Origin of the sequence: Neptunitalea chrysea (assembly GCF_027924145.1) — a bacterium.
Lineage (GTDB): Bacteria > Bacteroidota > Bacteroidia > Flavobacteriales > Flavobacteriaceae > Neptunitalea > Neptunitalea chrysea.
In genome coordinates, this window is the sequence record NZ_BRVP01000005.1 from 115,344 (window position 1) to 203,740 (window position 88,397).

General features: G+C 32.5%; 73 protein-coding genes and 2 pseudogenes (1 of these 75 only partly in view). 43 read left to right on the top strand and 32 right to left on the bottom strand.

Translation table 11 applies throughout. The features are described from left to right. The 4 genes from ychF to NBRC110019_RS04870 all read left to right on the top strand — a co-directional run. On the top strand, positions 1–1,081 hold the 3' portion of the coding sequence (gene ychF, locus NBRC110019_RS04855; RefSeq protein WP_281752960.1) for a redox-regulated ATPase YchF. Its footprint begins 11 nt before the window's first position; 1,081 of the gene's 1,092 nt are visible here — the last part of the coding sequence; the start codon falls outside the window, past its left edge; the stop codon is at positions 1,079–1,081. 238 nt (positions 1,082–1,319) lie between these two features. Further along, complete coding sequence (locus NBRC110019_RS04860) at positions 1,320–3,431, top strand: tetratricopeptide repeat-containing hybrid sensor histidine kinase/response regulator (protein WP_281752962.1); 2,112 nt, start codon at positions 1,320–1,322, stop codon at positions 3,429–3,431. A gap of 101 nt (positions 3,432–3,532) precedes the next feature. Further along, on the top strand, positions 3,533–5,386 hold the full coding sequence (locus NBRC110019_RS04865; protein ID WP_281752964.1) for a DNA topoisomerase IV subunit B: 1,854 nt from the start codon (positions 3,533–3,535) through the stop codon (positions 5,384–5,386). Between the two features lie 91 nt (positions 5,387–5,477). Next, entirely contained in the window at positions 5,478–8,054 is a 2,577-nt protein-coding gene (locus NBRC110019_RS04870) for a DNA gyrase/topoisomerase IV subunit A (RefSeq protein ID WP_281752967.1), read from the top strand. 104 nt (positions 8,055–8,158) lie between these two features. Here the strand turns inward: NBRC110019_RS04870 and NBRC110019_RS04875 are convergent, their stop codons facing one another. Continuing rightward, complete coding sequence (locus NBRC110019_RS04875; RefSeq protein ID WP_281752969.1) at positions 8,159–9,064, bottom strand: hypothetical protein; 906 nt, start codon at positions 9,062–9,064, stop codon at positions 8,159–8,161. A gap of 179 nt (positions 9,065–9,243) precedes the next feature. Beyond that, positions 9,244–10,764 carry a glycosyltransferase family 39 protein gene (locus tag NBRC110019_RS04880; RefSeq protein WP_281752971.1) on the bottom strand — a complete coding sequence of 507 codons (1,521 nt, stop codon included), beginning with the start codon at positions 10,762–10,764 and terminating at the stop codon, positions 9,244–9,246. Between the two features lie 199 nt (positions 10,765–10,963). Here NBRC110019_RS04880 and NBRC110019_RS04885 point away from each other — a divergent pair, with 199 nt between their 5' ends. After that, the gene (locus NBRC110019_RS04885; protein ID WP_281752973.1) at positions 10,964–11,566 is read left to right on the top strand and encodes a hypothetical protein; all 603 of its coding nucleotides are present in this window, start codon (positions 10,964–10,966) and stop codon (positions 11,564–11,566) included. On the opposite strand, the gene NBRC110019_RS04890 is transcribed toward NBRC110019_RS04885, so the two are convergent. Both NBRC110019_RS04890 and NBRC110019_RS04895 read right to left on the bottom strand, forming a co-directional pair. Continuing rightward, positions 11,544–12,056 (bottom strand): ClbS/DfsB family four-helix bundle protein, encoded by a 513-nt coding sequence (locus NBRC110019_RS04890; protein ID WP_281752975.1) that lies wholly within the window; start codon positions 12,054–12,056, stop codon positions 11,544–11,546. The genes NBRC110019_RS04885 and NBRC110019_RS04890 overlap by 23 nt on opposite strands. 3 nt (positions 12,057–12,059) lie before the next feature. Beyond that, a complete protein-coding gene (locus NBRC110019_RS04895) occupies positions 12,060–12,530 on the bottom strand; it encodes a DinB family protein (RefSeq protein WP_281752977.1) in 471 nt (156 codons plus the stop codon). A 218-nt stretch (positions 12,531–12,748) separates the two neighbouring features. Here NBRC110019_RS04895 and NBRC110019_RS04900 point away from each other — a divergent pair, with 218 nt between their 5' ends. From NBRC110019_RS04900 to NBRC110019_RS04915, 4 genes are all read left to right on the top strand, one after another. Further along, positions 12,749–13,159, top strand: a complete 411-nt coding sequence (locus tag NBRC110019_RS04900) for a hypothetical protein (RefSeq protein ID WP_281752979.1) — start codon at positions 12,749–12,751, stop codon at positions 13,157–13,159. A gap of 187 nt (positions 13,160–13,346) precedes the next feature. Beyond that, positions 13,347–14,435, top strand: a complete 1,089-nt coding sequence (locus NBRC110019_RS04905; protein ID WP_281752982.1) for an efflux RND transporter periplasmic adaptor subunit — start codon at positions 13,347–13,349, stop codon at positions 14,433–14,435. 22 nt (positions 14,436–14,457) lie between these two features. Beyond that, positions 14,458–17,628, top strand: a complete 3,171-nt coding sequence (locus NBRC110019_RS04910; protein ID WP_281752983.1) for an efflux RND transporter permease subunit — start codon at positions 14,458–14,460, stop codon at positions 17,626–17,628. After that, positions 17,621–19,054, top strand: coding sequence for a TolC family protein (locus tag NBRC110019_RS04915; RefSeq protein ID WP_281752984.1), 1,434 nt, complete (start codon positions 17,621–17,623; stop codon positions 19,052–19,054). Before NBRC110019_RS04910 ends, NBRC110019_RS04915 begins: the two co-directional genes overlap by 8 nt. 102 nt (positions 19,055–19,156) lie before the next feature. On the opposite strand, the gene NBRC110019_RS04920 is transcribed toward NBRC110019_RS04915, so the two are convergent. Continuing rightward, a complete protein-coding gene (locus tag NBRC110019_RS04920; protein ID WP_281752985.1) occupies positions 19,157–19,612 on the bottom strand; it encodes a hypothetical protein in 456 nt (151 codons plus the stop codon). Positions 19,613–20,052: 440 nt separating this feature from the next. Between NBRC110019_RS04920 and NBRC110019_RS04925 the strand changes: the two genes are divergently transcribed. After that, positions 20,053–20,694 carry a hypothetical protein gene (locus NBRC110019_RS04925; protein ID WP_281752986.1) on the top strand — a complete coding sequence of 214 codons (642 nt, stop codon included), beginning with the start codon at positions 20,053–20,055 and terminating at the stop codon, positions 20,692–20,694. Between the two features lie 485 nt (positions 20,695–21,179). Then, a complete protein-coding gene (locus tag NBRC110019_RS04930) occupies positions 21,180–22,772 on the top strand; it encodes a trehalase family glycosidase (protein WP_281752987.1) in 1,593 nt (530 codons plus the stop codon). Between the two features lie 79 nt (positions 22,773–22,851). Here the strand turns inward: NBRC110019_RS04930 and NBRC110019_RS04935 are convergent, their stop codons facing one another. Beyond that, on the bottom strand, positions 22,852–23,262 hold the full coding sequence (locus NBRC110019_RS04935; RefSeq protein ID WP_281752988.1) for a helix-hairpin-helix domain-containing protein: 411 nt from the start codon (positions 23,260–23,262) through the stop codon (positions 22,852–22,854). A gap of 434 nt (positions 23,263–23,696) precedes the next feature. On the opposite strand from NBRC110019_RS04935, the gene hisG reads away from it, so the two are divergent. From hisG to corA, 10 genes are all read left to right on the top strand, one after another. Next, entirely contained in the window at positions 23,697–24,554 is an 858-nt protein-coding gene (gene hisG / locus NBRC110019_RS04940; protein WP_281752989.1) for an ATP phosphoribosyltransferase, read from the top strand. Beyond that, a complete protein-coding gene (gene hisD, locus NBRC110019_RS04945) occupies positions 24,554–25,846 on the top strand; it encodes a histidinol dehydrogenase (RefSeq protein WP_281752990.1) in 1,293 nt (430 codons plus the stop codon). The genes hisG and hisD overlap by 1 nt, the downstream gene beginning before the upstream one ends. Beyond that, a complete protein-coding gene (gene hisC, locus NBRC110019_RS04950) occupies positions 25,839–26,888 on the top strand; it encodes a histidinol-phosphate transaminase (RefSeq protein ID WP_281752991.1) in 1,050 nt (349 codons plus the stop codon). Before hisD ends, hisC begins: the two co-directional genes overlap by 8 nt. Then, positions 26,889–28,025 (top strand): bifunctional histidinol-phosphatase/imidazoleglycerol-phosphate dehydratase HisB, encoded by a 1,137-nt coding sequence (hisB, locus tag NBRC110019_RS04955; protein WP_281752992.1) that lies wholly within the window; start codon positions 26,889–26,891, stop codon positions 28,023–28,025. 11 nt (positions 28,026–28,036) lie between these two features. Next, positions 28,037–28,618 (top strand): imidazole glycerol phosphate synthase subunit HisH, encoded by a 582-nt coding sequence (gene hisH / locus NBRC110019_RS04960; RefSeq protein ID WP_281752993.1) that lies wholly within the window; start codon positions 28,037–28,039, stop codon positions 28,616–28,618. Positions 28,619–28,620: 2 nt separating this feature from the next. Continuing rightward, complete coding sequence (gene hisA, locus NBRC110019_RS04965; RefSeq protein ID WP_281753047.1) at positions 28,621–29,349, top strand: 1-(5-phosphoribosyl)-5-[(5-phosphoribosylamino)methylideneamino]imidazole-4-carboxamide isomerase; 729 nt, start codon at positions 28,621–28,623, stop codon at positions 29,347–29,349. 10 nt (positions 29,350–29,359) lie between these two features. Next, on the top strand, positions 29,360–30,115 hold the full coding sequence (gene hisF / locus NBRC110019_RS04970; RefSeq protein WP_281752994.1) for an imidazole glycerol phosphate synthase subunit HisF: 756 nt from the start codon (positions 29,360–29,362) through the stop codon (positions 30,113–30,115). 62 nt (positions 30,116–30,177) lie between these two features. Beyond that, positions 30,178–30,777, top strand: a complete 600-nt coding sequence (hisIE, locus tag NBRC110019_RS04975; protein ID WP_281752995.1) for a bifunctional phosphoribosyl-AMP cyclohydrolase/phosphoribosyl-ATP diphosphatase HisIE — start codon at positions 30,178–30,180, stop codon at positions 30,775–30,777. 2 nt (positions 30,778–30,779) lie between these two features. Beyond that, on the top strand, positions 30,780–31,418 hold the full coding sequence (locus NBRC110019_RS04980) for a thiamine diphosphokinase (protein WP_281752996.1): 639 nt from the start codon (positions 30,780–30,782) through the stop codon (positions 31,416–31,418). 84 nt (positions 31,419–31,502) lie between these two features. Next, a complete protein-coding gene (corA, locus tag NBRC110019_RS04985) occupies positions 31,503–32,579 on the top strand; it encodes a magnesium/cobalt transporter CorA (RefSeq protein ID WP_281752997.1) in 1,077 nt (358 codons plus the stop codon). 35 nt (positions 32,580–32,614) lie between these two features. Here corA and cysM read toward each other — a convergent pair whose 3' ends face one another. Further along, a complete protein-coding gene (gene cysM / locus NBRC110019_RS04990) occupies positions 32,615–33,499 on the bottom strand; it encodes a cysteine synthase CysM (RefSeq protein WP_281752998.1) in 885 nt (294 codons plus the stop codon). Next, positions 33,496–34,278 carry a serine O-acetyltransferase EpsC gene (gene epsC, locus NBRC110019_RS04995; RefSeq protein ID WP_281752999.1) on the bottom strand — a complete coding sequence of 261 codons (783 nt, stop codon included), beginning with the start codon at positions 34,276–34,278 and terminating at the stop codon, positions 33,496–33,498. Before epsC ends, cysM begins: the two co-directional genes overlap by 4 nt. A gap of 87 nt (positions 34,279–34,365) precedes the next feature. On the opposite strand from epsC, the gene NBRC110019_RS05000 reads away from it, so the two are divergent. Continuing rightward, a complete protein-coding gene (locus tag NBRC110019_RS05000) occupies positions 34,366–35,046 on the top strand; it encodes a DUF2461 domain-containing protein (RefSeq protein ID WP_281753000.1) in 681 nt (226 codons plus the stop codon). On the opposite strand, the gene NBRC110019_RS05005 is transcribed toward NBRC110019_RS05000, so the two are convergent. Then, entirely contained in the window at positions 35,047–35,454 is a 408-nt protein-coding gene (locus NBRC110019_RS05005) for a glyoxalase (protein ID WP_281753001.1), read from the bottom strand. It lies immediately after the preceding gene. Between the two features lie 147 nt (positions 35,455–35,601). On the opposite strand from NBRC110019_RS05005, the gene NBRC110019_RS05010 reads away from it, so the two are divergent. Continuing rightward, on the top strand, positions 35,602–36,954 hold the full coding sequence (locus tag NBRC110019_RS05010) for an NAD-dependent succinate-semialdehyde dehydrogenase (RefSeq protein WP_281753002.1): 1,353 nt from the start codon (positions 35,602–35,604) through the stop codon (positions 36,952–36,954). Positions 36,955–37,027: 73 nt separating this feature from the next. Here NBRC110019_RS05010 and NBRC110019_RS05015 read toward each other — a convergent pair whose 3' ends face one another. Beyond that, positions 37,028–37,615 carry a T9SS type A sorting domain-containing protein gene (locus NBRC110019_RS05015; RefSeq protein ID WP_281753003.1) on the bottom strand — a complete coding sequence of 196 codons (588 nt, stop codon included), beginning with the start codon at positions 37,613–37,615 and terminating at the stop codon, positions 37,028–37,030. Between the two features lie 210 nt (positions 37,616–37,825). Here NBRC110019_RS05015 and NBRC110019_RS05020 point away from each other — a divergent pair, with 210 nt between their 5' ends. After that, on the top strand, positions 37,826–38,698 hold the full coding sequence (locus NBRC110019_RS05020; protein ID WP_281753048.1) for an AraC family transcriptional regulator: 873 nt from the start codon (positions 37,826–37,828) through the stop codon (positions 38,696–38,698). Positions 38,699–38,752: 54 nt separating this feature from the next. On the opposite strand, the gene NBRC110019_RS05025 is transcribed toward NBRC110019_RS05020, so the two are convergent. From NBRC110019_RS05025 to xylE, 13 genes are all read right to left on the bottom strand, one after another. Further along, the gene (locus NBRC110019_RS05025) at positions 38,753–40,246 is read right to left on the bottom strand and encodes an alpha-L-fucosidase (protein WP_281753004.1); all 1,494 of its coding nucleotides are present in this window, start codon (positions 40,244–40,246) and stop codon (positions 38,753–38,755) included. A 70-nt stretch (positions 40,247–40,316) separates the two neighbouring features. Beyond that, positions 40,317–41,768: a cellulase family glycosylhydrolase gene (locus tag NBRC110019_RS05030; protein WP_281753005.1), complete on the bottom strand. Its 1,452-nt coding sequence runs from the start codon at positions 41,766–41,768 to the stop codon at positions 40,317–40,319. Positions 41,769–41,780: 12 nt separating this feature from the next. Next, positions 41,781–44,027: a glycoside hydrolase family 3 C-terminal domain-containing protein gene (locus NBRC110019_RS05035; protein WP_281753006.1), complete on the bottom strand. Its 2,247-nt coding sequence runs from the start codon at positions 44,025–44,027 to the stop codon at positions 41,781–41,783. A 25-nt stretch (positions 44,028–44,052) separates the two neighbouring features. Continuing rightward, positions 44,053–46,053: a glycoside hydrolase family 97 protein gene (locus NBRC110019_RS05040; protein WP_281753007.1), complete on the bottom strand. Its 2,001-nt coding sequence runs from the start codon at positions 46,051–46,053 to the stop codon at positions 44,053–44,055. Between the two features lie 61 nt (positions 46,054–46,114). After that, positions 46,115–48,514, bottom strand: coding sequence for a glycoside hydrolase family 31 protein (locus NBRC110019_RS05045; protein WP_281753008.1), 2,400 nt, complete (start codon positions 48,512–48,514; stop codon positions 46,115–46,117). A 32-nt stretch (positions 48,515–48,546) separates the two neighbouring features. Further along, positions 48,547–50,124, bottom strand: a complete 1,578-nt coding sequence (locus tag NBRC110019_RS05050) for a GH39 family glycosyl hydrolase (protein WP_281753009.1) — start codon at positions 50,122–50,124, stop codon at positions 48,547–48,549. A 5-nt stretch (positions 50,125–50,129) separates the two neighbouring features. After that, a complete protein-coding gene (galB, locus tag NBRC110019_RS05055) occupies positions 50,130–52,625 on the bottom strand; it encodes a beta-galactosidase GalB (protein WP_281753010.1) in 2,496 nt (831 codons plus the stop codon). Between the two features lie 60 nt (positions 52,626–52,685). Beyond that, positions 52,686–54,527: a hypothetical protein gene (locus NBRC110019_RS05060; protein WP_281753011.1), complete on the bottom strand. Its 1,842-nt coding sequence runs from the start codon at positions 54,525–54,527 to the stop codon at positions 52,686–52,688. A gap of 16 nt (positions 54,528–54,543) precedes the next feature. Then, positions 54,544–56,133 (bottom strand): RagB/SusD family nutrient uptake outer membrane protein, encoded by a 1,590-nt coding sequence (locus tag NBRC110019_RS05065; RefSeq protein ID WP_281753012.1) that lies wholly within the window; start codon positions 56,131–56,133, stop codon positions 54,544–54,546. A gap of 15 nt (positions 56,134–56,148) precedes the next feature. Next, positions 56,149–59,283: a SusC/RagA family TonB-linked outer membrane protein gene (locus NBRC110019_RS05070; protein ID WP_281753013.1), complete on the bottom strand. Its 3,135-nt coding sequence runs from the start codon at positions 59,281–59,283 to the stop codon at positions 56,149–56,151. Between the two features lie 40 nt (positions 59,284–59,323). Next, the gene (gene xylA, locus NBRC110019_RS05075; protein ID WP_281753014.1) at positions 59,324–60,646 is read right to left on the bottom strand and encodes a xylose isomerase; all 1,323 of its coding nucleotides are present in this window, start codon (positions 60,644–60,646) and stop codon (positions 59,324–59,326) included. Positions 60,647–60,648: 2 nt separating this feature from the next. Then, positions 60,649–62,142 (bottom strand): xylulokinase, encoded by a 1,494-nt coding sequence (locus tag NBRC110019_RS05080; protein WP_281753015.1) that lies wholly within the window; start codon positions 62,140–62,142, stop codon positions 60,649–60,651. Between the two features lie 19 nt (positions 62,143–62,161). Continuing rightward, positions 62,162–63,778 (bottom strand): D-xylose transporter XylE, encoded by a 1,617-nt coding sequence (xylE, locus tag NBRC110019_RS05085; protein ID WP_281753016.1) that lies wholly within the window; start codon positions 63,776–63,778, stop codon positions 62,162–62,164. Positions 63,779–64,168: 390 nt separating this feature from the next. Between xylE and NBRC110019_RS05090 the strand changes: the two genes are divergently transcribed. Together NBRC110019_RS05090 and NBRC110019_RS05095 are read left to right on the top strand one after the other, a co-directional pair. Next, a complete protein-coding gene (locus tag NBRC110019_RS05090; protein WP_281753017.1) occupies positions 64,169–65,056 on the top strand; it encodes a DUF72 domain-containing protein in 888 nt (295 codons plus the stop codon). Beyond that, positions 65,053–65,451: an acyl-CoA thioesterase gene (locus NBRC110019_RS05095; RefSeq protein ID WP_281753018.1), complete on the top strand. Its 399-nt coding sequence runs from the start codon at positions 65,053–65,055 to the stop codon at positions 65,449–65,451. Before NBRC110019_RS05090 ends, NBRC110019_RS05095 begins: the two co-directional genes overlap by 4 nt. On the opposite strand, the gene NBRC110019_RS05100 is transcribed toward NBRC110019_RS05095, so the two are convergent. Beyond that, positions 65,420–66,712 (bottom strand): mechanosensitive ion channel family protein, encoded by a 1,293-nt coding sequence (locus NBRC110019_RS05100; protein WP_281753019.1) that lies wholly within the window; start codon positions 66,710–66,712, stop codon positions 65,420–65,422. The genes NBRC110019_RS05095 and NBRC110019_RS05100 overlap by 32 nt on opposite strands. 112 nt (positions 66,713–66,824) lie before the next feature. Continuing rightward, positions 66,825–67,385: pseudogene (locus tag NBRC110019_RS05105) on the bottom strand (IS982 family transposase); the annotation flags it as partial. A 234-nt stretch (positions 67,386–67,619) separates the two neighbouring features. Between NBRC110019_RS05105 and NBRC110019_RS05110 the strand changes: the two are divergent. Beyond that, complete coding sequence (locus NBRC110019_RS05110; protein ID WP_281753021.1) at positions 67,620–67,895, top strand: DUF3817 domain-containing protein; 276 nt, start codon at positions 67,620–67,622, stop codon at positions 67,893–67,895. Positions 67,896–67,953: 58 nt separating this feature from the next. Beyond that, positions 67,954–68,259, top strand: a complete 306-nt coding sequence (trxA, locus tag NBRC110019_RS05115) for a thioredoxin (protein ID WP_507763799.1) — start codon at positions 67,954–67,956, stop codon at positions 68,257–68,259. Positions 68,260–68,267: 8 nt separating this feature from the next. Here trxA and NBRC110019_RS05120 read toward each other — a convergent pair whose 3' ends face one another. Both NBRC110019_RS05120 and NBRC110019_RS05125 read right to left on the bottom strand, forming a co-directional pair. Further along, positions 68,268–69,146 (bottom strand): dienelactone hydrolase family protein, encoded by an 879-nt coding sequence (locus NBRC110019_RS05120; protein ID WP_281753023.1) that lies wholly within the window; start codon positions 69,144–69,146, stop codon positions 68,268–68,270. Positions 69,147–69,226: 80 nt separating this feature from the next. Beyond that, on the bottom strand, positions 69,227–70,465 hold the full coding sequence (locus NBRC110019_RS05125) for an HD domain-containing protein (RefSeq protein ID WP_281753024.1): 1,239 nt from the start codon (positions 70,463–70,465) through the stop codon (positions 69,227–69,229). Positions 70,466–70,512: 47 nt separating this feature from the next. Between NBRC110019_RS05125 and porX the strand changes: the two genes are divergently transcribed. The 6 genes from porX to NBRC110019_RS05155 all read left to right on the top strand — a co-directional run bounded on the left by porX (position 70,513) and on the right by NBRC110019_RS05155 (position 74,922). Continuing rightward, on the top strand, positions 70,513–72,060 hold the full coding sequence (gene porX / locus NBRC110019_RS05130; protein WP_281753025.1) for a T9SS response regulator signal transducer PorX: 1,548 nt from the start codon (positions 70,513–70,515) through the stop codon (positions 72,058–72,060). Positions 72,061–72,070: 10 nt separating this feature from the next. Then, positions 72,071–72,484, top strand: a complete 414-nt coding sequence (gene tsaE / locus NBRC110019_RS05135) for a tRNA (adenosine(37)-N6)-threonylcarbamoyltransferase complex ATPase subunit type 1 TsaE (protein WP_281753026.1) — start codon at positions 72,071–72,073, stop codon at positions 72,482–72,484. Between the two features lie 157 nt (positions 72,485–72,641). Beyond that, positions 72,642–72,800, top strand: a complete 159-nt coding sequence (locus NBRC110019_RS05140; RefSeq protein WP_281753027.1) for a hypothetical protein — start codon at positions 72,642–72,644, stop codon at positions 72,798–72,800. Beyond that, complete coding sequence (locus tag NBRC110019_RS05145) at positions 72,739–73,296, top strand: hypothetical protein (protein ID WP_281753028.1); 558 nt, start codon at positions 72,739–72,741, stop codon at positions 73,294–73,296. Before NBRC110019_RS05140 ends, NBRC110019_RS05145 begins: the two co-directional genes overlap by 62 nt. 35 nt (positions 73,297–73,331) lie before the next feature. Then, positions 73,332–74,531, top strand: a complete 1,200-nt coding sequence (locus NBRC110019_RS05150) for an alanine dehydrogenase (RefSeq protein WP_281753029.1) — start codon at positions 73,332–73,334, stop codon at positions 74,529–74,531. A gap of 1 nt (position 74,532) precedes the next feature. Continuing rightward, positions 74,533–74,922: a DUF4258 domain-containing protein gene (locus NBRC110019_RS05155; RefSeq protein ID WP_281753030.1), complete on the top strand. Its 390-nt coding sequence runs from the start codon at positions 74,533–74,535 to the stop codon at positions 74,920–74,922. Here NBRC110019_RS05155 and NBRC110019_RS05160 read toward each other — a convergent pair. Further along, positions 74,919–76,091 (bottom strand): proline dehydrogenase family protein, encoded by a 1,173-nt coding sequence (locus NBRC110019_RS05160; RefSeq protein WP_281753031.1) that lies wholly within the window; start codon positions 76,089–76,091, stop codon positions 74,919–74,921. The genes NBRC110019_RS05155 and NBRC110019_RS05160 overlap by 4 nt on opposite strands. Positions 76,092–76,428: 337 nt before the next feature. On the opposite strand from NBRC110019_RS05160, the gene aroB reads away from it, so the two are divergent. The 3 genes and pseudogenes from aroB (at position 76,429) to NBRC110019_RS05175 (ending at position 78,217) form a co-directional block, all read left to right on the top strand. Further along, positions 76,429–77,496, top strand: coding sequence for a 3-dehydroquinate synthase (aroB, locus tag NBRC110019_RS05165; protein WP_281753032.1), 1,068 nt, complete (start codon positions 76,429–76,431; stop codon positions 77,494–77,496). Positions 77,497–77,707: 211 nt separating this feature from the next. Beyond that, positions 77,708–77,845, top strand: a pseudogene (locus tag NBRC110019_RS05170) (deoxyhypusine synthase family protein); the annotation flags it as partial. A 75-nt stretch (positions 77,846–77,920) separates the two neighbouring features. Further along, the gene (locus NBRC110019_RS05175) at positions 77,921–78,217 is read left to right on the top strand and encodes a hypothetical protein (RefSeq protein WP_281753033.1); all 297 of its coding nucleotides are present in this window, start codon (positions 77,921–77,923) and stop codon (positions 78,215–78,217) included. Between the two features lie 72 nt (positions 78,218–78,289). On the opposite strand, the gene NBRC110019_RS05180 is transcribed toward NBRC110019_RS05175, so the two are convergent. The 4 genes from NBRC110019_RS05180 to NBRC110019_RS05195 all read right to left on the bottom strand — a co-directional run bounded on the left by NBRC110019_RS05180 (position 78,290) and on the right by NBRC110019_RS05195 (position 83,207). After that, entirely contained in the window at positions 78,290–78,817 is a 528-nt protein-coding gene (locus tag NBRC110019_RS05180) for a DinB family protein (RefSeq protein WP_281753034.1), read from the bottom strand. A 5-nt stretch (positions 78,818–78,822) separates the two neighbouring features. Then, complete coding sequence (locus NBRC110019_RS05185; protein WP_281753035.1) at positions 78,823–81,405, bottom strand: phosphoenolpyruvate carboxylase; 2,583 nt, start codon at positions 81,403–81,405, stop codon at positions 78,823–78,825. Positions 81,406–81,499: 94 nt separating this feature from the next. Continuing rightward, entirely contained in the window at positions 81,500–81,982 is a 483-nt protein-coding gene (locus NBRC110019_RS05190; protein ID WP_281753036.1) for an Lrp/AsnC family transcriptional regulator, read from the bottom strand. A 103-nt stretch (positions 81,983–82,085) separates the two neighbouring features. After that, a complete protein-coding gene (locus NBRC110019_RS05195) occupies positions 82,086–83,207 on the bottom strand; it encodes a M14 family metallopeptidase (protein WP_281753037.1) in 1,122 nt (373 codons plus the stop codon). 337 nt (positions 83,208–83,544) lie between these two features. On the opposite strand from NBRC110019_RS05195, the gene NBRC110019_RS05200 reads away from it, so the two are divergent. The 6 genes from NBRC110019_RS05200 (at position 83,545) to NBRC110019_RS05225 (ending at position 88,389) form a co-directional block, all read left to right on the top strand. Further along, positions 83,545–84,000, top strand: coding sequence for a helix-turn-helix domain-containing protein (locus tag NBRC110019_RS05200; RefSeq protein ID WP_281753038.1), 456 nt, complete (start codon positions 83,545–83,547; stop codon positions 83,998–84,000). Positions 84,001–84,061: 61 nt separating this feature from the next. Further along, positions 84,062–84,442 carry a DNA topoisomerase IV gene (locus NBRC110019_RS05205; protein ID WP_281753039.1) on the top strand — a complete coding sequence of 127 codons (381 nt, stop codon included), beginning with the start codon at positions 84,062–84,064 and terminating at the stop codon, positions 84,440–84,442. 1 nt (position 84,443) lies between these two features. Next, positions 84,444–85,223, top strand: a complete 780-nt coding sequence (locus tag NBRC110019_RS05210) for a TerC family protein (RefSeq protein WP_281753040.1) — start codon at positions 84,444–84,446, stop codon at positions 85,221–85,223. A 483-nt stretch (positions 85,224–85,706) separates the two neighbouring features. Further along, positions 85,707–86,144 carry a barstar family protein gene (locus NBRC110019_RS05215; RefSeq protein WP_281753041.1) on the top strand — a complete coding sequence of 146 codons (438 nt, stop codon included), beginning with the start codon at positions 85,707–85,709 and terminating at the stop codon, positions 86,142–86,144. Beyond that, complete coding sequence (locus NBRC110019_RS05220; protein ID WP_281753042.1) at positions 86,120–86,725, top strand: pseudouridine synthase; 606 nt, start codon at positions 86,120–86,122, stop codon at positions 86,723–86,725. The genes NBRC110019_RS05215 and NBRC110019_RS05220 overlap by 25 nt, the downstream gene beginning before the upstream one ends. 83 nt (positions 86,726–86,808) lie before the next feature. Continuing rightward, positions 86,809–88,389 carry a M28 family peptidase gene (locus NBRC110019_RS05225; protein ID WP_281753043.1) on the top strand — a complete coding sequence of 527 codons (1,581 nt, stop codon included), beginning with the start codon at positions 86,809–86,811 and terminating at the stop codon, positions 88,387–88,389. The last annotated feature ends 8 nt before the right edge of the window (positions 88,390–88,397 follow it).

Here is an 88,397-nt window from a genome sequence, read left to right on the forward strand (position 1 = left end):
AATCGTAGGATTACCAAATGTTGGTAAATCAACATTATTTAATTGTTTATCGAGTGCAAAGGCACAGAGTGCTAATTTCCCGTTTTGTACTATAGAACCAAACTTAGGAGTGGTAAATGTACCTGACGAGCGTTTGGAAAAACTAGAAGAATTAGTTGACCCAGAGAGAGTACAACCAGCTACAGTGGAAATTGTTGATATTGCAGGGTTGGTTCGTGGGGCAAGTAAAGGAGAAGGTTTAGGAAATCAGTTTTTAGGAAATATTAGGGAATGTAATGCTATAATACATGTATTACGTTGTTTTGAGAATGATAATATTGTACACGTAGACGGAAATGTGAATCCTATTAGAGATAAGGAGACTATTGATATTGAATTACAATTAAAAGATCTTGAAACTGTTGACAAGAGATTAGAAAAAGTTAACAGAGCTGCTAAGACAGGAGATAAAGATGCTCAAAAAGAGCAGGCTATTTTACTAAAGTTTAAAACAGCCTTAGAAAGTGGTATTTCTGCTCGTTCTGTAGAAGTAGATGAGGATGAAGCATTATTAATGAAAGGGTTTCAATTACTTACGGCGAAACCTATTTTATATGTTTGTAATGTAGATGAGGCTTCCGCTAAAGATGGAAACGATTATGTAGATCAGGTGAAAGAGGCAGTAAAAGATGAAAATGCCGAGGTTATTGTATTAGCTGTAGCTACAGAGGCAGATATAACCGAGCTCGAAACTTATGAGGAAAGACAAATCTTTTTAGAAGATATAGGACTGGATGAGCCAGGTGTTTCTCGTTTAGTTAGGGCAGCGTATAAATTACTTAATTTACAAACGTACTTTACAGCCGGTGTAAAAGAGGTTAGAGCTTGGACGGTAGAAGTTGGGGCAACGGCACCACAAGCTGCAGGAGTTATTCATACCGATTTTGAAAAAGGGTTTATTAGAGCAGAAGTAATAGCCTATAATGATTATGTTGCTTATGGTAGTGAAGCAAAGGTGAAAGAGGGTGGAAAAATGCGTGTAGAAGGTAAAGAATACATAGTTAAAGACGGAGACATTATGCATTTTAGGTTTAATGTTTAAATAACATAAGATTATTAAAATCGCCTATAAGGCGATTTTTTTTTACCCTGATATTAAATTAGCATTTAAATAATTATTACTAATATTGGCTTTGTTTCTATTGTAAATGATTGAAAGTTAAAGTTTTGTATTCTTTTAAGACACAGGGTGTATGAATAAACTCTATAATATTATATTTATCTTTTTTTTACTTTTTATAAGTACAACTTCTCTTGCAAATACATACCCAAAAGATTCTTTGAAAGTTTTATTAAACAAAGGGTATTATGAGTTTAGTCATAACGATTATCCTGAGTCTGTTAGGTTAGGTCGATTACTATTACAAAGATCATATGATAGTAATGATTTAGAATATGAGGCAGAAGCACTCTATTTATTAGCAATTAATGATGAGGCAGTTGAAGAATACGCAAGAGCTAAAGAAAAATATAATAAGGTTATTGAGATTGCAGAAAAACTTCGCGATACCTTATTTGTTATAGATGTGTACAATGGTTTAGGGAATATTGCTGCCGTTTATGATAATGACCATCAAAAATCTAGAGAGTATTATTTAAAGGCTCTTGAATTAAGCGATAAAATAAATAATACAGATAGAATAACTTTTATAATTAATCTGTGTTGGGAATATTTAGATGCAAAGGAATATAAGGAAGTACCTGCTTATTTAAAAGATTTACAGCAATATTTAGACGGTAATAAAACGGTTACAGACCCTTCTGATGCAGGGGATAAGTGTCATGTTTTTTATATTTTAGGAAGATATTATGCTGGTATTAAAGAGTTTGATAAAGGATCAGACTATTTAGATAAGGCTGTTGCCATTGCCAAGGAATTTGATTTGGACGAAGAAGAAGCTGATGCTTATAAAGCGAGAGCGGAGTTGTATATTGGATTGAATCGACCTGATAAGGCTTACAAGGCTTTGGAGGATTATATTTCGGCTTACAAGAAAAATTCAAAGCTTGCTATGTTAAATAAAATGCAGATTGAAGAAGTAAAGTACAAGCTGCAGGAATATGAGCGGACATTGGAGGTTGCTGAGAAGGAAAAGAAGTTAGCAGATTCTGTTGCAGCCTCAAAAAGTAAATTAAATACGGTTTATTTAGTTGTATCCTTTTTACTATTATTAAGCTTAGTTTTTATTTATAGAGAGAATCTGAGCAAGAAAAAATTAATCAAAAGTCTTCACAAAAACAATCAAGAGCTAGCTCTTGCTAAAAAACAAGCCTCTAAGGCGGCAGAAGCAAAAACTAATTTTGTATCTAATGTAAGTCATGAATTAAGAACTCCGTTACACGGTGTTATTGGTATAACCTCGTTGTTATTAGGAGAAAAAGAAATATCTGAAAAAAATAAGAGACTTTTAAAATCACTTAAGTTTTCTGGAGATTATCTCTTAAGTTTAATTAATAATGTGCTATTAATTAGCAAAATAGACAACAATAAAATTAAAATAATACCTAAGCCTTTTAAGGTTTCTTTTTTCTTTGAAAATTTAAAACATTCTGTTGAATATTCAGCAGTTAAAAAGAACGTAAAGCTCAATTTTTTAATTGGTAAAGATGTTCCTAAAGTAATTGTTTTAGATGAAAACATACTTTCTGAAGTATTAATAAATCTTATGGAAAACGCAATAAAATTTTCTCATAATGGGAATGTTTCTGTAGGTATAGAAAAGATCAGGAATAATGAAGATACCGTTGTTTTAAGATTTACGGTTTTGGATGATGGTATAGGAATACCTGAAGAACAAAAGAAACAGATTTTTCAAAAATTTTCCCAGCTTATAGAAAACCAAAGTATCATGGAAGGAGCTGGTTTAGGTTTATCAATAGTTAAAAGTCTTTTGGAACAGATGAATAGTGAAATTCATTTAGAGAGTAAGCCAAATCAAGGGGCTCGGTTTTATTTTGATGTAACTACAGATTTGGTAGCGGATACTAAAGAAGTAGATATAGATGATTTACAGGAAAAAAACGTAAACTTTAAAGGGAAAAAAATTATTTTAGTAGAAGATAATGAAATTAATAAACTTGTTTTAAAAAAGTTTTTAGATTGTTATGAAGTACAACTCGAAGTTTTTTCTGATGGTGATTCAGGATTTGAATCTATTTCAAGTAATAAGTATGATCTAGCACTTTTAGACATAAATATCCCCGGATTAAATGGTTACGAAATCACAGAAAGAGTAAGGAAGTTTGATAAGGAATTGCCAATAGTGGCTGTTACTGCATCTGAACTCACTGAAATAGAGGATTTTGCCTTTGAGGCGGGTATGAATGATATTCTTATAAAACCGTTCAATAAATCAAAATTATTGGAAATACTGAACAAATACCTATCTTAAAAGATATAAATTTGTTAATTATTTTGCTGCCAGTATACTTTTAATAGTAATTCATAAATAGTATATTAGCAACGCACATCCACAAAATCTCTACATTATTTATGGCGGAAACTAAGTATACAGAAGATAATATACGTTCGTTAGACTGGAAAGAACATATTAGAATGCGTCCTGGTATGTATATTGGGAAGTTAGGAGATGGATCTTCTGCTGATGATGGTATTTATATCCTTCTAAAAGAAGTACTTGACAACAGTATTGACGAATTTGTTATGGGAGCCGGAAAAACGATTGAAATTTCGGTTCAGGAAAGTAAAGTTACAGTAAGGGATTATGGTAGGGGTATTCCATTAGGAAAAGTAGTGGATGTTGTTTCTAAAATGAATACGGGAGGTAAGTATGATACTCGTGCCTTTAAAAAGTCTGTTGGATTAAATGGTGTTGGTACTAAAGCGGTCAATGCGCTTTCTAACTTTTTTAGAGTAGAATCTGTTAGAGATGGCCAGACAAAAGGTGCAGAATTTGAACAAGGAAATCTAATTAATGAAGAGGTAGTAACTGAAAGTAGTAAAAGAAAAGGAACTAAGGTAACGTTTATCCCAGATCCGCAAATCTTCAAAAATTATAGATTCAGACATGAATATATAGAGCGCATGCTTAAAAATTATGTCTATCTTAATCCTGGGTTAACTATTGTATTCAATGGTAAGAAATTTTATTCTGAAAATGGTTTAAAAGATTTATTACTGGATAATAACAATGAAGAAGATTTCTTATATCCTATAGTACATTTAAGAGGAAATGATATAGAGGTTGCCATAACGCATAGCAGGTCTCAATATTCTGAGGAGTATTACTCGTTTGTGAACGGACAAAATACCACACAGGGAGGAACACATTTAACAGCGTTTAGAGAGGCTTTGGTAAAAACTATTAGAGAGTTTTATGGTAAAGCTTACGATGCCTCAGATATTAGAAAGTCGGTAATTGCGGCTATTTCCATTAAAGTGATGGAACCTGTTTTTGAAAGTCAGACCAAAACTAAGTTAGGTTCTACAGATATGGGTGGTAAACTACCAACCGTACGAACTTATATTAATGACTTTGTAAAAACCTATTTAGACAACTTTTTACATAAGAACCCTGAAACTGCTGAAAAATTACAGCGAAAAATAATTCAGGCGGAGAAAGAACGTAAAGAGTTATCAGGAATTAGAAAATTGGCTAAAGAACGAGCTAAAAAAGCAAGTTTACACAATAAAAAATTAAGAGATTGTAGGGTTCATTTACCAGACTCTAAAAAAGATAGATATTTAGAATCTACTTTGTTTATAACAGAGGGAGATTCCGCATCTGGTAGTATTACTAAATCTAGAGATGTGAATACGCAAGCGGTGTTTAGTTTACGTGGTAAACCTTTAAATACCTATGGTATGTCTAAAAAGATTGTGTATGAGAATGAAGAGTTCAATTTACTACAGGCAGCATTGAATATAGAAGAGTCTATGGAAGATCTTCGATATAATAATATTGTTATAGCAACCGATGCCGATGTAGATGGTATGCACATTAGATTATTATTAATAACGTTCTTTTTGCAGTTCTTTCCTGAAATTATAAAAGAAGGGCATTTGTATATTTTACAAACACCTTTGTTTAGAGTTCGGAATAAAAAGGAAACCTATTATTGTTATAGTGAAGAAGAAAAGCAAGAGGCTATGAATAAATTAAGAGGGAAACCTGAAATAACCCGATTTAAAGGTTTGGGAGAAATTTCGCCAGATGAGTTTAAGAACTTTATTGGTGAGAATATAAGGTTAGATCCGGTGATGTTGGATAAGGCAACCACAACAGAAGAGTTGTTAAGTTTTTATATGGGGAAAAATACTCCAGACCGACAAGAATTTATTATTAACAACCTGAAGGTAGAACTTGATATCATTGAAAAATCATAATAAGTAAACCCTTTAAGGGTGTTTTAAGTCCTAAAAAAGAATCGATCATAAATATTGTTTATACTACTAAAAATCCTTTTGAAAGTAACCAATGAGTAACGACCAACCTGAAGAATTAAATCCTGAAGAGAATTCTAATAAAGAGGAACAGCAAGATGTTATAAAACGTATTACCGGTATGTATAAAGACTGGTTTTTGGATTATGCTTCTTATGTAATTCTGGAACGTGCTGTACCCGCTATAGAAGATGGTTTTAAGCCTGTACAACGTAGAATTATGCATTCCTTAAAAGAGTTAGATGATGGTAGGTACAATAAGGTAGCAAATATTGTTGGGCACACTATGCAATATCACCCTCACGGGGATGCTAGTATTGCCGATGCTATGGTACAAATTGGTCAGAAAGATTTATTGATTGATACTCAGGGAAACTGGGGTAATATTCTAACGGGTGATGGTGCTGCAGCATCGAGATATATTGAAGCAAGACTGTCTAAGTTTGCTTTAGAGGTTGTGTATAGTCCTAAAATTACCGAATGGCAGTCTAGCTATGATGGTAGAAAAAAGGAGCCTATTAACTTACCTGTGAAATTTCCATTATTGCTAGCGCAAGGAGCAGAAGGAATTGCCGTAGGTTTGTCTACTAAAATACTACCACATAATTTTAATGAATTAATAGAGGCCTCTATTAAACATTTAAAAGGAAGAAGTTTTGAGTTGTATCCCGATTTTCCTACAGGAGGAGTAATAGATGTGTCTAATTATAACGATGGTGTACGTGGCGGAAAAGTTAGGGTACGTGCAAAAATTAATCAGTTAGATAAAACCACATTGGTTATTAATGAGATTCCGTTTTCTACAACAACAACATCATTAATAGATTCTATTCTTAAGGCAAATGATAAAGGAAAAATAAAGATTAAGAAGATAGAAGATAACACTGCTGCAGAAGTTGAAATTTTAGTGCATTTGCCTAATGGAATATCTCCAGATAAAACGATTGATGCGTTATATGCCTTCACAGCATGTGAAAGCCCTATTTCTCCGTTGGGTTGTATTATTGATGATAATAAGCCATTGTTTACAGGGGTATCTGAGATTCTGAGAAGATCAACTGATAATACCGTTCTACTACTGAAACAGGAATTGGAGTTTCAGTTAGGGGAGTTTGAAGATCAATGGCATTTTGCTTCTTTAGAACGTATTTTCATAGAAAATAAAATATATCGATTAATTGAAGAAGAAGAAACTTGGGAAGGTGTTATAACTGCTATTGATACTGGTTTAAAACCTCATATTGCTCACTTAAAAAGAGCAGTAACCGCAGACGATATTGTAAAACTTACCGAGATTAGAATTAAGAGAATTTCGAAGTTTGATATTAATAAGGCACAACAAATCATTGAAGCTTTAGAGGCTAAGATTGCTGAAGTAAAATATCATTTGGAGCATCTTATAGACTTTGCTATAGATTATTTTAAAAATCTTAAGAAAACCTATGGAGCCGATAAAGACCGTAAAACCGAGATAAAACCTTTTGATAATATTGAAGCTACAAAAGTAGTTATTAGAAATAATAAGCTATATGTTAATAGAGAAGAGGGCTTTATAGGAACCTCTTTAAAACGAAATGAATACGTTACCGATTGTAGTGATATTGATGACGTAATTGTATTTACCGAAGATGGTAAAATGCAAGTGACCAAAGTAGCTGACAAAACCTATATTGGAAAAAACATTATACACGTAGCTGTATTTAAGAAAGGTGATAAACGTACTACTTATAACATGATTTATAAGGATGGTAAAAACGGAGCCTCTTTTATAAAACGCTTCAATGTAACAAGTGTTACTAGAGATAGAGAATACGATTTAACGCAGGGTAAACCAGTAAGTAGAGTGTTGCACTTTACGGCAAATCCTAACGGAGAAGCTGAAATAGTAACAGTGCACTTGAGAGCAGTGAGTACTGTTAGATCGTTAAAATGGGATGTAGATTTTTCAGATATTTTAATTAAAGGAAGAAGTTCTAAAGGAAACATAGTATCTAAGCACAATGTAAAAAGGGTAGACTTTAAAGAAAAAGGGATATCTACGTTACAACCTAGAAAAATTTGGTTTGACTCAATTGTGAAGCGTTTGAATGTAGATGGCAGAGGAAAATTATTAGGTGAGTTTAAGGGAGAAGACAAGTTACTAATTATGAGAAAGAATGGACTAGTCAAAACTGTATCTCCTGAGTTGACACTGCACTTTGATAATAATATGGTTATTCTTGAAAAATGGGTGAAAAATAAGCCCGTTTCTGTGATTTATTTTGATGGAGAAAAGGAACGTTACTATCTGAAACGTTTTTTAATTGAGAATGAAAATAAAGAAGAGCTTGTAATTACAGAGCATCCTAAATCTACCATGGAAAAGGTTTCTACGGATTGGAGACCAATGGCTGATATAGAATTCTATAAGCCTAGAGGAAAAGATCCTAAGCCTAATCTTACGGTAGATATGGAAGACTTTATTGCTGTAAAAGGTATTAAGGCATTGGGGAATCAATTGACCTTAGATAAAATAAAAACCATAAATATGTTGGATCCGTTACCTTATGAGGAGCCGGAGGAAAAAGAAGAAGAAAAAGATACTGATGACGGACAGGTTGATTTGTTTTAATTCGATAAATTAAATGTAGTACTTAGAAACCCTGTCTATAAATAAAATGAAGCTTCATAAACTACTTCTTGTAAGAAACGGGAAGTAGTTTATAGTTTTAACGTTTAGTTAGATAGATTGTAGATACAGCTAAATCTTAGTGAAGTATACTCAAAATCTCTTAACCCTTTTTGAAATCTGACATCAAAATTAAACCTTGAATTAAAGGTACTAGTAAGGGTAGCTCTATAGACCATCGGATGATCGTCATTTCCTATATATCCTTGATAACCTCCTAAGGCATTTGTAAACTTAACTTTTTTCATATTGGTATCTAAACCAATTCCATAGAGTAAACAATCGTTTTGTCTAAAAACAGTATGAAAGGTTTGGTATACATATAACCCTGTAATACCATGGGGTCTGATACTTTCTATAAAGCCATTAGTTTGGTATGTTTTTCCTAAAGAAAAATAAAACGAATATCCTGGAGTATCGGTATATCTCATTCCTCTTAAGTTAGACCCCGAAGCCGTTTTAAGATTTATAGATAAAACAACGTCAGGCCAAAATTTATGGTTTTCCAACAGCTGAATATTGGTTGCTATGTGTACATCGCCAGTAGCAGTTCCTTGAGCGTCATAATCCATTGCTTTTCTAAGATCTCGGGTAATGGTATCCATTTTGTAGTGTTCGTAAGGTACCATATTAATACGTAAACCAGCTTTTTTACTAAACAAGGGAACATATACTTCTAAATAACCATTTTGTGTATCATCACCTTTGCTAAAATGAACTTCTGAACCAGCTTTAATATAACTTTTTTCGGGTAATTTACCATTTAATATTTTTGGCACAGGTAATGCATTAGGTCCCATATAAGCGGGCGAAATAGGCAATAACTTTGTATAATCACCAGAATAGTTGTACTGATCATACCACCATTGGTATTCACCGTGTTGAGCATACATTTTTAAAGAGCATAGTAACAATAAGAAAGCAATTATAAATTGTTTAAAAATTGTATTCATAGATTATTTTAGAATAGGTTAGGTAACTCGAAGATAGTAAAACAAGAAATGCCGTGCTATATAAATTAGAAAAAACGCTAGTTACTAGATAATATCTATATGAAATGTAATGAGACTTATCTCGAAATAGAAATGCAATGCTTACTAAAAATGTTTCGTGTGGCTTGCCTCGAAGTAGTTTACTCATCATCTAATTGCAATAATTTGTGCTTTATTCTATCGTTAATATTAACTTTTGAGTTTTCAAAAACAAAGATTGTTGTACCAGATTCTCTCGCATATGGATTGGTTATTGAATCGGCTATATATGATTTTTCGAAAAAAGGACTTGTCTCTTCAAATTCATTGCCTTTATTCTGTGCACTTTTTATTCTTATAAAATGATGATACTTGGTTTCAAGATTAAACCAATTAATGTAATCGGCTTCAAATGAATTAGCTATAACTCTGTGTTTAGTATAATAGTTTATGGCTCCTGCCTGTCCATAATTGTCACATAGGATTAAAGTAGTCTTTGGGTTTGGCATTTGGTTATAAACTTTTTCAACTTTATTTGCTAATTCTTTCCATCCAAGCATGTCTGCGTAATCTTGTGGAATGTCATGATCTTTTCCGTCTTCCCAACGTAGCATACCATAGTTTTTGTATACATCTTTATGTTGTTTTATATAGGAAGCAGGTTTATTAGGAAAAGCAATGGAGTACATAGGAATAAAAAGTAGTATTGGGCATGCTATTAATATGGGTATTGCTAGTTTAAATCTTGTTTCTTGTAATACATTAACTAAATAAACAGATCCAAATGCAATATAAATAGGGTATAGACCTATAGCATAGTAATCTTTCGCTTTTAAATAGGTGAATAGAGCTAACGTAAATACAAATGAGAAAAATAAAAACCTATATTTTTTAAATGGATGATATAGTATTAATGCAATTAATCCGGCTAGTAGAACAATAGTAGAGCCGAGAAAGAAAAAAAGTTGACCAGACAAGAAGTCAAATCTATTCACATGAATTAGTTGTGTTGAGGCTAAAATTTTCATGTGAGTAATGACCGGAAAGTTATTTACGTATTGCCAATAAATATTGGGTGCAATTAATATTATGACTATTATAGCTGCAAAATATATTTCCTTTTTGGTGAATATAATTCTTGTTTTAGTTAATACTAAGGCAGGTATTAAAGCAATTACTAAAAACAAAATATTATATTTATTTAGTAAGCCTATAGAAAATACTATAGCAGCAAAATAAATGTATTTTACTCGTTCTGTTTTAACATAAGAAATGATAAAGTAAAATAAAGCTGTCCAGCTTAAAACATCTAAAGAGTTTGGTTGGTATAATGTGTTAAGTCTTAATAAAGCAGAGAATAGAACACAGCTAGCCCCTAGTACCATGGCATAGATAGTACCATTAAGCTTTTTAATGGTTTTCCATACAACTACTATTGTTAAAGCTCCAAAAAGTGCAGGAAAGAACTTTACCCACAACTCGCCATTACCTAACCAACTAATAAGTAAAGATATTATTGAAGTTATTGGGGGTACAGATGCAAACCCTAAGGCTAGATGATTGGCTTGGTCTAGATGAAGAAACTCATCACGATGTAATTCATATTCTGGTGCGATTAAGATATATTGAAGTAAAAACTTTACGATAATAATTCCTAACAATAGTAATGTTTCCTTTTTCATTAAGTGGATATTGAGTAATAATAGACTAAAAAGTAATAAAAAAGTTACAACTTTTTAGTGTCTAAAAATAACGCATTTTTTATTACAACGTTATAATTCTGATAAAAATCATAGTTTTAAAACCATTGCATTGGCCTATGTAAATTGGTACTAAAACAGTGGTACTTTTGAATTGAAACTAACTAACAGCATAACCATAATGAACAGGTTATTTTTATGTATAAGCCTATATTTTGTAGCACAAAATATAGGCTTTTCACAAGCTGAAACAGCTGAACTATACCATGATAAATCCATAGCAAAATCTGTTAGATTAAGCATAGGAATAGGTCATGCCCATATAAAAAAGGGAGTTCAATATGATGATGATGGAATTTCACTTGCCTCATTTTATTTTGATGCAGATTATTGGGTTTCTAACAGAGTTGCAGTAGGATTACAAACCGATTTGATTTTAGAGGATTACCTTGTAGAGCATTCTGAAGAAGACAGAACTTTTGAACGTAACAGTCCTATTGCTGTTGTACCAGTAATGGTATATCGTCCTTTAGAGCATTTTTTGGTAATAGGAGGGTATGGCGTTGAGTTTTCTGAAGGAGAGAGTTTTTCGATGGCTAGAGCAGGAGTAGAGTATGGTATTGAATTACCAAAGAAATTTGAATTTGGAATATCATTGATTTATGATGTAAAATTAGATGCCTATGATACTTGGGTATTTGGTGTTGGGATCAGTAAATTTTTTGGAGGTAAAGATGAACATGTAGCTCAGGATGAACAACTTAATGGTTTAACCTCTTTATAGTAGCTTTTTTTATAAGCTTAAATGCCCAATTATAGTGACTAGAACAATTAGATCTTATATAGGTTGCTAAACAGGATGTACCTATCCATTTATATATTTTTTTTTTAAATAACTCAGTATCGGTATGATTTTTTATGATTGTAATCATGCCGATATGGGTTATATTTAATTTCTCTATAATATCTTCTAGACGATGGTTTTGATAGTTTTCCCATATCTTTTGGTTTAGCTGTTCTGTTTCTCTCCATGAAAAATATTCATCTGGCATTTTAGGTATTTTACCTTGCATTCCTATTTCATACCATTTAAAAAATAGGGTATGCCAATGATATAAATGCGCCAATACATCTCTAATGTTTCGATTCATAGTACCTTCAGGAAATTCCTTATTTTTAAGTTCTTCAGGTAGACTTGAGATATATGTCATTAAATTCTTGTAGTTGTCTTTACTTTGCTGTAACAGTTCTGTTTTATTTTTAGGTACTGCCATGGTTTATTTTGAAATGAGTTTTTTTATTAAAACAATTTGGCCAAGGTGGTAATATGCATGTTCTATAAGTCCGTTTATGTTTCTTAAATAATCACCATATGCTATATTAAAAAAGGGTTTGGTAAAATCGCTTTCTGAAAGTTCTTCAATTTTAGAAAGTAACCTTTCTGTTTGTTTCCAAAAGTTAGTTAGCAAATTTTCCCATTCATCTTGGTTATTAATCTTTGGTAGGTTAAAACTGTGTTTGTCTTTAATAGTTAATTTTCCAGTATTAAAATACGCTAAAATACCTTCAATATAATAGGATATATGAAAAGTGAGTTCTGCAATAGAATTTAGATTGTTGTATTTATAGATGGCAATTTTATAATCAAGGTTGGTTAACTGATCTTTGTAGTTAGTATTGGCAATCCAGGTACCATTTAATATTACTTGACTTAATCTACTTGCTAGTTGTTTACTACTTAAACTCATGGATGTTCAATTTTAATACTGTTAAAAAAATGATAAACAGATTTTCTATATTAAATAGGCAAAAAAAAAATCATTTTTTTGTGTTGTTCTTATAAAGATTCAAGAATATAAAAGTACTGAATTATAAAACTGATAGAAAATTGGTGTCATAATTTAGATTATAAGATTTCATTATTAATAATTTGTTTGTACCTATTACTTTGTGTAAGTTTGGCAGTATGAAAACGATGATCAGGTTATTAATTAGTAGTTATTTGCTTCTAGTGGGATTTATTTCTCATGCAGAAAATCTATGTATTAATGACACTGTCTTATCTGTTAATAAAGTAACAGATGCATACATTGAATTTTCATCAGACAGTTTTAACCTACAGCGATTTGTAAAAACATCAGACCTTTCTTCCGGTCTTGAAAAGTATATAGAACTTACTGAAAGTGAAGAGCAAGAAGAAGAGGTAGCTGAATGCCATGGAATTAATTTTCATAATTGTTATGTTCAGCCATTTTATGCATATCTTTTCGATTATTATGGGATTACTTCATTAAAGAAAAAGTCCTATTTCAGTAAGTATTCAGAAATTGTACCTTCTACTAAATGGTACGTCGTATTCGGTGTTTTCAGAATATGATTAAAAATCTTTAAGAAGTTATTTTCCTATAACTTCTAACAGCCCTTAATGTTTTAATAATAGTTTAATGAGTCAGTTATAATAATTGGATTCTTTCTATTGTTTTAAGCTACGCGGGTATTTCTATTACAAAAGCATTTTTAATACAACTTTTCAAAACCAAAATCGCTTAAAAAGCAAGATTATTATGAAGAAAAACCTCATGATTATGAGCTTAGGTGCATTATTATGTTATGCCACGAGCTGTACCTCTAAAAAAGAAGTAGAAAAAGAGGAAAAAACAAGTTATCTGGTAACTAGTCCTGTTAAAATGGATACACTCGTTACAGAAGATTATGTGTGTCAGATTCGCTCTATTCAACACATTGAATTAAGAGCACAAGAGAGAGGATATCTTGAAAAAATTTATGTTGACGAAGGTCAGCATGTTAAAAAGGGAGAACTACTTTTTAAAATAATGCCTTCAGTATATGAAGCCGAATTACAAAAGGCTCAGGCCGAAGCTGATTTTGCAAGAATTGAATATGATAATACTAAAAAGCTTGCGGACGGTGATGTAGTAGCACCAAATGAATTAGCTATGGCCAAAGCCAAATATGATAAGGCGAAAGCAGAGTTGGCATTGGCTCAGGTTCATTTACAATTTACAGAAATACGTGCACCATTTGATGGAATCATTGATAGATTTCATGTAAGATTAGGAAGTTTAGTAGACGAAGGTGAGTTACTTTCTAGTTTGTCTGATAATAGTAATATGTGGGTATATTTTAATGTACCTGAAGCAGAGTATTTAAATTTAAAAACACAGATTGATAAAGATAATCCTATTAAAGTAAACTTGTTAATGGCTAATAATAAGGTATTCAACTACACTGGAGAGGTTGAAACCATTGAGGCAGAGTTTAACAATGAAACTGGTAATATTTCTTTTAGAGCTACTTTCCCTAATCCAGATGGTTTATTAAGACATGGTGAAACAGGAAATATCTTGTTACCTGTTAATATGGATGATGCTATTATTATTCCTCAAAAAGCAACTTTTGAAGTACTTGACAAAAAATATGTTTTTGTGGTAGATAATGATAATGTGGTTAAAACAAAAGAGATTAGTGTAAATCAGGAGATGGAAGATTTGTATGCAGTTGGAGACGGATTGGGTACAAAGGATAAAATTCTTCTGGAAGGTATTAGAAAGGTAAGAGACAATGATAAGATTGACTATACCTATGAAAAACCTGAGAAAGTTATATCTCATTTAAAACTATACGCAGAATAAATCATTAGTTAAAAGAAATTTTATGTTTAATAAGTTTATCCATAGACCAGTACTAGCTATGGCTATATCTCTTGTGATTATTTTCATGGGTATACTGGCTATCAATAATTTACCAACATCACAGTTTCCGTCAATTGCTCCACCTAGGGTAGTGGTTAGTATTGCTTATCCTGGAGCAAGTGCTAATGTGTTGGTAAACTCCGTGTTAATACCGTTGGAGAAATCAATTAACGGTACTCCTGGAATGAAATATATGACATCGGATGCAACCAGCGCCGGTGAAGCAACTATACAGGTAGTATTTAATTTAGGAACCGACCCAAGTCAGGCAGTTGTAAATGTTAAGAACCGGATAGAGCAAGTGTCTAATCGATTGCCCGAACTGGTACAGCGAGAAGGTATTATTGTAAATAAGGCGCAACCAAACATGTTAATGTATGTAAACTTGTTTAGTAATGATAAAAAGGCCGATCAAAAGTTTCTTTACAATTATGCCAGTGTAAATATACTGCCGGAGTTAAAACGTTTAAATGGTGTAGGAAGTGCCAAAATTTTAGGGAGTAGACAATATGCAATGCGTATTTGGTTGAAACCAGATCGTATGAGAGCATACAATGTTTCTACCGATGAAGTGATGGAGGCTCTAGAGTCTCAGAGTATTATTGGTTCTCCTGGTAGATTAGGAAGAAGTTCTGGTAAAAAATCACAATCGTTAGAATATGTATTAACCTATGGAGGTAGGTATAATGAAACCTCACAGTATGAGAATATCATTATCCGTGCAAATGCAGATGGTGAAATATTACATTTAAAAGATGTTGCAGATGTTGAATTAGGTAGTGAATTTTATGATATCTATTCAAATTTAGATAATCATCCTTCCGCAGCAATTACCCTTAAACAAACCTATGGTAGTAATGCTAATGATGTAATCAAGGAAGTTAAAGAGAAGCTTGCAGAAATTAAAGATTCATCCTTCCCTCCAGGGATGGATTATCAAATTAGCTATGATGTATCTAACTTCCTCGATGCATCTATTGATAAAGTAGTACACACTTTAGGAGAAGCATTTATTTTGGTAGCTATTGTAGTATTCTTATTCTTAGGAGATGTACGATCAACTTTAATTCCGGCCATTGCGGTACCGGTATCTTTAGTGGGAGCCTTTATCTTTATGCAGTTTTTTGGACTAACGATTAATCTGATTACCTTATTTGCTTTAGTATTAGCAATTGGGGTAGTAGTGGATGATGCGATTGTAGTAGTGGAGGCTGTTCATGCTAAGATGGAAGAAGAGCATCTTTCGCCCTACAAAGCAGTACAAAAAGTATTGCACGAAATTAGTGGGGCAGTAATAGCAATTACGTTATTAATGGCGGCGGTGTTTGTACCAGTATCATTTATGACAGGTCCTGTTGGTATCTTCTATAGACAGTTCTCTATTACTATGGCAACATCCATTGTATTATCTGGTTTAGTAGCGTTAACGCTTACACCGGTATTATGTGCCATGATTTTGAAAAATAATCATGGGAAGCCTAGAAAAAAATCTCTGGTTAACAAATTTATTACATGGTTTAATACTCGTTTTGATAAGCTTACCGGTAGATATGGTAATTTCTTAGAGAAAATTGTAAACAGAAGATTGGTTACCTTCGGATTGTTAATTGCATTCTGTGGAGGTATCTATGTAACTACAAATAGTTTACCAGCCGGATTTATTCCTGCAGAGGATCAGGGGATGATTTATGCTATTATTCAAACCCCTCCGGGTTCTACGTTGGAAAGAACCAATGATATTGCTAGAGAATTGCAAGAAATAGCTGAGCATGTAGAAGGAATAGAATCGGTTTCTGCGCTTGCAGGATATGAAGTGCTTACAGAAGGTAGAGGGTCTAATGCAGGTACTTGTTTAATCAACCTTAAAAATTGGGATGAGCGTAAACACACGGCGGTAGAAATAATTGAAGAATTAGAGGAGCAAGCAAAAGAAATACCAGGAGCCACTATTGAGTTTTTCCAGCCACCGGCCGTACCTGGTTATGGTGCTGCAGGAGGTTTCTCTCTCAGATTACTTGATAAAACCAACTCTGGCGATTATAAGTCTTTTGAAAAGGTAAATGATGACTTTATGGCTGCTCTAAGAAAGAGAAAAGAGCTAACAGGTTTGTTTACTTTCTTTGCGGCTAATTATCCACAATATGAGTTAGAAATTGATAATAAAGCTGCTATGCAGAAAGGGGTTTCAATTGCTAAAGCTATGGATAATCTTTCTATCTTAATTGGTAGTACGTACGAACAAGGATTCATTAGGTTTGGTAGTTTCTATAAGGTATATGTTCAGGCAGCGCCTGAGTACAGAAGATTACCAGATGATCTTATGAAACTATATGTAAAGAATGCTAATGATGAGATGGTACCGTACTCTGCTTTTATGAAAATTCATAAAACACAAGGACTTAATGAGATTACCCGTTACAATATGTATACATCTTCTGCAATTAATGGTTCTCCTGCCGCCGGATACAGTAGTGGTGAAGCTATTAAAATTATACAACAAGTTGCAAAAGATACGTTGCCTAGAGGGTATGATATAGACTGGTTAGGATTGTCTAAAGACGAGGTTTCTCGTGGAAATGAGGCTATTTATATTTTCTTAATTGTATTAGGCTTTGTGTACATTGTATTAGCTGCTCAGTACGAAAGCTTTATTTTACCATTGGCAGTAATATGCTCTTTACCTGCAGGTATTTTTGGATCTTTCTTACTATTAAAATTAATGGGACTTGCTAATGATATTTATGCACAGGTTGGTCTGGTAATGCTGGTAGGGTTGCTCGGTAAAAATGCCGTCTTAATTGTTGAGTTTGCTATACAAAAACGACATGAAGGATTTAGTATTTTGGCAGCAGCTATAGAAGGAGCTAAGGTACGTTTCCGTCCTATTTTAATGACATCATTTGCTTTTATAGCTGGTTTAATACCGTTGGTAATAGCCACCGGTCCAGGAGCTATTGGTAATAAAACCATTGGTGCATCGGCAGCAGGAGGTATGTTATTGGGTACTATTTTCGGGGTTATTATTGTTCCGGGACTATACTACATATTTGGTTCTATAGCAGATGGTAGACATTTAATTAGAGATGAACACGAAACTCCATTAACAGAAGAAAGAAATTATGAAAATGAATAAGAGGTATTATTTATTTGTATTTGTAGCAGGTATTGCTTTAAACTTTACGTCGTGTAAAGTACCTGAAGTAGTTCAGAAATCTGAAAACATAAATCTTCCTGACCAATACGGTCAGGAAGAAAATGACAGTACCACGGTTTCCTTGGCACCATGGAAAGAATATTTTAAAGATCCCTATTTGCAGGATTTAATTACTGAGGCTCTTGATAACAATCAGGAATTAAGTATGACTTTGCAGGAAATTGAAATTGCCCGAAGTGAAGTAAAAGCTAAAAAAGGGGAGTATTTACCTAGTGTAGGCTTGAAGGCTGGTGCTGGAGTAGATAAAAAAGCAAGATATACCAGTTTAGGTGCTAGTGAAGCTACTACTGATATTAGGCCAGGGGAAGAAATGCCCGAACCTTTACAAGATTATTTGTTTGGAGCTTACGCAACCTGGGAAGTGGATATTTGGAAGAAATTACGAAATTCTAAAAAGGCTGCTGTAAGCAGATATTTAGCTTCTGTAGAGGGAAAGAATTTTGTAGTGACCAATCTGGTTGCAGAAATAGCGAGCTCTTACTATGAGTTATTAGCGTTAGATAATGAATTAAAAATTGTTAATCAGAATATAAAAATTCAGACGAATGCATTAAAAGTAGTAAAACTTCAGAAGGAAGCTGCTAAGGTAACCGAACTTGCAGTCAAGAAATTTGAGGCAGAGTTATTAAACTCTAAGAGCTTACAGTATAATGTAAAACAGGAAATAACAGTTGCTGAAAATAAAATCAATTTCTTACTGGGTAGATATCCACAGCCAATTCAAAGAGATTCGGGTGTCTTTTTAAATGTATTACCAGAATCTTTACAAAAAGGAATCCCTTCTGATTTATTGCAGAACCGTCCTGATATACGTCAGGCAGAGATGGAGTTAGCGGCTAGTAAATTAGATGTAAAGGTAGCTAAGGCTCGATTTTATCCGTCATTAGGAATCTCTGCTAATATTGGTTATCAAGCTTTTAATCCAAAGTATCTTTTAGATACTCCAGAGTCGTTAATGTATTCTATTGGTGGGGATATTTTGGCGCCTTTAATAAATAGAAATGAAATTAAGGCAACTTATATCGCAGCTAACGCAAAGCAAATACAAGCAGTATATAAGTATGAACAAACTGTGTTAAATGCCTATATAGAAGTAGCCAATCAGCTTTCTAAAATAGATAATTTAAGTAAAAGTTACGAGTTGAAATCACAACAAGTAGATGCACTTTCTAAATCTATTAGTATTTCTGGGGTTTTATTTAAATCTGCTAGAGCAGATTATATGGAGGTTTTAATGACACAGCGAGATGCATTAGAAACTAAGTTTGAACTAATTGAAACAAAAATGCAACAGCTAAGCGCCATGGTTCAGGTTTACAGAGTCTTAGGTGGTGGCTGGGAGTAAATAATTTATAACCTTTTTCTGAGTAGTTTATTGTTTTGAGTAAAGGAGGCTGTCTTAAAAGGCAGTCTCCTTTCGTTTTTCTTTGAATTACTTCATTTAAAATTACTCTAAATATATTTTACTCCTAGTACCTATGTCGGTACGGTCATTAAATTTAAAATCAAAATATTCTGCTTGTCCTTTAGTTCCTTTAACAGTTGTAATAGCTCTACCAATTTCTTTGCCTTTTTTGTCAAAAGCTTTAGCGGAAATGTTGGCATCAAAATTTTTATTAAAAATGAGGTAGGTGGTAAGTATATTTTTACTTGTTTTTGTACTATCTGTAGTTATTTTAAATGCTCCGGTTTCTATACCGTTAGACTGCAACTCATCAGACAAAACAAGTTCACATTCTAATGTTTCTTCAACGCCCTTAGATACACCTTCAAAAAATTCTGTAGCAGTTTTCCCAACATTTTTACCACCAGTGTTTATTTTTTCTTTGGTATCGTGATTCATAAAGTTACATCCTGTAAATAAGAAAGAACTTATAGATAATGCCATTATAATTTTTTTCATATTTATTGGTATTAAGTAATAACGGTTATAGTTAATTTTAGGTATAAAAATATTGAATTAAAAATACTTTATAAATGCTAATTTATATTGTTGGCTAATCAAAATTAAATAAATACTTGGACTTACAAAGGTGTTTTTAAATGATACCTTAACCTACCAAAACTCTTTTAGAAGAAGTATTGGCATTGTTAAATTGAAATTTGATAAGTAGGGAATGTTAAAAAAGGCAGTAAGAGTTACTAAAGATATACTTTAAATTAAACATTTTTTTTGGAAATATATCTAGATAAACTATCGTTTTGTATGGGAGTTTATTTTGTATATAGATACTTATAAAATTTGATACTAGGTTGACACATTTTTTTTGTTAAAAAAAAATAGAGAACAATGTAGTTATAGATTTTTTATTAATTTTACAATGAATTGTATTATAGATACTTATGAGAAGCATATATATTAAATTTTCGGTTTTGTTTCTTTTATCTGCGTCAGCATTTGGACAAGTGGATGGCTCAAAGTCTGGTAATGTGACTATTAAAGCAGAATCTGATACCAAAACAACACTTTCTCAGAGTACTTCTTTGTTGTTAGGAGAACAAACAGATACTCCCAAATCGTTGTTAGGAGACAAGAAAGATGAAATTTCTATGCTTCCTAAAGAACAGTTCTTATCTAATAACAACATCAAGATAGCTAATAAGATTAATAAAAGTCTTAAAGAGGGAAGTATGGATTTATCACAGTTTAAACGTGATCAGTTTTTAGGTGATGTTAAGACGAATTCTAAAAAGCTTAAAATTATTTGTAGAGATTATCAGTATGTAGATGGCGATCGAATTAAAATAATGCTTAATGATACTGTAGTTAAATATAATATGATTTTGGAAGGTGGATATCATGGTTTTGAAATAGATATACCATCTGGATTTAATAAGCTTGATTTTATAGCTCTTAATATGGGAACTTCATTTCCAAATACTGCTGAGTTATTAATGTATGACGATAATGATCAGTTAGTAACTTCTTCGCAATGGAACCTTTACACAGGGTTTATGGCTACGTTAGTTGTAGTTAAAGACTAAGCTTTATAGCTTTTATAAGATATTATTGAGACCTTTAAAGGTTTTAATACTGTATTTTAAATTGTAAGAATAGCTTAATTAAATAAAATCAAAGTTATTACCAGAGCAAATAGCGCCTTTAAGCTTTTTAAACAACCCCATTTATTTTATTCTATAATTAAGATTAAAATGTTCCGAGACTTGACTCGAAATAGAAATGCAATGCTTACTATTAAATGACTTATGGGCTTGCCCCGAAGTAGTTTACTACTAAAAAAAATATTTTTTTGAGTTGCTCTATAGCAAATGATATTTATCAGGTCGCTGTAAAAAAGAAAGGCATACTTTTGAAATGTAATAAGTAAAACTCTTTAACCAGTTTTAAAGGGATTGGGGTTAAGTTGTAATATGCTTACTAATTATTTGGTTTTGGTAAAACCGCCAGTAATAACTAATTATTGGCGGTTTTTAATTTAATTCATTATCTTATAGAAAAAAACTAGTATATGTTTTTTTCATACTATAAAAAATTACTACTACTTCTTATTATGATTACCTCTTTTAGCTTGTCGTGTACACAGGAAGTAAAGAAGGATGCAGTTCAGGGATTTTATCAGTCAGAGTTTTTTAAAAGGGTACAGATGGAATCTGTTTTCGATGATTCAAAAACATTTGTAGACATGAAACCTAATGTTTCTAAGCAAAAAATTTTGGAGATATATGAAAATGAAAAGCTACACCCCGATTTTAATCTCAAGAAATTTGTAGATAAATACTTTACAACCACAAAATCTATAAAGTCTAATTTTATTACAGATTCTACAAAGAATATGTATCAGCATATTTCGAGTATGTGGCCTGTATTAACCAGAAATGCCGATAAATTTCACCCCTATGGTTCTAGAATTCCATTACCCTATCCCTATGTTGTTCCTGGCGGAAGGTTTAGAGAAATATATTATTGGGATAGCTATTTTACCATGCAAGGTCTGTTAGTTGATGGTAAAAGAGAACTGGCACAACATATGGTAGATAATTTTAGTTTCTTGATAGACTCTTTAGGTTTTATACCTAACGGAAATAGAAATTATTATTTATCGCGCTCACAACCTCCGTTTTATACACTTATGGTAACTGCTTTAGCAAAAGGAGATAGCGCTATTGTTAATAGGTATTCTTCGTATATTTTAAAAGAATATAATTATTGGATGAAGGGTGAAGACAAAATCGAGGGTATATATAAACCTATTAATGCTGTTTTTAAAACTAACGATGGTACTTTTTTAAATCGTTACTGGGATTATAAGAATAGCCCAAGAGAAGAGTCCTTTAAAGAAGATTCTTTATTAGCAAAGAATAACCCTTTAGAAAATTCAGAGAAACTTTATAAAAATTTAAGATCGGCCGCAGCTTCAGGTTGGGATTTTAGTAGTAGATGGTACAAAAAAGATAAAGTGTTTGCTTCTACAAGTACCATAGAAATAGCTCCTATAGATTTAAACTGTTTGTTGTACTTTATGGAAAGACAAATAGCTAATAGTTTTTCTGCTAAAAAAGATTCTATTGGAAAGTCATTATATTTAAAGAAAGCACTAAAACGAAAAAAATTCATTCAAAAACAATTTTGGAATTCTGAAGTTCAATTTTTTACCGATTATACTATTTATGGCAAGAAACCATCTGCTAAGTTAACCTTGGCAGGAGTGTATCCTTTATTTTTTAAAATAGCAACTAAAGAGCAAGCTGAACTCGTTAAGAATAGATTAATAAGTGATTTTTTACAACCTGGAGGTTTACTAACAACACTCACATATTCGGGGCAACAATGGGATGCACCTAATGGCTGGGCACCTTTACAATATATGTCGGTTATAGGATTACTAAATTATGGATATAAAGAAGAGGCCAGAGAAATTATTAAACGTTGGCTAGCTTTAAATGAGAAGGTATATACAAGTACTGGTAAAATGATGGAAAAATATAATGTAGTAGATACACATTTATTGTCGGGAGGAGGAGAATACCAAACACAGGATGGATTTGGTTGGACTAATGGAGTAGCATTAAGCTTTAAGAAATTGTTGGATACAATTAATTAAATAAAAAAGAATGGTGTTTTTTAAATATAAAAACACCATTCTCATATATAAAGAAAATTGGTTAAATAGCTTGATGATATTAGGTAGAAAACTCTTCCTTTCCTCGACAAAAGAGTTTTGCCTGATTGCTTATATCTTCTATCTTTAATTGTTTAGGCAAAAAAGTAGTAAGTTTAGATACCTTTTTCTTATCTTCTTTAGGTAATAAAGTTAACTGTTCATAGGTGTAAAAACCATTTTCATTCAATGTTTTTTCTATTTTAGTATCAATACCTTTAAGAAGTTGTAAATCATCTTTTGTTGAAGTTGTTTGATACTCAACTTTTTCTAATTCATTATTATTATTTATATGTACATTACTATTTGATTGTACAAACACACCTCTATCATATGTTTTTATAGCTCTTATTTGTCCTGGAACACCGAAGTTTGAAATCTTATAATCATTAATAGTATCTTCTTCAGAAATAGTTTGTTGTGAATTTTCCAAAGAATTTTTAGATTTAAAACCAATGTAGCCTAAAATAAGACAGAAAGCGCAGATAATAATAATAATAACGTAATCAAAATTACTTAGTAGGGGGAGGAATAATAACATCGCTATAAATTTCAATATTTTTAGGGTTCAACAAATACTCGTAATTGGGAGCACTTAAAGTAGTAATAATTTTTTGTTAAAAAAAACATAAATAACTTAAATTGAGATATTTGTAAAAAAAACACTTTTTTTTCCTCTTAGTACTTTTTTTTTAAATATTAATACCTAAATTTGAGTATAATTAAAAGGTAAGAATTGAAAAATATAACATTACATCATTACTACGTTACTCTAACAACTCAAATGAGGTGGTAGTTTTGTTGTATATATAATATACCGAGCCCGTTTGAGTAATCAAACGGGCTTTTTTTATTAAAAAATTTAAAATGAATAAATTAAAAATTGCTATTCAAAAATCGGGACGCCTTAATGAAGACTCATTAAGAATCCTTAAAGATTCAGGTATTTCAGTTGACAATGGGATAGATCAATTGAAAGCTTCTGCTAGAAACTTTCCGTTAGAAGTTTTGTATTTACGTAACGGTGATATTCCTCAATACCTAAGAGATGGTGTTGTAGATATTGCTATTTTAGGAGAAAACATTCTTATAGAAAAGGGACAGGATTTACCTGTTATTGAGAAATTAGGTTTTTCAAAGTGTAGAGTATGTATTGCTGTTCCTAAAAATGCTATCTATAATTCTATTAAAGATTTAGATGGAAAAAAAGTGGCTACTTCATATCCAAATACAGTACGTGAATATTTTGATAAAAATAGTGTAGAGGCCAATATACACCTTATTAATGGTTCTGTTGAGATTGCACCTAATATAGGATTGGCCGATGCTATTGTAGATATAGTGTCTAGTGGTAGCACATTGTTTAAAAATAATCTAAAAGAGGTTGAAGAGATTGTTAGAAGTGAAGCGGTTTTAACCATGTCTCCAAAGATTTCAGCAGAATCAAAAGAAATCCTTGATAAGCTTCAATTCAGAATTCAGTCGGTATTAAAAGCTAGGAAATCAAAATATGTATTGTTAAATGCTCCTAATGAAAGGGTAGAGAACATTATAAAAATTCTTCCTGGAATGCGGAGTCCAACGGTGCTACCTTTAGCAGATGAGGGATGGTCTTCTATACACTCTGTAATTAACGAAGAAACCTTCTGGGAAGTAATAGATGAGTTAAAGACAAATGGAGCAGAAGGAATACTAATATGTCCAATTGAAAAAATGGTATTATAATGGAAAAGTTAACGAATCCGGAAATTAATAGTTGGAACGATTTAATTGTAAGACCTACTATTAATGTAGATGATATTGAAGAAACAGTTCACGAAATCTTTACAGAAGTTAGCCATAAAGGTGATGTAGCCATAAATAAGTATACAGAATTGTTTGATGGGGTACAATTATCAAGTATGTTGGTATGTGAATCTGAAATTGAAGAAGCAATTGATTCAATTAGTGATGATTTAAAGGCTGCTATTCAATTGGCAAAAATGAATATCGAAACATTTCATGCCGCTCAAAAAACAGCTACTATAAAAGTAGTTACTCAAGAAGGTGTTGAGTGTTGGCAAGAAAAGAAGCCTATTCAAAAAGTAGGTTTGTATATTCCAGGAGGTTCTGCTCCCTTATTTTCTACTATATTAATGCTAACAGTACCAGCAAAACTGGCAGGCTGTGAAGAGGTTGTTTTATGTACACCTCCCAATAAAGAAGGAAAAATAAATCCGGCTATTTTATATACGGCTCAATTATGTGGTGTTACTAAAATAGTTAAAGTAGGAGGTATACAAGCTATTGCGGGAATGACCTTTGGAACGGAAACAGTTCCTAAGGTTTATAAAATATTTGGTCCGGGGAATCAATTTGTAACCGTAGCAAAACAATTAGCAACTAAGTACGGCGTAGCTATTGATATGCCAGCAGGGCCTTCAGAATTATTAGTTTTTGCAGATGATAGTGCAAACGAAGCTTTTGTGGCATCTGATTTGTTATCACAAGCAGAGCACGGTACCGATAGTCAGGTAATTTTAGTATCTACTTCTGAAGAAATGATAGGTAAAGTAGAAACGGAGTTAGTAGCGCAATTAGTACAGCTTCCTAGAAAGGAAATAGCCACCAAGGCTATAGCACACACCAAGTTAATCTATTTTGATGAAGAGCAAACGGCATTAGATTTTATTAATGCTTACGGACCTGAACACTTTATTATAGCAGCTGAAAATGAGACCGTTTTTGTAAACGGTATACAAAATGCAGGGTCTGTTTTTATAGGAAACTATACACCAGAAAGCGCTGGAGATTATGCTTCTGGTACCAACCATACGTTACCTACCAATGGATATGCAAAGCAATATAGTGGCGTAAACCTTGATAGTTTCTTAAAGAGTATGACGTTTCAGAAAATATCTGCACAGGGGATTCAAACGATTGGTAATGCTATTGAGTTAATGGCCGATGCAGAAGGTTTATTTGCGCACAAAAATGCCGTTACTATCAGATTAAAAAGTTTAGAAAACAATGACTAAGTCTTTTGATATAAATTCTTTGGTAAGAGCAAATATTGCTAAATTAAAAGCGTATTCTTCGGCAAGAGATGAATATTCGGCATCGTGCAATGATATGGTATTTTTAGATGCCAATGAAAACCCGTTCAATAATGGGGTAAACAGATATCCCGACCCATATCAGCGTAAGGTAAAAGAATTACTGGCAGAACAGAAGGGGTGTTCAGTAAATCAAATGTTATTGGGTAATGGAAGCGATGAAGCTTTAGATCTTATTTTTAGAGCGTTTTGCGAGCCTGGAAAAGATACTGTGATAACATTACCGCCAACATATGGTATGTATAAGGTGTTAGCAGATTTAAATGAAATAGAAAATAGAGAGGTATTACTAACTAAAGATTTTGAACCAAACGTAGAGGAAATATTACGTATAGCAGATGCGCATAGCAAATTACTTTTTATTTGTTCACCTAATAATCCTACCGGAAATAGTTTTAAAGCAGAAAAGATAAGGGCACTATTAACTAATTTTTCAGGTTTAGTGGTAATAGATGAAGCGTATATAGACTTTACCTCAAATCATAGCTGGATATCGGAAATGCAAAATTTCCCGAATTTAATAGTAACACAAACCATGTCTAAAGCCTATGCTTTAGCAGGGATACGATTAGGAATCTGTTATGCATCTGAAGATGTTATTACGATTCTTAATAAAATAAAACCGCCTTATAATGTAAATGAGTTAACCCAAAAGCGTGCGCTAGATCAGTTACAAAACCTTAACCTTGTAGAACGTCAGGTTAATATTATTTTAGCAGAAAGAGAAGCATTAATAGAGGCTTTACAAACGTTATCTTTTGTAGATACTATATATCCTACAGATGCTAATTTTATTTTAATAAAGGTAGACAATGCTACTCAACGTTATAATGAATTGTTGGAAAAAGGGATTGTTATTAGAAATAGAACAACACAACCTTTATGTGAAAACACATTACGCATTACTATAGGAACTAAGGAAGAGAACAATATCTTATTGACAGCTTTAAAACAACTTACATAAATGAAAAAAGTATTATTTGTAGATAGAGACGGTACCTTGGTTTATGAGCCAAATGATTATCAATTGGATAGTTTAGAAAAATTAGAGTTCTATCCTAAGGCGATTCAATATATGGCTAAGATCAAGAAGGAATTGGATTATGAAATAGCTATGGTTACCAATCAGGATGGATTGGGAACTGATGCATTTCCGAAGGATACGTTTTGGCCAACGCACAATTTTATTGTAAAAACTTTTGAAAATGAAGGAGTGCCATTTGATGAAATGTTTATTGATAAAACCTATCCGCATGAAAATGCCCCAACTAGAAAGCCAGGTGTAGGAATGTTAACTAAATATATAGGAAACAAGAATTATGATCTAGCTAAGTCATTAGTGGTAGGGGACAGATTAACCGATATGGAGTTGGCTAAAAATTTAGGAGCCAAAGGAATTTTTATTAATGATCATGAGGCTTTGGGAGCAGATGAACTTTCTGTAAGCAGGGTAGTTATGGAAGATACAATTGTATTGGAGACAAATGATTGGGAGAAAATTTATGAGTACTTGAAATTGGTAGATAGAACCGCTGAAATTAAGAGAATTACCAATGAAACCAATATTTACATCAAGTTAAATTTAGATGGTACGGGGGATAGTGATATAGATACGGGGATTGCTTTTTTTGACCACATGTTAGACCAAATAGCACGTCACGGTCAAATGGATTTAACAGTGAAAGTAAATGGTGATTTAGAAGTAGATGAACATCATACTATTGAAGATACAGCTATTGCATTAGGTGAAGTGTTTAGTAAAACCTTAGGAAATAAATTAGGTATTGAAAGATATGGTTTCTGTTTGCCAATGGATGATTGTTTAGCACAAGTTGCCATTGATTTTGGAGGAAGAAACTGGTTGGTTTGGGATGCTGAATTTAATAGAGAAATGGTAGGCAAAATGCCTACGGAAATGTTTTATCATTTCTTCAAATCGTTTACTGATGGAGCCAAAGCAAATTTGAATGTTAAGGCAGAAGGGATAAATGAACATCATAAGATTGAAGCTATTTTTAAGGCTTTCGCCAAAGCTATTAAAACGGCTGTTAAAAGAGATCCAGATAAGATGATATTACCTTCTACTAAAGGAATGTTATAAAATATAAGCCTATGAAGATTGTGATCATAGATTATGGTGCAGGAAATATTAAAAATGTAAAGTTCGCAGTGGAACGTTTGGGGTACCAAGCTATTTTATCTGATGATGAAGCTACTATACGAACTGCTGATAAAGTTATTTTTCCTGGAGTTGGTGAGGCTAGTAGTGCTATGAGGAAATTAGATAGTACTAGACTCTCAATAGTAATACCTACATTGAAACAACCTGTTCTTGGTATTTGTTTAGGAATGCAGTTAATGTGTAAGTCTACAGAAGAAGGGAGTACAGAGGGCTTGGGTATTTTTAATGTAGATGTGTTTAAATTTTCTAAGGAAGTAAAGGTACCACAAATAGGATGGAACCAAATAGAAAATCTTGAGAGTACTATTTTTAATGGTATTAAAGAAAAAGAGTTTATGTATTTGGTACATAGTTATTATGCTCCTTTGTGTAGCGCATCTATTGCACAAACAACTTATGGAATTACCTATAGTTCGGCATTGCAAAAAGACAATTTTTATGGAGTACAGTTTCACCCAGAAAAAAGCAGTGTGGCCGGAGAGAAAATTTTAGAAAACTTTTTAAAAATTTAATGATGCGAATTATTCCTGCTATAGATATTATTGACGGAAAGTGTGTACGACTTTCTAAAGGAGATTATGGTACCAAGAAAATATATAATGAAAATCCGTTAGAGGTTGCTAAAGAGTTTGAAGCTCATGGAATACAATACTTGCATTTGGTAGATTTAGATGGGGCTAAAAGGGGGCATATTGTAAATTATAAAGTCTTAGAGCAAATAGCTTCTAAAACAACTTTGAAAATAGACTTTGGAGGTGGATTGAAGAGTGATGATAACCTTCACATAGCTTTTGAAAGTGGTGCGTCACAAATAACCGGAGGCAGTATTGCGGTTAAAAATTCAGATGTTTTCACAAAATGGATTGAAACATACGGGGCAGATAAAATAATTCTTGGAGCAGATGCTGATAACAAAAAAGTGGCAATTAGTGGTTGGCAAGAAGATTCTGGTCATGATTTAATTCCGTTTATTAAAGGGTATCAGGAGAAAGGAATATTGTATATCATTTGTACAGATATAAGTAAAGATGGAATGTTACAAGGCCCTTCTTTTGAATTGTATGAAGAAATTTTGAGTACTACCAAAGGTGCAAAGCTAATAGCTTCAGGAGGTATTTCGAAATTTGATGAATTACCTAGGTTAAAAGAATTAGGCTGTGAAGGTACTATTATAGGTAAGGCCATTTATGAGCAACGTATTTCATTAAAACAATTGGAGAATTTTATATTGGAAAATAGCTAATAGAAAGCACATGTTAACAAAAAGAATTATTCCGTGTTTAGATATTAAAAATGGTAGAACGGTAAAGGGAGTAAACTTTATGGATTTACGAGATGCCGGTGATCCTGTAGAGCTAGCTGCTGCCTATGCTGCCAATGGAGCAGATGAATTAGTACTTTTAGACATATCGGCTACAGAAGAACGAAGACGAACTTTAGCTACCCTTGTAGAATGTGTAGCTGAAAAAGTGAATATTCCATTTACTGTTGGTGGGGGTATTTCGTCTATTGCAGATGTAGACCTGTTACTCCATAGTGGAGCAGATAAAGTTTCTGTAAACTCATCGGCAGTAAAGCGACCAGAATTGATTAATGAGCTTTCTTCAAAGTTTGGTAGTCAATGTGTAGTGGTAGCCATAGATGCCAAAGAAATAGAGAATGATTGGAGGGTGCATTTGGTAGGAGGTAAGGTATCCACCGAATTAAATTTATTTACTTGGGCTAAAGAAGCGGAAGATAGAGGAGCAGGGGAAATTTTATTTACTTCTATGAATAATGATGGTACTAAAAATGGTTTTGCAAATGAAGCATTAGCCAGATTGTCTGAGGAATTAAACATACCTATAATTGCATCTGGCGGAGCCGGGATTATGCAACATTTTTTAGATACCTTTACAGAAGGAAAAGCAGATGGAGCCTTGGCCGCCAGTGTTTTTCATTACAAAGAAATAGGAATAGCAGAATTAAAACAATATTTGAATACGCATGGGGTTCCGATGAGAATCTGAAATGAGATTGAAAGCATATAGTTTTAATTCAATATTTAAAATAACAGAATAAGTTTTGATAAATGAATATAGATTTCACAAAAAATGCTGATGGATTGGTGCCTGCAATAATACAGGATGCTAAGACTAAAAATGTACTGATGTTAGGTTATATGAATGAAGAAGCCTATAAAATAACCATGGAAACGGGTAAGGTTACTTTTTATAGTAGAACCAAGCAGCGTTTGTGGACCAAAGGAGAGGAGAGTGGTAATTTCTTGAATTTGGTAGAAACTAAAATTGATTGTGATAATGATACGCTTTTAATTGCAGTAAAACCGCAAGGGCCAACTTGCCATAAAGGTGCAGATACTTGTTGGGGTGAAGCCAACTCAAAAGATTATGGATTTTTATCTATACTAGAAGAAACGATTAAGAACCGTAAAGAAAATCCTAATATGGAGGGTAGTTATGTGGCTTCTTTATTTAAAAAAGGAATCAATAAAGTAGCGCAAAAAGTAGGAGAAGAAGCAGTAGAGGTTGTTATTGAGGCAAAAGATAACAATGATGATCTTTTTCTTAACGAAAGTGCAGATTTATTATTTCATTATCTAATTCTTCTTCAGGCAAAAGGGTATAGTTTAAAAGATGTAGAATCAGTTTTAGAAAATCGTCATAATTAAGAATGCAGATAGAAAAAGATAATGTTTTTGAAGGGGAAGTTTTATTATTTATTAATGGATTACCTCCAAAAGAGTTTCCCGATGTTTCAAATTTTGAACGTATTTATTGTACCGATGGTGCTTATTCTTATCTTAAAAGAGCAGGAATAAAACCCAATATAGTATCTGGAGATTTTGACTCTTTAAAGCTAGATGAAGTAGATGAGGATGTAACAAAGGTATATACACCTAATCAGGATTTAACCGATTTTGAAAAGGCTATTTTTCTGATTAAAAATGATGGTTATTCAAATATTGTGGTATTTGGTGGTAGTGGTATGGAACAAGATCATTTTTTAGGAAATATTCACTCATTAGCTAAATATAAGAATGAACTTAGCATTAGATGTTTTGATGATTATGGCGTTTATTTTTTTTGTGAGAATACAACAACAATTAATGGGTTTAATGGAAAAATATTATCCTTAATCCCGTTTCCTGAGGCTACCAAAATAACATCTACAGGAGTAAAATACCCATTAGAAGAGGAAGATTTGGGATTATCTAAACGTATTGGTACAAGAAATACAATTACAGAAGATGTAGTTGAAATAACATTTACCTCTGGTAATCTTTTAGTATTTATTCAGTTTAAAAAATAACTGATATTTGAAAATTATCATTTTTATAACGATATTTTTCAAATATTCCCCTTATTTTAGAATGCTTCGTACATTATTATGTTTATGGCAAAAAGAAAATTTAAGATACGTAAGCCATCTAAGGCTGAGAAAAAGATAGGGTTACCACCGGGAACGGTTACCTATATGGGCGATAAAGAAGATATAAGTCTTCATGTTGAGGTAATAGATTATAATGCAGATATATATAGTTTACAAAACTATAAAGATATTACAGAAACTTTTGAGCTAGGTACAGATGACTCTATTACTTGGACCAATATTACTGGGTTGAATAATGTAGATGATGTAAAAAAGTTGGGAGCTTATTATGACATACACCCATTAATATTAGAAGATATTGTAGACCCTTATCAACGACCAAAGATTGATGAGTTTGATGACTATGTTTTTGTGGTAGCCAAAATGTTGTATTACAAAGAGAATCAGTTAGTGGTAGAGCATATTTCCATTATTATGGGAGAAGGTTATGTACTTACCTTTCAGGAGTCTGAATATGATGTTTTTGATGGTTTACGAAAAAGACTAGAAGCCGGAAAGGGAAGAATACGTACTCAAAATTCAGATTATTTGTTGTTCTGTATTTTAGATTCTATTATAGATAATTACTTCTTAATTATGGAAGCGATTAGTGAAAAGATAGAATTTATGGAAGATCAGTTATTTCAGGATTCGGAAGAAACGTCTTCTCAACAAATACAAGAGTTGAAAAGAGAAGCATTGAGTATACGTAAGGCTATATTCCCTTTACGAGAGGTGTTGAGTAGGTTAGAAAAGTTAGATACTAAATACGTATACCCGCAAACCACCAATTATTTTAAAGATTTGTATGATAACATTGTACAAGTTATAGAAACGATAGAATTGTATCGTGAAATGATTTGGGGGCTTATAGATATGTATATGAGTACCATTAGTAACAAAATGAACAATGTTATGAAGGTACTTACCATCATTGCTACTATATTTATTCCGTTAACCTTTATTGCCGGTATCTATGGGATGAACTTTGATAATATGCCAGAACTTCATTATAAATATGGATATTATGTAGTTTGGGGTGTTATGCTGGTGATATTATTTTTAATGATCTTATATTTTAAAAGAAAAAAATGGCTGTAAATAACAGCCATCTTTTAAATATCTTAATAATATAATTATTCAAATAAATCAGAAGATAAATAACGGTCTCCTCGATCGCATACAATAGCAACTACAATACCACTTTCAAGGGTTTTACATAGTTTAACTGCTGCGGCGGCACTACCACCGCTACTCATGCCTGCAAAGATACCTTCTTCTTTGGCTAATCGTTTCGTCATGGTTCTTGCTTCCTCTTCAGTAACATCAATAATTTGGTCTACTTTTTCGGGATTAAAAATAGTAGGAAGATATTCTTTAGGCCATCTTCGTATTCCAGGTATTTTAGCATTTTCACCGGGTTGAACCCCCACTATTTGCACATTTCTATTTTTTTCTTTTAAATAGGTAGCAGTACCCATAATAGTTCCTGTAGTTCCCATGGCAGATACAAAATGCGTTATTAAGCCTTCGGTATCTCTCCAAATTTCAGGACCGGTAGTTTTGTAATGCGCTTTCCAGTTATCATCGTTCCCAAACTGGTTTAAAGATATATAACCTTCATTAGAAACTTTATTTTCTGCGTAGTCTCTAGATCCTTCTATACCAATATCACTCGGAGTAAGTGTTACTTTAGCACCATAGGCTCTCATGGTTTGTACACGCTCTTTAGTAGAATTTTTAGGCATTACTAACTCAATATCAAGGCTATATAAGCTTGCAATCATGGCCAATGCTATACCCGTATTACCACTGGTTGCTTCAATTAGTTTAGTGTCCTTAGTGATGGTACCTCTTTCAAGAGCACTTTTTATCATATTATAGGCAGCTCTATCTTTTACACTACCTCCCGGATTGTTTCCTTCTAGTTTAAAATAAAGAGACACATTAGGATTTGTAATTAATGTATCTGATTTAACTATAGGTGTATTTCCTATTAAATCTATAATTGATTTTTTCATAGCTTTAATTCTTTTACTTTAATTTCCGGAGTATGGTATACAAGTGAGTTAGCCGGAATAGAGCTTGTAATCCATACGTTACCGCCTATAATACTATTTTTTCCAATAACCGTATCACCACCTAAAATGGTAGCATTTGCGTAAATGGTTACATTGCATTCAACAGTGGGGTGTCGCTTTGTATTTTTTAGATTTTTATCTACATACATAGCTCCAAGTGTAACTCCCTGATAAATTTTTACATTGTTTTTAATACTAGTTGTTTCCCCTATAACAACACCTGTTGCATGATCTATAAAAAACGATTTACCAATTTTTGCTCCAGGATGTATATCTACACCTGTCATTTTATGGGCAAACTCTGTCATTAGTCTAGGTACTAAAGGAAAACCAAGTTCATAGAGTTCATGACTTAATCGGTAAACGGCAATAGCAAAAAATCCGGGATAAGCTAAATAGACTTCCTCGAGTGATTCAGAGGCGGGGTCGTTTACTTCAATGGCATGAGCATCTTCATTTAGCTTACTTAAAACATCAGGCAATTTAGAAATAAAATGGTCCCAAATTTTAGTACAATTTTTGGCTTCATCCCAACAAACTATGTCTGCTAGTATTTTAAATTCTTCAAGTAATTCATCTAAATGAGACTCCAAATCGGTAGAGACATCAAATAAGCAATTAAACAAGATGTCTGTAAAATTCTCTACCCGCTTTTTTAGATTAAAGTTGATGGCAGGTTGTTGCCGTTTAATATTTTCAATTATTTGTTTTTTGTCCATTCTTTTCACATTGCAATTCATATCAAATTTATCAATTAAATATTTATATTGATGTATATTTATGAAAGTATTAAATCTAATAATGAGATGAAAACAATCCCTGAGGCTATATTTCAGTTCTTAGAAGAACTCAATCAAAATAATAACCGTGATTGGTTTACAGAACATAAAAAATGTTTTAAAGAACTAGAAAAGGAAGTTAAACAATTTAATGATGAAGTATTAACCGGGTTACGTGTACATGATGATGTTGATAAAATGAAGATGTTTAGAATTTATAGAGATGTTCGTTTTTCAAAGAATAAAGCACCTTATAAAACTAATTTTGGGTGTTCTTTTCATAGAGTAAAACCAAAACTTAGAGGCGGGTATTATATTCATATAGAGAATAATGGCTCTTTTCTAGGAGCAGGTTTCTGGAATCCGGAAAAGGATGATTTAATGCGTATTCGAAAAGAATTAGAATTAGATGCAGAAGAGTTTAAAGAGGTGATAGCTACTGAAGAGATTAAAAAATACTGGGGTGAATTAGAGGGAGAAGAATTAAAAACAGCTCCCAAAGGTTTTGATAAACAGCATAAAGACATCTCTTTAATTAGAAAAAAACAATTTATGTTTGTTAAGAAATTAGACAATAAAGAGGTGTTATCTCCAAAATTTCAGGAAACAATAGAAGATAGCTTTAAAGCCATTCGCCCATTTTTTAATTTAATGAGCGAAATTTTGACCACAGATTTAAACGGTGAAAGTATGTTGCCTGATAATTAATTAGGCAACATTTTCGTTCTCTAATAACTGAACTTGATCTTTAATTCTTTCAATAACGGTATTCATCATACGTTTGTTAAGTGCAGAAGAATTTTCAATATACGTAGTATATTCTTCTACCGTAAACTGACCAATAATCATACCCTTAAGTGAGTTTCTGAATTTAATGTCTCTTTGAATAGCGTTCTCAATATAATTTAATCGTTTTGGTAACGATAGGGTATAGAATAAACCTTTGTGTTTGTTTACATAATTTCTGAATGCTTCAATAAGTAAATCGTTTTGGAGTTTTATTACCGGACGTAACGTTTTGTTTTGGAATTTTTCATCACGACTCATAAACTCGGTAACTTTTGCTGATGGAATTTCAGGACGAATAGCAAGTAATTCTTTTGTACGTGTGTCCATAATATTTCTAGTTTTCTTAAAGATACTTAATAAACAAACGTTTTTTTTCTGGGTTAGGTATAGTTTTCAACGTGTTTATAAACAAATAACGTTATTTTAAGAATTAGCCCAATAATTAACTCATAATTTTATATTAAATTAATTGATATGATACAGTCCATAAATCCATATACTGGAGAAAAAATATACGAATTTCAAGAGCTTTCAGATGAAGAGATTATAAACCATATAGAGTTTGTAAATCAGGCTTTTTTAGATTGGAAAAGAACTTCTTTTGCCTACAGAAAAGAATTAATGGAGAAGGCTGCTACCATTTTAAAAGAAAAAGCTCACGAATACGGACGTGTAATAGCGGAGGAAATGGGGAAACCTATTAAGCAAGCCATTGCTGAGGTAGAAAAGTGTGCTTGGGTATGTACCTATTATGCTCAAAATGCTGAAGGATTTCTGGAAAATGAGTATATAAAAACTGATGCATTTAAAAGTTATGTGAGTTATGAACCTTTAGGAGCTATTTTAGCAGTAATGCCATGGAACTATCCGTTTTGGCAAGTGTTTCGGTTTGCAGCGCCTGCTTTAATGGTAGGGAATACCGCTCTTTTGAAGCATGCTTCTAATGTAATGAAATGTGCAGAGTTAATAGAGGAGGTATTTACACTAGCAGGTTTTCCTAAAGATGTCTTTAAAAGTTTAACTATAAAAAGTGATAAGGTAGAGCAAATTATAAAAAACCCTTTAGTTAAGGCAGTTACTTTAACTGGTAGTAAACCTGCTGGAAGTAAAGTAGCGTCGGTAGCGGCTTCGGAAATTAAAAAGTCGGTATTGGAGTTAGGAGGTAATAATGCTTTTATAGTACTTAAAGATGCTGATATTGAAAGAGCCGTTAAAGTGGCTGTAAATGCTCGTTATCAGAATACCGGACAAAGTTGTATTGCTGCAAAACGTTTATTATTACAGGAAGAAATAGCATCTGAGTTTTTAACCCAATATGTTAATGCAGTTAAGAGTACCAAATCAGGTAATCCGTTAGATGAAGACACCTACATAGGTGTAATGGCGAGAGAAGATTTGGCAGAAGAACTAGAAGAACAAGTACAGAAATCTGTAGAAATGGGAGCTAAAATTTTGTGTGGAGGAAAACGTGATAAAGCATATTTTGAGCCAACTGTATTGGCAAATGTCAAAAAGGATATGCCCGTTTTTAAAGAGGAAACCTTTGGTCCTGTAATTGCGGTGGTTACTTTTAAAACTATTGAAGACGCAATAGAACTTTCTAATAATTCGGAATTTGGATTGGGCGTTTCAGTTTTTACCGAGGATATTACTAAAATAAGAGGCTATATTAAAGAATTTGATGAGGGAGCCGTATTTATCAATGATATGGTAAAGTCGGATCCTAGGTTACCTTTTGGAGGAATCAAAATTTCTGGCTTTGGAAGAGAGTTAAGTCATCATGGCATTAAAGAGTTTGTAAATATAAAGACAGTATATATACATTAAAAAAAGGGATTCGAAAGAATCCCCTTTAACCAGTAATCAATTTAAACAAACAAATATTTAAGCCAAACCTTAATTAAAGAGCAATGTCTTTAGTAAAAGTCATGTCATTATATTTAATAACAAATGTGTAATTTGAAGAGAATACTTTTTTCAAAGCAAACTTTTTAGAAAAGTTCATTTCTCCTTCGAATTTTTGAGTGTAAAGTAAGTTATCGTTATTATCGTATATAGCTACTTCAATAGGACTTTTTTCTAAGTCTAATAATTGTAACATTACATTACCATCTTTAGTGAAAACTACAGGTTTGAAAATTTCACTAGCTTTTTGGTTTACGGTAGTACTTTCATCTAAAGCAACATCATAAGAATAAATCTTAGTGGCTGTTTCAATGTTTAATGAATAGTTTCCGTTTGGTAAATGGTTTAAATCATATTTTCTATTGATTCTTCCATTTTTAGCTTCAACTTCTTCAGAGTAAACAGAAATTCCTTGCTCATTTTTCAATACAACTTTAACATCTTCTGTGTTGTCTAATCTAAAGTTAATTGTTTTACTTTGCTCTTTGGCAACAGATAAAGAAATGTTTATTGCAGCAGCATAAGTTCCCATACTAACCAACAACATCCCTAATACTAAACTGATTTTTAAAAACTTCTTCATAAGAGTATTTTTTAGTGTTTTAATTACAGTGCTAAAGTAGGTCACTTTTTTGTCATGAAAAATGCTAAAATTTTCATATTTCTATGCTATATTAACTTAAGTGATATGTTTATTTAGTATTGTGGTTAAAATGATATTATTTAAGGGTAATATTGCATATATTTGTATAATACAAGGTTTTACATTAACATTTATTAACACTTTGAAATGATTAAAAATTTAAAATCATCTTTTGAAGTTATTCAACCCTCCTTCGGTAGCTCGTTTTCTTATAATAGGTTTAAAGAAAACATGAATAATAAAACACATGTTTGGCATCATCATCCAGAAATTGAGTTGGTATATGTAAATGAAGGTAGTGGAAAAAGACAAATAGGAAGTCATATTTCCTATTTTACAGACGGAGACCTTATTTTGATAGGTAGTAATTTACCTCATTGCGGATTTACAGATAAAGAAACAGGTAATAAAAATGAGACGGTAATTCATTTGAAACCTGATTTTCTAGGAACTGATTTTTTTAATCTTCCTGAAATGAAATCAGTTTATACCATGTTAGATCAGGCATCTGGTGGTATTGTTTTTTTTAATGAAACAAAAAGAGTTATAGGAGAACAGATAGAAGAGATGCAGCATCTATCTCCTTTTGACAGGCTATTACATATGCTTAAAGTATTGCAAAGTTTATCTTTAAGTAATGATTTTAAAATTTTGAATGCAAAAGGTTTTGCCATGGAAACACAAATGCAGGATAATGAACGGATTAATATGGTTTTTAATTATGTGAAAGATAATTTTCAGGAGCAAATAGCCTTAGATGAAGTAGCTATGCTATCAAGCATGACGGTACCTTCGTTTTGTAGATACTTTAAAAAAGTAACCAATAAAACTTTTACGCAATTTGTAAATGAATATAGATTGGTACATGCTTCAAAGTTATTAGCTGAAAAACCTATGAGTATATCAGAAATATGTTTTGAAAGCGGTTTTAATAATTTTAGTCACTTTAATAAGTCGTTTAAATCTTTTACAGGTAAAAGTGCTTCACAATATCGACAAGAATTAAAAAAAGTAATCAACTAAAAAAAGGGAACACGTATGTTCCCTTTTTAATTATAGCTAATTCAATAATTAAAATTACTCAGTGGTTACTATTTTATAAACAACAGCTTTTGAATCAACCTTTGTTTTAGGAGTAGTTAATTTTAATCCTTCAGGGGTAATTTCAAAATCTATAGGTTCGTTGCTACCTAACATGCTTATGTTACTAATGTTATAATTTTTACCAGCAAAAGAGGTTAGTGTCAAATTGCTATCAGGCCATCCTAGTACAATAGCATAAATGATATTTTCATTTTTGGTATATCGTACATCTTTATTAGTATAGGTAAGTTTATCTAAAAACATACCTGATTTTTCTTGTTTGGTTGGTCCTTCACCAAATACCTCCCAAGTAGAAGATTTATAAATGGCTTGTCCGTTAATTTTTAACCAATCACCTATTTCTAATAATACCTCTTGTTGGTTTTGCGGAATACTACCATCAGCCTTAGGAGAAACATTTAGCATTAATGCACCATTTTTACTAACAACATCTACTAGTATATCTATAATTTCATCGGCAGATTTTAGCCCTAAAGTATTAGTATAGCTCCAGCTTCCAACAGATACTGTTTCATCTGTTAACCAATAATCCGATGTTATTTTATTCATTCTACCTTTTTCAAAGTCTTCTAGACTAACAGATTTTGGAAGCTCGCCTTCTTTATGAGTAATTACAACTCCTTTATTATTATTGGCAGCATGATTAAGGTAATAAGTAACAAATTCCTTTTTATATTCATCAGGAATTTTGTCAAGTTTGCTATCAAAATAAATAAGGTCAGGGGAGTAGTTGTCAATGACTTCTTTTAGTTCACCTACCCAATTTTTATAAAATGTTTCTTTAGGAATATTACCGTACATTATACGTATTAGCGAATCTGTAGAAGAAGTAGGCATATCTGGATTATACGGAAAGTATGAAGTATCATTTAACCAATTCACCGAATCATTCTGAAATATTTGAAGATTTCTGGCCTTGTGAAAAGAAGTTACAAACTTAAGTCCTCTACCATGAATGGCTTTTTCTAATTCACCCACTAAATCTTTATGAGGCCCCATATCATAAGCATTCCATGGGTTTGTATTACTTTTCCAGTTAGACCATCCATCGTGGTGTTCAGCAACAATGCCTGCAAATTTAGCTCCTGATTTTACAAACAAATCTGCCCATGCATCTGCGTTAAAGTTTTCTGCTTTAAAATCAGGTACAAAGTCATGGTAGCCAAAGTCTTTAGGTTCACCATAGGTGGCAACATGATGTTTATATTCATCAGATCCTACAATATGCATATTTCTAGGATACCAATCATTTGCATAAGCAGGGACACTTAAGACTCCCCAATGGGCATAAATACCAAATTTAGCATTCATAAACCACTCTGGTGCTTCGTCATATTTTGCAAGCGAATCCCAATTTGCACTATATTTTGGTTTTTCTTTTACTTCTTTTGTTTTAGTGTTATTACAGCTAATAACAAAAATGGAAGCTATTAGAATAATAACTACTTTATAAGAATATTGTATCATTGATTTTTAAATAATTTGAAAAATGGGAGTATGCATTAAAAACATACTCCCATCTAAATACAAACTTTATTTAAGGAATTGAATTTGTCATTGCTGAAATTATATCAGGGTATGCTTGAGTGGCTGTACTCCTTTCAAATAGCCCCATACCATGATCACCGGTACCTCCGTTATCCCAATAAACAGGCGTCAAATCATGGCTAAAGGCAGAAGCTGTCACATACGATAAATAATCGCTTCTAAAGGCTTCACTTCCGGTTACATTTGTTCTGGCCATTGCACCATATTCACCTAGAATAACACCAATACCTTGATCTACGAAATTGGTTTTCATTTTTTGAAATTGAGCATCTACATAAGTTTCGTCTCCCCAACCATCATTAGCTGAAGGATCGGTTGTATTTTGACCCCATTGCCAAATAGTATCATCTTCATTAATAGTAAAGTTGTAAGGATCGTAATAGTGTACTTCCATTAACATTCTGTTACTAACCACATCAGTTGGTAGGGTAGCGTATGCTACGGTATAATCAATATTCGTATTAAATCCTTGAATGGTAAGGTATCTGTAATAGTTTCTACCACCTGTTGCTCGTACCGTATTCATAAAGGTTTCATTGAAACTATTTTGAACTGTATAATATTCTTCAGTAGGCTCACCATAATCTCCGTCAACCATAACCTCATTGGTACCTGCAAAGATTAAGTGATAGTCATAATCTCTAAAATAGATAGCAATTTGTTTCCACATTTTAGTCAAACGATCATTTACATAATCTTGATCATCATACGTAGGTTGCATCCATCCACCATCCCAGTGAATGTTTATAATTGCATACATATCGTTATCTAATACATAATTTACGACTTCTTCAACACGAGCAAAACCAGCTGCGCTTATAGTATAGTTATCATCACCATCTTCAATATAATTGCTCCATCCAACAGGAATTCTAACTGTGGTAAATCCTGCATCTTTAACAGCATCAATTAATTCCTTTGTAATTAACGGATTTCCCCAAGCAGTTTCACCACCTGTAGATTCTAATGAGTTACCAACATTCCAACCTAAACCTAATTGCGCTGTTAATTCAACAGCAGTGTAATCACTCATGTTACTAGAGTCATTAGCAATGTTAGAGGATGAGTAATCTTGTGTTACATTAATAGTATAACTTTTATTAAAAGTATAAACGGTTATGATTGCTGTTCTTTCAGCTTCTTCAGAATTAAAAGAAGCAGTAACTGTGATAGTAGCGGAGTCACGCCCTTCACTAGTAGTTGCTCCAAGATCGTCTGTAATGGTTAACCATTCGGCATCGGTACTAATACCCCATGTAGTATAAGGTAACGCTGTAATTTCTACAGTATTGGTACCTCCTGGTTGCTCAAATGTCATTTCTGTAACATCTATAGAGAAATCTGCTGTGTTAATGTCATTGTCGTCATCACATGAGTACATTACCCCAATAAATAAGGTAAATACCATTGTTAAACTAAGTAATTTATAAATCGCTTTCATATTCAATAATAATTATTTGATTGTAATTTTTTGCTCCGAAATTATATTCTTAGAGGAGTTTCCTATTTTTAAAACATAGGTTCCTTTTTCTACTTCCCATGCTTTAGTTTTTACATTATAGAAGGCTAATTCTTTTACTGGTATGGTAATGCTAACATTTGCTGTACCGTTAGCTTTTACCATTACCTTACTAAAGCCTTTCAGTTCTTTATCGGCACGTTCAACTTTAGATTCTGGTTTAGAAACGTATAATTGTACTACTTCTTTACCATCTAGAGTACTATTGTTTTTTACCGTTGCTGTAACTGTAATTGTTTCCTTTTCGGTATAGGTGTTTTTTGAAGTTGCCAAATTAGAGATAGCAAAATCAGCATAAGATAACCCGTAACCAAATGGATATAAAGGAGCTACATTCTTAGTATCAAACCATCTATACCCAACCAGAATACCTTCTGCATACTTAACGGTATCATCACCAGGGAAACTGTTGGTAGCATGCGCAGGAGAATCTTCAATTCTCTTAGGCATAGTCCAAGGTAACTTACCAGATGGATTTACATTTCCTAATAAAACATCAGCAAGTGCATTACCACCTTCAGATCCGTTAAACCAACTCCAAACAATGGCATTTGATGTTTCATTGATTTGATTTAAATCATATGGAGCACCAGCAATCATTACAACAATAGTGTTTGGATTTACTTCTAAAATTTTTTCTAATAATTTTTCTTGTCCAAATGGTAATTTTAAACTAGCTCTATCTGAAGCTTCTGTCTCATATTCTCTAGAAGATCCACCAAAAAATACGGTAATATCAGATGATTTTGCAGCTTGTATAGCTTCTTCAACCATCGCTGGGTCAAGTTCGTCTATAGTTACAGGTGCATTTAAGGTAATATCTCCCAAAACAGCTTTTTCAGTTGCACTGTAATTTTCTTTATACCCTTCAGCATAATTAATGGTGATATTATCTGGTAAACGATTTTTTAATCCTTCAAAAGGGGTTACTTCTACTTTGGTTTTAACACCGGCACCAAAACCTTTTAAGGCATTTTTTTGTTTAGCATTGGTACCAATAACTGCAATACTTTTAACGCCGTCTAATTTTAAAGGCAGTAGCTCATTATTGTTTTTAAGAAGTACTACAGATTCAGAAGCTATTTTATAAGCATCTTGATAATGCTCTTTAGTAGCTATGCTCCCTTTTTTACGTTCCTGATTCCCCATGCTTTTAACGGTATACATAACTTGCATTACACGTTTTACATGTTTATCTAGTTCTTTTTCATTAACCTTTCCTGCTTTTACCGAGTCAATTAATGGCTGTGCAAAATAGAAGTCGTTAAATGGTTTAGGAGTTCCCATTTCTACATCGGTACCATTTTTAAGTGCCTTTACAGAGCTATGAACTGCAGCCCAGTCAGATATAACAATCCCTTCAAAGCCCCATTCATCTCTAAGAACTTTGTTTAACATATAGTCGTTTTCACATAGGTATTCACCTCTGAATTTATTGTAGGCTCCCATAAAACTATATGCATCAGCTTCTTGTACAGCTGCTTTGAACGCCGGTAAGTAAATTTCTCTTAGAGCTCTTTCATCTATTTGTACATCTACATAATCTCTATGGGTCTCTTGGTTGTTAGCAGCAAAGTGTTTTACACAAGCAGCCACTTCATTCTCTTGTAACCCAACGATAAAAGGAACCGCTATTTTTTTGTTTAAAAACGGGTCTTCTGTAAAATATTCATAAGTTCTTCCCCCAAGAGGTGTTCTTATGATGTTAATTGCAGGAGATAGTAATACATCTTTACCACGTGCTTTACTTTCTTCCCCAACACTGAATCCAAAGGTATAAGCCATTTCAGGATTCCAAGTAGCCGATAATCCAGCACCGGCAGGGTAGTAGGTAGCAAAGTCATCATCAGACCCTAGTGGAGCCCAAGAATTTCTTGAAATTTCTTCACGGACACCCAATGGTCCGTCAGCCATCTTTAATTCTGGAATTCCTAAATGCGCTACAGCTTCTGTTGCAAACATACTTGTACCATGTAGCATACCCGATTTTTCTTCAAGCGTCATTTCTGCTATAAGACTATCAATGGTAGCATCATATTCATGGGTTATAGGGATTCCTTTATAGGTTTCTTCTGCAACTTCTTCTTTGGTCGTATTTACCTCAGATGATGTTTTAGGATCACAAGCATTTAAGAGTAATAACCCTGTGATTGCAGATATATATATCCAGTTATTTTTCATACTTCAATTATCTATTTCGTTAGCCTTATAGTTTTTTAAATCGTATTGCTGCGCCACCACCAGCACCAAGTCTTACATTTAGTTTATCTGAAGCTGTAACTTCCTTATTTGTAATGGTTACATTTGATGGATCGCTGTTAATATCGGTGGTTTCACCATCTGTATACATTTGTGCTTCATAAGAACCCTCTCCTAAGAAAGAAAGGTCTACTTCTATATTTCTTTCTTTTTCATTAGTAATACTACCTAGGTACCAGTCATCAGATTTTAAATCTTTACGAACAGTTGTAATGTATTCTCCAATTTCAGCATCTAATACTTTGGTATTTTCCCAATCTGTAGGAACATCGACTAAAAATTGGAATGCCGGATTACCAATATAATTTTCAGGTAAATCTGCCAACATTTGAATAGGAGAGTACAACACAACATATAATGCTAATTGTTTAGAAGCAGTAGTGTTAATTCTTCGGTTGTTATACCCTTTAGTCTCCATAATGTCTAAAACCCCAGGAGTAAAGTCCATAGGACCTGCCAGCATTCTGGTAAATGGTAATAATGCGGTATGACTAGGAGGATTTCCTTCACTCCATGCATTGTACTCTTGTCCACGTGCTCCTTCACGAGCCATCATATTAGGATAGGTTCTACGTTCTCCAGTATCTTTAATTGGTTCATGGAAGTTAACTGTTAACTGATATTGTGCAGCTTTTTCTAAAACCCAACGATAGTACTCAACACCAAATTGACTTCCGTGCCATTCTATCATATTTAATTTATCGCCAACCTGACCAATTTTTACATCATGAATACCTAAATCTTTGTACAGTTGCATTCCGGCATCAATTTGTTTTTTATAATTGATAATGTTTGATCCAGTTTCGTGATACCCAATAATTTTAACTCCTTTTTTGTTGGCATAATCTACCACTGTGTTGTAGTCAAAATCATCTGTTGGTTCAGTAAAGCTAAACTCGTGCATTTTATTTTCATACCAAGCTGGTGTCCAGCCTTTGTTCCAACCTTCTATTAGCATATGATGAATTCCAAGTTCATTGGTTTCATCAATATATTCAAGGCAATTTTTAGTACTGGCTCCATGATTAGGACCTTCCCAAAAGCTGTATTTGCTAATGTGCATACCCCACCACATTCCGGTATACTTGTAAGATTCTATATAACTTAAGTCGTCTAACTTGTTTGGCTCATTTAAGTTTAAGACTAAATAAGACTCTATTAAATCTCCTGGCTTTTCACCAATTTGTAAGGTTCTCCATGGAGTTTGAAAACTTTTGGTAGTACGAACCTTTACACCATCATGCCAAGGCATTAAATCTAAATCAAGGTGAGTACCTTCTTTTTTTGCTACTGTATAACTAGCAAAGTTTTTTAAATCAGCTTCGTGAAAACTTAGGTATAGTCCATTATCACTCTTAATAGTGTAAGGTGTATGTACGGTATCTATTTCACTTACTTTTGTTTTGGTAAATAAATGCTCATATCTGTTCGACTTGTAAGCAGGAATCCACCAAGAATTACCGTCATCCTTAAGGTTAAACTCTGTAAGCTCGTTCATAATAAAGATACTGTCTTTAATTTCTTGTTCAGGGAAAATATATCTAAAGGCAATACCATCATCAAAAGCTCTAAATTCAATATCTAATTTTCTTTTTGTTTCAGCTTTTTCTTGTAGGTGTATTGTTAATTGATTATAATGATTTCTTATGGTATGTTTTTCTCCCCAAACTTGATCCCAAGTATTATCTACTTCGTTTGTTTCAGCTGTAACGATCTCAAAATTTGAAGCTAATGAATCATTATCTTTAAATACAAAACCCATTTTGGAAGGAGTAAGAACTTCCTTTTCTCCGTGTTTAACTGCGTATGAAGGCATTCCGTCTAAAAGTTTAAACTCAATTGTGTTTTTACTTTCCGGTGAACTTACGGAATAATCAGTTTTTTTTGTTTCGGTACAGGCCAATAAGGAAAGAAGTACCGATGAACATAATAGGGCTTTTTTTATCATTTTGTTTGTTGTTTTGAATTATGTATTAAGCCGGGATAATTTTGTTATCCTGGCCAAATTATTATTTGCTGGTCCAATCTGTTTTAAATGTTGTTTTACCTTTTAAAGGATTTGATTCTACCTCAAATGTATTTCCTTTTTTTGTAGCCGTCACATGAGAACTGTTAGCTTCATTAGGAAGATATACAATACCAGAGGCTGTGGTTGTTTCACTATCGGCATATACCTTAAGGGTTAGTTTGCTCCAATCCATATCTTTAGTAGTCTGTGCCAGTTTAATATGAGGTAGAATAGTTCCGTTTTTAACAAGTACAACAATCGGAATATCACCTGCTTTAATTGTATGCCAACCCGCTTTATACACCTTATTGGTTTGGTAATCAATCCAAGTACCTTCTGGTAAATAAACAGCTCTTTCTGTTTCGTCTTCAAATAGAGGGGCTACTAACATGCTAGATCCAAATAGATATTCATTATCAACTAACCACGACCCCGTATCGTTGGGGAACTCTACAAATAAAGCACGCATCATAGGTAATCCTTTTTCTGAACTCTCTTTGGCTTGTGCATAGATATATGGCATTAATTGATAACGCATGTTATCTGCCTTTCTAAAGTCGTTTAAGAATTCTTTGCTATATTCCCAAGGTTCTGTTGGTGGTTCACCATGACTACGAACATGTGAAGTAAGCATTCCGAAAGGTGTCCATCTACGATAAAGGTTTTCAGGGGATTTGGTTACAAATCCGCCCACGTCATGACTCCAGAAAGTAAATCCGCTTAATCCTAAAGACAAACCACCTCTTAAAGTAGCCGCCATAGCCGTATTGGTAGTAGCCGCATCACCACCCCAATGTAATGGATAACGTTGACTACCAGCCCAAGTACTTCTTGCCCAAATTAAGGTATATCCAGTTTCTTTTTTGGTAATGTCTGCAACAGCTTTATTGTAACGTAGAGGGAATAAATTGTGCTCATAGAACCCAGTACGACCGTTGTGATAAATACCGTTTAAAGGAGCTGCTTCTCCAAAATCTACTTTAAAAACACTAACACCTTGATCTAACAAATGCTTTAATTTACCTTGATACCAGTTAACCGTTTCAGGATTTGTAAAATCTAAAACAGCATCCTCATAAGGTAAATTTCCTTTACGGTCTCTTACAGCATAGTCATTTTCTACAATTTCATTGAATAGTGTATTTTTTGGTGTAAAGTAAGGTAACTGCCATAAACAAACATGAAATCCATCGTCTTTCATATCTGAAAGCATATCAACAGGGTCATTAAAACGTTCTGATGCAAATTTATAGTTATTTCTCCAGTCAACATCAAACCAACCTGTATCAAAATGTATTACATCACTAGGGATTTTATACTTTCTAAGGTTTTTAGCGACATCACGACCTTCTTGCTCAGAAAAATAGGTGATTCTACTCATCCAGAAACCAAAAGACCATAAAGGAGGCATTTCAGCTTTTCCTGTCACACCCGTATATTCATCTAATATATCTTTAGGTTCTCCTATAAAGAGGAATAAATCGGCTACATCATCTCCAATCATCATCTTATTAGCACCGCTAAAGTATTTACCAAAATCAACTGTAATAGGAGAGGAGGTATGCATGAAAACGCCATATCCACGATTACTCATGTAAAATGGAATTGGTTTGTACATGGTCTCGTTCTGAACTCCATTGGCATCATCTGTATAAAGTATAACCTTTTGACCTCTTTTATTAAACTCTGTAAACGACTCTCCGCATCCAAATATTTTTTCATCTGGTTGCAGGGTGAATACCGCTGCATAACTTCTGGAATAGTCATTATTTCTTCTCACATATGAGAAAGGAAGTACCGGAGTGTAGGTATTTTGTACATCACTATAATGCAGTGTACTGGTAAGTAGTTTCCTGTTTTCATCATATATTTTAACATGCCATGGCTTAGCTACAATTTCTACTTTTCCATGTACACTTGTGTACGCGTATCCATTTGCAGTTTTAGTGCCCTTCCACAATTCAGGGTGGTTTTCTACTGTACCGTTCACAAGCATTAAAGAGCTTTCCTGATTATGGTATTGTGGTCCAGATGCCATTTTAATTCGAATACTTCTAGTAGATATAAACTGAATTTCGAAAGGTAATTTAGGAGCAGCTTCATATTCCGTAGCTGGAAATTCATTGGCTTTAATAGAGTCTGGCTTTACAAGCATGTTATTAAAAGCCTGCCTTGTTTGGTATGCGTATCTTTTATAAGTAACAGTACCTTTTCCTGTTGCTAAGTCAAAATCAGACAATTCATCCGCAAAGTAAAAGGTATTCTCATAGTTTTCAAAGTCTTTGCTAATATCAACAGGGGCATTCAGAAGATCATCATTCTGTTTTTGCGCCTGTGCATTCCAAATGCCCAAAACACCTGTTAGGGCAATGGTTATTTGAAATAGGAAACTTCTTTTCATCTGTCTATGTTTTTGTTTGTTGTACTTGTCTTTTAAAGATGTGTAAGCTTTAATAAATACACGTCATTTTCTCGTATTGCTATCTTTGACTTATACGTTAAATCATCTGAAATTTCTACTACCTGAGTGTTTATAGGTAATCCGTTACTATTCTCTTTTAAAAGGGTAACCTGTTGTTTTGTAAGTTGATTAGGACTTCCCATTGCCATGTAAAGTGTATATGGGTCGTTTACTTTATAACCAACTTTGTAAGTTTCTAAGGTGTATGTTCCCTTTGGCAAATTGGAAATTTCAACAGATATAAATCCTTTTGATTGTGCAGGTAAATCTTGTGTGTAATAAGTTTGGTTTAATTCGGTATCTCCGGGATGTGTATTAGTGAAATCCCATACTAATAGTTGTACGTCACCGTCTGAATTTTTGCATGCTATCGATTCAACATCTTTGTTTTCTAGTTCTATAGCTCCCAAATTATTTAGAAATTCATAAGCATAATAGGCTGATTTTTTAATTCCTTGTGTATTAAGCAATCCAAATCCACCATGAAATGGAGTAAACCTTGGACCAGCCTCTTCAAATATATCTGTAAATACCCAATATGACATAGAATTAACACTAGTGTCTACTTGTTTAATTTTTTGTAATATAAAAGCAGCCTCGTGGTAACTATCATGAATAGGGTCGCTAGGTGTGTACGAGGAACTCCACTCGGTATAGTGTAATTCAAGATTTGGAAAAGCTGATTCTCTAATTTGTTTGCGCGAGTTTAAAACATCTCCGCTAACACTCCATTCATTCTTATCTAAAATAGTTCCTGAGGTTCCAAATTCATCTAGATATCCATGTTTCACACCATATGAATGAGTAGAAATAAAGTCGATAGGTACTTCGTTTTTATCACAATAGTCAATCATTTCTTCTACCCATGCAGCTCCAGCGGTTGCAGGACCACCAACCTTATATTCATGATTAACATTTTTAATCCCTTCAACAGTATATTTGTAGAGTTTAAAATACTCTTCTTGTGTACCGTACCAAAACACATCCTTTAGATTCGGTTCATTCCATACTTCAAAATACCATGTTTTTACTTCTTGTACTCCATATCGTTCTGTAAAATGAGTGGTAAGATTTTGTATAAAATCCTTCCATTTATTGTAATCTTTAGGCGGAGTAATATTTCCTCGCCACCAGAAAATAGTTTTATCTCCGCTAGCTAAACTTTCGGGCATAAATCCTAGTTCAACAAAAGGTTTTATACCTATGCTTAATAAATAATCATAAAGTACATCAATGTACTGGTAATTATACATAGGGTTTCCTTCTTCATCTTCCTTGTATACTCCCATATCATCAGATAGTAAGCCATGCATCCTGATATACTTAAAATCACAATCATTTTTCACCATTGCCAGCTGTTCCTGCCAGTCGGCTCGTAAACCTTCGTTGGCTCTTCCGGCACCAATACAGGCTTTAAACATGGTATTTAATGTGCCTTCTTCATGGGTATAGTCAATGTTTATTTTTCTTACTTCATTAGAAGACTGAGCAACCATTTGAAAAGAAATACAGAAGGTAAACAGTGATACTAAATAATAGTTAAATTTCATTATACTTAAAGATTTGTTGTTTTAATACTAATTGTATTTTCCTGTAATCCTTCAGCTTTAGCAGTTACTTCAATTTGTCCTGCTTTATCTGTAGATTGTATAATAACAAGGCATTTTCCATTTAATGCTCTGTGTTGTGTTCCCTTAAAAGACTCATGATTAGTGGGGTCACCACTGGCTACTCCAACAATTTCACCGGGACCTTTTACCGAAAAGTATATCTCGTTATTTGCTGTTGGGTGTAAAACATTATCAATGTCGGTTATTTCAACAGTAATAAACGATAGGTCATTACCATCTGCAATAATGGAAGACCGGTCTGCAGATAATTGTAACTTAGCTGGTTTATCAGCCGTTTTTACAATTTTCTCGAGAACTTTTTTTCCGTCTTTTCTTGATATTGCTTTTAGCGTACCTGCTTCATAAGGAATACGCCACATTACATGTAAATCGTCATCTTTTTTAGATTGTACCCCCATAGACTTACCATTAACAAATAATTCCACCTCATCGGCATGATTGTAATATGCCCAAACATCAATTATTTGTCCTTCCTTCCAATTCCAATGAGGTAAAATGTGTAATACATCTTTATCTGTCCATTCACTCTGATACATATAGTAAACATCTTTAGGAAATCCGGCAAGATCCACAATTCCAAAATAAGAACTTCTTGATGGCCATACATAAGGTGTAGGCTCACCTATATAATCAAAGCCTGTCCATATATAGAAACCAGATAAGAAATCATGTTTCTTAATAATTTTCCAAGTAGTTTCATGAAGTGAACCCCATGGAGCTCTTGTTTGGTCAAATGCAGAAACGGTATTATCATCATTTCCTTCCGTAAAGACTAAATCCCAACGTACCGGCCAGATTTTAGTACTGTCTGACGGGAACTCATAATAACCTCTTGTTTCTAGTGCCGATGTTGTTTCGGTTGCAATAAAAGGTGTATTAGGAAAATTAATTTGATGTTTTACATAAGTTTGATGTGCATAATTATAGCCAATTAGATCTAATGCTCCTGAGCCTGCCAATGCATTTGGTTGGTCGGCAGTCTCTTCAAATTGAATTGTTACACTTGGATCAGCTGTATGAATAGGAGGGTTCATAGCAGCGGTAATTGGTCTGGTGCTATCAATGGCTTTTACTATAGCCGCGAGTTCATGACCAATTTCAGCACCTCTTTCATTCCATTGTTCAGGGATTTCGTTTCCAATACTCCATATAAAGACACTAGGGTGATTACGATCTCTTAAAATTAAATCTTCTAAATCTCTTTTATGCCATGCTTCCCAGTAATTGGCATAATCAAACTCCGTTTTAGGTTTTTCCCACATATCATAAGCTTCATCCATTACAATAAATCCCATTTCATCACATAAAGTCAATAATTCTGGAGCAGGAGGGTTGTGTGAAGTACGAATTCCATTAACTCCCATTTCTTTTAGAATTTCTAATTGACGTTCTATAGCTCTAGTGTTAATAGCAGCACCTAAGGGACCTAAATCGTGGTGCATACACACCCCTTTTATTTTTACTTGTTCTCCGTTTAATATAAATCCTTTATCTAAATCAAATGTAAAAGATCTTACACCAAAAGGGGTTGTATATTGATCTACCAACGTATTGTTGATATAAATATTTGTTACAGCTGTGTAAAGCTCAGGATTTTCTACTGACCATAATTTTGGATTTTCCAATGTAATTTGCTGCGTAAGTAGTTGTTCGCCTTGAGCATCAACTTTAAGATTTTCATCTTTAAAGTGAGTAATTTTTTTGTCCTTAAAATAAATATTTGTTTGCACATTAATTTGTTGAGCAGTTGTATTAGAATTGCTAATAGTAATGTCCATTTTAATTTGTGCACTGTCTTTTGTAACCATAGGGGTAGTAATAAATGTTCCCCATGTATTTACATGTAATTTATTGGTGGTTTTTAACCAAACATTTCTATATATTCCACTACCGGAATACCATCTAGAATTTGGTTGTTTACTATTGTCTACCTTAACAAGAATTTCATTGGTAGTATTTTCTCCATATTTAAGATAAGGAGTAAGATCATATTCAAAACTAATGTAACCATTAGGTCTTTTTCCTAAAAAGTGGCCATTTATAAAAACTTTACTTTCCTGATAAACCCCATCAAACATAATAGAGGTAATAGAAAGACTATCTTCTGCTTTTACCGAAAATGTTTTTTTGTACCATCCCATTCCACCGTTTAAAGCACCTCCGCCAATACCAGCAAGACTATTTTCATCAAATTCTTGTTCTATACTATAGTCATGTGGTAGATTTAAAGTACGCCATTTAGTATGAGATCCAATAGAATCTTCAGTAGCATTATTTTTAAGATAAAATTGCCAGTTAGTATTAAAATTTACTTTTCTAGTAGTAGGTGTAGCTACATCAGTTTTACTAGTGCATGACGCTGTAACTATTAAAACTGTTAACAGAAAAATTAGTTTATTAATTACGGGTAACCGGTTCATTGCTTTATTTTTTAATAAATGGCAGCAAGACGTACGTCTTGCTGCCATATGAATCTATATTTAATATATAGTTATTGAGTCAATATTAGCCGTAACAGTCGTTAAGTCTGTAATATCATTAGCCATACCGGCTATATCTATAACAAACACTATACAACCGTCTACACTAGCGCCGCCATCATAAATAACGGTATATGTACCATCTCCCGTTACAGAAATAGTGTCTCCGTTACCCTGAGGAGCCCAGTCAGAATCGGCATAGTAGATAGCTGTATCATAGCTTCCTGTAACACCAGTACCACTAATGGTAAAGGTAACTTCTACATAATTGTCAAATGCAAATAAGCTAGTATCTACAGGAGGAGCTGATGAAGTAGAACCAAAATCGTTGTAAATTTCTATACGAAGGTTACCATTGTTTTCTAGATCACCATAATCAATTAATGTATTGTCTACAGGAATATCTGTGCCGGTTGTAGTACCGCCGCCTGAACCTCCCGAAGATGAAGGGACTAAGTGGTATGCAGTGTATTGTGTCGGATTGTTGATATCATTAACGGCACCTAGCCACATGTCTGTAACGTTTCCATTAGAATCAGTATCAAGATCAAGGATTCTTAATTCGTTATTACCATCTGCATAGAAGTATGCCCAATCAATAACAGAGAATGAAGGAACAGCAATATCAAAAGAATAAGTACCATTAGAACTTAAGGCATATGTGCCAGAAGTAATTGTTCCGTCAGGAGTGTTAAATATCACTGAATTATCACTAGAATCAGTAATCATAGAGAAATCTCCAAAAACAGAAGGATCTGGTGTGCCTAACCAATCAGGATAATCAGCTGCACTGTTCCAATCGTTCATTAAAGAACCATCTAAGTTAGCCCAGTTAATTGGGGTTTCTTCGTCAAGTTTCCACTCTATTGCAGTATTTGTTATTTGAGATACAATATCTTCCCAATCATCTGGTAGTTCTGGCTCTACAACTTCGTCTGTTGCCACCCAATTATCAGAGTACTCTTGAGATATAAAGTTAAAAACTAGCCAAGCATCTTCTTCGGTAGAGCTATCTCTCCAGGCAGCTAACTGCATTGTATCCTCGTCAATAGAAATAATTGTAATATTAGACCAGTCAGATACTACATCATCAAAACCTGCAAGGTGTAACATTTCTGCACCAGTAAATGATAAAGTATAATTATCAGAATCAATAAAGAAAGAACCATTTTGCTCACCCAAAGCAGGCATTTGTGCATGGTTAACATATGCCGTTGCTCCATTTTCTAATCCAAAAGTCATTTGTCCGTGATCTGCAGGATCACCAATCCAAGTGTTGGTAGAATATTCAGGAGGCCAAGACCAACAAGTATCAGTATCATCAGGGTCTGTACACTGAAATTCGTCATCAAACCAAGTGTAATTTTGACCATAATAATATACAGGGCTAGAGAAGTATTTACAAACACCTTCTGCATCTAAATCTAAATACCATGTTTTAGAATATCCAACACCACCACCGGTAATGTTTTCCCATAATTCCCCACTTACATAGTTAAGGTTATTTTCGGTAACTGTAACAGTTATAGGATCTGCAGCTACAGAACCCCCATCTGTCATAGCGGTAAATTGAATTGTATAGGTTCCTGCAAATGGGAATTTAACAGTAACTTCCTCTTTATTAGAAGTACCTAACTCGTATTCCCAATACGCAGAAGCACCTTCTGTTAAATTGGTTAAAATAACGGTATTTCCTCCAGTATCCTGACTATAGTCCTGAACCACCGTGAAGTCTAGTTCATCCTTACTAAGTAGACCACCTATTTCGTATTTGTCTTCACAAGAAACGAATGAGAACATAATCCCTATCAGTAATAAACTAATTTTATGTATTGTTTTCATAATCTTATTTTTTTAATTACCATCCGGTGTTTTGTTGTAAAACACCACCTGATAATGAAATTTGTGTATTTGGTATTTGGAACAACCCTTGAGTAGCTGTAATTTGAGCTCCATCAATGGTTTTAGTAGTTTCTACACCACCGCTATATACAGTAGTAGTTTCGCCAATTGTATTTGCTGCAGTACTAACACCCTGACGTAATAGATCCCAATATCTGATTCCTTCAAGAGCAAATTCTTTATGACGCTCTTCCATAATTCTATCTTGAGTTACGGTAAGTTGTGTATAATCATTTCCTAAAGCACGATGACGAACTTCATCAAAATATGTTTGTGCGTTAGTACTACCTAGCTCTGAAGCCATTAATAAAACATCGGCATATCTTATAACAAAATAATCTTGCATTTGGTTAAGCTGGAAATCGCTATCACCACCAGCAGCAGCTCCAGGATATTCTCCATCCTCTGTTAATAATGGAGTATATTTTTTGTTATAGTATCCTGTATATTCTCTTTGTGCGGTAATATCAACAGGAAGATCTTCATCGTCTACAGAAATCACAGTAGCCCATCTTCTGCTATCACCAGAATCATATAAATCGTAAAGTTTAGAGTTTACTGTAACTCCCCATCCTTGTCCGTAAGGGTATTGGTTTAATCCTCTCATACCAAACATAACCTTCCAAAGGTTACCATCTGTATCCCCAGTATAATTACTAGTATAAGTGTATTTTACAGCGAAAACAATTTCTTCATTATTTTCACCCGCATAGTTCTCAACGTCTGCAGCTTCCCATAAGGTACCAAAATCAGATACAAGTGCATGTCCGCTAGAAGCAATAACATCTTCTAAATGATCTAATGCATCTGATTGACTCACTAAGCCTACTAAATCAGATTTACTATAATAACCAGTATAATACAGATAAACTCTGGCCAACATAGATTTAGCTGCCCAACGTGTGATTCTACCACTTTCTGTAGATGAATATACTTCATCTGGCAGATTTTCTGCTGCATATAAAAGATCTTCAGCAATTACGGTATAAACTTCATCTGGGTCAGATTGTGGTATATTATCTGTAGTAGGTTCTGTAACTAAAGGAATATTTCCCCATAGTCTAACCATATCAAAGTAAGAGTAAGCACGTATGAATTTTGCTTCGGCTTCATATTGAGCTCTAGCGTTGTCATCATCCCATGTAATTTGATCCATTTTTTGTAAAAGTACATTACAACGGTAAATTGCTCTATAATAATTAATCCAAATATTATTGTAAAGGTCAGTATAACTTGGCGCTCTACTAATATCAAATTCATCTATTACTTGATAGTTATAACCATCAGAAATACCAGTACCTCCAAAACAATCATCAGAACCTACTTCTGATGCGGTATAAAAAGATTCTTTAACTCCTCCTGTGGCTATTTGCATACCGTCATAACATGCAACTAAGGCATCGTAAGCATCGTCTTGAGTTTGGTAGAAGGATTCATTTGATATATTAGTAAGCAATTCGCTTTCAATATCACACGAATTTAAAAGAGAAACCCCCAATACTAATGCGATCGTTTTTAGTAATGCTATATTTTTTATCGATTTCATAATAATGATGATTTTTTAAAATGATACATTTAATCCTAACATATAGGTTCTTGGTCTAGGATAAAAACCAACATCTACACCAGTCGAGAATCCGTAATCGCTATAACCGTCTCCGTCAACATCGCTTGCGTCTGTAAAACCAACTTCAGGATCCATACCTGTATATTTGGTGAAGGTAAATAAATTTTGAACAGAACCATAAATTCTGATTTTATCTGCAAAGAAATTATCCTTCTTAAATAACCTTGATAAATCGTATCCTAGAGTAACAGTACTTATTCTTAAGAAATCACCGTCCTTAACATAGAAATCAGAGAATTCTGTATAGTTTCTATTATCTGTAGTAACTTTTGCTATACTATTTGAAGTACCTTCACCATGCCAACGATCTAATATTTGAGTGGTATTATTGTTATATACGTTAGCTTGGTTACGATATGATTGTACTATTTGATTTCCTAAAACTCCATTTGTTTGAACAAAGAAATCAAATCCTTTATATTCAAGAGAAATAGCAAAACCATAAGTAACATCTGGATTAGGATTTCCTATTTGCGATTTATCGTTTTCATCTATAGTACCATCACCATTTAAATCTACATATTTAAAATCTCCTGGTTCGGCATCAGGTTGTGCACCGTAGGCATCAACTTCATCTTGGTTTTGGAAAACACCAGCTACTTGGTAACCCCAGAAATAACCTACAGGATGTCCGTTTTCTACACGGTTAAATTCAGGAGAGTTGTCCCAAAGTCTTCCCGTTTCACCATGTATAATTCCATCGTCTGTATTAATAGAGTTAACAGTGTTTTTGTTATAAGCACCATTTAATGAAACACTATAACTAAAATCGTCACCAATAAAATCACGATAGGTTAATGATAATTCAACACCTGTGTTTTTAACATTACCACCATTTTCCCACGCAGGATTTGCGCCAGCAGTAGCAAGTACAGAAGGTAAAATTAACCAGTCTTTAGTTGTTTTTTGATACCAGTCAAAAGCAACATTTAATTTATTATTAAGTAATCTAGCATCAAAACCAAAGTCTAATTGCTCAGAAGTCTCCCATTTTATAAGAGGGTTTGCTAAACGTAAAGGATATGCACCAGGAGTTAACACACCTTCATCTTCACCAAAAATATAATTTGTGTTACTATATGTAACTGGAGTTAAATATTGGAATGCTCCTGCATTTTGGTTACCTACTTGTCCCCAGCTCGCTCTAATTTTTAAATAATCTAACCAATTATCTGAAGATGTCATGAAATTTTCACGAGTAATAATCCAACCAGCTGATACAGAAGGGAAATATCCCCATCTGTTGCCTTCTGCAAACTGTGAAGATTCGTCAGCTCTAAAGGTTGCACTAAACATGTATTTTCCATCGAAGTTATAGTTCAAACGACCAAAATAAGATAATCTTTTGTTTTCATTTTCAGGACTTCCCTGAATATCCATTAAAGCACCATCAGTGTTAGTCGCATTATCTAACCATGCATGTTCTAAATCATCATATATTAAATCAACATTTTTTCCGTAAGCAGAACTACCGTTATAGTGATAATAAGAAGTACCAACCATTGTTTCAAAGTTGTGCTTGTCGTCAATATCAAAAGTATAGGTAAGTAAGTTATCTATTAAGGTACTATATCTTTTACCTTCTGATTGGGTAACTGTACTTTGGTTGTTATATGCATATGTAGAAAGACTGTAGATAGGAGTTAGCGTACGAGAAGAAAAAGAATTATAATCTAATCCTAAACTCGTTCTATATTTTAAATTATCTATGATTTCTATTTCAGCCCATACATTTCCTAGTAATCGTTGGTTATCGTTATGATTTTGATTGGTATATACCATGTATGCATAAGGGTTTGCCATACCTGCTATCCATGGATCAGAATCTGATATTGTGTTATAGTAGTTTCCATTAGCATCATAGAAGGGTACCATAGGAGATGTATTGAATGCACTTCTTAACCCATTTGAATATTGGTTACCTACCGAAATACCTTGCTTGTTAATCCAAGCAAAACTTAAGTTCTCTCCAAATTTTACACGACCATCTAATAATTTATGATCTGAATTAAAACGGAAATTATATCTGTCATAATTAGATAAATCTCCACCACTAACAATACCTTCTTGGCTTAGATACGATAATGAAGAAGAATATGAAGAGGTTTCTGATCCACCAGAAATACCAAGAGAGTAGTTAGACATAATAGCTGTGTCTATCATGTGATCTAACCAATTGGTTCCTTCTCCTAATTGATCTACTTCTTCTTGAGACATCGCTAAAGTTTGCCCAGAGTTAATGTATGCTTCGTTAAGAATAGTCATATACTCCTTAGCATTTAATAAATCTATCTCTTTAGCTAAAGTTTGTATCCCGTAGTACGAGTCGAAAGTAATACGTGCTTTACCTTTTTTACCACTTTTAGTAGTAACTAAAATAACTCCGTTAGCAGCTTGTGAACCATAAATAGCCGCAGAAGCAGCATCTTTCAATACCGAAATACTTTCGATATCAGAGCTGTTCAAATACGAAATATCTCCGGTTTGTACACCATCTACAATATACAGAGGAGTAGCATCACCAATGGTACCTACACCACGAATAATTACCTTCATAGCTTCACCTGGCTGTCCTGATGTAGATGAAATCTGTGCACCTGCAGTTTGTCCTTGAAGTGCTTGCATTGCGTTTAACGTATTTTGTTTTGCAATGCTCTCACCTGTAATTTGTTGGTTGGCTCCTGTTACTAATTCTTTTTTCTGAACACCGTATCCAACAACAATTACTTCATCTAATTGTTGAGTGTCGGTTTGTAAAGAAACATCAATTTTAGTTTTTCCATCTATCGCAATCGATTGCGAGATAAAACCAATGTAACTAAACTCTAACGTAGCTCCTGGAGCTACCGTTATGGTATAGTTACCGTCGAAATCTGTGGAAGTACCATTAGAAGTACCTTTTTCCATAATACTTACCCCCGGAATCATCATCTGATCTTCTGCAGATATTACTGTACCAGTAATAGTAGTTTTCTCTTGTGCATGAACACTTTGAAAACTAAGTATACAACTTAGTACAGCAAGACAGAAAAATAAAGATCCCTTAGAGTTGAGATATCTGTTTTTCATAATTAATTAAGGTTAACTGTTATTTGTTTGAAATTGAAAATTATATTGCGTTTGCAATAATTTGTTCGAATAGTTCCTGTTTACCACTGCGTTGTTGTGGTTCTCCGGTTACTTTTGCGATTTCAGAAAGTTGTTCTAGGCTTAAATTTCCTTTCTCAAATTCTGCTCCGTTTCCAGTGTCGAAACTTTCATATCGTTCTTTACGTAATTGTCTGTATTTAGTATTTTTAAGAATATTATCAGCACAAATTAATCCGCGGGCAAATGTGTCCATACCAGAAATGTGTGCTATAAATTTATCTTCTAGATCAGTAGAATTTCTTCTTACTTTAGCATCAAAGTTGATTCCACCACCTTGAATTCCACCACCTTCTAAAATAATTAGCATGGCTTGTGTTACTTCAAAAAGATTAATAGGGAACTGGTCTGTATCCCAACCATTTTGGTAATCTCCTCTGTTAGCATCAATACTACCTAGCTTACCAGCATCTATAGCCACTTGTAATTCGTGTTCAAAAGTATGTCCTGCTAGAGTAGCATGATTTACCTCAAGATTTAGTTTAAAATCATCTTGAAGTCCATATTTATTCATAAATCCTAAACAAGTAGCCGCATCAAAATCGTACTGATGCTTAGTTGGTTCCATAGGTTTTGGCTCAATTAAGAACGTACCTTTAAAACCTTGTTTTCTAGCATAGTCTTTGCAAACAGTTAAGAACTGACCTAAATGATCTAATTCTCTTTGCATATCTGTATTTAAAAGGCTCATATAGCCTTCACGTCCTCCCCAGAATACATAGTTTTCTCCACCTAGCGCAATTGTTGCATCAATAGCTATTTTTGCCTGTGCCGCTGCATGTGACAATACACCAAAATCAGGATTGGTAGAAGCACCATTCATATATCTTGGATTGGTAAACAAGTTAGAAGTTCCCCAAAGTAATTTAATGCCAGTTTCTTCTTGTTTTTCTTTAGCGTAATCTACCATGGTTTGAATACGCTTTTCAAACTCGCCTAGAGTAGGTGCTTCATCTACTACATCTACGTCGTGAAAGCAATAAAATGGAATTCCTAATTTACTAGCAAATTCAAAGGCAGCATCCATTTTATCTTTAGCTCTATCTATAACGTTTTCTTTAGCATCCCAAGAAAATATTTCAGTAGGAGCACCAAATGGGTCACCACCTTTATTATTTAATGTATGCCAATATGCCATTGCAAAACGCAAATGCTCTTTTAAACTTTTACCAGCTACAATACGGTTTTCATCGTACCATTTAAACGCAAGTGGGTTGTCACTTTCATTACCCTCAAATTTTATTTCTTCTATGTTTTTAAAAAAACTTTTTGCTGTTGTATACATAATTAAAAATCGGTTTTAATATGATTTTTCCAATGAGAATATATTTCTTGATATTGTTCCGTTAAATCTTTAGTAGGTTCTAGTTGATTTAGCTTTTCTAAATTAGAAAAGGCTTCATTTAAAGAAGCATAATAGCCAGCTCCATATGCGGCACCTCTTGCAGCTCCTTCAGCTCCTGAAGTGTTATAAAGTTCTAGAGAGGTATTAGTGGTATTCACAAAAATTTCTCTAAAAACTGGACTTAAGAATAAATTTGCTTTACCAGCGCGTACAACTTTACCGGAGACACCTATATCTTTCATTATATCGAATCCAAAATTTAAGGCAAACACAATACCTTCACAAGCTGATCTAACCAACTCTTCTGAATGATGCATGTTAAAATTCAAAAACTCAAGACCTGAGGATGCAGATTTATTATTAAAAATGCGCTCTACACCATTACCAAAAGGGTAGAAGCGCAGTCCTTTACTTCCGGGTTTTGCTTTTTGAGCCAATTGATTTAATTGCTCATAGGCTATTAAATCTGAACTAGAAGTAGAAAGGGTTTTACGTAACCATTGGTATAAAATACCAGACCCATTAATACAAACCATAACTCCGTTACGTTTTTTTTGTTCGGAGTTATTAATATGTAAAAATGTATTTACACGGTTTTGTTTGTCATATGTGTCTTTATCACTTACTGCATAAATTACTGCAGAAGTACCTGCTGTAGTTGCAATTTCACCAGGTTGTAAGGTATTTAATGAAAGCGCATTGTTTGGTTGATCTCCACCACGATATGAAATAATTACATCATCTGAAAAACCAAGCTCGTTAGCCACTGTATGACTAATTTTAGCTTGTTCTCCAAAATTTGGTACAATCTCCGGAACAATCTCAACAGGTAATTGCATACCTTCCATAATTTCGTTTGCTAATCTACCTTCTTTAAAATTCCATAAAGTGGCCTCAGATAATCCTGAAGCTGTAGTTTGCGCTATACCTGAAAGTTTAGCGGCTATGAAGTCTCCTGGTAGCATCATATACGCCGCTTTTTCTAAAACTTCAGGTTGATGTTCCTGCACCCACTTTAATTTGGCAGCGGTAAAATTACCAGGACTACCTAAAAGTGTATTTTGGCAATAATCCTCGCCTATTTGCTGATATGCCTGAGAACCATAAACAGCAGCACGACTATCGCACCATATAATTGCAGGTCGGATTGGTTTTAGATTTGCATCTGTTAATACTAAACCATGCATTTGGTAAGCAATACCAATTGCTTTAATACGGCTAAGTTTAACATGGTGTTTCGCTCCCAAGGCTTTTATACCTTCTTTGGTATATTGCCACCATAGTTCAGGGTCTTGTTCAGCCCATCCAAATTTAGGAGCATTTATTTCCATTTCAGATTCGGGCATGGTAACTGATGCAATACAGTTTCCTTGTTCAGCGTCAAATACTGAAAGCTTTACTGAGGAACTGCCTAAATCTATACCTAAGAAATACATATGTAGTTAGTTTATTAGTTTATTTTTTTGACCAAATATTTTCGATATCCTCTAATGATTTTCCTTTGGTTTCAGGAATTAACTTCCATATGATTATAGCTGAAATTAGAGCCATAAATCCATAAATCCAGTAGGCAAAACCATGATGGAAATTATCATTTAAATAGGTGTTGTTATTCATCATAGGGAAGGTCCATGATACAGCTAGATTAGCCAACCATTGAACGGCTACTGCCACTGCCATAACACCTTTTATTTTATTTGGAAATATTTCAGATAATAGTACCCACGTAACAGGACCCCATGACATGGCAAATGCTGCTATGTATAAAAGCATAAATAGTAGTGCCATAACACCTGTAGATTCAGCATATAAAGTAATCCCAAGTCCTATCATAGCAACAGCCATGAAAATACTTCCGATTAACATTAATTTTTTTCTACCAAAATTGTCTACCGTTGCAATTGCTAATACGGTAAAGACCATATTTATAAGACCTACAATAATGGTTTGAGACATAGAGGCATCTGTTTCCATTCCCATTCCTTTAAATATCTCTGGAGCATAATAGAGAACCACGTTAATACCAACAAACTGTTGAAAAACAGAAAGTAAAAGTCCGATAATTACAATAAGCCATCCGAATGATAACCAGTGTCCTTTTTTAGTACTAAATGAATTTTTAATATTGTTAATAATACTATTTGCTTTGTCTGGACCATTTAAACGAGTAAGAACGTCTAACGCATCTTCTTCTTGTCCTTTCATTACCTGAAAACGAGGTGTTTTAGGAACAGTAAATAATAAAACAAGGAACAACAAGGCAGGAATATTTTCTGATAAAAACATATAGCGCCATCCAGTAGTATTAATCCATTCTTCCGTTTGACCTCTAACTATAAAGTAGTTTACAAAATAGACAATTAGCATACCACCTACGATAGCTAATTGATTAAAGGAAACTAAGCTTCCTCTTTTTTCGGCGGGTGCCATTTCTGCAATATATAGAGGAGAGAGCATACTAGCCAAACCAACGCCAATACCACCTATAATTCTAAAAATAATAAAGGAAGTAAGGATGTTACCACCAAATATGTTTAAGTTATCGGGATATCCTGAACCTAATGCTGAAATGATAAATAAAATAGCCGCTAAAATAAGACCATTTCTCCTTCCTATAGAATTCGCAAGTCGATCTCCTAATGATGCACCAATGATGCAACCTACTAAAGCACTACTTACCATAAAACCTAAAATTGAATTTTTCAAGTTTTCTGTTAACACATTAGGGGTATTTAAAAACCCTGTATAGTAAAAATATCCGCCAACTATTAATAGAACTAAAACGATTCCGGAAGCTTTTATTTTTTGAAAGAATTTATAAAGAAAAGAACTAAATAGACCTAAGATTAATAGGATACAAATAGTTAATATTATTTTGTACTGTAAGATGGCTGCACCTGTAGTGTCTCCAACAGTTTCTAACGCTTCTACAAAAAAATTGTTTAATGACCCAACAGCTCCAGATATTACCGCTGTATCATATCCAAAAAGAAGTCCACCTAAACTAGCAACAAATGTTAAAGTTCTGATAAGACCTTTTCCTGGTACCTTGTTTGATTGATTTAAACTCATTATATAGTCTCTTAAACTTTAAGTTATAGTTATATAGACTACAAGTATAAGTAGTTTTTTTGATATAATCAATAATTTAGCTATTTATTTTATATTTATTAATAATTATTATGAATTATTAATAATATCGTTTATGTGGTGTGAAATTTACACTTATTATTATTTTGACTATTTACAAGGCTTTAAGAGATAATTAACAGATGGTAAAGAATATTTGTAAGATTTTGAATGTTATATAAATATTAAAGAATTTATTGGATATCGGCATTTTAATTGAAAAAAACTTAAATATAACGTTTTCATAAGATAATTTGATACCATAATGAATTCTATCAATTGTTAGTAATACTTATTGAAGTAGATCTTTGTAATTTTGTTTAAAAGAAAATTATGAAGTTTGGAAGCGTTACACATCCTGAATTAGTAGATTTTTCGTTACCAGATGACCATCCTACAACCAAAGATGTTTTATCTAGGGGTAATAAGCCATTACAGGTTTCTGTGGGGTGTGCCAAATGGAATAAACAAGATTTGAAAAATTTCTATCCTAGAGGCACTAAAAATGAGTTAGCCTATTATGCAACTCAGTTTAATAGTATTGAGTTAAATGCTACGTTCTATAGAAATTTCCCTATACCTCAATTTGAAAAATGGTATGAAGCTGTGCCAGTAGACTTTAAGTTTTATCCTAAAATTATGCAACGTGTAAGTCATTTAAAAAGATTAAATGATGTTGAAGAAGCCGTTGATGAGTGTTTAGATGGTTTTGTGCATTTAAAAGAGAAACTAGGAACCATCTTTTTACAATTGCATAATAACTTTGCACCGAAAAATTTTGATAGCGTAGTTAAGTTTGTAGAACAATGGCCTAAAGAATTACCATTAGCAACAGAATTTAGACATACAGATTGGTTTAACGACTCAGTCGTTTCCAAGGAACTTTATCATCTTTTAGGAGAAAACAATGTTACAAATATTATTGTAGATACCGCAGGTAGGAGAGATCTGTTACATATGAGACTAACCAATTTAGAAGCTTTTGTAAGATACGTAGGCGCTAATCATGATAGTGATTACACAAGGCTAGATAAATGGATTGATAAAATTGTAACATGGGAATCGTTAGGATTGGAAAAACTTAATTTTTTCATTCATCAAAACGTAGAAGAGGCATCTCCATTGTTGTCTGCTTATTTTATAGAACAATTAAATGAAAGGTTGAATGTCAACTTACGTATACCCCAAACATTAACTTCAAATAAAAATTTATTTTCATGAGATTTCACACACGTAAATGGGTTAAACCGGAAGATTTAAATGCAAACGGAACTTTATTCGGTGGAAAATTATTAGCTTGGATAGACGAAGAGGCTGCTTTATATAGTATTATTCAATTAGAAAACTCTAAAGTAGTAACAAAATATATGTCTGAAATTAACTTTATGAGTTCTGCTCGTCAGGGCGATATAGTTGAAATAGGAATAGATGTTGTAAAATTTGGTAAGTCATCTTTGGTACTTAAATCAGAGGTGCGCAATAAGATGACTCGAGAAACCATAATAACTGTTGAAAATATTATTATGGTTAATCTAGGTGAACATGGTAGGCCTTTACCACACGGAAAAACCAAAATTGAATATGTTAGAGATCGCTTGGCGGAAGAAAATGATTAGTATTTTCTGTATTAATAAGATGCTCTCCTGAAGGATATTCAAATATTTCAAGGTCAAAATATGCTACAGCTGCAATAAGATGTTCAAATACATCTGCCATAATACGTTCGTAATTAACCCAACGTTTATCGCTACTAAAAGCATAAATTTCTAACGGAATACCTTGAGGTGTAGGGGGGAGTTGTCTGGTCATCATTAGCATTTCTTTATTAAGTGCCGGATGATTTTTTAAATATTCATCGCAATATTTTCTAAACAATCCCATATTGGTTTGTCCTCTACCATTTACCAAGTATGTTTTATCATATCCTTTAGCATCGTTAAATGTATCAATGTCTTTTTGTCTATGATAAATGTATTCTTTTACATCTTGTATTTTAGAAAATCTAGCCAGATCTTCAGTATTTAAAAACTTTATACTATTACTTTTTAAATAGATAGCTCTTTTAATTCTTCTACCACCACTATCTTGCATACCTCTCCAGTTCTGAAAAGAATCGGATATTAAAGAATATGTTGGTATGGTTGTAATAGTATTATCAAAATTTCTAACTTTTACAGTAGTTAGGTTTATTTCAATAACATCTCCATCTGCACCATATTTCTGTTGAGTAATCCAGTCACCAACACGTACCATATCGTTTACAGAAACCTGAATACTCGCCACAAATCCTAAAATGGTATCTTTAAATATTAATAGAATAACAGCCGAAGCAGCCCCAAAAGTACCCAAAGAGGTAAGTAAATCTTTATTGGTTAGTTCTGAGAAAATAAATAAACTGGCAACACACCAAAAAATAATGATAATTATTTGAACAAAACTATCTAGTGGTTTATCTGCAAAGGCTTCTTTTGTTTTTAAAAATTCTTTGATTGTTTTTACCAAGCTTCTACATATCCAAACAACCAATACAATAATATAGATATCGGTTATTTTCAATAAGATGGTTTTCCAATCGGGATCATCAGAAAATATATAGGGTATTGTATTGATAACCAAAGCAAACGGTAGTAAATGACCAACATATTTTGGAAAATTACTTTCCACAAGAAAATCATCAAAGCTTGTTTTTGTTTTGTTAGAAAAAGCTTTAAAGGCGTTTACAATTACTTTTCTTGAAAACCAGTCTAGCAATAAAACTATAATAGTAATAACTACTATCGAAACTAATAGATTGATATTTGAAGCTAATTGATCATCTACATTCTTTTCTAAAAGATAGTTATAAAACCATTTTGAAAGCCACTCTAGATATCCCATTTTAAATTTAAATTTTAGCAAAATTACAAATTACTTTTGTCTTATATATTGTTTGGTTATATACACCTTTAAAGTTTAGCGAACATGATTTGTAAGCGAGTTTTTATATATATAGCAATGTACAATCACGTAATTGGTGCTTTATATCCTTTAAGTAATTGATATCGTGCACACATGCCGGACTAATATCCATACTTTCTATAACACCCTGTGCAGAACAGACAGCATGCAGTTTATATCCATAATAATGACTTGATTGACTCGCACAATATCCTTTTTCGGGCAGACTGTAGTCCTGTTCTTTACATATCTTACTTCTGGAGCTTCTTGATAATTTACAGACCTCTAAAGGCATACTGTCAACAATATAACAATGCTCAGATTTATTCAGCCTCTTTACCAATGCTTTGCGAAGTGATTCTCTAAATGAAAATAACTTACGCTTTCTTCTGTTGTAGACACTGCGCTCTATTTTGCTGGATAAACTAGCAGGTAAAATTCGAAAAAGTTGACATTCGCTATCAATACCCATATACTCTGATGTTAGATCAATGGCAATGAGTTGTTTATCTCTCAATTTAGGTTTGCGTATTTGATGTAAATAATCCATTTTACAATCCAACTCTTTTAAAACCTTGAGTATCTTGTCGTAATTTGCTTGAAAGTTGTGCATATAAATTATAGTGTGGTTACTACAATTTACTGCATTTTAGCAGTTTGCACAACTTTTTATAAATGCACAACGGGTGTTGCTTAATTAGTATTTATTAATACAGGGCTTTTAGAGCTCTTATTAAACCTATATAAATGAACTATAATTTATATTATGTAAAATAGTAAAATTTAAATGACACTCCTTTTATATACTACTAGTATTTCCTTAATTTTGCCATACCAAAACTTATATATGAATATTTCAAATTTTAAAATTATTAGCATTCTTGAAGGTATTTCTTTACTACTAATCTTCAGTGTTTCAATGCCGCTTAAATATATGATGGATTATCATACCCCAAATAAAATAATTGGTATGCTACATGGTATATTGTTTATACTTTATGTATTTATGGCTTTTTCTCTAAAAAATGAACAAAATTGGAATACGAAACAATTTTTCATTATTATGCTTTGCTCAGTAATACCATTTGGTACCTTTTGGATGGATCGTAAATATCTTAGGTAGTAACTATTGTTACCTTAAAAAACTCATATTTCAATTAAATTTGAGTTAACTTTTAAATATTAAACGTATGAGCAGCTTTAAAGATTTAATAAATCAATCTAAACCTGTACTTATAGACTTCTATGCAGAATGGTGCGGTCCTTGTAAAATGATGGCTCCAATTTTACATAATGTAAAGAATGATATGGGCAATCAAGTTTCTATTTTAAAAATTGATGTAGATAAAAATCAGGAACTTGCGGCTAAATATCAAATTAGAGGTGTTCCTACATTAATGATTTTTAAAGAGGGAAAACAACTATGGCGACAATCTGGTGTTGTTCAAGAACAACAAATTAAAGAGGTGCTTACCCCCTTTCTTTAATCATATACTTAATGTAAGTACTTGTTTAAAAACAAAATAAGTTCTTTCCAAGATTTTTCATCAGCTTCTTTATTATAAGAAATGGGCAAATCATACTGAATTCCAAGAGAATCAGATTTCTTATTTGTAAATCCATGTTCAGCTTGTTTATAGGTTACATATTTGTAAGTTGCATGGATTTTATTTAATTCTGAACGATAGATTTTTATAGATTTTGCAGAAACCAATGAATCGTTATCTCCATTGAATATTAAAATAGCCGATTTTAAGGACTTATTTGGCATAATAGGTATCTCCAATCCGGAATGAAAGGCAGCAACTGCATCTAAATCAGTGCCCAAATTAGCCATCATTAAGGCAATACTACCCCCAAAACTATAACCAACTACCCCTATTTTAGTGCTATCTACAAACTGAAAATGTTTTAAACTATCTAACACTACATTAAAGCGTTGCGATAACATGTTGGTATTGGTATATAGTTCCATTGCTAGATTCTTGGTGTCACTAGGATGGCTTTTGCCATTTTTAGTATCATATAAATCAGGAACCACTGTAACAAATCCTAATTTAGCTAAATCTTTAGCCTTTTCTTTTACCTGATAATTAATGCCCCACCATTCACCTAAAACTATAATCCCAGGTTTTTGTAAAGAATCGTTTGTACTAAACAAAATTCCATTTAATCTAGAACCTTCTACATTATATTCAAAATATTTTTCTGCAATAGGGATACTGTCTATTTCTTTATGTTTTGATAACGTGTCTTTTAAAAAATTTTCTAATGGTATATTAAGATGTTCAATCTTAGTTTGTTTGTTAGCATTATTACAATTGTACAATGATGCTATAATAGCAATAAACAAAAAAAGATATATCTTTTTCATGACTATATATTTCTGTAAATGATGGTAAAAGTTACTACAATTTAAGAGTAACCAAAAGTTATTTAACACCTATATTAATTTTAATTTGTTATTAGGGTGTGTTTTGGGTAACATACGTAATATTTAACAACGGGTTTAGAAAGTGCTTCTAAATTAAGTTGATCAGAAGCTTTTACCACATCTAATACTTTATTACTTTTTGTTAAGATATTAATATGCTGCGTATTTTTATCATAAGCTTGATTACTTACCTGTCCTTTAAAAACAAAATAAGCAGCCTCTTCTTTCGTAATATTATATTCTTTTTGCATCTCTTCTATCCTATGTAATAACTTCTTATTATCTATAGGCTTTTTACGATACTTTATTTTTAATAAATGTCTATCAAGAATCATACTACATAAGTTACTTAGCACAAAATCTGAATGGTATCTCCACTCTTTCATAGCAGAAATAATATCTGTATCATCTAATCTAGAAAATTTTTCTAAAACATCTGTATCAAAATTTTCTATATTAATATGGTTATACAGAAAAAAGTGAAGTCCACTACTTGCATATAAGGTTTCTCCATTTTCAATAAGCTGCTTCGCTCTTTTTAATACTTTAATCAATAATTGTTCGGCTACTACACTGGTTTTATGTAAATATGCTTGCCAATACATTAAACGTCTACCAACTAAAAATTTCTCTACAGAATAAATTCCTTTTTCTTCAACTACCAATTCTTCATTACGTACGTTAAGCATGGTAATAATACGTTCAGAATTGATATTTCCCTCAGCAACGCCAGAATAGAAACTGTCTCTTTTTAAATAATCAGCTCTATCCATGTCTAATTGACTAGAGACAAGCTGATTCATAAATTTTCGAGGATATTTCTTCATAAAGATTTCTATAGCCATCGTTAAACTTCCGTTAAACTCCTTATTAAGGTGCTCCATAAAAAGTAACGAAATAGTTTCATGCGAGACTCCGTTTACAATAGCTTCCTCCATAGCATGTGAAAAAGGTCCGTGTCCAATATCATGAAGTAAAATTGCTATTAAAAGTCCTTGCTCCTCCTCTTCCGAAATTTCAACTCCTTTAAAACGAAGGTTCTGTATAGATTTTAGCATTAAATGCATACACCCCAATGCATGATGAAAACGAGTGTGGTGTGCTCCTGGATATACTAAATAAGAAAGTCCCATTTGGGTAATTCTTCTTAATCTTTGAAAATATGAATGCTGAACAAGATCAAAGATCAGCTCATTTGGAATAGTAATAAATCCGTAAATTGGATCGTTAAATATTTTTAATTTATTTCTGTTTTTCAAAATAATTAAATAAAAATTGCAATTTATAATAAAGCAAATATACATATATGAACACGATTAAAATACTTTGGGTAGATGATGAGATTGATTTGTTGAAGCCTCACATTTTATTTCTAGAAAAAAAGAACTATAATGTAACAACGTTACAGAGTGGTTTAGAAGCAATTGAGCTTATTGCTGAAGAGAATTTTGATATCATTTTTCTTGATGAAAATATGCCTGGTATTTCAGGATTAGAAACACTTACTGAAATTAAAGCTAAAAAGCCCAATATTCCGGTAGTTATGATTACTAAGAGTGAAGAAGAGTATATAATGGAAGAAGCTATTGGATCTAAAATTGCCGATTATTTAATTAAACCGGTAAATCCTAATCAAATACTGCTTAGTTTAAAAAAGAACTTAGACCACTCTAGACTTATTTCTGAAAAAACTACCTCTAATTACCAACAGGAATTTAGGAAAATTGCTATGGACTTATCTATGATTAACAGTATAGATGAGTGGGTTGATATTTATAAAAAACTGGTTTTTTGGGAATTAGAACTTGAAAATATCGAAGATGCAGGAATGAGAGAAATATTAGAATCTCAAAAGAGTGAAGCTAATAATCAATTCTTTAAGTTTATTAGTAAGAACTACGGAGATTGGTTTCATGAAGACGATGCTCCTGTAATGTCACATCAATTATTTAAATCTAAAGTAGTACCACAGTTAGAATCAAAAACACCTACATTAATGGTGGTTATAGATAATTTACGTTACGATCAATGGAAAACCATTGAAGGTACTATTGGAAACTATTATAAGCCTGTTACCGAAGAAAGCTATTGCAGCATTTTACCCACTGCAACTCAGTATGCACGAAACGCAATTTTCTCAGGTTTAATGCCGTCGGAAATGGAGAAGTTATATCCACAATATTGGAAGAACGATACTGAGGAAGGTGGTAAAAATTTACATGAAGTCGATTTTCTAAGAGAACAAATTAGAAGACTTGGATTAAATATTAAATGGGAATATCATAAAATAAGCTCACTTAGAGCAGGTAAAAAATTAGCCGACAACTTTAAAAATCAGAAAGATAATGACTTATGTGTAATAGTCTACAACTTTGTAGATATGCTTTCACACGCAAAAACTGAAATGGAAGTAGTAAAAGAGTTGGCTTCTAATGATAAAGCTTATAGATCGTTAACAACTAGTTGGTTTAAGAATTCTCCTTTGTTAGAAATTATTCAACAAGCGCAACAACTTGGTTTTAAACTTATTATTACCACAGATCATGGTACCATTAACGTAAAAAATCCTTCTAAAGTTATTGGGGATAAAGAAACAAGTTTAAATCTACGATATAAAACAGGACGAAGCTTAACTTTTGAAGATAAAGAGGTTTTAGCATTTAAAGACCCAAAACACGTGTTTTTACCTACTATTACCATGAGCAGTTCATTTATCTTTGCCAAAGAAGATTATTTCTTTGCCTATCCAAATAACTACAATCATTATGTTAGTTATTATAGAAATACCTATCAACATGGAGGTATTTCTTTGGAGGAAATGATTATACCATTTGTTGTGTTAGAACCTAAATAGAATTAATCAGATGATCATAACGTATAATTTATCAGAATTAAGGCAAACAGCTGAGCAAATTTTAGATTACTGCACCAGTAAAACATTACTATTTGAAGGTGAAATGGGATCTGGAAAAACAACGCTAATTAAAGAAATCATAAACTGTTTAGGTATATCTGATACTACGAGTAGTCCAACCTATGGGTTTGTAAATGTATATGAATCGGCAAATGGTACTGTTGTTAATCATTTTGATTTGTACAGATTAAATGTTATTGATGAAGCATATGATATTGGTTTAGAAGAATATTTTTATAATGATAATTATAATCTTATAGAGTGGCCAGAAGTAGCTTTAGATATTATACCAGACAATGGTTATACCATAATAATTGAAAAAATAAGCGAAAATATTAGAAAATTGATAATAGAAAAAAAATAATATTGAAAAGTCTAATAAATATTTTGCTATATTTGTTAGAGCTATCAGTAACCTACAAACAACGTTAACTCGTAAAGATACGACTAAAGTATTTACTATTAATTACTTATATTTTTCTAGGTTTGTCATGTCTAAAACCTATAAAAATATTATAATTATGAAAAATTTTAAAACTTTTGTTGTACTAGCATTAATGGCAATTTCTTTAGGAGTATCTTGTTCACCAGCAAGCGTTGCAGATGAAGATAATTTATATGATACCCAAACAGGACAAGATAAAAACGACCCAATCGTTAGACCTTCAGCAGAAAGGTAACACTGGCAATACACTGTTAGGAATTTTACCTTCCAGTATTGTTGCTATATTGGTTCTAATATCACCATATATTTTTTATTTATACAGAGAAGTCCCAGACGGTCCCGTTTGGGACACTTTTTTAGGTACCTTTAAGAGTGAGTTTTATCTAAATATGAATGATTTAACTTGGCTATTTCTAGGTAAATTTGTTCCTCTTTATCTTCTTATTTTATGGTTTTTAACCTGCAAGCATTGGTGGTATCATATCATACTTATTCCTATATCTATGTATGCTTTTCAATTGTTCTCTATTATAAATGATGAACAACAATATTATGATGAAGCTGAGATATATTTGATAATTCCAATTATGTTAGTAATAGCTCCTATTGTATATTTAATCAGAATTAAGATTTTTGAGAAGTTTGTTTACGGTATTGATATAAAGAAAATTGAAGAAGAATTAGAAAAATATGATGCCGATGATGTTGAGATTGATAATAAAAATAAATAGTAGAACATCTTAATACTCTTTTTCTGTAAATATTTATGGTGCAACAATTTTCTCCGTTTAGTAAAGAAGAATTAATTCCTCAAGAAGAAAAGCTTGAAATTTCTAAAAAGAAAGGTGAATTATTTATAGGAATTCCTAAAGAGAGTTCCTATCAGGAAAAGAGAGTTTGTCTTACCCCTGATGCTGTTAATGCACTAACTGCTCAAGGTCATAGAGTTCTTATAGAATCACAAGCCGGAATAGATTCCAATTTTTCTGATAAAGAATATACAGATGCCGGTGGTGAAATAACTCATGATACAGAAAAAGTTTATAGCTGTCCTATCATTTTAAAAGTAGAACCACCAACAGCTAGTGAACTAACCCTTATTAAATCTAAAACTGTTTTAATTTCTGCACTTCAGATTAAAACACAATCTAAAAAGTATTTTGAGATACTTGCTCAAAAGAAAATTACTGCCTTAGGATTTGAATTTATTAAAGATGCCGACGGGAATTACCCCGCTGTACGCTCTTTAAGTGAAATTGCAGGTACGGCATCGGTACTTATTGCAGCTGAGCTACTTACCAATGCAAATTGTGGGAATGGATTAATGTTTGGTAATGTATGTGGTGTGCCCCCCGTTAGTGTTGTTGTTTTAGGAGGTGGTACTGTAGGAGAGTTTGCTGCCCGTTCATCATTAGGATTAGGAGCAAGTGTAAAATTGTTTGACAATTCGATAACTCGTTTAAGAAATGTACAAACAAATTTAGGTAGACCTATTTACACATCTACCATACAACCAAAAAATTTACTGAAAGCACTTAAACGTTGTGATGTAGTTATTGGCGCCGTAAGAGGTACTAACAGATCTCCTATCTTAGTTACAGAAGATATGGTAAGACAAATGAAAAAAGGTGCTGTTATTATAGATGTGAGCATTGATATGGGTGGTTGTATAGAAACTAGCGAAGTTACTAATCATGATGAACCTACCTTTGAAAAGCACGGAGTAATACATTATTGTGTTCCTAATATACCTTCAAGATATTCTAGAACTGCCTCAATATCAATAAGTAATATTGTTACTCCATATTTATTAGAAATTGGGGAACATGGTGGTTTAGAAAATTTTTTAAGATTTGATAAAGGTTTAAGAAACGGTTTGTATTTTTACCACGGAATTTTAACTAATAAATCTGTGGGAGAATGGTTTGATTTGTCTTACAGAGATATAAATTTACTTATATTTTAAAATGTCATCATCACTACTTAAAAGATTAGGGTTCTTTTTAATAGGACTTTCAATTGGTATTGTATTCGTAGTTTTCTTTTTACAAACAAGACCCAATAAAGTAGATTTTTGCTATCTACCAAATTGTAGAGTCCTTAAAAATATTAGAAGTAAGGCGTTTAGCGTAGATTCATTACCGCAAACAAAAATGGATGCATACAAAATGGACAGAGAAGCGTTAAAAAATATTCTAACATATGGAGATGTAGATTTTGACGCAAGTGATATTAAGTCTAAACCATGTAAAGTTTATATTGTTGAAGCTATATGGAAGGAAAAAGACGTAAAACTTACTGTTCAAAATTGTGAAGAAAAAGCAACTTTAAAAGAAATATCCATTAAAGGAAACTAAAACATTAGTTTCCTTCTTTGTTTTTCAGCCTTTAATAAATTTAACTCCCTACTTGTTTGTCCTGCAACAGAAGTGTTTTCTTCTGCTCTTCTAATTAAATAAGGCATTACATCTTTTACGGGCCCAAAAGGCATATATTTTGAAACATTATAACCATCTGCAGCAAGGTTATAAGTGATATGATCACTCATGCCGTATAGTTGACCAAAAACAATCCGGTTATCATTTATATCAATATTCTTTTCTTTTAAAAGATTCATTAACATAAAAGAACTTTCTTCATTATGAGTACCAGCAAAAATTGCCATGGTATCTATATGATCTAACATGTAATTTATAGCATTATTATAATTTTCATCGGTGGCCATTTTAGAAACACAAATAGGAGACTTATATCCTTTTTCAATGGCTCTTTCATTTTCTTTTTCCATATAGGCTCCTCTAACAACTTTCATACCTATATGAAATTGCTTGGTTTTAGCCCTATTGTGTAATCCTTTTAAGTAGTTTAGCCTATCCCATCTATACATTTGTAGGGTGTTATAAACAATGGCTTTCTCTTTATTATATTTTTCCATCATTTTCTCTACTAACATATCTGCAGTATCTTGCATCCAACTCTCTTCTGCATCTATTAAAACAGGTACATCATTATGAAAAGCTGCTTTACAAACTTTATCAAAACGGGCTTCCACTCTACTCCATTCGGCTTCTTCATTTGGTGATAGTTTTTTACCTTCACCAATAATTTCATATAACTTAAACCTACCAAAACCTGTTGGTTTAAATACAGAAAAAGGAAGTGCTTTATTATTCTTAGAAAAAGATATTAATTTAATAATTTTCTCAGCAGCTTCATCAAAATGCTTTTCATCTTCTTTACCCTCAACAGAATAATCTAATATACTAGAAACCCCTGCCTCAAACATTTTAGAAACCTTACTTAAACAATCTTCTTCACTTACACCACCACAGAAATGATCAAAAACGGTATACTTTATAAGTCCATCTACAGGTAAGTTTGCTTTAATACAAAAATTAGTAACTGCCGTGCCAATTCTTACTAAAGGTTCATTGGCAATCATTTTAAATAAGAAGTAAGCTCTTTTAAGTTCAGAGTTACTTTTTAATGCAAAAGCAATCTCTGTATTCTCAAAATATTTTTTCATATAGAATAGAACAATTAAACAAGCAAATATACAATCACGGAATAAATAAATTATTCAAGAAAATCATATAATTTTAGATGTATTATAAGAACTTATTAACAGGTTTAGTAAACTACTTCGAGGCAAACACACAAAGCATGTAGTAGGCATTGCATTTCTATTTTGAGACAAGTATCAGAGCATTTAATCGCAATTATTGAGTAAAGATAAGTACATTAATAATCTAACAGTTTTACTTGTTTAATATCTTATACAATTTTGATATAAGTATTTTTGTTATTCTTTATGTTTAGCTGACAAAATCTTGTTATTTTGCTATTAATTAAATTTTTTAAAATTGAAACCAATAATATCTACCGACTATAATGTATGCTTTAATGTTGATGCGTACACAAGTTTAAATACATATTTACAACAACATACATATTCTAAAATATTTATTGTAGTAGATACTAATACACATGTATGCTGCTTACCTAACTTTATGGGGGCTATTTCTGGAGAATATGATTTTGAAATTATAGAAATAGAAAATGGGGAAATTTATAAGAATATAGAAACTTGTACTGCTGTATGGAGTGCAATTTCTGAATTAGGTGGAGATAGAAAAAGTTTACTGATTAATTTAGGGGGCGGTGTTGTAACCGATTTAGGTGGTTTTGTAGCTGCCACTTATATGAGAGGTATTGACTTTATTAATGTTCCTACAACTCTCTTATCAATGGTAGATGCATCGGTAGGTGGTAAAACCGGCGTTGATTTAGGCAGTTTAAAAAATCAGGTAGGTGTTTTTTGTACCCCTAAAATGGTACTTATTATTACAGATTTTTTAAACACATTACCTTCTAATGAAATGCGAAGTGGAATGGCAGAAATGCTAAAGCATGGTTTAATTGCAGACGAAAACTACTGGAATAAATTTAAAAATTTAGGAAATCTTACTTTAGACGATCTAAATCAACTAATATATGACTCCGTTATAATAAAAAACAACGTGGTTCTTTCTGATTTAAAGGAACAAAATCTTCGTAAAATATTGAACTTTGGTCATACCCTGGGGCATGCTGTGGAATCCTATTTCTTAAACCACCAAGATCGTACTGCTTTACTTCATGGAGAAGCAATAGCTATAGGAATGATATTAGCAGCACATTTATCTTATCAAAAACTGAATTTTCCATTAAAGAAGGTTGCGGAAATAAAAGAAGTAATTCTTAACTATTTTGCTGCTATAGATATATCTGATGTAGAATTAGAACAAATAATATTGTTAATGAAGCACGATAAGAAAAATGCTTATGGTAATGTTAATTTCGTGCTATTAAAATCTATTGGAGATCCTGTAACCGATGTTGTCGTTACTAATGAAATGATTATAGAGGCATTACATTTTTATAAAAAATAAAATTCAAAATTTTATTTTTTCTTTATCCACATTTGCCGTGTTGATTAAAAACTAAGTTAATATGTTAGCCTGTCTGAAACTATTTCTTTATTTAATAATAAGGTAAAAGGGAGTAGTTTTTTATCTTAACCTCCTACTCTTTAGGTACCGGTCAAAACAGGTACAAAAATGATAGTAATAACGGTATTGGTTTCTTAAAAATTGGTCTCGTTATGAATCATGTTTGGGTGCTGTGCCTAATGAAAAAATCACATCGGGTAAACTTGATATAGATATATCGCTATTTATTATTGAATCTGACACTGCTATCGTGGCTTCATTAATCTTTGCTTATTTGCTAGACATATAGCATTTTTTTTGCATTAAGACTTGTTAATATTACTATTTTTAATTTACATTTAACGTATATAACAGGTAGCCACATATGAAACGCGTAATAGTTGATTATAAGAAACTTACAAACGAAATCTTAACTCTTTTAGTAGAGAAATATCCTGATGGATACGGGGATGATGATATCATCAGTTTCAAGAATTTAAAAAACGAAACAGTAGAAGCTGTTGAAGTAAAAACAGAGTATTGTATTTATTTAGTAAAAGTAAGTACACGTTTGGCTAATACTATGGAAAACTTTGATGAGGATGAGGATGATTTTGATTCTAATGATGATGTATCTGATAACATTGAAGTACCAGTTGATACAGAAGAAGATGATGATTAGTAATTAACATTACTAACATTTTGATACATATTAATATAAATCAAGGATATATAAAATATAACCTTGATTTTATTACAAATACCTCTCTTTTAGAATTTCTAAATGATGTAAAAGATGTCCTGTAAGAAAATATCCGACTGCTCTGGTTGATATTGAATGATTATTTGCAGTGCCTAGATTGTTTAAAACTTGATTATCTAAATATTGAAATAATTCTATAGAACTTTTTCTAACAGCCCAAAACTCGCTTATTAAACTATCAAAATTTCTATTAGTTGCATAGCTATTTTTAACATAGTTATTTTCATCAAATCCTAATAAATTGACCTTTTCTCCTCTTGCAATACTCATACCTCTGTATTGAAAAATTCGTTCTGTATCAATTATGTGTTGCAATACTTCTTGTATAGTCCATTTTCCGTCTGCATAAGAATACAAATATTTTTCAGAAGGAATTGTTTCAATTAATTCATTAAATTTAATTAAAGAGTCGTGTAGATTTTTTATAATCCCCTCCTCTTTAATTAAATTTAAATAAACAACCTGATATTCAACAAATTCATTAGAATTTAGAACCGATAGCAGATTAAATGTATTCATATACGTTATGCTGAGTTTCTACTAGCATTAATATTACCAAATAACGATCTCGTTACCATTTTTTCGTAAACCTCTATTAATGCACTATCAACACCTTTCCCTTTTTCAAACTCTTGAATTTTCTTCAAGGCAAATTGTTGAATAGTTAACAATGGAAGTACTATTTCTTCACGTACTTTAATAGAAGCCTTCATAGATTCAAGATCTTCCATTAACTCGTTATACCCTGTTAGCTTAAGTAATAACCTTTTAGTTAAAAGATATTCATCATGAATCAAATTCCAAAACTCACCATACTCATCATCATTTTGCATATAAGCCGTTAATTGGAAAAACGATTTAGATAAACTCATCATACTGTTCTCTATTAACGTTTTAAAGAATAATGAATTTTCATAAAGACTTTTAATCTTATCAAATTCTCCTTTATCTTCAAAATGAGCCATTGCAGTACCCACACCAAAAAATCCAGGTACATTTTGTTTTAATTGGCTCCAGCTTCCTACGAAAGGAATGGCTCTTAAATCTGAGAATAATAACTTATCGGATTTACCTCTTTTAGAAGGTCTGCTACCAATATTAGTTTTAGCATAGTATTTTAAAGTACTCATATTTTCTAGATATGGCATAAACTTAGGATGCGCTTTAAAATCTGTATATGCTTGATAACTAACATCAGCTAATTGCTGCATAGTAGCTCTATCTCCTTCTTTAAGTTCACTCTTTTCCTGATTGAAAATTTCCTGAATTCCTGAACTTAAAAGCTGTTCAAGATTGTATTGGCAAGAATCAACGGTACCAAAGTTAGAACTAATTGTTTGTCCTTGAACCGTTAATTGAACCTCCTTATTTTCAATATTTGGACCTAATGAAGCGTAGAATTGATGTGTTTTACCTCCTCCTCTAGCTGGAGGACCACCTCTACCATCAAAAAATACAACCTTAATATCGTACTTTCTAGAAATAAGCGTTAACTCTTCTTTGGCTTTATAAATACTCCAGTTGGCCATTAAATACCCCCCATCTTTAGTACCATCTGAGAAGCCTAGCATTATAGGTTGTACATTTCCTCTAGAGGCTAAATGAGTTTTATATTCTTCATTATTATATAACGCCTCCATTACCATTTTGGCATGTTGTAAATCATCAACTGTTTCAAATAAAGGCACAACATCAACAGTCGGTTTAGTCCAACCCGTTAATTTAATCATTGCAAATGCCTCTAAAACATTAATAATAGTCTGATTATTACTAATAATATAACGGTTACAACCTTCTTCTCCATTATATTTCTGAATCTCCTGCATTACATATATAGATTTTAAAGTAGCCTTCGCCATCTCATCTGTAATAATTTCAGGATCTATTTTTCCAGAAACCTTGGTTAGCACTTCAATTTGTTCGGCTTCAGATAATGATTCATAATTATCAGGGAAAATACCAAGGTTATTTTCTATCGTATCTTTTACTATGCCTATTAAAACATTATGGTGTACTCTAGAATCCTGACGGATGTCTAATGAAGCAAAATGAAACCCGAATAATTTTACCTTATTAATAAGATCCATAATCTCTTCAATGAAAAGAGATTTATGATTTTCAATAAGGACTTGTTTAATTTCATATAACTTACTTAAAAAAGTATCCTTTTGTAAGGTATTTTTTTTAGAAGGTAAAAAGATATTTTGATAAAGACTCATCTCTAATTCGGCTATAATAACATCAGCCTTATCAAAAGTAATTCTCCTTTTTAATTTTCTAATATCTCTGTAATAATTGCGTAAAACAGCCGTTTTTAATCTATCTGCAACATTTAATGTAATTTCAGGAGTAACAAAAGGATTTCCATCTCTATCTCCTCCTGGCCAAAAACCAAGTTTTACAACATCATTACTCAATTCATTGTCTCCAAAAATATTGTTTTGAATATAATTGAAAATTTTACTAGATGATTGGTAAAATACATTCTCTAAATACCAAATAAGACTAACTGCCTCATCAAAAGGAGTAGGTTTCTTTTTCTTGAAGAATGGAGTTTTTCCAAGCTGAGCCAACAATTTTTTAATACTAGTTAAATCATTTTGCTCAATGGCTAATGCCAAATCGGTAATAATACCTAAAACAGCACCTGGATAAAATTGTGTAGGGTGTGCTGTTAAAACAGGTCTAATTTTAAATTCTTTTAAATGAGATTGCAGTGCTTCTAATTTACCTATTGCTTGTGCTTCCTCTTTAACGTTACGCAAAGTACCATGGCCATCCATGTTATTTACTATAGAAAAGGCCGCATCTTCAATCGCATCAAACAAAACAACCTGTCTTTCAATATATTGTATAAATTTAAACAATAATGAAATACGCTCTTCCTCTGGCTTATCATTAAAAAACTTAGAGAAAAAAGAATCTACTATAGTAGTAGGATCTTGATTATCTTGATATCCCTTCGCACAGATTTCTGAAAATAAAGGTAAAAATGCCCCTGTATTAGAAATGTCATCAAACGGAAGAGTTAGAAAAAGACTATTGTATATTTGATACTTAGAAAGTACGCTCTCATTAAAGCGTTGAATTTTTGGTTTTCTCAGCATACTAAAATATTTGATTTTTTTTCGTTATTAAATTTAACAAAAAACCCTTTCATAACACGTCATGAAAGGGCTAAAAATTATATTAATTTATATTTTAATTTAACTCATTGAAAATAGAATGCATCAAACGCTTTTTATCATTAATGCTTTCTTCAAGAGAAATCATAGTTTCTGTTCTAGATACACCTTCAATATCATCTATCATAAAGATGATTTCTTTGGCATGTTTAGTGTTTTTAGCTCTTACTTTACAGAAAATATTAAATTTCCCTGTAGTTACATGAGCTACAGTAATATTTGGAATTTCATTTAAGCGCTCCATAACAAACTTTGTTTGGTGTGTTTTTTCCAAATATATACCTACATATGCTATAAAAGCATATCCTAATTTTACGTAGTCAAGAGTTAAAGAAGATCCTTGAATAATCCCGGCATCTTCCATTTTTTTTACGCGAACGTGAACCGTACCAGCAGAAATTAATAATTTCTTTGCTATGTCTGTAAACGGGGTTCTGGTATTATCGATCAACATATCTAATATCTGATGATCTACCTCGTCTAATTTAATCTTACTCATACAATAATTACTATTTAATCAAACTTATTATGGTAACATACAAAATGAAAAAACTAATTTACTTTAATTTTATTATAAAGTAAATAATTTTTTAGTTAAAAAACTAAAGTTTTTTCAAAATTGTTTGCATGTCGGCCTTTAATAATTCTTCCTTGGTTATTTTTTCGTTTATAAAATTTACATCAATGGTTTGATGACCATGATAGTTTTGCAAATTTCCTATTTTTTCCACATATGGAAAAAGAAAAATGTTATTATTTTGTAAATTTTCTTTAAAAAGCACACCTATTTCGTTTTCGTTTTCTGTTGCTTCCTCATTAAAAGCAACGTTTTTTAATAATATGTCAAAAAATGACTTTTCGTTGTTCTTAATGTCAAAATAAGGTTCATAGCCCTCCCCTGTAATATTTTTAGTACTAATTGCATCCAATCCAGACAATAACGATAAATAGATATATTTCCTTGTTATTTCTCGCTCATAATCATTAGGATAATGACCTGCTTCAAATAATACAGTTGGGACACCTAGATAAGTAAATGTATCTCCTATACAATTTATATTAAACCCATCATCAAAACGTGCTATCTGATTTGGTATATACTCTTTAATTGCATCTACCATATAAGTAATAAGTTCCATAGCTAGCTTACGTGGTTGTGTAATGGTACGTTTTTCATCTGCAGAAGGTGCTAAAAACGAAACTGTAGCTGGGTAAGGAGTGTTTTCAACACCAAAGATGGTTCTCTGATCATGTAGATTAAAACATAAATCGGGTTTTATATCTTCAAAAGCAGCTCGTAAGATCTTACTCTCCGGTTGAGATAAATCTTGTGAATCTCTGTTTAAGTCAATATCATTACTATTTTGTCTTGTATACGCATTCGCTCCATCCGGATTAAGCATTGGTATAATATAAAGAGTTGTATTAGACAATATAGTTTCAGTAAACTCATCCTTTTGCTCTAAAAACAAACATAGCATGTCTAAAACAGCCTTTGTTGTGGTGCTTTCATTTCCGTGCATCTGAGACCACATGAATACTTTTTTAGAACCACTCCCTATTGTTATTAAATGAATAGGTAGTTGATTAACAGAATGGCCTAATATCTTCTTGTTCAATCTAGGATGTTCCTCATAAAACTTCTCTAATTTACTATAAGGAAAGTATCTACCGTAAATACGCGTGTATTTATAAAGATGATAATGTTGGAAATGTAAATACATATGTTTAAAATCATATTTGTTACAAAGTTAAACAATAATAAGTTTACAAAAAGCAATAACCTATTTCACAAATGTAATGCTAACTTAGTTATCAATGTAAACAACCTTATTATCTTTGTTAACCATGATCCTTATCCCTTTGTTTACATCGGTTAACATTTAAGTTTAGTTTACCCTATTAATACAAATTAATAATGTAAAATACTGCTATTTAGATGTTTATACGTGTATAGCTAAAGTTTTAGTTTAACTTACGTAAGTATTGTTTCAATATATTGTATATTCAAATAAATCTGATTACATTTGTAAAACATTATAAATTTTCATTTTGTATACAATGTTAAACATTAATGAATTTACCTCTCGTTTACAAATGTTACTTGATCGTTACCACTTAACAGCATCTGCTTTTGCTGATAGTATAAATGTTCAACGCTCTGGTATATCCCACATACTTTCTGGAAGAAACAAGCCTAGTTTAGACTTTGTTATGAAGATTACAAATGTATACAAAGATGTTTCACTGGAATGGCTACTCTATGGAACAGAGGAATTTCCTAAAACAGAAAATGAAACGTCAGATACTAACGAAACGCCCTATAAAGAAATAGATAATACAATGGGAAATGATTTATTTCACTCAAATGAAAATTTTTCTCCAAAAAAATCAAATAGCGAAATTATAAACAATGCCCCTACTACCAATTTAGCTTCTAATATTTCGAAAAAAGAAGTAGAAAAAATTATTATATTTTATACGGATAAAACATTTGACACCTACTCGCCTAGCTAGTTTATACCCTATTTGCCTGCTTACGTAAAAACAAAATAGTATTTTCGTAAAAAAATACAGAATGAAATATCTAGCACTTCTAACTTTTATTGTAGTAAGTATAATTGGATGTGGCCAACCTGAAAGAAATTGTAAAGATTTTAGAACTGGTGAATTTAAGTACGAGGTAGAACTTGATGGAGAAAGATTAACTGGTAAGTTTACTAGATACCAGGAGATTCAGGTTGAAATTTATAGTGATCATAAGGTTGATTCTAGTACTATTAATTGGGTAAATGACTGTGAGTTCATAGCTAAGAATTTACATCCTAAATCAATGGCTGATAAAAAACCTTTGCTATTTAAAATATTAACTACAGATAGTGATTCATACACATTTGAATTTTCATATGTGGGCGACGTTACGAACAGACATAAAGGTATTGCTACAAAAATAGACTAACATGGAACATTTTTTAGTCAATCCAGATACTTGGATCGCTTTAGTAACACTTACTTTTCTTGAAATTGTTTTAGGAATTGACAATATTATATTCATTTCTATTGTAACTGGTAAGCTTCCTGAAGAAAATAGAAAAAAAGCCACTAGAGTTGGCTTGTTACTTGCTATGTTTCTTCGAATTGCTTTATTATTTGGTATAACGTTGCTAATTAGAATGAAAACCGTTCTTATTTCTTTTGACTGGAAATGGTTTTCTGCTGATATTACAGGACAAGCTCTTATTTTATTAATAGGTGGTTTGTTTTTAGTTTATAAGAGTACAAAAGAAATTAATGAAAAGGTAGATCATAAAGGCGAAGAAATTGAGAGCCTTAAAAATACAATGACCAAGTCTTTTACTGGTGTTATAGTGCAGATTCTTCTTATAGATATGATTTTCTCTGTAGATAGTATACTAACTGCTGTTGGTATGACTACAGGAATTCAAGGAGCTCTTTATATTATGATAGCTGCTGTTATCATATCCGTTTCTATAATGATGCTTTTTGCTGTTCCTGTCGGAAATTTTGTAAACAGAAATCCTTCAATACAAATTTTAGGACTATCCTTCTTAATTTTAGTTGGCTTTATGCTTATAACTGAAAGTATGCATTTATCGGAAGCAGAAATTATGGGTAAACATATAGGTGCTGTGCCTAAGGCTTATTTATACATGGTTATATCGTTTTCTCTTATCGTAGAATTTTTGAATATGAAAATGCGAAAAAAAAGGAATCATTAAAATTCGTAAGAAGATTTAGTTTAGATAACTATATCTATTTTTATACTAGTTAGGGAAATCAGATTTTACAAGAACAAGGCTTTTCTATTTATGAGCATAATTATAAAGCTCATTGTAATTATAAAATTTCGTTTTCTGTTGTAGTTGATAATGATGTTTATGGTCTAAATGCAACAACATTTGATTATGTAACTGAAATCAGAAGCTGTTTAAATGAAAAAAAAATCAAAAAGTATTTATCACAACTCTACAAAAAGATAAATTTTATTCAGGATTTAAGTGTGAAAATATGCTTACTATCAGAAAACCATAAAATAAAATCCTTTATTCGCAAGTTATCAATAAGTTAAATTTTAATTTAAGAATTAAAATATTTTTTGAAGTAATTAAATATTCTTATAAATTAGATTTTTTATTTGTTACAAATATTTGTAGCCCAATAGTAATAGCGTTTAATTTTAGAGCCAGTTATTTTAATTAACTATGAATTACCAAGGAATTGTTTTGTTTAATAACGTAGATCATTTTGACAAAGCAATAAATAATTATGAAGACAATGATGCTAAAATCATTGAATTTGACATAGAAGAAATTTCTAATAGTCAACAACTACATTTTGAATTAAAAAGTAGATTATACTTGCCTTCTTATTACAACAACACATTTGAATCCCTCTTAGAATGTATGCTTGAATATGAAATAGATGAAGATGGACTTGTGTTAATTTTTGAACAAATGGATAAGCTTCCATTTAAAAATTTATATAGTTTATTAGATGTCTTTGCTACCGTAGCGAAAGCTAAACAAGAAGAAGGTTTAAAATTTGTTGTTTTAGCTCAGGTAGATAATGCTTATTTTAAATTATATAAACCTCTAAATACTCCTGATTTTATTTGTTGGAACGAGAAAGAGAAGAAATAAGTCATAAATATTTTAAATTATTTAAGCCTTATGGGGTTATAAGTCAATTTTCATCTAACGACAAACGTCAATTAAGAAAAAAAAAATTTCTTAAAGATTTAGAGTCCTTACCGGAAGATTTAATGCCGGTTGGTAGATTAGATGAAAAATCAGAAGGCTTATTATTGCTAACTACCGATGGTGTTTTTAGCGACACTGTGAATCGCAGTGGTATTGAAAAAGAATACCTTGTTTTAGTTGATGGAGCCATCGATAATTCATCAATAGAAAAGTTAAAACAAGGGATTTCTATAGGACTACATGGTGAAAAATACATAACGAAGCCATGCTTTGTTGAAATTTTAACTACCCCACCTAATTTACCTGACAGAGGAAAAAAAATTAGAGATGCCAGACATGGCCCTGTTACCTGGATACGTGTAATTATTAAAGAAGGTAAATTTAGACAAATTCGAAAAATGACTTCTGCAGTAGGTTATCCTACGCTACGTTTGGTGCGTGTGCGTGTGGGGGCTGTTGGTATTGATAATATGATTCCCGAACAATTACTTCCTATTGAAAAAACATTAGTATTCAATTGATTTATATGTTTAAATAGCTTTATCATAAATTCAAAAGATTTTAGATATATTTGAATTTATACAAATTTTTAAACAGATAATTAATGAAGAAAGTATTTTACTTTGTTGCTTCTTTGCTTATTTTAGGATGTGGTTCCATTAAGCAAACAAGTGACCAGACAAAAACTAATAATAAATCCCCCAAAGGCCCTACAACTTACGCCGAGTCTATTACCGAAAAAGATCTTAGAGATATTTTATATGTATATGCCAGTGATAAATTTGAAGGTAGAAATACAGGCGAAAAAGGTCAAAAAATGGCGATTGAATATCTCAAAAACTTTTATATTAACCATGCTATTTCAGCAGCTCAATCAGATGATAATTATTTTCAAAAAGTCCCTCTTCAGGTAAGTTCTTTACCTACCGGTTTGGTTACCGTAAAGAATGAAAATTATCAAGTGGGTACCGATTTAATTACACTTAGCAGCGTAAATCCTAAAACATTAAGCGAAAATGAAGTGGTTTATGCAGGTTATGGTGTTGAGACCGATTTTTATTCAGATTACAGAGGAATTGATGTTAAAGGCAAAATAGTTCTTATAAAAAATGGAGAACCAAAAAAAAACGATGGAACAAATGTAATATCTGGAAATGATCAAACTTCACCATGGGGAGAATTAAGAAGTGGATTCTCTAAAAAGTTAGAACTAGCTAAAAGCAAAGGCGCAAAAGCAATCTTCTATTATGCCCCTGATGCTTTCGGTCAATTAGCTATGCAATATTTGTTTATAAAAAACAGAGCTAGTAAAGAGATTACATTAAAAGAGAGTTCTGAGGAAAATAATTTCTCATATTTCTTTATAAATGAGAAACTTGCTACTGGTCTTATCGAAAATATTAATACTCTTGATGTTGCAAAAAAATTAGGTATCCCTATTTCATTTCATTTAGAAAGCGAAGAAACCAAGAATATTGATTCTGAAAATGTAATTGCTTTTATAAAAGGCTCTGAGAAACCCGAAGAATATGTGGTTATTTCAGCTCATTTAGATCATTTAGGAATGGGAGAAAACGGAGAGGTATACAATGGTGCCGATGATGACGGTTCTGGTACAACAGCGGTATTAGAAATAGCGGAAGCTTTTAAAAAAGCATATGATGAAGGGAACGGGCCAAAACGAAGTGTGGTGTTCTTACATGTTACAGGGGAAGAAAAAGGATTATTGGGTTCTGAATATTACTCCGAGCATCCTATTTTTCCTATGGAGAATACTGTGGTAGATTTGAATATAGATATGGTTGGTAGAATTGACCCTAAATATGAGGGGAATAGAAATTATATCTACCTTATTGGGGCTGATAAATTAAGTACCGATTTACATAACTTATCTGAAGCTGTAAATAATAAATATACGCATATCGAATTAGATTATAGATACAATGATGAAAACGATCCAAATCGTTTTTATTACAGATCGGATCATTATAACTTCGCTAAACATAATGTACCTATTATTTTCTATTTTAATGGTACTCACGACGATTATCACCAGGTAACCGATACTCCAGATAAAATCAACTATGATCTTTTAGCTAACAGAGCGAAATTAGTTTTCTATACAGCTTGGGAAATAGCCAACAGAGATGAAAGACTTGTTGTAGACAAGGCTGCACAAGAATAAGAAAGTAT

Excerpts from the sequence above, each read along its gene's own strand:
- NBRC110019_RS04905 (WP_281752982.1), top strand. The coding sequence starts at position 13,347 with ATGAAGAAAAACCTCATGATTATGAGCTTAGGTGCATTATTATGTTAT.
- hisG (WP_281752989.1), top strand. The coding sequence starts at position 23,697 with ATGAATAAATTAAAAATTGCTATTCAAAAATCGGGACGCCTTAATGAA.
- NBRC110019_RS05070 (WP_281753013.1), bottom strand. The coding sequence starts at position 59,283 with ATGAAAAACAGATATCTCAACTCTAAGGGATCTTTATTTTTCTGTCTT.
- NBRC110019_RS05045 (WP_281753008.1), bottom strand. The coding sequence starts at position 48,514 with ATGAAAAGAAGTTTCCTATTTCAAATAACCATTGCCCTAACAGGTGTT.
- NBRC110019_RS05150 (WP_281753029.1), top strand. The coding sequence starts at position 73,332 with ATGGTGCAACAATTTTCTCCGTTTAGTAAAGAAGAATTAATTCCTCAA.
- hisH (WP_281752993.1), top strand. The coding sequence starts at position 28,037 with ATGAAGATTGTGATCATAGATTATGGTGCAGGAAATATTAAAAATGTA.
- NBRC110019_RS04920 (WP_281752985.1), bottom strand. The coding sequence starts at position 19,612 with ATGAAAAAAATTATAATGGCATTATCTATAAGTTCTTTCTTATTTACA.
- NBRC110019_RS05035 (WP_281753006.1), bottom strand. The coding sequence starts at position 44,027 with ATGAAAAATAACTGGATATATATATCTGCAATCACAGGGTTATTACTC.
- galB (WP_281753010.1), bottom strand. The coding sequence starts at position 52,625 with ATGAACCGGTTACCCGTAATTAATAAACTAATTTTTCTGTTAACAGTT.
- NBRC110019_RS05060 (WP_281753011.1), bottom strand. The coding sequence starts at position 54,527 with ATGAAAACAATACATAAAATTAGTTTATTACTGATAGGGATTATGTTC.
- NBRC110019_RS05110 (WP_281753021.1), top strand. The coding sequence starts at position 67,620 with ATGAATATTTCAAATTTTAAAATTATTAGCATTCTTGAAGGTATTTCT.
- NBRC110019_RS05180 (WP_281753034.1), bottom strand. The coding sequence starts at position 78,817 with ATGAATACATTTAATCTGCTATCGGTTCTAAATTCTAATGAATTTGTT.
- NBRC110019_RS05040 (WP_281753007.1), bottom strand. The coding sequence starts at position 46,053 with ATGATAAAAAAAGCCCTATTATGTTCATCGGTACTTCTTTCCTTATTG.
- NBRC110019_RS05065 (WP_281753012.1), bottom strand. The coding sequence starts at position 56,133 with ATGAAATCGATAAAAAATATAGCATTACTAAAAACGATCGCATTAGTA.
- NBRC110019_RS05215 (WP_281753041.1), top strand. The coding sequence starts at position 85,707 with ATGAATTACCAAGGAATTGTTTTGTTTAATAACGTAGATCATTTTGAC.
- NBRC110019_RS04925 (WP_281752986.1), top strand. The coding sequence starts at position 20,053 with ATGAGAAGCATATATATTAAATTTTCGGTTTTGTTTCTTTTATCTGCG.
- hisB (WP_281752992.1), top strand. The coding sequence starts at position 26,889 with ATGAAAAAAGTATTATTTGTAGATAGAGACGGTACCTTGGTTTATGAG.
- NBRC110019_RS04930 (WP_281752987.1), top strand. The coding sequence starts at position 21,180 with ATGTTTTTTTCATACTATAAAAAATTACTACTACTTCTTATTATGATT.
- NBRC110019_RS05080 (WP_281753015.1), bottom strand. The coding sequence starts at position 62,142 with ATGTATTTCTTAGGTATAGATTTAGGCAGTTCCTCAGTAAAGCTTTCA.
- NBRC110019_RS04980 (WP_281752996.1), top strand. The coding sequence starts at position 30,780 with ATGCAGATAGAAAAAGATAATGTTTTTGAAGGGGAAGTTTTATTATTT.
- NBRC110019_RS05190 (WP_281753036.1), bottom strand. The coding sequence starts at position 81,982 with ATGAGTAAGATTAAATTAGACGAGGTAGATCATCAGATATTAGATATG.
- hisA (WP_281753047.1), top strand. The coding sequence starts at position 28,621 with ATGCGAATTATTCCTGCTATAGATATTATTGACGGAAAGTGTGTACGA.
- NBRC110019_RS05210 (WP_281753040.1), top strand. The coding sequence starts at position 84,444 with ATGGAACATTTTTTAGTCAATCCAGATACTTGGATCGCTTTAGTAACA.
- epsC (WP_281752999.1), bottom strand. The coding sequence starts at position 34,278 with ATGGACAAAAAACAAATAATTGAAAATATTAAACGGCAACAACCTGCC.
- NBRC110019_RS05155 (WP_281753030.1), top strand. The coding sequence starts at position 74,533 with ATGTCATCATCACTACTTAAAAGATTAGGGTTCTTTTTAATAGGACTT.
- NBRC110019_RS05025 (WP_281753004.1), bottom strand. The coding sequence starts at position 40,246 with ATGATACAATATTCTTATAAAGTAGTTATTATTCTAATAGCTTCCATT.
- xylE (WP_281753016.1), bottom strand. The coding sequence starts at position 63,778 with ATGAGTTTAAATCAATCAAACAAGGTACCAGGAAAAGGTCTTATCAGA.
- NBRC110019_RS04880 (WP_281752971.1), bottom strand. The coding sequence starts at position 10,764 with ATGAAAAAGGAAACATTACTATTGTTAGGAATTATTATCGTAAAGTTT.
- NBRC110019_RS05175 (WP_281753033.1), top strand. The coding sequence starts at position 77,921 with ATGAAACGCGTAATAGTTGATTATAAGAAACTTACAAACGAAATCTTA.
- NBRC110019_RS05005 (WP_281753001.1), bottom strand. The coding sequence starts at position 35,454 with ATGGACACACGTACAAAAGAATTACTTGCTATTCGTCCTGAAATTCCA.
- hisIE (WP_281752995.1), top strand. The coding sequence starts at position 30,178 with ATGAATATAGATTTCACAAAAAATGCTGATGGATTGGTGCCTGCAATA.
- NBRC110019_RS05090 (WP_281753017.1), top strand. The coding sequence starts at position 64,169 with ATGAAGTTTGGAAGCGTTACACATCCTGAATTAGTAGATTTTTCGTTA.
- NBRC110019_RS04915 (WP_281752984.1), top strand. The coding sequence starts at position 17,621 with ATGAATAAGAGGTATTATTTATTTGTATTTGTAGCAGGTATTGCTTTA.
- NBRC110019_RS04885 (WP_281752973.1), top strand. The coding sequence starts at position 10,964 with ATGAACAGGTTATTTTTATGTATAAGCCTATATTTTGTAGCACAAAAT.
- NBRC110019_RS05140 (WP_281753027.1), top strand. The coding sequence starts at position 72,642 with ATGAAAAATTTTAAAACTTTTGTTGTACTAGCATTAATGGCAATTTCT.
- NBRC110019_RS05120 (WP_281753023.1), bottom strand. The coding sequence starts at position 69,146 with ATGAAAAAGATATATCTTTTTTTGTTTATTGCTATTATAGCATCATTG.
- NBRC110019_RS05185 (WP_281753035.1), bottom strand. The coding sequence starts at position 81,405 with ATGCTGAGAAAACCAAAAATTCAACGCTTTAATGAGAGCGTACTTTCT.
- NBRC110019_RS04895 (WP_281752977.1), bottom strand. The coding sequence starts at position 12,530 with ATGAGTTTAAGTAGTAAACAACTAGCAAGTAGATTAAGTCAAGTAATA.
- corA (WP_281752997.1), top strand. The coding sequence starts at position 31,503 with ATGGCAAAAAGAAAATTTAAGATACGTAAGCCATCTAAGGCTGAGAAA.
- NBRC110019_RS05000 (WP_281753000.1), top strand. The coding sequence starts at position 34,366 with ATGAAAACAATCCCTGAGGCTATATTTCAGTTCTTAGAAGAACTCAAT.
- xylA (WP_281753014.1), bottom strand. The coding sequence starts at position 60,646 with ATGTATACAACAGCAAAAAGTTTTTTTAAAAACATAGAAGAAATAAAA.
- NBRC110019_RS05205 (WP_281753039.1), top strand. The coding sequence starts at position 84,062 with ATGAAATATCTAGCACTTCTAACTTTTATTGTAGTAAGTATAATTGGA.
- hisD (WP_281752990.1), top strand. The coding sequence starts at position 24,554 with ATGGAAAAGTTAACGAATCCGGAAATTAATAGTTGGAACGATTTAATT.
- NBRC110019_RS05015 (WP_281753003.1), bottom strand. The coding sequence starts at position 37,615 with ATGAAGAAGTTTTTAAAAATCAGTTTAGTATTAGGGATGTTGTTGGTT.
- cysM (WP_281752998.1), bottom strand. The coding sequence starts at position 33,499 with ATGAAAAAATCAATTATAGATTTAATAGGAAATACACCTATAGTTAAA.
- NBRC110019_RS05195 (WP_281753037.1), bottom strand. The coding sequence starts at position 83,207 with ATGTATTTACATTTCCAACATTATCATCTTTATAAATACACGCGTATT.
- NBRC110019_RS05100 (WP_281753019.1), bottom strand. The coding sequence starts at position 66,712 with ATGGGATATCTAGAGTGGCTTTCAAAATGGTTTTATAACTATCTTTTA.
- hisF (WP_281752994.1), top strand. The coding sequence starts at position 29,360 with ATGTTAACAAAAAGAATTATTCCGTGTTTAGATATTAAAAATGGTAGA.
- NBRC110019_RS05145 (WP_281753028.1), top strand. The coding sequence starts at position 72,739 with ATGATACCCAAACAGGACAAGATAAAAACGACCCAATCGTTAGACCTT.
- NBRC110019_RS04900 (WP_281752979.1), top strand. The coding sequence starts at position 12,749 with ATGAAAACGATGATCAGGTTATTAATTAGTAGTTATTTGCTTCTAGTG.
- NBRC110019_RS05030 (WP_281753005.1), bottom strand. The coding sequence starts at position 41,768 with ATGAAAGCGATTTATAAATTACTTAGTTTAACAATGGTATTTACCTTA.
- NBRC110019_RS04875 (WP_281752969.1), bottom strand. The coding sequence starts at position 9,064 with ATGAATACAATTTTTAAACAATTTATAATTGCTTTCTTATTGTTACTA.
- NBRC110019_RS05095 (WP_281753018.1), top strand. The coding sequence starts at position 65,053 with ATGAGATTTCACACACGTAAATGGGTTAAACCGGAAGATTTAAATGCA.
- hisC (WP_281752991.1), top strand. The coding sequence starts at position 25,839 with ATGACTAAGTCTTTTGATATAAATTCTTTGGTAAGAGCAAATATTGCT.
- NBRC110019_RS04865 (WP_281752964.1), top strand. The coding sequence starts at position 3,533 with ATGGCGGAAACTAAGTATACAGAAGATAATATACGTTCGTTAGACTGG.
- NBRC110019_RS04890 (WP_281752975.1), bottom strand. The coding sequence starts at position 12,056 with ATGGCAGTACCTAAAAATAAAACAGAACTGTTACAGCAAAGTAAAGAC.
- NBRC110019_RS05225 (WP_281753043.1), top strand. The coding sequence starts at position 86,809 with ATGAAGAAAGTATTTTACTTTGTTGCTTCTTTGCTTATTTTAGGATGT.
- tsaE (WP_281753026.1), top strand. The coding sequence starts at position 72,071 with ATGATCATAACGTATAATTTATCAGAATTAAGGCAAACAGCTGAGCAA.
- NBRC110019_RS05050 (WP_281753009.1), bottom strand. The coding sequence starts at position 50,124 with ATGAAATTTAACTATTATTTAGTATCACTGTTTACCTTCTGTATTTCT.
- NBRC110019_RS05010 (WP_281753002.1), top strand. The coding sequence starts at position 35,602 with ATGATACAGTCCATAAATCCATATACTGGAGAAAAAATATACGAATTT.
- NBRC110019_RS05200 (WP_281753038.1), top strand. The coding sequence starts at position 83,545 with ATGTTAAACATTAATGAATTTACCTCTCGTTTACAAATGTTACTTGAT.
- NBRC110019_RS04870 (WP_281752967.1), top strand. The coding sequence starts at position 5,478 with ATGAGTAACGACCAACCTGAAGAATTAAATCCTGAAGAGAATTCTAAT.
- NBRC110019_RS04910 (WP_281752983.1), top strand. The coding sequence starts at position 14,458 with ATGTTTAATAAGTTTATCCATAGACCAGTACTAGCTATGGCTATATCT.
- NBRC110019_RS05160 (WP_281753031.1), bottom strand. The coding sequence starts at position 76,091 with ATGAAAAAATATTTTGAGAATACAGAGATTGCTTTTGCATTAAAAAGT.
- porX (WP_281753025.1), top strand. The coding sequence starts at position 70,513 with ATGAACACGATTAAAATACTTTGGGTAGATGATGAGATTGATTTGTTG.